Source organism: Streptomyces sp. SYSU D01066-1, from assembly GCF_054956795.1.
In genome coordinates this window covers 56,205-166,766 of the sequence record NZ_JBUDHV010000010.1, presented here as the reverse complement: position 1 = coordinate 166,766, position 110,562 = coordinate 56,205, and the positions used below count along the sequence as shown (strand labels likewise).

The following is a 110,562-nucleotide window of genomic DNA, read 5'->3' as shown; positions in this document are numbered from 1 at the left end:
CCGAGCCGGCGGGCCCGGTCCAGGTGGCCCTTGGCGGCGGCGACGGTGGTCCACGCGTTGCCGTGCCCGCTCAGCCGCAGCAGGGCCTGGTGGAAGGCCTCGTCCAGCGCGAAGAACTCCTCCAGGCCGAGCCCGGCGGCGCGCTGGCGCTCCAGGTTGTCCCGCAGTTCCGCGACGATCCCCGGATCCAGCCGCTCGGGCAGGTCCTCCAGGGAGGCGAGTTCCACCGCCTCGCGCAGGAACTGGGCGTCGGCGACCTGCGCCGGGTCCACCCGCGACACGAACGACCCGATCTTCGGGAACACCTGCACCAGCCCTTCCTGGGCGAGCAGGATCAGGCTCTCGCGCACCGGGGTGCGGCTGACCCCGAGCGAGGCGGCCAGCTCGTTCTCCGACAGGGCGGCGCCCGGGGCGAGTTCCAGGGTCAGGACCATCTGACGCAGCTTCAGGTAGATGTCGCGCCGACTGGTCCGCCGCCCGTTCGATTGAGGCATGGACCCATCCTACGTACCCGCGGAAAAGGTATTGCACCGCTGCGCGACCGATGCTTGTATACAAGGGCTGTACGACAGGATGGAGCCGCAAGTGAGCACAATCGAGCGGGCCGAGGTGTTCGTCTCCTCCCCGGGGCGCACGTTCGTCACGCTGCGCATCACCACCAGCGACGGGGTGACCGGGCTGGGCGACGCCACGCTCAACGGCCGGGAACTGGCCGTCGCCGCCTATCTGCGCGACCACGTGGTGCCGCTGCTCATCGGCCGGGACCCGGCCCGCGTCGAGGACATGTGGCAGTACCTCTACAAGGGCGCGTACTGGCGTCGCGGTCCGGTCACGATGACGGCGGTGTCGGCCGTCGACACGGCGCTGTGGGACATCAAGGGCAAGGTCGCGAGCCTGCCCGTGTACCAGCTCCTGGGCGGCCGGTCCCGCGACGGCGTCCTGGTCTACTCGCACGCCAGCGGCACCGACGTCCCCTCCCTCCTCGACGACGTCCAGCGCCGTCTGGAGCTGGGCTACAAGGCGGTGCGGGCGCAGGCCGCCGTGCCGGGTGTCGGCGGCACGTACGGGGTGCGCAAGGGCGAGATCTACGAGCCGGCCGCGACCGACCTGCCCGAGGAGCAGCCCTGGGACACGGAGGCGTACCTCGGTTTCGCGCCCTCCTACCTGGAAGCGGTCCGTGAGCGGTTCGGCTTCGGCTTCCACCTGCTGCACGACGTGCACCACCGCCTGACCCCCATCGAGGCGGCCCGGTTCGGCAAGAGCGTCGAGGCGTGCCGGCTGTTCTGGATGGAGGACCCGACCCCGGCGGAGAACCAGGAGGCGTTCCGGCTCATCCGGCAGCACACCACCACGCCGATCGCGGTCGGCGAGGTGATGAACTCGGTCTGGGACGTCCAGCACCTCATCACCGAGCAGCTCGTCGACTACGTACGCACCACGGTCGTGCACGCGGGCGGCATCACCCATCTGCGGCGGATCTTCGACCTGGCCGCGCTGTACCACGTACGCACCGGTTCGCACGGCGCGACGGACCTCTCCCCCGTCTCCATGGCCGCCGCCGTGCACCTGGACGTGACGGTGCCGAACTTCGGCATCCAGGAGTACATGGGGCACGCGGAGGAGACCTTCGAGGTGTTCCGCAGCGGCGTCACCTTCGCCGACGGGTACCTCAACCCGCCGGACGCTCCCGGGCTCGGCGTCGAGTACGACGAGAAGGCGGCCGAGCGCTTCCCGTACCAGCGGCGCTACCTGCCCGTGGCGCGCCGCCTCGACGGCTCGGTGCACGACTGGTGAGCGCCGTGACACCTCCCCGTCTGGACCGTGCGGCGCTGTCCCGGCTGGCGCCGGGGCTGCGGCCCGCCGTGGACCCGGCCGGGCTGCGCCCGCGCGTGGTGCACTTCGGGCCCGGCGCCTTCCACCGGGCGCACCAGGCGCTGTACACCGAGAACGCCGCCGCGCTGTCCGGTGAGCCGTGGGGCATCACCGCCGTGGCCCCCCGCTCGGCCGGCACCGTGCGCGCCCTGCGGGAGCAGGACTGTCTCCACTCACTCGTCGAGCGCCGTCCCGACGGGAACGCCTGCCGGGTGGTGGGCTCGGTCGTCGGCGCCCTGGCGATGGGCCCGGACGCCGGGGCCGTGGACGCGCTGCTCGCCGGTCCCGAGGTGACGGTGGTGACCTTGACGGTGACCGAGAAGGGGTACCACCGGTCGGCCGTGACGGGCGGGCTCGACACCGCCGCGGCGCCGGTCGCCGCCGACCTCGCGGCGGGCCCGGACGGCCCGCTGACCACGGTGGTGGGCCGCCTCGCCGCCGGACTGGCCGCCCGGATGCGGGCCGGGGCGCCCCCGGTCACCGTCGTGTCCTGCGACAACATGGCGGACAACGGTGCCGTGCTGGGCCGGGTCGTGGCCGACTTCGTGCGGGCCTCCGGCTGGCCGGACCGGGACCTGGTGCTGGACCGGATGGGCCAGGCGGTGGCCTTCCCGTCGACGGTCGTCGACCGGATCGTGCCCGCGACGGGCGAGGACGACCGGGCCGCCGCCCGCGCCGCGCTCGGCCTGGAGGACGCCCTGACGGTGGCCGGCGAGCCCTACCGCCAGTGGGTGCTGGAGGACTCCTTCGCCGCGCCCCGGCCGCCCTGGGAGCGGGACGGCGCGCTGTTCGTGCCGGACGCGAGCCCGTACCAGCTCACCAAGTTGCGGCTGCTGAACGGCTCGCACTCGGCCCTGGCCCACCTGGGCCTGGCCACCGGCCGCGAGACCGTGGCCGACGCGATGGCGACGGACTGGGGCGAGCGGCTGGTCCGGGCCCTGTGCGCGGAGGTCGCCCCGACCCTGCCGCAGGGCGGCCCCGACCCCGTCGCGTACGCGGGTGACCTCGTCGCCCGCTTCCGCAATCCGGCGATGCGCCACCGGCTGGAGCAGATCGGCTCCGACGCCTCGCTGAAGATCACCGAACGCTGGCTGCCCGCCCTGCGCGAGCTGCGCGCGTCCGGCGCGCGCGCCCCGGTCCTCGCCCTCGCCGTCGCCGCCTGGGCGCACGGCACCCGGCCCGGCGGGCACGGCCCGTGCGACCCGGCGGCCGAGGCGCTCGCGGCCTGCTGGGAGGCCGGGGCCCGGCCCGCCCGGACGGTGGCCGCGCTGCTGCGGACCGTCGGCGCGGCCGACCTGGCCGACGACACCGCCCTCGTCACGGCCGTCGCGGACCGGCTGCCGGCGCTGCGCGCGGGGCGCGTCGAGATCTGACCCGCCCTCCCCTCCCCCGCCCCGCTCCCCTCCCTTTCACCGCTCCCCTCCCCTCCCCTCGCGCCGCCCCCTCTCCTCCCCCGCACCGCTCCCGTCCCCCCGAACAACGGAGTTCACGATGAAGGACAGCGCCACCGCCGCGGCGCAGACCCGCCCCGCGGAGCGCACCACGGGCGACCTGGCCAGAGCAGCCGTCTCGGGCTGGCTGGGCACGGCCATGGAGTTCATGGACTTCCAGCTGTACTCGCTGGCCGCCGCGATCGTCTTCAACAAGCTCTTCTTCCCTGACGTCAGCCCCGCCATCGGCCTCATCGCCGCGATGGCCACCTACGGCGTGGGCTACGTCGCCCGGCTCGCCGGCGCCGTCTACTTCGGACGGATGGGCGACCGGATCGGCCGCAAGAGGGTCCTGTACCTGACCATCCTGCTGATGGGCGCCTCCACCACCCTGATCGGCGTGCTGCCCACCTACGCCACCATCGGCATCATGGCGCCGGTCCTGCTGGTCGTGCTGCGGCTCGTCCAGGGGTTCGGCGCGGGCGCCGAGATCGCCGGCGCGACGGTGCTGCTCGCCGAGTACGCCCCGGCCAGGCGGCGCGGTCTGATCTCCTCGCTGGTGTCGCTCGGCACCAACTCCGGGACGCTCGCCGCCTCCGGGCTGTGGGCCGTGCTGCTCGCCGTGCTCAGCGAGGAGCAGTTGCTGTCCTGGGGCTGGCGGCTGCCGTTCCTGCTCAGCTTCGGTCTGATGATCTTCGCCGTCTGGCTGCGCCGGGGCCTGAAGGAGAGCCCCGTCTTCGAGGAGCGCCCCGACGTGGTGGACGGCGTGGCGCTGGCCCGCGACGAGGTGGAGGCCGCGATCGCGGGCACCGGCGCGGGAGCGGAGAACGTGCTGGCGGCCGGCGTCCGGCAGCGCAAGGGCAAGGCGTTCTTCCTCGCCCTCGGGCTGCGCTTCGGCCAGGCGGGCAACTCCGGGGTGGTCCAGACGTTCCTGGTCGGGTACATCGCCACCAACCTCGCCGTCGGCCGGTCCGTGCCCACCGACGCGATCGTGTACGGCTCGCTGCTCGGCTTCGCCACCGTGCCGCTGGTCGGACTGCTCGGCGACCGGATCGGACGCCGGGTGCTCTACCTGGCGCTGACGCTGCTGACCGCCGTCATCGCCTTCCCGGTGATGCTGCTGATCAGCTCCGGCACCACGCCCGGGGTGATGACCGGCATGGTGCTCGGCCTCAATGTCGGTGTGCTGGGGCTGTTCTCGCTGGAGAGCGTGACGATGGCCGAACTCTTCGGCGCCCGGACCCGGTTCACGCAGCTGGCCCTCGCCAAGGAGATCGGCGGCATCCTCGCCACCGCGATCGGCCCCGTCCTCGCCGCCACCCTCACGGCCGTCACCGGCAGTTGGTGGCCCATCGCCGCGATGCTCGTCGGCTACTCGCTCATCACCTTCGTCAGCGCGTACCTCGCGCCCGAGACCCGCGGACGCGACCTGGTCCGCCTGGAGGATGCCGTATGACCGCCGTGACCGAAGGACGCGCCGCCGTCGAGGGGCGCACCATGCGGGCGGTCGTGGTGCACGGCCCGGGTGACGTGCGGGTCGACGCCCGGCCCCGCCCGGTGCCCGGCGCCGGTCAGGTGCTGCTGGCCCTGGAGTGGGGCGGGATCTGCGGCTCCGACATCGCGTACTGGAGGAAGGGCGCGTCCGGCACGGCCGCGCTCGCCCATCCGCTGGTGCTCGGCCACGAGGTCGCCGGCCGGATCGCCGCGCTCGGCCCGGGCGTCACCGGCCTGCGCGCGGGGCTGCCGGTGACCGTGCACCCGGCCCGGCTGGTCGGCGACGGCGTGCTGCCGGACCGGATCGCCGGCCGCACCAACCTCCATCCGCACGTCCGCTACTTCGGTTCGGCGGCGTTCACCCCGCACACCGACGGCGGGTTCAGCGAGTACCGGGTGGTCGACGCCGACCAGGTCAGGCCGTTGCCGGACGGCGTGGACACCGAACAGGGCGCGCTCGCCGAACCCCTGGCGGTGGCCCTGCACGCGGTGGGCCGGGTCCCCGGCCTGCGCGGCCGGACCGTCCTGGTGAACGGCGCCGGGCCGATCGGCTCGCTGGTGGTGGCCGCCGCCCGGTACCGCGGCGCGCACACCGTGATCGCCGCCGACCTGGCGGCCCCGGCCCTCGCGGTCGCCCGTGCGATGGGCGCCGCCGAGACCCGTGACCTCTCCCGCGGCGAGACGCTGCCCGAGGACGTGGAGGTCGTCTTCGAGGCGTCCGGCGCCCCGGCGGCGCTCGGCGCGGTGCTGCGGGCCACCGCCCGGGGCGGCACCCTGGTCCAGGTCGGCAACCTGCCCGGTACGGCCGTCAGCGCGGTCCTCGGTGACCTGGTGACCCGCGAGATCACCTGGACGGGCTCGTACCGTTTCGTCGAGGAGATCGACGACGCGCTGCTCGCCCTGCGCGACGGCGTGGACGTACGCCCGCTGATCACCCACCGGTTCCCGCTGGAGCGGGCCGAGGAGGCGCTGTCGGCCGCCGCGGACCCCGGCAGCGGCAGCAGCAAGGTCATGCTGCGTCTGTCCGGCGCGTGAGCCCGCGCGACACCGGCCCCCAGGAGGTTGCCGTGACCCTGCCCACCGCCCCGCCGCCCCGCGCCGACGTCGTGTGCGTCGGCGAGACGATGGCCGTCCTCGGCCCGTCGGACGACCGGCCGCTCGCCGAGCAGGCGCAGCTCAGGCTGGGCATCGGCGGCGCCGAGTCCAACGTCGCCTGCGCGCTGGCCGGGCTCGGCCACCGGGCCGCCTGGCTGAGCCGGCTGGGCGACGACCCGTTCGGGCGCCGTGTCCTGGGCGAACTCGCCGCGCGCGGCGTCGAGGTGGGCGCCGTCGAGACCGACCCGCACCGGCCGACCGGCGTCTACTTCAAGGACCCGGGGCCGGACGGCACGCGTACGCACTACTACCGCCGGGAGTCGGCCGCCGCCGGCATGGGACCGGAACTGGCCCGGTCGCCGCTGCTGCGCCGGGCCCGGCTGGTGCACCTGTCGGGCATCACCGCGGCGCTCTCGGACACGTGCGCCCGGCTGCTGGACGCGCTGCTCCCGCACCGGCCGGCCGGTGCGGGCCCGGTCGTCTCCTTCGACGTCAACCACCGTCCCGCCCTGTGGCGCGGCGGGCGGGACGAGGCGGCGCCCCGGTTGCTGGCCCTCGCCCGCGCCGCCGGCCTGGTGTTCGTCGGCCGGGACGAGGCCGAGGGGCTGTGGGACACGCCCCGCGCCGACGACGTGGCCGCGCTCCTCGGGCCGGCGCCGGCCGTGGTGGTCAAGGACGCGGAGCACGGAGCCACCTCGTACGTGGGAGGTGTGCGCACGCACGTGCCGTCGCTGGCGGTGAAGGTGGTCGAACCGGTCGGCGCGGGCGACGCGTTCGCGGCCGGTTACCTCTCCGGTGTCCTGGACGGCCGCGACGAGCGCTCCCGGCTGCGGCTGGGCCATCTCGCCGCCGCGGCGGCCCTGCGCACCCGCGACGACGTACCGGTGATGCCCTCGCGCGCGCGGGCGGAGGAGTTCCTCGCGCTGGACGACGACGCCTGGGCGGCCCTGGCACCGCGCTGAGCGCGCCGGGTCAGGCCGTTCCGCGGGCCGCCGCCCGGAACTCCAGCGGGGTGCGCCCGTCGTGCCGGCGGAAGAACGCGCCGAAGTCGCTCGGGTCGGCGAAACCCAGGTGGCGGGCCACGTCGGCGGCGGTCCGGTCGGTGTGCACCAGCAGGCGTTTGGCCTCCAGCACGATGCGGGCGTCGAGGTAGGCCTTGGCGGTCGTCCCGGTGGCGGCGTGGACGGCGCGGGTGAGGGTGCGCACGCTGTAGCCGAGGGCGGCGGCGTAGTCGGCGACGCGGTGGGTGCGGGTGAAGTCCCGCTCCACGGCGGCCCGGAAGCGGGCGAAGGGCCCGTCCCCGGCCGCCTCGGCGCCGGTCGTCGCGGGCGGCGCGGCGTGGGCCAGCCGCAGCAGCAGGACCGTCAGCAGCATCCGCAGGGCCCTGTTGTGCGCCTCCAGGGGCATCGTGCCCAGGTCCGCGTACTCGGCGACCAGGTGGCGGCGGGCCAGCTCCACCGACCGGGCGTGCGGACCCGCCGGGACGACGGGGCCCGCCGCGTCCGGCGGGTCGTCCGGGACGAAGCCGGGGCGCCAGATGACGATGTCCCCGGCCGCGACGTCCCAGGGCCCCTCGGGTCCGGCGCCGTACCGGTGGACCTGGCCGGGCCGCACCCACAGCCAGCCGCCGGCCGGGACGACGTACCGGGTGAAGTCCACGGTGTGCGGCAGCGGCCCGGAGTTCGGGTGGACGTGGATGAGGTGGTGGAAGTCCGGGCGCTGCGGGCTGGACAGGTCGATGCCGCGGCGCCGGCCGCGGGCCCGCAGCTCCGCGAAGTCGACCACGTCCATGCCGATCGGCGCGCTCAGCGCGGGCCGGTAGGTCACGTCGGTGATCGTGGCGTACCGCCGTCCCCGGTCAGCGACCATCCCGCACCTGTCCGTTTTTCCCCATCACCTGTCCTCAGCGTACCGGTCCGGGCCAGGAACGGCTCCTAGCGTGGAGGGAGAACGGACCGAAATCTGACCGAAAAGGAACAGGTGTGCCGTGCGGGTGATCGTGGCGATGACGGGGGCCACCGGCGCGCCCTTCGGGGTGCGGCTGCTGGAGCGCCTCGCCGAACTGCCGGACGTGGAGACCCACTTCGTCGCGAGCCGCTGGGCGCGGGCCACCGTCGAGCTGGAGACCGGCCGCACCATGCGGGAGGTGTCGGCGCTGGCCGATGTGGCGCACTCGCCCGAGGACCAGGGCGCCACCATCTCCTCCGGTTCGTTCCGGACGGACGGCATGGTCGTGATCCCGTGCTCGATGAAGACGCTGGCCGGCATCCGCGCCGGTTACGCCGACGGCCTGGTGGGCCGGGCGGCGGACGTGACGCTGAAGGAGCGCCGGCCGCTGGTGCTGGTCCCCCGCGAGACGCCGCTCAGCGAGATCCACCTGGAGAACATGCTGGCGCTGGCCCGCATGGGGGTCCGCATCGTCCCGCCCGTGCCCGCCTTCTACAACCACCCGGCGACGGTCGGGGACGTCGTGGAGCACATCGTCTCCCGCGTCCTGGACCAGCTGGACCTGCCCGCCGCCGGCGCCCGCCGCTGGACCGGCCTGCGCGCGGCCCGCGCTTCCTGACCCCACCCCACCGCACCCCGCCCCGTTGCACCCCACCCCGCCTCACCTCGCAGGAGGAGACCCATGCCGTACGACGATCTGCGCTCGTTCCTCGACACGCTGGAGAAGGAGGGACAGCTGCTGCGGATCGAGGACGAGGTCCTGCCGGAGCCCGACATCGCGGCGGCGGCCAATGCCGCGGGCCGGATCGGCGAGGGGGCGCCGGCCCTCTGGTTCGACCGGGTCAAGGGCTTCACCGACGCCCGGATCGCCATGAACGTGCACGGCTCCTGGCGCAACCACGCCCTCGCCCTCGGCCTGCCGAAGGAGACCTCCCCGCGCGAGCAGGTCGAGGAGTTCGCCCGCCGCTGGGACGCGTTCCCCGTCGCCCCAAAGCGGCGCGCGGACGCGCCTTGGCAGGAGAACACCGTCACCGGTGACGACGTCGACCTCTTCGACGTGCTGCCGCTGTTCCGCCTCAACGACGGCGACGGCGGCTTCTACCTCGACAAGGCCGCCGTGGTCTCCCGGGACCCCGCCGACCCGGACCACTTCGGCAAGCAGAACCTGGGCACGTACCGGATGGAGGTCATCGGCCGCGACCGGCTCGCGCTCCAGCCGGTGCCCGTGCACGACATCGCCCAGCACCTGCGCACCGCCGAGGAGCGCGGCGAGGACCTCCCCGTCGCGATCACCCTCGGCAACGACCCGGTGATCCCGATCGTCGCCGGCATGCCGCTGCGCTACGACCAGTCCGAGTACGAGATGGCCGGCGCCCTGCGCGGCGCCCCGATGCCCCTCGCCACCGCCCCGCACACCGGCCTGGACGTCCCCTGGGGCGCCGAGGTCGTGATCGAGGGCGTCGTCGAGTCCCGGGTGCGGCAGATCGAGGGCCCCTTCGGCGAGTTCACCGGGCACTACTCGGGCGGCCGGCGCATGCCCGTCGTCCGGATCGAACGGATCTCGTACCGCACCCGGCCGGTCTTCGAGTCCCTCTACCTCGGCATGCCCTGGACCGAGTGCGACTACCTCGTCGGCCCGAACACCAGCGTGCCGCTGCTGAAGCAGCTGCGCGCCGAGTTCCCCGAGGTGCGCGCGGTCAACGCCATGTACACCCACGGGCTGCTGGTGATCATCTCCACGGCCAAGCGGTACGGCGGTTTCGCCAAGGCGGTCGGCCTGCGCGCCATGACCACGCCGCACGGCCTCGGCTACGTCTCCCAGGTCATCCTCGTCGACGAGGACGTCGACCCGTTCGACCTGCCGCAGGTGATGTGGGCCCAGTCCGCCAAGGTGAACCCGAAGGAGGACGTCCTCGTCCTGCCGAACCTGTCGGTGGTGGAGCTGGCCCCCGCCTCCCAGCCGGCCGGCGTCACCAGCAAGATGATCATCGACGCGACGACCCCGGTCGCCCCCGACGTGCGCGGGAACTTCAGCACGCCCGTCAAGGACCTGCCCGAGACCGCCGAGTGGACCGCCCGGCTGCGCACCCTGCTCGCCGCCCGCTGAACCCCTGGACCGGAAAGGACCACCCCTCATGTCCGCCCCGAACGCCTCCCTCTGCCCCCGCTGCGCCGACGACGGTGTCCGTACGGTCGCGCACTCCCCCGTGCCCGGTGTCTGGCAGGTGCTCCAGTGCGCCCGCTGCCTGTACATGTGGCGCACCACCGAACCCGCCCGCCGCACCAGCCGCGACGCCTACCCCGAGCGGTTCCGGCTGACCGCCGAGGACATCGCCTCGGCGTCGGAGGTGCCGGCCGTCCCGCCGCTGCTGGGGTCCGCGTAAAAGGTGCCGGCCGTCCCGCCGTTGCTGGGTCCGCATAACCTGTCCCCGTGTCAGCTTCCCGTCCGCACCGCGTGGCCGTCCTGGTCCTGGAGGGCGCGAAGCCGCTCGACGTCGGCATCCCCGCCCAGGTGTTCGCGACCCGCGCCAGCATGCCGTACGAGGTACGGGTGTGCGGCGCGCGGCCCGGTCTCGTCTCCGGCGGCGAAGGGCTGTCGTACCACGTCGCCGACGGCCTCGACGCGCTGGCCTGGGCGGAGACCGTCTTCGTCCCCGGGTACCGGTTCCCGGACCGGGAGGACCCGCCGGAGGCGGTCGTCGAGGCGCTGGTCGCGGCGCACCAGCGGGGCACCCGGCTCGCCGCCATCTCCACGGGCGCCTTCGCCCTCGCCGCCACCGGGCTGCTGGACGGCAAGCGCGCCACCACCCACTGGCACTACGCGCGGGCGCTGGCGGCCAGGCACCCGCGGGTCCGGGTCGACGAGAACGTCCTCTTCGTCGACGAGGGCGACGTGCTGACGTCGGCGGGCGCCGCCTCCGGGATCGACCTGTGCCTGCACATACTCCGCGGCGACCTCGGGGTCGCCGCGTCCAACCACGCGGCCCGGCGGCTGGTGGCGGCGCCCTACCGCAGCGGCGGGCAGGCGCAGTACGTGCCGCGCAGCGTGCCCGAGCCGCTCGGGGAACGGTTCGCCGCCACCCGGGAGTGGGCGCTGCGCCGGCTGGGCGAACCCCTCACCCTGGACAGGCTCGCCCGCCACGCGGCGGTGTCGCCGCGCACGTTCTCCCGGCGGTTCGCCGAGGACACCGGGTACACGCCGATGCAGTGGGTGATGCGGGCCCGCCTCGACCTGGCCCGTGAGCTGCTGGAGCGGTCGCAGCTCAGCGTCGAGCAGATCGCGGCCGACGTCGGACTGGGCACCGGCGCCAATCTGCGGCTGCACTTCCAGCGGGTCCTGGGCACCACGCCCAGCGAGTACCGGCGCACCTTCACCCGGGGCGAGTGACCCGGCCGTCCGCGGGTGGCGCGATACTTTCGGACCCTGGCTCCCGCGCCGCTGTCGGCGACCGGCGTCCCGCGCGAGCCTGGTGGCGAACCGAAGGAAAGGGACACCCTCATGACCCGCGTCGCCATCAACGGATTCGGCCGCATCGGACGCAACGTGCTGCGCGCGCTGCTGGAGCGCGACAGCTCCCTGGAGGTCGTCGCCGTCAACGACCTCACGGAGCCCGCCGGCCTGGCCCGCCTGCTCGCCTACGACTCGACGGCCGGCCGCCTCGGCCGCCCGGTGACCGTCGAGGGGGACACCCTGGTGGTCGACGGCCGGCACATCAGGGTGCTCGCCGAGCGGGAGCCGGCCCGGCTGCCGTGGGCCGAACTCGGCGTCGACATCGCCCTGGAGTCGACCGGCCGCTTCACCTCCGCCAAGGCCGCCCGCGCCCACCTCGACGCGGGCGCGCGCAAGGTCCTCGTCAGCGCCCCGTCGGACGGCGCCGACGTCACCCTGGCCTACGGCGTCAACACCGACGCCTACGACGCGGAACTGCACACGGTCGTCTCCAACGCCTCCTGCACGACCAACGCGCTGGCGCCGCTGGCCAAGGTCCTGGACGACCTGGCCGGCATCGAGCACGGGTTCATGACGACGGTGCACGCCTACACCCAGGAGCAGAACCTCCAGGACGGTCCGCACCGCGACGCCCGCCGGGCCCGCGCCGCCGCCGTCAACATCGTGCCGACCACCACGGGCGCCGCGAAGGCGATCGGCGCGGTCCTGCCGGGCCTGGACGGCAAGCTGTCCGGTGACTCGATCCGGGTACCGGTGCCGGTGGGCTCGATCGTCGAGCTCAACACGACCGTCGCCCGTGACGTGACCCGCGACGAGGTGCTGGCGGCGTACCGCACCGCCGCCGAGGGCCCGCTGGCCGGCGTCCTGGAGTACTCGGAGGAGGCGCTGGTCTCCTCCGACATCACCGGCAATCCGGCCTCGTCGATCTTCGACTCGGCGCTCACCCGGGTCGACGGCCGGCACATCAAGGTGGTCGCCTGGTACGACAACGAGTGGGGCTTCTCCAACCGTGTGATCGACACCCTGGAGCTCCTCGCCCGCGGCTGACCCGCCCGGCCGCGGCAGCGGCCGGCGGAGGAACCCGGTGACGCCCCGGGCGGGCGCTCAGGGTTCCCGTCGGCGCCGCGGCGGCCACGGTGCCGTGCCGTCCGTCGGTCAGCGGGCGCCGGCAAAGGGGCGCGGGCGGCGCGGGAGCCGGGCCGGGCCGCCCCGGTGGAAGGCGGTGCGCCCGTCCGGGTGGCCGGCTCCCGCGCGCGGTCGCCGGCCCGTCGGCCGCCCACGTGGCGCCCGCCTCCCGGAAAGCCCCATGCCGTCGGGCACGGGGCCGCTCCGCGCCGCTTCCCGGCGGTGCGGTGTCCGGGCACGGCCCCGGGCCGTGCTCCCTCAGGTCACCGTGATCCGGTCGATGTCGGGTGCCCATCCGGAGGCTGTTGGCGATGGTGATGCTGTTGTCCGTGCCGCTGTCCAGGGCGAGGCTCAGCGTGACCGAGCCCGGGGTCGTCCAGTCGGCGGTGGGGGCGAAGTCGACGGTCCGCGGTGTACCGCCGCCGACCGTGACCGTGGCCGAGCGGGCGACGGCGGTGGCGTAGTGGAGCGTGACCTGCCGGGTGCCGCCGTCGCCGCCCTCGACCCGGGGGAAGGTGAGGGTCGCGCCGTTGCCGAGGTAGCCGACCTTGGCGCCGCCGGAGCAGCCGGCGCAGTCGGCGACCACGGCGGTGCCGGTGCGGGTGTTGCCGTCGGCCTCCGCCTCGTAGGCGGCGGTGCCGGTGGAGCTGTCGGAGCCGACGGTCATGGCGCCGAGGTCGAGCCAGCCGTCGGCGTTCTGGCCGGCGTTGGCGAACCGCAGTTTCTTGGCGTTGGAACTGATGTCCTCCAACGGGTTCTTGGCCTTCATGACCAGCCGGTAGCCGCCGGCGGTGACACCGGCCAGGTCGACGTCCGCGTCGAAGTACCGGGCGTAGCCGTAGTCGAGGTAGGCCGGGTCGGCGCCCACGCCCCAGTCGGGGAAGGCCCGGATCTTCGACGGCATGACCTCGCGCAGGTCCCAGTCCGTGTCCCAGGTCTTGACGACGTTGCCGGCGGCGTCCTTGAGGCCGAGGCTCACCGTCCAGGGGTAGTAGAACGGGGCGACCCCGTCGTTGCTGATCCGCACACCGACGGTGGTGCTGCCCGTGGCGGTGTCGTGGAAGTAGGCGTCGTCGACGGCGAGGTCGTAGCCCATGAGCCGGACGGCGGCCGCCACGTCGGCGTCCGAGGAGGAGTAGCCGGCGCTGCCCTCGTTCATCTTCCAGGTGGTGTGCTCCAGTTCGATGCACGCCTGCATGTCGTCCACGTCGCCGGAGCCGCCGGGCCAGTTCGTGAACGCCCTGGACTGGATCTCGGGACGGACCTCACCGCCCATGGAGGCGGTGGTCCAGCGGTTCTCCAGCCCCTGCTCGACGCTCCTCTGCAACTGGGAGTACGAGGCTCCGCCCAGTGACCGGGGCAGGGTGACACCGGCGAGCGGGGAGCCCTCGCGGTAGCAGAACGAGTCGTCGTGGAAGCCGACGGAGGGCAGTCCGGCCGCGGCGCCGCCGGCCGAGTCCGGGTAGCGCACCTCCAGCTTGGTGCGGGTGAAGGCGTCGGCGTAGGCCCGCATGATCTCGGCGCCGTGGGCGTCGGTGGGCATGTGGTTCGGGTAGCCGTCACCGGTGTCGGTGTCGTAGGGGTAGGTGTGCCACTCGCCCCAGAGGCCGATCAGGCCCATGTGGATGAAGCCGATGCGCGGGTCGCCGTCGTAGCGGGCGCCGAACGCGGCGATGAAGTCCTCCAGCCCGTCCAGCAGGTACGCGTTGTCGTAGTCGGGGCGGGTGGTGCCGTTCACGGTGTCGGTCCGGTGGTCGACGTGGCCGTCGAAGCACGGCGGAATGGCGTTGGAGGGGTGGTCGCCGGGGTCGCCGGGATACTCCAGGTAGAAGCGCAGGGCCATCTGGTTGCCGTGGGAGGCTGTCTCGTCGAGCGCCTCGTCCAGCACGCTCCAGTCGTAACTCCCGCAGTCCGAGGCGTTGTTCATGACCTCGGAGAGACCGAAGTAACTCCAGGTCAGCGAGTGCGGGTAGCCCGTGTCCTGGTCGGCGCCGGGCTGGTAGAAGCGGGCGAAGCCCTTGAGCGGGTTGTCCAGCGGCGCTTCGGCACGGGTGAGGGTGTGGACCGGGAGCGAGGGGTCGGGGTCCGGGCCGGGATCCGGGCGGTCGGGCACACCCGCTGCGGTGGCGCCGGACGCGCCGGCGGTGTCGGCGGCCTGGGCGGTGAGCGGCAGGACCGCAAGGGACAGCGCCAGGGCCGAGGAACAGAGCGCGGCCAGCAGTTCTCTGCCGCGCCGTGGTGCGAAGGTGCGCATGGTGACGGTCTCCGGAGTCCGAGAGGGAAGGAAGTTATGCGGCAACGTTGACAAAGTTTCGCTGCTGCTCATCAATATGTTGTCCACGGTGCCCCACTGGCAAGAGGTGCGGCGCGAATCCCTTCGGAGGGGAACCATGGGCGCCAAGAGCGCAGTTGCGCCACCGCACAAGAGCACCGGACCACTGCCGGGCGGGGCTTCGGCACCGGGCGGGAGGCGCCGGCCCCGCGACGACCGGAAGGCGGCGTGGCTGTTCCTGGCCCCCGCGCTGCTGGGGTTCGCGCTGTTCTACGCCTATCCGACCGTACGCGGTGTGTACTACTCACTCACCGACTACAGCCTGCTCGCCGCACCGGACTTCGTCGGCGCGGACAACTACGGTGAACTGATCGGTGACGAACAGTTCTGGAACGCGCTGGAGGTCACCGGCTACTACGTGGTGCTCAACATCGTGTCGCAGACCGTGCTGGCACTGCTCCTGGCCACGCTCATGCACCGGCTGACCCGGTCGGTGGCGCTGCGCGCGATGCTGCTGGTGCCCTGGCTGGTGCCGAACGTCACCGTCGGCCTGCTGTGGATGTGGATGCTGGACGCCGACCTGGGCCTGGTCAACCACGTCCTCGGCGCCTTCGGCATGGGCACCAACGGATTCTTCACCTCCCCCGACTGGGCGATGCCGTCCATCGCCGCGGCCAACACCTGGGCGTACACGGGCTATACGGCGCTGCTGCTGTACGCCGGGATGCTCCAGGTCCCGCAGTACCTGTACGAGAGCGCCGCACTGGACGGCGCCGGTGAGTGGCGGATGTTCACGAAGGTCACGCTGCCGCTGCTGCGGCCGGTGCTCTCCCTCGTGCTGGTGGTGTCGCTGATCGGCTCGTTCCAGATCTTCGACACGATCGCGGTGACCACCCAGGGCGGTCCGGTCAGCGCCACGCGCGTCATCTACTTCTACATTACGAACAGGCCTTCACCTACTTCCACATGGGCTACGCCTCCGCCGTCGCCGTGGTGCTCGCGCTGATCCTCGGCGTGCTGACCGCCGTACAGATGCGTCTGCTGCGTGCCTCCCGCTCGGACCTGGCCTGAGGAGCACATCATGACCCGTATCCGCACGAAGGCCCGCACGAAGGCCCGCAGGAAGGTCTCACCCGGCCGGGTCGCCGCGTGGGCGGTGCTCGTCACCGCGCTGTTCCTGACCGTCTTCCCGTTCTACTGGATGGTCCGCACCGCCCTGACCCCGGCGGCCGACCTGTACACCGACTCCACCGGGCTGGTCCCGGACCACCCCACGATGATCAACTTCCTGCGGGTGCTGGGGCTGACCAGCCAGGAGGAGGCGGTGGCCGCCGGGGGTTCGGGCGCGCGGGTGGACTTCCTGCGGTACCTGCTCAACTCCGTCGTCTACAGCGGGCTGATCGCCGTGCTGCAGACACTGTTCTGCGCGATGGCCGGGTACGCCTTCGCCCGGCTGCGCTTTCCCGGGCGGGATACGGTGTTCGGGGTGCTGATCGCCGCGCTGATGGTGCCGCCGATCTTCACCGTGCTGCCCAACTTCGTCCTGGTGAAGGAGCTGGGCTGGCTGAACACCTTCACCGGCATGGTCGCCCCGAGTGTGCTGATGACCCCGTTCGCGGTCTTCTTCCTGCGGCAGTTCTTCCTGTCGGTCCCCCGCGAGGTGGAGGAGGCCGCCGTCCTGGACGGGGTGGGCCCCTGGGGCCTGTTCTGGCGGGTGGTGATGCCCATGACCCGCGGGCCGCTGCTCACCATCGGCCTGACCACCACGGTGTGGGCCTGGAAGGACTACCTGTGGCCGCTGCTGTCCGGCCGCGAGGAGCAGACCCGGGTGCTCACCGTCGCCCTCGGCGTCTTCCAGCAGCAGTCACCGAACGCCCAGCCCGACTGGACCGGGCTGATGGCCGGGTCCGCCCTGTCGGTGCTGCCCGTCCTGGTGCTGCTGGCCCTGCTCGGCCGCCGACTGGTCGAGTCCCTCAACTTCACCGGTGTGAAGTGACCGCCCGCACGTTGCGAAAGAGGCCCCTTGCGATGAGCCCCAGACCCTCACGCGTCGGCGCGGCCCTGCTGTGCCTGACCGCCACCGCCACCCTCGTCTCCTGCGCGGGCTCCGGCACCGAGGCCGGGGGGAGGACGACCCTGGACTACTGGCTCTGGGACGACCTGCAACTGCCCGCCTACCAGGAGTGCGCGAACGTCTTCCAGAAGGCCAACCCCGGCATCACCATCAAGATCACCCAGACCGCGTGGGCCCAGTACTGGCAGAACCTCACCACGGAGCTGGTCTCCGGCGAGGCCCCCGACGTCTGGACCGACCAGAGCACCTACTACCCGACGTACGCCGACGGACAGCAGCTCCTGGACCTCCAGCCCTACGTCGAGCGGGACAGGGTCGACCTGTCCGGCTACCAGTCCGGGCTGACCGACGTCTGGGTGAAGGACGGCAAGCGGTACGGCCTGCCGAAGGACTGGGACACCACCGCGATCGTCTACAACACCGACCTGCTGGAGAAGCAGGGCGTGGACGCCGCCGACCTCGCCGGCCTCACCTGGAACCCGTCCGACGGCGGCACCCTGGAGCAGACGATCGCCAAGGCCACCGTCGACACGCACGGCCGCAACGGCCTCGACCCCGCCTTCGACAAGGACCACGTGACGACCTACGGGTTCCTGCCCGAGTGGAAGGACGGCAGCACCGGCCAGAACGGCTGGGGCCCGTTCGCCGCCGCCAACGGCTTCTCCTACCTCGACAAGAACCCGTGGGGCACCCACTACCGGTACGACGACCCCGAACTGGTCGAGACCATCGCCTGGTTCAAGCGCCTGGTCGACCAGGGGTACGCGCCCCGCCTGGACCAGAAGTCGAGCCTCTACAACTCCGAACTGCTCATGGCGGGCAAGGGCGCCATGACCCTCGCGGGCTCCTTCACCGTCTCCACCTACCTCGACCCGGAGCTGAAGGGCACGTTCGCCTACGCCCCGCTGCCCACCGGCCCGGCCGGCCGCAAGAGCTCCATCAACGGTCTGTCGGACGCCGTCTGGGCCGGCACCGACCACAAGGAGGAGGCGTGGAAGTGGGTCAAGTTCCTCGCCTCCGCCGACTGCCAGGACATCGTCGCCGAGCACGGCGTCGTCTTCCCCGCGCTGAAGACCTCCACCGCCAAGGCGCTGGCCGGGCACCGGGCCAAGGGCCAGGACGTGCGCGTCTTCACCGACGCCGCCGCGGCGAAGGACGGCACCTTCCTGCTGCCCGTCACCGAACGCGGCACCGAGATCGGCCCCATCGTCCAGGACGCCATCCAGTCGGCGATCCTCGGCCAGACCACGCCACAGGCCGCCCTGAAGGCGGCCAACGACAAGGTCAACGGCCTCCTCGACTGACCCCCCGGGCACACCCTCCGGTCCCCGGAAACCCTCATACGCAAGGAGATCCATGGCCCAGCTCGTAGAACTCGGCGGACGCGCGTTCGCCGTCGAGCTCGAAGGCGACGCCCCGCCCCGGGCCGTCGACGGCGGTCTGCTGCTGCCCCCCGGCCGGACGGCCGTGCTGCACGGGCTCGGCGACGCGCTCTTCTACCGGCACGGACACAACTCGTGGAGCCCGTGCGGCTGGCGCCGGCTCTCCGATACCCCGCTGCGCATCGAGAGCGCCGAACGCCGTCTCACCGCCGACGACACCGTGTGGGACGACCCCGCCCGCCACCACTCCTCCGCCGTCGCCGCGCTGGAGGGCCCCGACGGACGGGTGCTGCTGCTCGGCGCGCTCGGCCTGGACATCCCCCGCCTCACCGCGGACCGGGACACCCTCGCCGGGTGGTACGAGCGCGACGGGGCGCCCTGGTTCCTCGCCTACGGCGACGAGGAGGAGGTGTTCGCCGCCTACGCCCGGCACCTCGGCGAGCGGCTGGGGCACAGCCGCAAGCGGGCGGGGAACGTGTGGTGCAGCTGGTACGCGTACTACGAGAACATCACCGAGGAACAGCTCACCGAGGACATCACCGCCCTGCGCGGCCTGCCCTTCGACGTCGTCCAGATCGACGACGGCTGGGAGCGGGCGGTGGGCGACTGGGAGGCCAACGACAAGTTCCCCTCCGGGATGCGGGCGCTCGCCGGCCGGATCACCGACGCCGGGCTGCGGCCGGGCCTGTGGATCGCCCCGTTCATCGTCCTGCCCGGCTCCCGCACCGCCCGGGAACGTCCCGAACTGCTGCTGCGGGACGCCGCCGGCGAGCCGGTGGTGGCCGGGCACAACTGGGGCACCGGCTACTGGGCGCTGGACCTCACCCTGCCCGCGGCGCGGGAGCACCTGCGGGAGACGATCCACCGGGTCAGCCGGGAGTGGGGGTACACCTACCTCAAGCTCGACTTCGTCGGGGCCGGCGCGGCGGCCGGCGTCCGGTCGGTGGACACCGGCCGTGAGGAGGCCTACCGGGCCGGCCTGAGCGTCATCCGGGAGGCCGCGGGACCGGACGCCTACCTGCTGGGCAGCGGCGCCCCGCTGCTGCCCTCCCTCGGACTGGTCGACGGCATCCGCAGCGGCCCCGACGTCGCGCCGCTGTGGGAGCACTACGCCACCCAGGACCCCTCGGACGCGCTGGCCCGCAACGCCGTCGTCAACACCGTGCACCGGCTGTGGCAGGCGCCGCTCCTGGAGGTCGACCCGGACGTCGTGTACTTCCGCAGCCGCCTCAACCTGCTCACCGAGCCGCAGCAGGGCCTGCTGCGCGACCTGGCCGACATCTGCGGCTTCCGGGCGGTGTCCGACCCGCCGGGCTGGCTGCGCCCGGGCGAACTGGAGACGATGACGGCGTACCTGACCGCCCGGCCGGACGTACGCAGGCTCGGCCGGTACCGGTTCGCGCTGGACGGACGGGAGGTGGACTTCGGCCCGGCGGTGGCCCCCGCGTCGGAACAGCGCTATCCGATCGCGTGACGCCTTCGACGGGCTCCCTGGCCACCGCCGGTAATTAGTAAACTGCTCAGCATTATCCGGCGGTGGCCACCGACCGCGACGCCTCCAGGGAGCACCAGCATGCCGACGACCGGAACAGACATGTCCCGGATGCGTGAGATGAACCAGCTGTCCATCGTGAGCGCGCTGCGCGGCAACCCGCCGTCGACGGTCACCGAGCTGGCGGGCCGGGCCGGGCTGTCCCGGCCCGCGGTCGACGTGCTGGTGCGGACTCTGGTCGCCGACGGGTGGGCGGAGGTCGAGGAGCCGGGGGCCAGCAGTGTGGTGGGGCGGCCGGCACGCCGCTACCGGTTCCGGGCCACCGCCGGCCATGTGCTGGGCATCGACATCGGCGTGCACAAGATCCTCGTCATGCTGAGCGACCTGGAGGGCCGGCTCGCGGTGACGGTGCGCCGCCCGGCCGATCCCGAGGCCCCGCCCGCGGCACGCCTGGCGGCGGTCGACGGGGTCATCGACGAGGTGCTGCGGGGTGCGGGCATGACCCCGGCCGACATCTGGGCGGTGACGGTCGGGGTGACCGGCCCGGTCGACGCCACCGGCCGCACCACCTTGTTCACCCCGCTGCCCGGCTGGCACACCACCGACCCGGCCGCCCACCTGGCGGCCCGCTTCTCCTGCCCGGTCCAGGTGGAGAACGACTGCAAGCTCGCCGCCGTGGCCGAACGCTGGAACGGCGTCGCCCAGGACGCCGACGACATCGTCTACCTGCTGGCCGGCCTGCGCACCGGTGCCGGCCTCATCCTCGACGGCACCCTGCGCCGCGGCCACGGCGGTGCCGCCGGGGAGATCGGCGCCCTCAAGGCGGTGCGCTGGCTCTCGGCTCCCGAGCACCTCCAGAACTGCCCCGGTGTACCGGCGACGGCCGCTCCGGGCGAGGCGGCGGCCTGGGTGTTCCAGGCGGCCCGCGAGGGCGACCGGGACGCGAAGGCGGCCGTCCGCCGCTACACCCGCGACCTGGCCGTCGGGGTCGCCGCGCTGGTCCTCGCCCTGGACCCGCAGGTCGTCGTCTACGGCGGCGGCTTCTCCCGCTCCGCCGACGTGGTCCTCGACCCGCTGCGCCGCGAACTCACCAAGCACTGCCTGCGCATGCCGGAACTGCGCGCCTCCACCCTCGGCGACGAGAGCGTGGCCCTGGGGGCGGTGCGCCTGGCCCTGGACGAGGTCGACAGCCGCCTGCTCAGCGACGGCCTGGCGGCCCCGGCCGCACCGCGGCGCTGACGCGCGCCGGCACATCGACGCAGCGGCACATCGGCACAGTGGACCGCGGGCGAGCCGGCGCGTCGCTGGTCGGCGCACCGCGATCCGGGCCGGGACGGCACCGAGGAGCACCGCCGGCTGGAGGAGGCGGCGCTCGCCCGGGACGCCGACGCGGCGGCCGAGGTGCTGGTCCGGCGCCTCACCCGGACCGCGGCCGGCCTGGGGGGAGGGTTCCGTGCCGGGCTGGGGGAGTCAGTCCGTCGCGGTACGGGTGGTGAGGTCCTCGTCCGTGATGGGGCGCACCACGCGGCAAGGGGTTCCGACGGCGACGGTCATGGGCGGGATGCTGCGGCTGACGACGCTGCCGGCGCCGATGACCGATCCGTAGCCGATCCGGACACCGGGGAGGACGACGGCGTTGCTGCCGATCCACACCTTGTCCTCGATCACGATGGGTTCCGAGAACCGCCCGAAGTCCTCGCGCCGGGAGGGGTGTACGGGGTGTCCCGTCGTGGTGAGGGTCACGCTGGGCGCGATCATGACGCCGTCGCCTATGCGGATGTCGACGTCGTCGACGAACGTCAGGTTCACGTTGCCGAAGAAGTCGTCCCCGAGGTGGACGTTGCTGCCGAAACCGGCGTGGAACGGCGGCAGCAGTACCGTGCGTTCGCCCACCGATCCGAAGATGGCGGTGAGCAGCGACCGGCGCCTGTCCGGCTCGCTCGGCGGGGTGTGGTTGTACTGGAAGATCTGCTCGGTGCGGCGCCGTGGGACCTGGAAGGCCGCCTCCGACTCGGTGTAGACGAGCCCCTTGCCGATCCGGGCCAGGACCTCTTCCTCATGCGCTTGCGACACGGTGGAACACTCCGTTCGTCGGATGCCTGCGGCGCTGGGGATGATCCCAGACAACGCCCGGCGGGCGCACCGGTGTACGGAGTCCGCGGAGGTGTCAGCGCCGGGACAGGTAGAGCCCGACGGCCCTGTGCAGGACCTTGTTGAGCGGGTACTCCCACTCGCCGAGGTACTCGACGGCCTCGCCGCCGGCGCCGGCCTTGAAGCGGAGCAGTCCGAGGAGATGGTTGCCCTCCTCCAGGGTGTCGGTGATGCCGCGGAAGTCGTAGACGGCCGCCCCCTGTTCGTGGGCGTCGGACATCATGCGCCACTGGAGGGCGTTGTTCGGCCGCACCTCGCGCTTGCGGGCGGTGGAGGCGCCGTAGGAGTACCAGACGTGCTCGCCGACGGTCAGCATCGTGGCGGCGGCGAGTGTGTCGCCGTCGTGGTGGGCGAGGTAGAGGCGCATGCGGCGGGGGTCTTCCGCCGTCAGGGCGGTCCACATCCGCTGGAAGTAGGGCAGCGGGCGGGGGACGAAGCGGTCCCGTTCGGCCGTCTCGGTGTAGAGGGCGTGGAAGACCGGCAGGTCGTCGTACCCGCCCTCGACCACCTTGACCCCGGCCTTCTCCGCCTTCTTGATGTTGCGGCGCCACTGCTGGTTCAGGCCCCGCTCGATCTCCTCCAGGGACCGGCCGGCGAAGGGGACCTGGAAGACGTACTTCGGCTGTCCGGCGGCGAAACCGTCCTGCGTGCCCGGTTCGGTCCGCCGCCAGCCCGCCCGGTACAGCCGGCCGGCGATCTCGTCGGCCGCCGGTTCCCGTGTGGTGGCCTCCACGTCCCCGAGCCGCTCGGCCGCCGGGTCGGCGATCGCCGCCTTGACCACGTCGGCGCTCCAGCGGCGGGCGACGACGGGCGGCCCCATCCGCACGGAGAAGGCACCGCGCTCCTTCAGACGGGCGAGCAGCGGCGTGAGCCACTGCGCCAGATCCGGCGCGGTCCAGTCGAGGACCGGGCCCTCGGGCAGGTACGCGAAGTACCGCCGCACCTTCGGCAGCGGCCGCAGGAGCACCAGTCCGGCCCCGACGAGCCGGCCGGCCCCGTCGAACCACCCCAGGCTCTCCGCCCGCCAGTCCGGCTTCACCTCCCCCCACGAGGGGACCTGCATGTGGCTCACCGAGGGCCGGGCCGCGGCGAAGGCCAGGTGTTCCTGACGGGTGATCTCCTTCAGGCGGTAGCTCATGCGCAGCGCTCCTTTGTCGGGCGCACCAGCCTAATGAGCGGTGATCCCGCTTCCGCGCAGCACACGGCCGCGCCCTCGTGATCCCCACCTATGGACGCTTACGATCGGGCAGGCGATAATCGATCATTCCGGGAAAAGGGACGGGCGTGGATGCGACCGCCGGCCGTCGCTGCCACAACGCCGCCAGCCCCCCCCCCCGCTCAGCCGGCTGCTTCGCACCGGAGCAGCGGGACGGACTCGCCGCGCCCGGGCTGGAGCCCGGGACCATGAGGCGGCCGCCGCGCAGCGCGGAGCCACCGAGACGCCCACCGACCGCCTCGACACCGCCCCGTACGACCACCTGGCCGGCCGCCACCGCGCGGCTGACCGAACCGGCCGCCGGCTTCACCCGGATGGTGCGGGCGGCGGGCGCCTTTCCCCCGGAGCTGTACGGCAAGGGCCGGCCGGCGGCCGGGGAGCGGCTGCCCTCAGGCGGTCTCCGCGGCGGCGGCGCGGCCGGCCTGACGTCCCGAGAAGAGACAGCCGCCGAGGAAGGTGCCCTCCAGCGACCGGTATCCGTGCATGCCGCCCCCGCCGAAACCGGCGGCCTCACCGGCGGCGTAGAGGCCGGGGACCGGGGCGCCGTCGGCGTCGAGGACGCGGCCGGAGAGGTCGGTCTGGAGCCCGCCGAGGGTCTTGCGGCTGAGCAGGTTGAGCCGGACCGCGATCAGGGGCCCGGCGGCGGGGTCGAGGATCTTGTGCAGGTCGACCGTGCGGGAGAGGTCGTCGCCCACGTACGCCATGGAGTTGCGGATGCCCATGACCTGGACGTCCTTGCCGAACCGGTTGTCCACCTCGCGGTCGCGCGCGGTGATCTGCCGGCCGAGTTCCGCGGCGTCGAGGAGGTTCTCACCGGTCAGCTCGTTCATCCCCGCGACCAGTTTCTCCAGGGTGTCCGCGACGACGAAGTCCTCCCCCTTGTCGAGGAACCTCTGGACCGGCGCCGGGGTCCGGTCCAGGAGCCGGCCCGCGAGGTAGGCGACCAGGTTCTTGTCGGTGAGCTCGGGGTTCTGCTCCGATCCGGAGAGGGTGAACTCCTTCTTGATGATGCGCAGGTTGAGCACGAACCACGAGTAGTCGTACCCCGTGTCTTTGATCATCTTCAGGGTGCCGAGGGTGTCGTAGCCGGGGATGGCGGGCGTCGGGAAGCGCCGGCCCCTGGCGTCGAACCACAGGGAGGAGGGGGCGGGCAGGATGCGGATGCCGTGGCCCGGCCAGACGGGCGTGTGGTTCTTCAGGCCCTCGGTGTAGTGCCACATCCGGTCCCGGTTCACCAGCCGGCCGCCGGCCCGTTCGGTGATGGCCAGCATCCGGCCGTCCACGTGCGCGGGGACACCGGTGACCATGGTGCGCGGGGCGGGCCCCAGCCGGCTCGGCCAGTTCTGCCGGACCAGGTCCAGGTTGCCGCCGATGCCGCCGGAGGCGACGATCACGAGGGGCGCGCGCAGTTCGAAGGAACCGACGACGGTGCGCGAACTGGCGGTGCCCCGTGGCGCGTCGCTGGCCTCCAGTACGGACCCGCGCACCCCGTTCACCACGCCGCCGGTGGTGAGCAGTTCGTCCACCCGGTGGCGGAACTTGAAGGTGACCAGGCCCTTCTGCGCGGCCGCGCGCACCCGCTTCTCGAACGGTTCCATCACGGCCGGTCCGGTGCCGAGGGTCACGTGGAAGCGGGGCACGGAGTTGCCGGGCCCGGTGGCGAGCTGACCGCCGCGTTCGGCCCAGCCCACGACCGGGACCCAGGTCATGCCCATCCCGGCCAGCCAGGAGCGCTTCTCCCCCGCGGCGAACTCCAGGTACGCGTCGGCCCATCTGCGGGCCCAGTGGTCCTCGCCGAGCCTGTCGTCCACCCCCCGGTCGAAGCCCGCCGTGCCGAGCCAGTCCTGGCGGGCCAGTTCGAGGGAGTCCTTGATGCCGCACAGCCGCTGCTCGAAGGAGTCGATCAGGAACAGGCCGCCGAACGACCAGTACGCCTGACCGCCCAGGCTCGCCTCCGGTTCCTGGTCGAGCAGGAGCACCGTGCGGCCCGCCGCGGCCAGTTCGGAGGTGGCGACGAGACCGGCCAGGCCGCCTCCCACGACGATGACGTCCGCGTCCGCGGCGGCGGCGGACGCGGACAGCGGCGCGGCGGCGGCACGGGACGCTCCCATGACCGTACCGGCGGCCACCACACCGCCCGCCACCTGGAGTGCGTGGCGACGGGTGAGCGGGGTGCGGTGCTGGATCTCTTCCACGGTCGTACCCCTTCGGTAGGCGAGAGGCCGCCCGCGACTTGATGCGGCCACGACAACGACACGACGACAGTGGTGCGGAGTTACTCGAAAGTAAGCACGTGGCGTGGGGTGCGCAAGACCTCTGACGAGGAGGACGGCGGAGAAGGAGACTCCTGACATGGCCGACGGGAACCCGCTGCGGCCCCGGCCGCTACGACGCCGTAGCGGCCGGGGCGCGACGTCGGCGCGGCTCGGTCCGCTGCCCGGCGACGGATCAGCCCGGGGAGGGGACGGCGCTCCCCCGGTAGCCGACGGCGGGACCGCGGCCGTGCCGCAGGACACCGGAGAAGTGCCCGTAGGCGGGGACCGGGTGGCTGTCCTTCCTCAGCAACCGCACCCTGTTGAGCTGGATCTCGCCCACCCCCTCCGCGTTGGCGGTGATGTGCAACCGGTAGCGGGCGTAGGGCGCCGCGTCGGCCACGGTGAACTCGCGTACCAGGAAGCGTTCGGGGAACATCTCGCCGGTGCGGCGGTCCAGGGTCACCCAGGTGCGGCCGTCGTCGGAGCCCTCCAGCCGCCAGTCCTTCGGGTCCCGTGAGCAGTGGTCGTCGGCCGAGGCCAGCGCGTAGTCCGTGACGGTGTCCGGGGCGGGCAGCACGAATTCCAGCCGGGCCGTACGGGAGAAGACGAGCCATTTGCCGGCGTCGGCGCGGAGCAGGTTGGCCGCGACCTCACCGGCGCCCGCGTGCTCGCCGCTGGCCTCGATCCGGCGGACGGGGACGGGGGTGCCGACCAGGCCGGGATCGGCGTCGGTGAGGAGTTCCACCCGGTTCAGCTGTGTCTCGGGCGCCCGCCCCCAGGTGCGGTCGATGTCGAGCCGGTACAGGGGGTAGGCCGTGGAGTTGGCCACGGTGTACTCACGGCTCTGGTCGCGCCGGGAGAACGCCTGGTCCACGCGTGAGTCGAGGGTGTACCAGGTGGTGCCGTCCTCCGATCCCCGCAGCCGCCAGTCGCGGGGGTCGCGGTCCCGGTAGTCGTCGGCCGAGGTGAGCCGGTAGGCGGTGACGGCGGCCGGGGCGGGCAGGGCGAAGTCGAGGGTCGCGGTCTCCTCGGGCGTCAGCCACTTGCCGGGCCCGGGGACGAGCAGGTTCGCGGCGACTTCGCCGGCCGCCCGGTGTTCGTCGCTGGCCACGACTGCTTTGACCGCCACCGGTACGGTGTCGCGGGCGGGCGCGGGGCACAGGGTCACGGTCCCGAAGGTGCCGTTCCCCGTGCGCCAGGTGACCCGTTCCACGGGGCCCTGGCCGTCGTCCAGCACCAGGCGCAGCCGCCCGGCCGACGGCCGGGCGTCGTCACCGGCACCGTCTCCGGTCCCGTCCTCCTCGGTGACGAAGACGTGCGGTGGGACGGCGGGTGTCTTCCCCTCGCCCGCCCGGCGTCCGCGCCCGGTTCCGCGGTACTCCCGTGTCACGCCGTCGGCGGTGCGCCGCTGGCCGCGGAAGGCCGTCATCGCGTCGTCGAACACGATCACGGCCTCGGCTCCGTTCGCGGACCGCCAGGCCAGCTCCGTCAGCTCGCCACCGGGCTCGCCCCGGTCCAGCCGGACCGCCAGCCGGGGGCCCCGGTGCCACCACCGGTCGCCGGCCCGCACTTCGGTGTCGTAGACGAGGACGGGGGCGCCGGGGGGCTCCCCGGTGCGTCCGGTCGGTCGCGCGTCGGTCCGGTCCCGCATGGAGGTGCTCCGCTTCAGTCGCTGGGCGAGTTGGCGCGGAGCACTCTTCCACAAGGGTCCGACAACAGAGTTGACGGCGGGTCAGATGGCGTGGTCGCGCAGGAAGGCGCGGAGCAGGTCGTCGTAGCGCACGGGGTCCTCCAGGAACGCCGCGTGGCGCCTGCCCTCCAGTACCGTCGGCGTTCCGCGCCACAGCGCGGCGTACGGGAGGGACGCCACGTAGGCGTGGTCGACGAACGGGTCGTCGCGTCCGTCGATGATCGCGAGCGGTACCGGGGACTTCTCGACGAGCGCCTTCTGGTCCGAGTCCCGGCCGGCGCTGAACGACTCGAACATGAGGCGCCGGGACCGCCCGTCGGTCCGTACCACGTCGTCCACGACCCAGGCGGGAGGCGGGGAGAGCGTGATCTGTCCGGCGAACTCGACCGCCTGGACGGGCGTGATGTGCTCGGTGCCGGCGTACGCCAGGCCCGGCCGGAAGCCCTCCACGAGGGTGTCCCGGTTGACGGGCGGGGTGCCGGTGAGCACGAGACCAGCCAGGCCGGGGAAGAGGGGGATGAGCTCCAGGCCGATGTGTCCGCCGAGCGACCAGCCGACGACCACGGCCCGGTCGACGCCCAGGACACCGAGGAACTCGACGATCGCGGCGGCGTAGCCGCGCTGCGTGTACGCCGCCGCGGGGTCCGTCGCGTCGTCCGACTCCCCGTGGCCCGGCAGGTCCAGGGCCAGCAGCCGCCGCCCGCCGAAGTCGTCGGCGAGCTGGGCGTGGAAGACCTTGCGGGAGGACGAGTTGCCGTGCACGAACAGCAGCGGCGGCGCGGCGGAGGAGCCTGACGGGGCGGTGTCCGTGTAGGCGATCCGTCCGTACCGTGTCCCGGCGTACCGGGTGGCGCCGGGCAGGCGCGGCGGCTCGTGTTCTGCTTCCATGACGGCATGGTAGCCAGGGCCGCGCCGGGCGCCGGGGGCGCCGGTGCCGCGCTGGACGGTGCCGGGCCCGCCCGTGTCCCGGTGCCGGGCCACCACCACCCGTCTCCCCTGGCACCGCAGCGCACCGGGTGACGGCCGACGACGTCCGCCAGCCGGGCCGGCCGGTCGTCCGGCGCCTCCACCGTCAGCGGCAGCGCCCCGTCGGCGGTGGCGCGGGTCCCGGTCCCGTCCTGGAGGGCGAGGCGGCTCTCGGCGGCCTCCTCGTCCCAGTCGGTGCGGGCCCGTCCGCCGAGGTGGGCGGCGAGCGGCCCGGCACAGCGGTGCGGGCGGCCGGTGACGACACGACACGGGCCTGTGAGCGGGGCACCGGCGGCTCCCCCGAAGACGGCCGGTGGGTGCGTCGGCGGCGGCCCGCCCCGCTGCTCCTGCCCACCAGGTCCCGGCCCGCCCCGCGCCGCGCCCGCCGCAAGCTGTGCGCGCGCCCTGTCCGCACCTGACGGGCCGCCGCACCTCAGGCCGCCGCCCCGACGGCCGGCTCCGTGCGGCGCGTGTCCCGTACGACGCGGCGGCGGCGCACCGGCAGGCCGAGCGTCGGGTGGGCGACGCTCCAGGCCGCGCCCTTGCAGACCAGTTCCTTGTGGAGGGCGGCGAGCCGGCCGGTCAGGACCGCGCCGACGGACCGGTCGTCGGCGGTGACGTACTGGATCAGGCCGTCGCCGCGGCCCAGGGAGACGCACTGGTTGAAGTAGCGGATCGGCAGGTTTGGGAGCTTTCCGCCGGTCAGGCGGGCCGCGATGGCGTCGGCGGCCTGCCACGCGGTGGGGCCGCCCGAGGCGCACGACATCCGCAGCGGCTTGTCGCCGGGGCCCATCGCCCAGGCCGCGTCGCCGACGGCGTACACGTCGGGGTGGGAGACCGAGCGCATGGTCCGGTCGACCACGACCTGGCCCGTGCCGGTGACCTCCAGGGCGGTGGCCCGTGCGAGCGGGTGGGCCGCGAAGCCGGTGGTCCACACGGTGACCGCGGCCGGTACGGCCGTGCCGTCGGCGGTGACGGCGCGGTCGGCCTCGACGGCGGTGACGGCGGTGTGCTCGTGCACGGTGACGCCGAGCCGGGTGAAGGCCTTCCGCAGGTGGCGGCGGCCCTTGTCGGAGAGCCGGTCGCCGAGGGCGTCGCGGGTCACCAGGGCGACGGCCAGGTCCGGGCGGGCCTCGGCGATCTCGGTCGCGGTCTCCAGACCGGTGAGACCGCCGCCGACGACGACCACGGGCTGCCCGGCGGCCAGGCCGGCCAGCCGCTCGCGCAGCCGGAGGGCACCGGGCCGGCTCGCGACCTCGAAGGCGTGCTCGGCGGCGCCGGGGACGCCCTGGTCGTGCCGGCCGCTGCCCAGGGCGTGGACGAGGGTGTCGTAGGCCAGTTCCCCGGTGCCGCCGTCCGGGTCCGCGACGGTGACGGTCCGGCGGTCGACGTCGACGCCGGTGACCCGGGCGATCCGCAGCTCCACGCCGGTGCCGGCGAACATGTCGCCCAACGGCCGGGGCCTGAGGTCCTGGCCGGCCGCGAGCTGGTGCATCCGCACGCGTTCGACGAAGTCGGACTCGGCGTTGACGAGGGTGATGGTCACGTCGTCGCGGTGCAGCCGCTTGGCGAGGCGGCCGGCCGCGACGGTTCCGGCGTAGCCGGCGCCGAGGACGATGATGCGGTGCTGCATGGTCCTGCTCCTGTCTGCGCGGGTCCCGCACGTGTCGTGCGTGCTTCCGCCCCTTGAACCGGACGGCCGGCCCTTTCCTGACAGGAACGCGTTGTGAAGCACCTCACATCACCAGTGACCGGTCCGCGGTGTTCCGAAGCGTTCAGAAGGCGTGGAAGAGGGGCTCACCGTGCTCGGTGGCCGCCCAGACCTCGGTCGCGCGCCGGAGTTTGTCGGGGTTGGCCTGGCTGCGGAACGCGGCGATACCGTCGGCGGTGACCTCCAGGCACATGATGCCGACGACCCGGCCGTCGAGGACGGCCACGACCGCGGGGCCGCCGTTGGCGCTGGTGAGGTGGATGGCCGGCGAGCCGCCGACCAGGGCGCGCTTGGAGCGGGCGGGTTTGAACAGGCCCCGCAGGAACTTCGCGACCGCGAGGGCGCCTTCGAAGGGCTTGGTGCGGGCCGGGACCTTCCCGCCGCCGTCGCCGACCGCGACGGCGTCGGCGGTGAGCAGTTCCACCAGCGTCTCGGTCCGCCCGCTGGTGGCGGCGGCCAGGAACTCCTCGACCACCCGCCGGGCGGCGGCCTCGTCGACCTCGCCGCGGGCCCTGCCCTCGGCGAGGTGCCTCTTGGCACGGTGGAAGAGCTGCTGGCCGGCCGCCTCGGTGAGATCGAGGAGCGCGGCGATCTCCCGGTGGGAGTAGCCGAAGGCCTCCCGCAGCACGTACACGGCGCGCTCCTTGGGAGACAGCCGCTCCATGAGGGTGAGGACCGCGTACGAGACCGACTCGCGCCGCTCGGCGGTGTCGGCCGGGCCGAGCATCGGGTCCGGGGCGAGCAGCGGCTCCGGCAGCCACTGCCCCACGTAGGTCTCGCGCCGCGCACGGGCCGACGTGAGCTGGTTGAGGCACAGGTGGGTGAGCACCTTGGTCAGCCAGGCCTCGGGGACCTCGATGCGCTCCACGTCGGCGTTCTGCCAGCGCAGGAAGGTCTCCTGCACGACGTCCTCGGCATCACTCGCGGAGCCGAGGAGGCGGTAGGCGATGGCCTCCATACGGGGCCTGGCGGCCTCGAACCGGTCCACGTCCTGCACGGTGAGCGGCATGCCCCGGATCCTAACCGGAGGGGACCGCGCCCGCCGCGCGGTGGAGGCGTCCCGTCACCGGCGATCGGCGACGAACCCGTCCACGGCCCGGGCCGCGTCGTCCTCGCCGGTGCCGGCCCAGGCGACGTGCCCGTCGGGGCGGACGAGTGCGGCGCGCACCTCGGCCCAGGGGGCGGGGGGCCGGTCGAGCGTCGCGGTGCGGACGGCGAGCCCCGGCCGGGCGAGGCCGCCGAGCGCGCCGTCGGCCGTGAGGTCGAGCAGCAGGTACGCGTCGGGCCGCAACAGGCCGAACAGGCCGGTGTCCGTGCCGGTGAGGGACAGGTCGGGGGCGCGGGTGCCGGTGAGCGGGTGGGCCGCGGGATCGGCGGCGGGGTAGCGCACGGCGAGCGCGGTGAGCCGTTCGGCCAGTGCGCGGGCGAACGCCGGCTGGCCGGCGACCATGCCGCTGAGCAGGGAGCGCAGAGCGAGGCCCTCGGGGGTGAAGGTGGCCATGAGGGAGGTCTGGGCGCGGCTGTGCTCCACCAACTGGGCGCCCACCGGCCACCGTTCGGCGTGGTAGGTGTCCAGCAGGCCGTCCGGGGCCCAGCCGTTGAGCGTCGCGGCCAGCTTCCAGCCGAGGTTGTGGGCGTCCTGGATGCCGACGTTCATGCCGACTCCCCCGGCGGGGAAGTGCTGGTGGGCGGCGTCACCGGCCAGCAGGACCCGGCCCCGCCGGTACTCGGCGGCCAGCCGGGTGGCGTTGCCGAAACGGGAGAGCCAGGACGGGTCGCGCATGCCGAAGTCGTCACCGGTGACGGCGGTGACCTTCTGCCGCAGTTCGCCGAAGGTGAGGTCGCCGGGCCACTCGGTGGTGAGGCTGTCGGGGCTGACCCCGACGATGCGGAACCGTCCGCCGGGCAGCGGCGCGACCATCACCCCGCCGTGGCTGTTCAGGCAGCTGAAGCCGGGCCGGGGCGGGTGGTCGAGGGCGACGTCGCCGAGCCAGCCGAGGACGGTGGAGGGCGTGCCGGGGAAGTCGATGCCGGCGGCGGTGCGCACGGTGCTGCGGGTGCCGTCGCAGCCGACGACGTAGGCCGCCTCGATCTCGTACGCGCCCTCCGGTCCCGTCACCTGGACGGTCACCGACTCCGCGCGCTCGGTGAAGGCGGTGACGCGGTGTCCGCGCCGGATCGTCGCCCCCAGCCCGAGCGCGTGCTCCTGGAGGAGTTCCTCGGTGCGGGCCTGGGGCAGGGCGAGGGTGTACGGGAACGGGGTGTCCAGTTCCCGGAAGTCGAGCCGGTCGTCGAGCATCGCGAAGTGGCCCGTGGGGATCGGCAGGCCCTCGGCGAGGAACGGCCGGTGGACCCCGCGTGCGGCCAGGACCTCGATGGTGCGCGGGTGGACGGTGAGCGCCTTGGAGCGCTCGTCGGCCTCGGCGCGCTGCTCGACGACGGTGACGGGGATCCCGCCCAGCCGCAGTTCGGCGGCGAGCCAGAGCCCGACGGGGCCGCCTCCGGCGATGACGACGTGATGTGCCTGCATGACTGGGCCTTTCCGGGTCGTGTTCCGGTCAACGCTTCTTGGTCACTGACCAATGCGCCTCGCCCGCAGTAAACTAGGTCAATGACCAAGAAGCAAACGGCCGAGCGTCTCGAACCCGGCGCCGTGATCCGCGCCGCGCTGGAGCTGCTGGACGACAAGGGCCTGGACGCGCTCTCCACCCGCGCGGTCGCCCACCGGCTCGGCGTCCGGATGAACACCGTGCTGTGGCACGTGAAGACCAAGGCCCGGATGCTGGAGCTGATGGCGGACGCGGTCGTCGGGGAGGTCCCGCTGGACGGCCTGCCGGACGCGCCGGACCCGCGCGCCCGTGAGCTGGCCCGCCGCTACCGCCGCGCCCTGCTCGGCCACCGTGACGGCGCGGCGCTCGTCGTCGGCACCTACGCCGCCGAACCGCACACCCTGCGGTTCGCCGAGGCGTTCGTCTCCGCGCTCCTGGAGGGCGGCCTGGACGAGCGCCGGGCCGCCTGGACCACCTGGACGGTCATGTACTTCGCCCTCGGCCTCACCCAGGAGGAACAGGCCGTCCAGCGCCAGTCCCTGGGCGGCCGGCTGCGGGACGCGGTCACCGAGGCCACCCACCCGGCCCTGCACCGGGTGGGCGACCACCTCAGCCCGGGCTCCTTCGAGGAGCGCTTCGAGTTCGGCCTCACCGCGCTCCTCGCGCGGCGCTGAACCGGACCGGGGCGGACGATGACGCTCAGCTCAGCGCGGCGACGACCGTCTTCGTCGCGTCCGCGATCAGCGCGTCGTCGGAGGCGGCGTCCCTCACCCCGCGGTCGGACAGGACGGCGACGACGGCCGGGGCGCCGTCCGGCGGGCGGACGACGGCGATGTCGTTGCGGGTGCCGTAGCCGCCGGCGCCGGTCTTGTCCTGGACCTTCCGGCCGGAGGGGACACCGGCCCGGATGCAGGGGTCGCCGGTCGTGTTCCGCGCCATCCAGTCCCCGAGCGTCTGCCGCCGGGCCTCGGGGAGACGGTCCTCCAGCAGCAGCCGGCGCAGGTCGGCGGCGAGGGCGGGCGGGGTGCTGGTGTCCCGGTCGTCGCCGGGCGTCGCCTCGTTCGGCTCCGGTTCGACGCGGTCGAGGTCGGTCGTGGTGTCGCCCAGTCCGCGCAGCGCCGCCTCGACCTTCCCGGGGCCGCCGAGTTCCTCCAGGATCGGGTTGGCGGCCGCGTCGTCGCTTGCTCCGGCTGCCGCCGCTCGTGTCGAGGACGCGGGGGCCATGACGCTCGTAGAAAGCGCGTGCCCGGTGTCCCGCTGGAGGACGTACGGGGACAGGGCGTGCGGGCCGTGCCGCCGGGCCTCGCCGGGCGGGAGCGCGCCGATGCCCTGGCGGCGGACGTCCGGCCGCGGACAGGGGTGTCCGGGCATGTCCCCTTCGAGGGCGGCGGAGCCGTCGGCCCCGGTCCCCGCACCGCCGCCCACACGCGGCACGTCTCGAGCACCACGCCCCCGGCCCACCGGGTGACGTCCTCGTGGCCGTGGCGCGGCACCGCAGCCGCCACCGGTGCCGGCACCGACGGCACGGCGGCGCCTCCACGGTGGCCTCCCCGCCGCCGTGCTGTCCCTGTACGTCCTGCACCAGCCGGTCACCGTCGCCGTCGCCCACTTCGTGACCGGCTGGGCGGTCCCGATCGCGGTCGGGTACGCCGTCCTCGCGGCGATCGCCCTGCCGTCCCGCGCGCCGCGCCGGACCAGAACGGAACTGGTGCGGGCGCCCGCCGGGCCGTCGCGGTCCTGGTGGCCCTCCGGCCGCGGCGGTGGACCCGGGCGGTGGCCGCGGGGTGCCGGGCCTCCCCGCCGGCCGGGGCGTCCGCCGCGCCCGAAGTTGCACAGGCACTGTCCGCGCCGTCCGGTGCTTGCCTCTTCGCGCCCCCCGTTCCAGTCCGCCGGGCACCCGGCGGCGGGGCCGGCCGCCGGGTGCCCGGCAAAACCGCGGACGGCCCGCTCCGCGGGTCCCGCGGCGCGGGCGGTGGGGTGACGGCGGCGGTGCGGCCCGTCCGGGTACGGCAGCCGATGACCGTCCGCCCCGCCACCCCGTACCGGGAGTCGGAGCTCAGCGGGCACCGCACGCGTGCGGCCACGGCCGGACCGGCGCATCCGCCGCCGTCGACGTCCGGGGAGGGGACGCGGGCGACGCTCGCGTCGCTTCCCCCACGCGTCCGCGGTCAGCCGCCGTGCACGGTGAGCCGGTAGCCCTCGGGGCCGGTGAAGGAGAACACCGGGCCGAACGGGCTGTCCTGAAGAGGGCTGACGTCCGGCGTGCCCTCCGCCAGGAGCCGCTCGCGCACCGCGCCGGCGTCCGGGGTGCGCAGCCACAGCGCGACGCCCAGGCCGGGGCGCGCGTCGCCGGTGAGGTCGACGCCCGGCAACGGCTCGCGGACGGCGAACGCGATCGGGCTGGTGGCGAAGACGACCGCGCCGGGCGGCGAGGCGGGGGCCCGGCGCAGTCCGAGGCGCTCCTCGAAGAACGCGGCCGCGGCGGGCACGTCCCTCATCTGGAGGGCGACGAAATCGGGACCTTCGACGGCGGTTGCGGACATGGTTCCTCCGAGGGAGTACAGAACTGTGATGTCAGGACTTTGACATGCCCGACTGTAGGCATCACCCCTCCCCCATGTCAAAATGCTGACATGGAAGACCACACACCCGTACCCTCGCCCCATCCGGCCAAGGACGTCACCGAACACGTGGGTTACCGCCTCAAGCGCGCCGCCGCCGCCCTGCGCGGCGCCATGGACCGGGCCCTGCGCGAGCACGACCTCACCGTGCCGCAGTACTCCTGCCTGGAGCTCCTCGACGAACAACAGGGTCTGTCCAACGCCGACCTGGCCCGCGGCACCTTCGTCACCCGGCAGTCGGCCAACGTGGTCCTGCGCGGTCTCATGGACGCGGGTCTGATCACCCGGGCGGCCGGCGCCGACCACGGCCGGGCCCTGCCCGTCCACCTCACCCCGGCCGGGCGGCAGCGCCTGCGCGCGGCCCGCGGCGCCGTCTACGCCATCGAGGAACGCATGATCGAAGCCGTCCCCGGGCAGCGCCTCACGGCCCTCCTCGCCGACCTGGACACCATGGCGGCGGCGCTCGGCGGGTGAGCCGGGCCCGACGTGCGCCCGGGGCGGACCGCCCGGATGCTGGGGGGAGTGTCAGCCACGGTGGTCCCACCGTGGCGCTCCACCCCCACGGGAAGGGACGGGTACGGCTCATGGACAAGGCACGTCTGATCGAAGCGGCCTCCGCGGCGACCGCCGGGCACGGCGGCGAACGGCCGCTGGCCCCGGAGGAGGTCGGCAGGGTCTTCGACGCCGTCTTCGGCACCGTGGACCGGCCCGGCGTCATCGCCCAAGCCCTGCGCGGCGGCGAGACGGTGTCCCTGGGCAGCTTCGGCGGCTTCCACGGCGAGGACGGCACCGCGGCCTTCCGGCCGGGCACCGCCCTCACCGAGTACCTGCGGGACCGGGTCCGCTGACCCCGCCGGCCGTGCGCTACGACCGGTCGGCGTACCCGCCCCCGGCGCCCCGCGCCCGGTCCGCCGGGCGGCGGGCCCCGGCCTCCCACAGGCACCAGGTGGACCACAGCAGCAGCACCAGGAAGGCGGCGAGCAGGGCCAGCAGCAGAACCGTCTGCCGCGCCGAGCCCTCACCCGTGACCACACCGAGCAGCAGGCAGAAGGACCAGGCGGCCACCCCGCCCGTGTACACGGCCCTGAGCTGTCGCAACTGAGCCACCGAACCCATCGTCACCCTTCCGGCCGTCTGATCACCGTCGCCGTCCCGATACCCCCGATCCGCGTACTGCAACGTGCGTACTACAGCGTGCGTGCTACAGCGTGCGTTCCAGGCGGTCCGTCATCAGCTTGACGAAGCGCGCGGGCTCCTTCGGCTGGCCGCCCTCGGCGAGCACCGCCAGCCCGTGCAGCAGTTCCGCGGTCTCCACGAGGGACGTACGGTCCTCCCGCTCCGCGTACGCCTCGTTCAGGCCTTTGACGACCGGGTGGTCGGGGTTGAGCTCCAGGATGCGCTTGGTCTCCGGCACCTGCTGGCCCATCGCCCGGTACATCTGCTCCAGGGCCGGGGTCATCTCGTGCGCGTCGGAGACGACGCAGGCCGGGGAGACGGTGAGCCGGGACGACAGCCGTACGTCCTTGACCTCCGCGCCGAGCTGCTCCTTCAGCCAGCCGAGCAGGTCCGCGTAGTCGGCGCTCTGCTTCTCGCGCTCCTCCTCGGACTTGCCGTCGCCGTCCGGACCGAGGTCGATGTCGCCCTTGGCGACGGACTTCAGCGCCTTGCCCTCGTACTCCCCCACCGCGTCGGCCCACACCTCGTCGACGGGGTCGGTGAGCAGCAGCACCTCGATGCCGCGGTCCCGGAACGCCTCCATGTGCGGGGAGTTCTCGATGGCCTGCCGGGACTCGCCGGTCATGTAGTAGATCGCGTCCTGGCCGTCCTTCATCCGCTCCACGTAGCTCTTCAGCGTGGTCGGCTCGTCCTCGGAGCCGGTGGTGGCGAAGGAGGCGAAGGCGAGGATGGCGTCCCGGTTGTCGGAGTCGGTGACCAGCCCCTCCTTCAGGACCGCCCCGAACTCCCGCCAGAACGTGGCGTACTTGTCCGGGGAGCCGGTCATCAGCTCCTTGACCGAGGACAGGACCTTCTTCGTCAGCCGGCGCTGCATCAGCTGGATGTGCCGGTCCTGCTGGAGGATCTCACGGGAGACGTTGAGCGACAGGTCGGCCGCGTCGACGACGCCCTTGACGAAGCGGAGGTAGGGCGGCAGCAGCGCCTCGCAGTCGTCCATGATGAAGACACGCTTGACGTAGAGCTGCACCCCGCGCCGGTAGTTCTGGGTGAACAGGTCGTGCGGGGCGTGGGAGGGGAGGAACAGCAGGGCCTGGTACTCGAAGGTGCCCTCGGCCTGGAGGCGGATCGTCTCCAGCGGTTCGCGCCAGTCGTGGCTGAGGTGTTTGTAGAGCTCGTGGTACTCCTCGTCGGACACCTCGTCCCGCGAGCGGGCCCACAGGGCCTTCATGGAGTTCAGCGTCTCGGGCTCCGGCGTCGCGCCGTCCTCACCGGCCTCGGGCGTCATCCGGATCGGCCAGGTGATGAAGTCCGAGTACCGCTTGACGATCTCGCGGATCTTCCAGGGGGAGGTGTAGTCGTGCAGCGCGTCCTCGGAGTCGGCCGGCTTCAGGTGCAGGGTGACCGAGGTGCCCTGCGGCGCGTCCTCGACCGTGTCCAGGGTGTACGTGCCCTCACCGCGCGACGACCAGCGGGTGCCCTGGGTCTCGCCGGCCCGCCGGGTCACCAAGGTCATCTCGTCGGCGACCATGAACCCGGAGTAGAAGCCCACGCCGAACTGGCCGATCAGCCCCTCGGCGCTGCCCTCGTCCTTGGCCTCCCGCAGCTCCTGGAGGAACTTGGCCGTGCCCGAGTTGGCGATCGTGCCGATGAGCTGCCCGACCTCGTCGTACGACATCCCGATGCCGTTGTCCCGCACCGTGAGGGTACGGGCGTCCTTGTCGGTCTCGATCTCGATGTGCAGGTCGGACACATCGGCGTCGAGGGTGTCGTCCCGCAGCGCCTCCAGGCGCAGTTTGTCCAGCGCGTCGGAGGCGTTGGAGACGAGCTCGCGCAGGAAGACGTCCTTGTTCGAGTAGACCGAGTGAATCATCAGCTGCAACAGCTGACGGGCTTCTACCTGGAACTCAAACGTTGCGGCCGGCATGGTTGCTGGGCACCTCACAGGTCACTGCTCCGAGAACTGACGCAGACACTGTAAAGCAGCCGGTCACGCCGTACGTACCGTGGACCTCAGGCGGCCAGCGGCCGGGGCACCGCACGCGCCGGGGACAGGGGCGGGACCGGCGTCCGCGCCGGCGCGGCCGGCAGGCGGGAGGGCCGCGCCGGGGCGCCGGCGGGGCGGACGCGGTACGTCGTCTTGGCGGGGTCCACCAGCGGCCCGTCGAGCGCGATGCGGCCCTGGGCGTACAGCTCCTCGCAGGCCGCGGTCGGCAGGGCGACGTAGCAGCCGCCCCGCTTGGTCCGGGAGTCGTACGGCTGCCAGTAGCCGTAGCGGCGGCGCCCGCCGGCGTGCACGGTGACGAAGACCGGGGTGCGGGGGTCGGCGATGACGCGGAGCACGCCGGCGCCGTCCGCCTCGAACGGCACGGCGGGGTACGGGGCGTCGGGCCGGTAACTGGGCGTGGCGACCCGCAGGGCGCCCTGGTGCCCGGCCGGGAAACGGCCCGCCGTCCTGCCGCCGCGCACGGACGCACCGGTATGGTCCGTCGCCGCGCGCGAGGCGGACGGAACGACGGTCGGGGCCTGGGCGAGGACGGAAGACATCAGCGAGCGCCTTTCACGGACAGGAACGCAAGTTCACCTGCCCAATCCAATCAGATGTTGATCTCATTTACCCAACTTTCCGTCCCTCATGTTCTGTTGATCGTGCGGAGCGCGCCGCGCGGCTCCCTCGGTGCTCTCCCGGAGCACGAGCCGGTGGGCCACGACCAGGTCCTGGGGCGAGCGGACGCCGGCCGCGGCGGCGTCCGCCGGGGCCGGGTCCGCGGCCTCCTCCATCCGCCGCAGCAGCAGTTCGACGGCGATCCGGGCCACCGCCGCCTTGTCGGGCGCCACGGTGCTCAGCGTCGGCGTGCTGAACCGTCCGCCCTCCACGTCGTCGAAGCCGATGACGGCGACGTCCTCGGGCACCCGCAGCCCGTGCTCGTACAGGGTGCGCAACGCGCCCAGCGCCAGCTGGTCGTTGAGGCAGAGCAGCGCGTCGGGTCGGTGGCCCGCGCCCAGCGCCCGGGCCACGGCCTCGGCTCCGTCGGCTCCCCCGGCTCCGGCCTGCTCTTCGTCCTGCCGTTCCTGCTGCTGTTCGCGCTCTTCCTGGTCTGGCCCCTGGTACAGGGCCTGTGGATGAGCCTCACCGACTCCTCGCTGACGCTGCGCGACACGTCCTTCGCCGGCTTCGACAACTACGCCGAGGCGTTCGACGACCCGGACGTGTGGAGCAGCCTCGGCAACACCGTCTTCTTCACCGTGATCTCCAGCGTCCCGCTGGTGCTGGTCGCGCTGGCGATGGCCCTGCTGGTGCACAGCGGGATCGCCGGGCAGTGGGCCTGGCCGCTGGCGTTCTTCGCCCCCTATCTGCTGCCCGTGACCGTGGTGACCCTGATCTGGACCTGGCTGTACCAGCCGGACCTGGGCTTCGCCAACCAGCTCCTGGACGCCCTCGGCATGGAGCCCGTCGGCTGGCTGTCCGACGAGTCGGTCGCCATGTGGTCGATCGCCGCCCTGACCGTGTGGTGGACGGTCGGCTTCAACTTCCTGCTCCACCTGTCCGCCCTGCAGTCCCTGCCGACGGCCTTCGACGAGGCCGCGGCCCTGGACGGCGCGGGCGCCTGGCGCCGGCTGTGGTCCATCACGCTGCCACAACTGCGCCGCACCACCGCGCTGGTGGCCATGCTCCAGGTCCTCGCCTCGCTCAAGGTGTTCGACCAGATCTCCATCATGACCAAGGGCGGGCCGGGCGGCTCGACCCGTCCCGTCCTGGAGTACGTGTACGACGTCGGCTTCACCGGTTACCGGTTCGGTTACGCCTCGGCGGTCTCGTACCTCTTCTTCGCGCTGATCCTCGTCGTCTCGCTCGTGCAGCTCCGCCTCTTCCGTCGGGAGGACTGACCGTGTCCGCCACCGCAACGCCCCTGAGCCCCCGGGAGGCGGCCGGCTCTCCGCTGCTGCCCTCGGCCACGGCCGAGGGCAGCAGCGGAGAGCTGTAGTTCTGGCAGTAGTTGACCTGCGGGTCGGGCACGACGACCGGCGCCTCGATCTCGTACCAGGGGCCGCTGCCGTTCTCGGTGTCGGCGAGGATCGTCCGGCCGTTCTCGGCGGCGACGTTGCCGTCCTTGTTCAGCAGGCGCTGCCCGATCAGCAGCAGCCGGCCGTCGGCGCCGCCGCTGGGGTCCGGGGCCCAGGCGATGGTCGGCGTGGCGCGGAAGTACTCGCCGTCGACCGTCTCGGGGCGGACGCCCAGGTCGGTGACGCTCCCCCAGTTCCAGCCGTCGGCGGAGGTGCGGTAGTGCACCACGCACTGGTACCGGCCGCCGGGGGTGCGGATCTCGTAGCTCATGAAGCAGGTGCCGTCGGGCAGTTCGCGGACGACCGGCATGCCCGGCCGGTCGGTCCGCAGGCCGCTGGCGACGGTGTCGTGGCGGCCCTGCCAGGTGAGGCCGTCGTAGCTGCGTACGGCGACCAGTCTCTGGCTGTGCGCGGCGTCCGTCTCGTCGGAGTAGTGGCAGACCAGCGCGCCGTCCGAGGCAAGGGAGAACTCCGGTTCCCACAGGCCGCCGGTGCCGGTGGCCACGGCGCACGAGGAGAGGCAGGGCCAGGTGCGGCCCACGTCGCCGCTCCGCCGGACGCGCAGCGCCATCCGGTGGTCACTCTCGTCCTGTCCGGCCGAGTAGGCCCAGAGCAGGGTGGCGCGGCAGCCCGCGCGGGGCACGGCTCCCCGACGGGCGGGCCCCGCGCGGGCTGTCGTGCGGATGGTGACGGACGGCCGCCGGGTCACCGGCGTCGCGCGGGAGGTGGTGGCCGCCGCCGGCTGGGACGCCGGGCCCTGGTCAGCCGTGCCGCTCCAGCCGTACGCGGCCGTCGGTGGCGCCGGTGGCGTCAGGGTCGTCGTCGGTGCCGTCGTCGGTCAGGAAGGCGGCCAGCGCCCGGCCCTCCTCGGTGACGTCGGCGCGCTCGGCCGGGGAGAGGGACCTGAGCGGGGCGACGACGAGGGTGCCGAGGTCCATGGTCCAGGTGGCGGAGACCCGGCCGTCGACCAGGACGACCCGTTCGCCGGCGACCGACAGGCCGCGGTGGGCGTCGTCGATGACGCGGGTGCGGTCGTGGTAGCCGAGGATCGCGTTGTCGAACGCCGGCAGGAACCGGACGGGTGCGGGGGTGTCCGGGTCGGGGCGCGGCGCGTCCGGCAGGTCGAGGAGTTCGCGTCCCCGCTCGTCGCGGAAGGTGACGAGTTCGTCGCGTACGGCCTTGACGGCGGCGGGCAGTCCGGTCAGGCCGCACCAGGAGCGCAGGTCGGCGGAGGCGGCGGGTCCGTAGGCGGCCAGGTAGCGGCGGACCAGGCTCTGGCCCACGGGGTCGGAGCCGTCGGCGGGGAGCGGGGCGGGGGCCCTGCCCAGCCAGGTCGCCAGCGGCAGGTTGCGTACGCCCGCCCTGGCCCGCCACAGTCCCCGCGGCGGCAGTTGGGCCATGGGGACGAGGGCGGCGACGAGCAGCTCGCCCAGGACCCGGCGGGGCGGCGCCGGCCAGCGGTCTTCGAGGGCCTGGACGAGTTCGGCCATGGTGCGGGGCCGGCCGTCGGCCGTCACCGCCCGCCCGGCCGCCGCGACCTCCTCCAGGTCGAGGCCGGCGAGTTCGGCGCGGTAGGTCGTCACGACCCGCTGCCGCAGCATGCTGTCGTGCCGGGCACGCCAGGCCAGGGCGTCGTCGGCGGCCATGAGGTGGACGGTGCGGCGCATCAGGTGGGTGCGTACGGCCGTGCGCCGCGTCAGCAGCGTGTCCAGGTGCGGGGGCCGGAAGGCCCGCATCCGCGACCAGAGTCCGGTGAAGGGCTCCTGCGGTTCCTGGGCCTGCATGCCGCACAGGTGGGTGATGACGTCGAGGGCGGGGGCGGCTGCCCGGTCGAGCAGGAACTGCCGGGCGAGGGTGGCGCGGTTCAGGGCGCGGGTGTCGAGGACGGTCGTCATGGTCTCAGGCCGCGGCCCGTTCACCGGCCGGGCGCCTGCGCAGGGCGGGACGGGTGAGGGACGGCGGGGTGCGGGACACGTCGATGGGGTCCCCGTCGGTGCCGGGCGGGACGATCTCGTCGATCCGGTCGAGGACGTCGTCGCCGAGCGCGGTGGCCGCGCCCGCGAGGAGGTCGTCCAGTTGCTCGGCGGTGCGGGGGCCGATGACGGCGGAGCTGACGTCGGGGTGGGCGGTGGCGAAGGCCATGGCCAGGCGGGGCAGCGACTGCTCCGCCTCGGCGACGATCCAGCGCCGGGAGCCGCCGCCGCGGTCGGGGCCCTCCCCCATCGGGCCGTTGGCCTCGGTGGCCAGCACCACGTCGTCGCGCCGGCCCTCCAGCGCCTTGCCGACGATGGCCTCGGTCCCGCTGTAGCCGTAGACGCCGGCGGTGTCGATGAAGTTGATCCCGGCGTCCAGTGCCCGGTGCGCCATCCGGGCGCGGTCCTCGTGGTCGGGGCTGCCCAGTTCGCCGGACGTCATCGTGCCCAGGCAGCAGGCGCTGACCTGGATGCCGGTGCGGCCCGGCGCACGCGTTCTCACAGCGGTGGTTCCCTTGGTTCGCGGCGGAAGGGGCGGAGGGGGGGGGGGGGGGGGGGGGGGGGGGGGGGGGCGCCCCCCCCCCGGCGGGGGGGGGGGGGGGGGGGGGGGGGGGGGGCCGGGGGCCCGGCCCCACCCCGCTGGCGGAGGAGGGGGAGGTCAGCCGTTGTACGGGGCGGCGACGTCCAGCACCCAGACGACGCCGAAGCTGTCCTTGAGCATGCCGTACAGCGGTGCCCAGGCGGAGGGTGCCAGCGGCTGCACGACGGTCGCGCCGGCGGACAGCTTCTCCCACAGGCCGGTGATCTCGTCGGCGTCGTCACCGCGCACCGAGACGAAGACGGGGTTCTCGCCCGGGTGGTACGGCATCGCGGACGGCACGTCGTAGGCCATGACGTGGAAGCCGTTGTCCGCGGTCACCTGGCCCCACATCACCCAGTCCGCCTCGGCCTGGACGGGAACGTTCCCGGTGTCCTTGTAGGTCACGACGACGACCTGGCCGCCGAAGACGGAGGAGTAGAAGTCGAGCGCGGCGCGGGCGTCGCCCCGGAAGTTGAGGTGGGTCGTGGTCTTGACGGACATGGGGGCTCCTGGCCTGTGGTGCTGCGTACGGATGCGGATCCGACGCCGGTCGTTGACGGTCCTTGTCGGACCCCGGCCGGCGTCGGTGACCTCACACTCGCAGGGGTAGCGGACAGGGTGTGTCCGCTACCGGGGGGAGGATGTGTCCCATGCCGAAGACGTCCGCACGACTGCTCGCGCTGCTCTCGCTGCTCCAGACCCGCCGCGACTGGCCCGGGGAGGAACTGGCCGCCCGGCTCGACGTGAGCGCGCGCACGGTCCGCCGCGACGTGGACCGGCTGCGGGAGCTCGGCTATCCCGTCACGGCGGTCAGGGGACCCGACGGCGGCTACCGCCTCGACGCCGGATCGCAGCTGCCCCCGCTGCTGTTCGACGACGAGCAGGCCGTCGCCCTCGCGGTGGCGCTCCGGACGGCCACCGTGACCGGCGCGGGTATCGCGGAGGCCGCCGCCCGCGCCCTCACCACCCTCCGGCAGGTACTGCCGGCCCGGCTGCGGCACCGGATCGCCGCGCTCCAGGTGACCGTGGTCACCCCGCCCGGGGCCGAGCCGGTGCAGGCGGACAGCGGGGTGCTGATGGAGATCAGCGGCGCGATCCACGCCCGTGCGGAACTCCGCTTCGACTACACCGCCGCCTCCTCCCCCGCCCCGGGCCCCGAGGACGCCGGCGCGGCACGGCGCCGGGTGCGGCCTCACCACCTGATCGCCTGGCGGGGCCGCTGGTACCTCCTCGCCTGGGATCTGGACCGCGAGGACTGGCGCACCTTCCGCGTGGACCGCGTCTTCCCGCGCACGCCCGCCGGCCCCCGCTTCACCCCGCGCGAGGTGCCGGGCGGCGATGTGGCCGCCTTCGTCGCCGGACGGTTCCACGGCTCCGACGGCCCGGCCGCCTGGCCCTGCCGGGGCGAGGCGGTCCTGGACGTGTCCGCTTCCTCCGTCGCTCCCTACGTGGCGGACGGACTGGTGGAGGCGCTGGGCCCCGGCCGCTGCCGGGTGGTGCTCGGCTCCTGGTCGTGGATGGGCCTGGCCTCGGCGATGGGCCGGTTCGACGCCGGTCTCCACGACGTCCGGCCCGCCGAGCTGCGCGAGGCGTTCGCGCTGCTGGCCCGCCGCTGTGCCGTCGCGGCCGGCGAGGCGCCGGACGCGTCCCCGGCGGGGTGAGCGTCGGCCGGGCGATGTCAGTGGTGCCTGCCAGACTCCGCGGGACCCCGGCCGAACCCCGGGGCCCCGGACCGGAAGGCGGACCATGAGCGACACGCCCGTACCCCAGCACTACGCGCCCCGTTGGGCCGACGACGCCCGTCCCGCGCTGCCCTCCGTCGGCACCGAGCGCGAGACGCTCGGCACGTTCCTGGACTGGCACCGGGCGACGTTCGAGCAGAAGTGCTCCGGCCTGTCCGCCGGGCAGCTGTCCACGCGGGCGGTGCCGCCGTCCGGGATGTCCCTGCACGGCCTGGTGCGGCACCTGGCCGGCGCCGAACGGTGGTGGTTGCGCATGCAGTTCGCCGGTGAGGACGTCCCGCTGCTGCATTACTCCGACGACGACCCGGACCAGGACTTCGACCGGCTCGACGGCGATCCCGAGGAGGCCTTCGCCGTCTGGCGCGCGGAGTGCGAACGGTCGCGGCGGATCGTCGCCGCCGCGGCGACGCTGGAGGAGACGGGCATCCGGGCGCGTACCGGAGAGCCGGTGTCGCTGCGCACGATCATGGTGCAGATGATCGCGGAGTACGCCCGGCACAACGGGCACGCCGATCTGCTGCGCGAACGCCTCGACGGCGCCGTCGGGATGTGACACGGCCGGTGCCGCGTCACCGGGCGGCCGGTCCCGCCGCGATTCCTTGCACCGAAGGGCAGGAGAACGTGCCCGGCAGCACCCGGGGGAAGCCTTCGAGAGGGCATCCGGAAAGCACCTGCGTAATTCACCCCTCGTCAAAAGGGCGATTTTCCGGACTGCGCCGTCACGAACCGGTCATGGTTCGTTGCAATTCGTTCACACGCAATCATTCTGCATCTCATTCGCTCATCTGACGGCTGGTAACGTGCCCGCCGTTCCACCCCACAGAACGATGTACCCGATCTCTGGATTTCCTTTATGACTGGTACGCCAGACGAAACCCCCACCACCTTCTCCCCCGGCGGTCGCCGCCGGCACCGCCGGGCGAGAGTGAGCCGCGTCGGCGCGCGCCGGGCCCTCGTGCTCGCGATGGCCGTGCCGGTGGCCTCGGCCACGCTGGCCGGCACCTCGGCGTTCGCCGCCGACAGCGCCCCCACGACGGCGGCGCGGGGCGTCTCGGTCGACGGCCTCGACGCCGATGACGCGCAGTTGGTGAAGAACCTCACCGAGCGCGTCGCCGACGAACGCCTGGGCTCCGACGTCAGCGGTGTGGTCCTCGACGCCGACTCGGACACCGCCCTGTGGGACCACAACGGCTCCACCGCGCTCATGCCGGCCTCCAACGCCAAGCTCGCCACGGCGACCACCGCCCTGACGCTGCTGGGCGCGAACCACGAGTTCACCACCAAGGTCGTCTACGGCGACGGCACCCTCACCCTGGTCGGCGGTGGCGACCGCACCCTCACCAGCGACGACCTGGCCGAGATGGCGAAGACGGCGGTCGACGGCCTCAAGGCCGCGGGCGTCACCGACATCAAGGTCCGCGTGGACGACAGCCTGTTCGCCGAGCCGGCCCTCGCCAACGGCTGGAACGAGGGCTACTACCCCACCGAGGTGGCCCCGGTCCGCTCGCTCGTCGTCGACGGCGCCGCGGTGGACGACACGGCCATCGACGCCGGCAACGTCTTCGCCGAGAAGCTCGCGGCGCAGGGCGTCACCGTCGACGGCGAGGTCGGCCGGGCGACGGCGAAGCAGTCCGACGTGCCGGTGGCGCAGCACAAGTCGGCGCCGCTGTCGGCCGTCGTCAAGCAGATGCTCAAGACCAGCGACAACAACATCGCCGAGACCCTGCTGCGGATGACCGCCGTGGAGATGGGCAAGCCCGCCACCTTCGAGGGCGGTGTCGAGCTGGTCCGCCAGGTGCTCAGCTCGTACGGCATCTCGCTCGACAGCTTCGAGATGTACGACGGCAGCGGTCTCTCCCGTGCCGACCGCATCCCGGCGGCCACCCTCGCGCAGCTCCTCGACTCGATCACCGAGGTCCCCGCCCTCAGCTCGATCCTGGACGGCCTGCCGGTCGCCGGCGAGGCCGGTGCCAGCCTCGGCCCGGAGTGGGGACGCTTCGACGACGCCGACTCCGAGTGCGCCGTCGGCAAGGTGCGGGCCAAGACCGGCACCCTCACCGGAGCTATCGCGCTGAGCGGTGTGACGCGGACCGAGGACGGCGAGTGGCGGATCTTCTCGTTCATCGAGAACAACTCCACGGCCGCCCCGGCCGACATCAAGGACGCCATGGACGGCCTCGCCGCCACGGTGAACGGCTGCTGGGCCTGAGCCGCCGCGCCTGAGGAGGCCACCGCCCTCGCACGGCCCGTCCGCGCGCCGCCCACCGGCGGCGCGCGGACGCGTGAACCCGGGGCCGCTCCCGCTCGTTGACCGCGCGGCAGCTCTCCACACACATGACCTTTTGAGGAGTTTCGGTGAAGGATCTCGCGGACTCGACCGAATCGATGGAGCAACTCGCCGCGGTGTGGCGGGTCATGGTCCTCGACCGCGACCCGGGGGCGGACGTACGCGACCTGCCGGGCATCGCCGTCCGCTGGGCGGACAGCCGCTTCGCCTTCTGGAACTGTGTCACGCTGACCGAGGTGAAGCCCGATGCCGCCCTCCTGGCCCGGCGGCTGGCCCAGGCCGCCGACGTCATGCGGTCCAAGCGGCGCCCCGGTTTCCTCTGGCTCTTCGAGGACCTCCTGGACGACGGGGCCCGCGCGGCCCTGGACGACGCGGCCGGCCGGGCGGGGCTGCAACTCGCCTTCCCCGGCACCGGCATGGCCGGTGACCTGCTGCCCGTGCCCGACCCCGGCCACCCCGACCTGACGTTCGTACGCGTGCGCACCGACGACCACCTGACGGCCTACGCGGACCTCAACTCCCGCGCGTACGGCTTCCCGCTGGACGAGGGCCGCGACGGGCTGGCCGGCTCCGCGCTCTGGAAGAACGACGTGTACGCCTATCTCGCCCTGCGCGACGGGGTCCCGGTGGCGTGCGCCGGGGCCCTGCCGGTGGACGGCCGCCTGTTCGTGGCGCTCGTCGCCACCGACCCCCAGTGGCAGCGCCGGGGCTACGGCGAGGCCGTGACCAGGAAGGCGCTGCACGAGGGCGCGCGGGCCACCGGGCTGACGCGGGCGACGCTGCACGCGACGCAGGCCGGTGCGCCCGTGTACCCGCGCATCGGCTTCCGGCCGAACTCGCCGATCCGCTTCTACGGGCTCGACGGCTGACGTCTCAGCGGGCGGCGAGGGTGATGCGCGTGACGCGGTCCTCGCCGCCCGGCCCGGAGGCCGACTTGTCCAGGACGTAGGCGGTGCCGTCGTCGCGCACGTGGACGTGGTTGGGCAGCGCCGCGGTGGCGAGGGTCTCGGTGACGGTGCCCGGCCGCGGGGCGACGACGGAGACGCTGGCGGCCAGCCGGTTGACGACCAGGACCCGGCCGGAACGCGGGTCGGTGGCCACGGACTTGGCGCCCTCGCCGGTGGTTATGGACCGGGTGACCCTCCCCTTGCGCAGGTCGACGACCGACACCGTGCCCGCGCCCTGGTCGGCGGTGTAGGCGGTGCGGCCGTCGGCGGAGAGCGAGACCGAGAGGGGGCCGTCACCGGTGGGGGTGATCCGGGGGACGTCGGAACGGGGGGTGATGCTCAGGACGCGGTCGTGGGTGAAGTCGGCGGCGTGCACGGCGCCGGTCCGCTCGTCCAGCGCCAGTCCCGTCGGACCGGCCCCCGCCACGGTGACGCGCCTGACCTCCCGGTACGTACGGCTGTCGAAGGCGACGACCGAGCCGCTGCCGTAGGCGCTCGCCCACACCAGGTCGCGCTCCTCGTCCACGACGACCTCCCGCGCGTGCTCGACGCCGGGCACGGTGGCGAGGCGCCGGCCGGTGCGCTGGCTGTAGACGGCGACGCTGTCGTCGCGGGTGTTGGTGACCCACACCGTGTTGTGCTCGTCGTCGACGTCGATGCCGTAGACCGCCTCGATGGTGCCGTCGGTCTCGTCGAGCGGGACGTCGTAGACCGCCTCCGTCTCCAGGGTGTCCGGGTCGAGCCGCACCAGCTGCGACCGGGTGACCGCCGCCGGGGGCTGGCCCACCGACGCCGTCGCCCACAGCACGTCGTTGCGCTCCGAGTACGCGGACTGGTAGAGCCCCTGGACGAGCGGAGCGGAGGTGACGGACGCCGCGGGCGCCGCGGCCTCGGCGTTCGCCGGCACGAGCGCGCCGGCCAGCGCGAGGGCCACGGCACCCGCGGCGGTCAGGGGGACACGTCGGTGGAGGACAGGCATGGGCGCGGTCTTTCTGCGGGTGCCCCACTGACGAGGGCAGGCTGAAGGTATTCCCGAGGCAAAGCTTAGGTAAGCCTAAGCCAATGGGATCTTCGGCGAAGCGGCGCCCTGCGGCGGATCGCGGCGGACCGTCTCGTTCCCGGCGGCGGCCTTGCGGAACTCCTGCTCGTCCTTGACGCCGAAGGCGAGTCCGGAGGAACGGGGGCAGGGCGGGCCTGAGCCGCATCGGGAAACGCAGGCTCCCCGGGACCGGCGGCGAACCGGCTTCCAGGCCGGCCCGGCCGAAGCGCGGCAGCGCGTCGGTGACCTCGCTGCCGATCACGGAAATGTTCTTCTTTTCCTCGGCGGACAACGGCTCCCCCTTCCAGAATGGGCGGAGCACCCTGCCTCGTCCCGGCCCACCTCGCCGTACCGGAGGGGAATCACGCGATGGGAAAGACACCCCGGCACGCCAGGCCGAAGCCGCGCTCACCGCGTATCGGCGTTCTCGTCACCGCCGGGGCCGTCACGACGGCGGCCCTTTCCCTCGCCACCGCGGCCAGTGGCGATCCCTCAGCTCCCCGGGTCACTCAGCTCGGCCTCGGGCCGGGGCACCTCACCGCCGGTCAGCGCGCGCCGGCCCGGCTGGAGATCACCGCGGACCGGTGCGTCACCGCGGACCGGGTCACGGTCGCCGTACGCGACGGCGCCGGCCGCAACCTCGACTTCCCGGGCGCGGAGTCCGGCGTACGGCTGTGCCCGTCGGGCCACACCTTCACCTCACAGGCGCGGGGGTTCCCCGCGGGGTCGTACACGATGTTCGGCTCGTGGCAGGACACGGACGGGGTGTGGCATCCGTTGCCGTCGATCCCCTTGGAGGTCGGCGCGGCGCCTGAGGGGGAGCCGGGCGGTGAGGGTCGTGGTGGGAGTGCCGGTGACAGCGCTGATGCCGGTGACATCGCTGGTGGGGGTGCCGGTGACAGTGGTGGTGCCGGTGACAGGGCCGGTACCGGTCCCTCGTGGGATCCGTCCGGCGTGTGGAAGCTCCGGTTCTCCGACGAGTTCGAGGGGGACTCCCTGGACACCTCGAAGTGGAACACCGGCTGGTTCGGCACCGGCGTCACCGGCCCGGTGAACAGCGCCGAGGACGCCTGTTACGACACGCGGAACGTCGAGGTGTCCGGCGGGACGCTGCATCTGAGGCTGACCGGGGAGGACGCCACGTGCAAGGGAGAGGCGCGCGGGCACACCGGAGCCCAGGTGAACACGAGGGGCAAGTTCTCCTACCGGTACGGCGCGGTCGAGTACCGGGCCCGCGTGCCGTCGGCGGGCGGCGAGGTGGCGAACTGGCCGGCGCTGTGGGACACCGGCGAGTCCTGGCCCCGGGACGGTGAGACCGACACCATGGAGGGCCTGTCCGGCGAGGTCTGCTCGTACTGGCACGCCACGGACACGGACCGGGGGCACTGCCCGTCCGGTGCCCTCACCGGCTGGCACACCTTCGGACACCGGTGGGAGCCCGGCCGGATCACCTGGTTCTACGACGGGAAGCCGGTGCACACCCAGACCTCGGGCGTCGTCGGCTCCCCGCACCATCTGGTCATGCAGAACACCCAGGGGTCCTTCGGCGGCCCGACGCTCACCCCCGCCGATCTCCAGGTCGACCACGTCAGGGTCTGGGTGGCCGGATGAGGTCCGCCCGGCAGTCGCGCGGCAGGACCAGGACATGTGGCGGCCCCTCGGAGGGCACCCGACACTGGGACGGGACGAGCGCGCGAGACGGGCGGGTCATGAGCAGCATCGAAGAGACCATCGAGATCGCGGTGCCGGTGCGCACCGCCTACGACCAGTGGACCCAGTTCAAGGTCTTCCCCCGGTTCGTGCCCGTGGTGCGCGGCGCCGAGCAGATCAAGCCCACGCTCATCCGCTGGGAGATCGGGCTCGGCCCCGTGCGCCGGGAGTTCCTGACGGAGATCGTCGAACAGCGGCCGGACACGGTGGTGCGCTGGCGGGTGCTCGGTACGCGGGTACGCGGCGAGGCCGCGTTCCTCCCGCTCGCACCGGACCGGACGTCGGTCACGCTGCGGATGGACCCCGCCGACCCCCTCGGGATCACGCGGCGCGTCCTGGGACCCGCGCTGGCGCACTTCAAGGAGTTCATCGAGGGACTGGGGGAAGCATCAGGGGCGTGGCGGGGCACGATCCGCGACGGTCACGTCCTGCCGGCGGAGACCGAGCCGGCCAGGAGCCTGGTCCCGCACTGGCCGCACGGCTGACCCGATCCCAGGAAGCGAGGCACCCGCCTGATGCCGAAGCCGCAGAAGTCCCCCGGTGACGAGCCCGCGGAGAACCTGACCGTCGAACCGCCCAAGACCTGGGCCACGGGCGCCCCCGCGGTGGCGCACGCGCTGCGGTACTCCCTTGAGGAGACCTCGCTGCGGCGCACCGGCACCACGCTGCTGACCATGAACCAGGTCGGCGGCATCGACTGCCCCGGCTGCGCCTGGGCCGACCCGGCCCCCGGCCACCGGCACGCCAACGAGTACTGCGAGAACGGCGCCAAGCACATCAACGACGAGGCGACGACGCGCCGGATCACCGCCGACTTCTTCCGCCGGTACTCCGTCACCGAGCTGGGCCGGCGCTCCGACCGGTGGCTCAACCAGCAGGGCCGGCTCACCGAGCCGATGGTGAAGCGGCCGGGCTCGGACCACTACGAGCCCATCGGCTGGCAGGAAGCCCTCGGGCTGCTCGCCGGGGAGCTGCAGGGGCTGGACTCGCCCGACGAGGCGGTCTTCTACACCTCGGGCCGGGTCAGCAACGAGGCCGCGTTCGTCCTCCAGCTGTTCGCCCGGGCCTTCGGCACCAACAACCTGCCCGACTGCAGCAACCTGTGCCACGAGTCCAGCGGTTTCGCCCTGCACGAGACGCTGGGCACCGGCAAGGGCACGGTGAGCCTGGAGGACCTGCACCACGCCGACCTGATCTTCGTGGTGGGCCAGAACCCCGGGTCCAACCATCCGCGTCAGCTCAGTGCCCTGGAGGCGGCCAAGCGGAACGGCGCCCGGATCATCGCGGTCAATCCGCTGCCGGAGGCGGGACTGCTGCGGTTCAAGAACCCCCAGAAGCCGCGGGGCGTGATCGGGCGCGGCGTCGAGATCGCCGACCGGTTCCTGCGCATCCGCATCGGCGGCGACCTCGCGCTGTTCCAGGGGCTGAACCGGCTGCTCCTAGAGGCTGAGGACGCCCGGCCCGGCACCGTGCTCGACCAGGAGTTCATCCGTTCCAGCACCTCCGGTTTCGAGGAGTTCTCCCGGTACGCCCGCTCGGTGGCGTGGGAGGACATCCTGCGCACGACCGGGCTCACCCGGGCGGAGATCGAGAAGGTGCGCGACGACGTGCTGGCGAGCGAGCGGATCATCGTCTGCTGGGCCATGGGCGTCACCCAGCACCGGCACGGCGTCCCCACCGTCCGGGAGATCGTCAACTTCCTGCTGCTGCGCGGCAACCTCGGCCGGACCGGGGCCGGGGCCTGCCCGGTGCGCGGGCACAGCAACGTGCAGGGCGACCGCACGGTGGGCGTCTGGGAGCAGATGCCCGACTCCTTCCTGGACGCGCTGCGCGACGAGTTCGGCTTCGAGCCGCCCCGGCACCACGGCCTGGACTCGGTGAACTCGATCAAGGCCATGCGCGAGGGCCGGATCAAGGTCTTCCTCGGGGTGGCGGGCAACTTCGTGCGGGCCGCCCCGGACAGCGAGGTCACCGAGGACGCCATGCGGCGGTGCCGGCTGACCGCGCACATCTCCACCAAGCTCAACCGGTCGCACACCGTGTGCGGCGATACGGCGCTGATCCTGCCGACGCTGGGCCGCACCGAGCGCGACGTCCAGGCCACCGGCGAGCAGTTCGTCACGGTGGAGGACTCCATGAGCGAGGTGCACGTCTCACGCGGGCGGCTGGAACCCGCCTCCCGGCTGCTGCTCAGCGAGGTGGCGATCCTCTGCCGGCTGGCCCGCCACACCCTGGACGGCACGGCGCGGATCCCGTGGGAGCGGTTCGAGGCCGACTACGGGACGATCCGCGACCGGATCTCCCGGATCGTGCCGGGGCTGCACGACTACAACCGGCGGGTCGCCCGGCCCGGCGGCATCAGGCTGCCCAACCCGGTCAACGAGGGGGTCTTCGGCACGGCCTCGGGCAAGGCCCGGTTCACCCGCAACGACTGGCGGATGCCCGAGGTCCCCGAGGGGCACCTGCTGCTGCAGACGCTGCGCTCCCACGACCAGTGGAACACGGTCCCGTACACGAACAACGACCGGTACCGGGGCATCCACGGCAGCCGCCGGGTGGTCATGGTCAACCCGGACGACCTCACCGCGCTCGGGCTGGCCGACGGGGCGCGGGTGGACCTGGTGAGCGTGGGGCCCGACGGTACCGAGCGCCGCGCCGCCGGCTTCACCGTGGTCGCCTACCCCAGCGCCCGCGGGTGCGCCGCCGCGTACTACCCCGAGACCAACGTCCTGGTGCCGCTGGAGAGCGTGGCCGAGTTCAGCAACCAACCGGCGTCCAAGGGGCTGGTGGTGCGCCTGGAGCCCGCCACAACCCCGGTTTGACGTGCGATTTCGGCGTCGTCTAGGTTGCTGCGAGACATGCCCAGCCGGTGTGCGGTCCCCGCGCCGCGAGCCCGGACCGAGTCGCCAGGACCCCGCCCGGGGTCCGAGGCGGGGACGTGTCCGCCAGATGGAGCCCGTCAGCCATGCGCAGCCACCGCGTCCGCACCCGCCCCTCCGCGGCCGTCCTCGCCGTGACGACCGCCCTCACCGCTCTGCTCGTCACGGCGTGTTCGAGCGGCGCCGCAAACGGCCCGGAGGCCGCGGCTCCCGCGGAGGTGACGCCGCCCCCCGCGCACACCGGGTTCGACTACCAGCTCGGCGGCCCCTACGCCCCGCCCGACGGCGTGCGGGTCGTCGTACGCGACCACACGGCGGAGCCCGCCGCCGGCCTCTACAACATCTGCTACGTCAACGCCTTCCAGGCCCAGCCCGGCGCCGAACGGGACTGGGACTCCGACCTCCTGCTGCGCGACGAGGACGGTGAGGTCGTCATGGACGAGGACTGGGGCGAGGCCATGCTGGACATCGGCACCGCCGGCAAGCGCGAGCGGATCGCCGAGAAGGTGAACGGCTGGATCGACGGCTGCGCGGACCAGGGCTACGACGCGGTCGAGCCGGACAACTACGACAGCTACACCCGGGCCCCCAAGGGGCTGCTGAGCGCCGGCGACGCCGAGGCGTTCCTCACGCTGCTCGCCGCCCACGCCCACGAGGCGGGCCTGGCCATCGGCCAGAAGAACACCCCGCAGCTCGCCGGGGACCGCGAGAGGGTCGGCCTGGACTTCGCCGTGGCGGAGGAGTGCGGGAAGTACACCGAGTGCGGGGAGTACGTCAGCGCGTTCGGTGACGCCGTCCTGGTGATCGAGTACGACGAGCAGGGCCTGGAGTCGGCTTGTGCGGGCTGGGGCGAGGACATCAGCATCGTCCGGCGTGACCTCGACGTCCTGCCCGGGGGCCGCTCGGGTCACCTCCGGGAGACCTGCGACGACGTGTGAGGCGGCACGGCCGGCGTCCACCGCGCGGTGCGGGACGGGACGCGCGGTGAGCGTGCCGCCGCCGTCTTCGCGCACACCGTCTCCCCCTGGGGCGACGCCGCCGCCCACGGGTTCGCGGCGCGGCGGCCGCCGGCCGGCCGCTGCCGGCCGGCGCTGATGGACCGGCGCGGCCACGGACGGAGTCCCGGCGCCGGGCGCGGTGCCTTCGACGCCGACGCCGCCGGCCTCGTGGACCTGTTGGCCCGGCCGGACGGGGGCGCCCCCTGTGGCCGGGCCCGGCGACTGCGGCTCGCGGCCATGCCCGCCGCCGGACAGCGGCCCGCCCTGGTGCGCTCCCCGGCCCTGATCCAGCTCGGGGTGACGACGTACTCCTCGGCCATCTTCAACTTCCTGCCCGAGTTCGCCCTCGCCTTCTACGCCGCCGTACGCGAGCACCGGCAGGCCGACGTCACCCGGATGCTGTCGGACTTCGTGCCGCCGTACACCGGGATCCGCAACCGCCGGGCCGGTTACGCGGTCAGCATCGTCAAGGCCGGTATGACCGCCACCGGTCACACCGCCGGCCCGGTCCGCCCGCCGCTCACCGACCTGGCCCCGGCGGAACTCGACGAGCTGTCGGCGCTGATCGCCAAGCTGTCCGCGACCGCCGCCTGATCCGCCGCCCGGTCCGCCGCCGCACGGCGCTCAGCGCGCGGCCGGCCCCGGCAGTCCGAGGACGACGGTGCGCTCGCCCTGGGAGAAGTCCGCGAAGGACTGCTCCCAGCGGGCGCCGGGCCAGTGGTAGGTGACATGGCCGTCGACGGGGCGGTAGTGGGCGGTGTACACCGTGCCGAGCCACTTGTCGTACGCCTGCTGGTAGAGGGGCGGCCGCAGCATCGCCGTCACGTCCGTCCCGGCCGCGCGCACGGCGGCCAGCCGCTCCAGGGTCCGGGTGACCCGCTCCTGTCCGTCCGGTACCGGCAGATGCTGGTGGTTGGCGGCGCAGGCGTCCGGTGCCTCGGTCAGCGGTATGTCGGGCCCCACGTGGACGGTCACGGCCCGGCCGGGATCGACGAGGGTGACGTTCTGGGGGACGGCGACGGGTACGGCGCGCAGCCTGCCGACCGCCTCGTCGACGGTCCGGCAGGTCTCCAGCAGGTGGCGCAGTACGAGGGGCATGGCGAAGCCCGGTCCGTGCACGTGGCGTCCGCCGAAGGTCAGGGACACGGCGAGCCCCGCGTCGTTCATCCCGTCCAGCAGGCCCCACCCCGCCTCCTGCATGCCGATCACGGGCCGCAGGAAGCGGGAGGAGACGATGACCGCCTCGCAGTGCTCGGGGGCGAAGTCGTAGTTGCGCAGCAGGGTGCCGGCGGTGCCGGTCTGGGTGCAGGCGGAGAAGAAGGGCCGTACCGCGGCCAGGGTGAGCAGGGTCCCGGCCCGGGGTGACGGCAGCTGGCCGGCCAGCCGGTCGAGCGTCGGGACCAGTTCGGGCAGGTGTGTCTCAAACAGTTCCCGGGCCCGGGCCGCGCCCTCGGGGGTGCGGCCCTCCTCGGTCAGCCAGTCCTCGGCGCCCGCCAGGACCGGCCCGGCGTGCGCGGCCCAGCGCCCGTCGCCCCCGTCACCGATCTCGACCGCCCTGAACGTCTTGGTGAGCCGCGTTCCGCGCACGTCCCGTCCCCTCGGTACGCCGGCGGACCGTCCGCCCCTTCCACGACCGCTTCATACCTCTTTTCCGCCGCCGCACGCCACCTCCCGCCCGGCGCGGCCGGCCCGAGCCCGCGCCGTACCGCCCGTCACGGCGCGCGCCCTCTGCCCCGTCACGCGGTGTCCTTCCGCTGCCCGGGCGGCCCCCGGACACCGGCTCCTGTTCCCGGTCAACGCTCGGACCGGCCCACGGGGTTCCTGGTCGTCGCGGCCCTGCCGGGCCGCCGGAACCCCTGGCGCGGGCGTCCCGCGCGGCGGCACCGTTCGCCGGGGGCCGCCGGGGCGGTCCTCAGCGGTGCCGTGTCACCGCAGGGCCACCGGCCGCCCGGTCCTTCGCCGCGCGCCGGAGAGGTCGCGGCCGGTGCGCCGGTAGGTGACGAACGCGTAGACGGACAGACCGGCCCACAGGAAGGCGCTCAGCAGGGGCCACCAGCGGTCGGTGCCCTGCGCGTCCGTGATCAGGCTGTTCACCCAGGACAGGAACCAACTGACCGTCAGCAGCGAGGCGACCCACCGGAACCAGCGCATGAGACTCATGGTCCCTTTCGCCCGAGCCACGGCCGGGTCCCGGTCGTCGTCGGAGCGTGCTCGTTCATTCTTCATGCACATCGGGTACCCCGTTTCGCCGCGCCCGCGCCCGCCGATCGGCGGGCGCGGCCGCGGCGGTGCGGCGCACTCAGGCGGCGGGCTGCTCCGAGGCGGTGCGGCGCACGCCGACGGCGGCCACCACGGCGCCGATGACGCACAGCGCTCCGGCGACGAGCACGGCGGTGTGCACGCCGTTCATGAACGCCTGGTGGCTGCCCTCGACGACGGCGTCCCGCAGCCGGGCGGGCATGGCGTCGGAGACCGGGGCGACGCCCATGGCCACCGCGTCCTTGGCCTGCGCCAGTCCGGCGGCGGTGGTCGCGGGCACACCGGCGGAGGTGAGTTCTCCGGTGAGGGTGGAGCCGACGCGGCTGCTGATCAGCGACACGAGGACCGACGTGCCGAGCGCGCCGCCGATCTGCAGGGCGGTCGCCTGGAGGCCGCCCGCCACTCCCCCGTCCCTGACGGGCGCGTTGCCGACGATGGCGTCGGAGGAGGACGACATCACCATGCCCACGCCCAGGCCGAGGGCGATGAACGGCGGCCACATCGTGGCGTACGACGAGTCGGCGCTCCAGCCGAGCATGACGAGGCAGGCGGCCGCCTGGAGGGCCATGCCGAGCGGCATCGTCAGGCGCGGCCCGAACCGGTCGGTGAGCGCCGCGCCGAGCGGGGAGGCGACGACCGAGGCCAGGCTCAGCGGCAGGGTGCGCACCCCGGCCTCGACGGGGGTGAAGCCGCGCACGCTCTGCAGGTAGAGCATGACGAAGAAGATGACGCCGAGCAGGACGAAGAAGTTCAGTGCGGTGACGACCGTGCCGATGGTCAGCGCGCGGCTGCGGAACAGCCGCATGGGCAGCAGGGGTGAGGCGACCCGGTTCTCCCAGAGGCCGAAGACCAGCAGGACCACCACGCCGGCCGCGATGGCGCCGAGCGTGCCGCCCGAGGTCCAGCCCCAGGTCTCGCCCTTGACCACGCCGAAGACGACGGCGAGCAGTCCCAGGGCCAGCAGGGCGACGCCGACGATGTCGAACTTCTCGTCCGCGGCGGCGCTGTTCCTGGTCTGCGGCAGGACGACGACGCTGAAGACCAGCGCGATGACGCCGATGGGGGCGTTGATGTAGAAGACGGACTCCCAGTCGACGTGCTGGACGAGCAGTCCGCCGACGATGGGGCCGAGCGCGGTGGAGACCGAGGAGACCATGGCCCAGATGCCGACCGCCATGCCGAACTTCTTCGGCGGGAAGACGGCTCGCAGCATGCCGAGGGTGTTGGGCATGAGCAGGGCGCCGAAAAAGCCCTGGACGGCGCGGAAGGCGATGACGCCCTCGATGGAGCCGGCCAGTCCGATGGCGACGGAGGCGGCGGTGAAGCCCGCGACACCGATCAGGTAGAAGGTGCGGCGTCCGAACCGGTCGCCGAGCTTGCCGCCGAGGATCAGGGCCGCGGCGAGGGCCAGCAGATAGGAGTTGGTGACCCACTGGAGGCCGGAGGTGGAGGCGCCCAGGTCCCGGCCGATCTCGGGGTTGGCGATGGAGACGACCGAGCCGTCCAGGCCGACCATGAAGAGGCCGAAGGCGACGGCGATCAGCGTCAGCCACGGGTTGGCCCGCCGTCCGCGCGGGCGGTCCGCGGCCGGGGCGCGGGTCGGTGGGGCGGAGGATGTGGTGGGGGCGGAGGGCATGACTGTGCGTGTCCTTCGATCGTACGGGGGAGGGACGCCGCGCGGCGGATCCGGCCACGGAACGTGACGGGAGGGCCGTCGGCACAGGGGAAAGCAGGGAGAGGGGAAGGGGAAGGCCTCGGCGAGCGAGCGCGCCACGCCCTGACGCCCCCGGTCCGCGCGGGGCCGGGGCGGGTGGTCAGTGGCCGGAGCGCAGATGCCCTTCGAGTGCCGAGAGCGAGCCCAGGGCCGAGCCCAGGGCGTCCAGCTCGCCTTCGGTCAGCGCCCGCAGGGCGCTGCCCAGGTGGGCGCCCATCAGGCGTTCGACCTCGGCCAGTCGCCGCCGGGCCAGCGGGGTGCGGTGCAGGTGCGCGACCCTCTTGTCGGCCGCGTCCTGGCGACGCTCCAGCAGCCCCTGCTCGGTCAGCTGGGTGACCAGCGCGCTGACGTTGTTGGGTTTCATCACCAGGGCTTCGGCCGCCGCGCGGACGGTGGTGCCGTCGTTCTCCTCGACGTGCCGCAACAGCGCGAGCTGCGCCTCGGGCGGCTTGGGGTGCGCGCAGTCCTGCGCGACCCGGCGGTCGAGGGCCCGGGTCAGCCCGGGCAGGCACGCCACGAGCCGTGCGGCCACGTGGTCGATGTCCTGCGCGGACGTGTTCTCCTCGGGCATACGGACAGCATAAATATACCGCCATACCTATGTCAAAGGAGTCATCGGTGCCACTCGGACCGGCCGGCCCGGTGGCACCGGTGGCGCGCGACGACCGCGCTCCCGCGGCGGGCTGCTTCCGGCGCCGGACGTACAGCCGGTTGCCCTCGGGGCCGGTCCACTCCAGCCGTACGACCCCGGGCACGGCGGCCTCGCCGCCGCGCGGCGCGGTGCGCCGGTCCGTTCCGGCCGGCAGGGCGGATGTGTGAAGTCGTGGACATCTCGTGACACACGGGGGAGGGCGGCCCGCCGTGAACACCGGACCGGCGACGAACCGCCGTACACGGAACGGCGATCCGGTGGAGGACCGACCGCACGGCGGGCGCGCGCGACGCGCCCCGTGCACCGGCCACGTGGTCCTCCCCCGCTCGCCCCCGTGGCCGTCCGGTAGAGTCCCGGCCAGTGCGCAGAGGCCTTCCCGGCCGGGACGGACGTCCGCCGGGAAGGCCTTTCTCATGCCCGGAGACCCGCCTTGGAGGAGCCGTATGCCCGGCGTCGTCCGCCCCGCCCTCACCGCCGACCGTCCGACCGTGGAGCGGCTGTGGCTGATGTTCCGTCATGACCTGTCGGAGCTGGACGGTTCGCTGCCCGGAGGGGACGGGACGTTCCGCAGCGACCGGCTGCACTCGGCCTTCACGGACGCCGACTGGGCGCCGTACCTCTTGCTGAGCGGCGGCAGTCCGGCCGGTTTCGCGTTCGTCCGCGCGCTGCGCGGTCCGGCGCGGGTCATGAACAGTTTCTTCGTCGTTCGGGGTGCCCGTCGGACCGGGACCGGGCTGCGGGGTGTTCAGGAGGTCGTCGCCAGGCATCCGGGGCCGTGGGAGATCCCCTTCCAGGACGCCAACGCGCCCGCGGTCGCGTTCTGGCGCCGCGCCGCCACGGAGATCGCCGGGGCCGCCTGGACCGAGGAACGCCGGCCGGTGCCGCACCGGCCCCAGGTGCCGCCGGACGTGTGGATCTCGTTCACCACGGCCACGGCCGCGGACCGCGGCTGACCGGCACGGCGGCGCGGGCCACCCCCGGGGCCGCAGGGGCGAGGGATGAGAATCCGATGAGACACGGGCGTGCCGTGGGACCGCCTCACCCCCCGGGCCGCCGCGCCCCCGAGCCCGGCTCCTGGCGGCGATCCGCTCCCGCGAGGTCCCGTGCCGCCGGTCGCTCGTCCGCGAGCAGGCTGCTGCAGTACGGCGAGTCGCGGCGGGTGCCGTCCCGGTGACGCACGTGGCCGCGGAGCGTGCCCTCGTGGATCAGGCCGGGACGGGGCGGCGCGTCCAGCGCCGTGCCTCCGGGCCAAAGGCGGAGGGGAACAGGGCGCGACGGCCGGGCCGGTGCGTCTGCGGGCGCTCGCCGGCTGAATCGTGGCGGCGGGCACCATAGGGTGAACCCCATGTCTGTCACGTTGAGTTCCGCGAGAACCCGCGCCGCGCTCCGTACCGGAGCTCGCATCTGCGTCGACCTGTTGCTGCTTCTCGCGATGCTCGCGGTGACCCTCTGGCTCCTGGGCCGGATGTGGTCGGTCGTGTGGCCGCTGGTCGTCGGTCTGCTGCTCACCACGCTCACCTGGCCCCCGGCCCGCTTCCTGCGCCGGCACGGCTGGCACCCGACCCTGGCCGCGTCCACCGTGACCGTGGTGTTCCTGCTGGTCGCCGCCGGGGTGGTGGCGTTGATCGCGGTACCGATGGCCTCGCAGACCGACGAGTTGACCGACGGCGTCGTCAAGGGCATCCAGCGGCTGCGCGAATGGGCCGCGGGGCCGCCGCTGAACATCGGCGACGCCCAGATCACCAGTGCCGTGGACTCCGCGATGGCCCGTGTCCAGGACAGCGTCGGCAGTGTGGTCGACACCGTCGCCACGGGTGTGGGCACCGTCGTCAACGGACTGGTCACCGCCGTGCTCGCGCTCTTCCTGATGTTCTTCTTCCTCAAGGACGGTCCCCGGTTCCTGCCCTGGCTCGCCCGCCAGTTGCCCGGCCGGCTCGCCACCGACGTCCCGGCCGTCGCGTCCCGCGGCTGGGACACCCTGGGTTCCTTCGTGCGCTCCCAGGCGCTCGTGGGGGTGCTGGACGGCGTCTTCATCGGCCTCGGCCTGTGGATCCTCGGGGTGCCGCTGGTGCTGCCGCTGGCGGTGCTGACGTTCGTGTCCGCGTTCGTGCCCATCGTCGGCGCGCTCTTCGCCGGTTTCGTCGCGGTCCTCATCGCGCTGGTCTCCAACGGACTGACGGACGCCCTGATCGCGCTGGCCATCATCATCGTGGTGCAGCAGTTGGAGGGCAACGTGTTCCAGCCGATCATCCAGGGCCGCGGGCTGGGGCTGCACGCCGCGGTGATCCTGCTGGCGGTGACGCTGGGCGGCAGCCTGGCCGGCATCGTGGGCAGCCTGCTGGCCGTGCCGGTCGCCGCGCTGATCGCGGTGGTGTGGAACTACCTGCGCGAGCAGCTGACCGACCCGCCCCGCGAGCCGAAGACGGCGGCACCCGCCTGAGCGCGCGGGGCGGCCGCCCGCCGGCTCACCCCTTCCTCTTGAGAGCGGACGGCTTGTGCACGGCGGACCTGCCCGACTTGCCGCTGCGCACCTGGTACTGCGGATCGTCCGACGAGGCGTCCACCGTGCGGCCGGCCGCGTCCGTCCGCTCGGTGATCTCCTTCTCCACCTTGCCCTCGGTCTCGCTGCCGTGGCTGCTCCAGGCGACCTTGTCGCCCTTCCTCAGCCCCTCGCCCTTGCCGTCGCCCTTGTCCCGGCTCCTGGCCATGGCCCGCTCCTCGTGGCTCGCGCGTACCGGACCGCTGTGGCCCGCCGCCCTTCCAGGGTGGGCCCGGGCGGTCCGTTCCGCACCGCGGCACCCCCGCTACGGGGTGACCCGTACCGGCAGGCTGTGCGGGCCGCGGATGAGCATGCCGGTGCGCCAGGTGATCGCGGCCGGATGGATGTCCAGGTCCAGGCCGCCGCAGCGGTCCAGCAGCGTACCGATGGCGATACGCGCCTCCAGTCGGGCCAGCGGCGCGCCCAGGCAGTAGTGGATGCCGTGGCCGAACGCGATGTGGCCGCGGGCGTCCCGGGTGATGTCGAAGCGGTCGGGGTCCGCGAAGCGGTCCGGGTCGCGGTTGGCGTCGGCCAGGGCGACGAGGACGAGTTCGCCGCCGCCGGGCACGGTGGTGTCGCCGATGGTCACCGGCTCGGTGGTGAAGCGGTACGTCGGGGTCTCCACCGGTGAGTCGAAGCGGAGCATCTCCTCCACCGCGTCGCCCATGAGGCCGGGGTCGGCGCGCAGGGCGGCCAGTTGCTCCGGATGGGTGAGCAGGGCGAGGACGCCGTTGGAGATGAGGTTGACGGTGGTCTCGTGACCGGCGACGAGCAGCAGCCAGGCCATGCCGAGGAGTTCCTCCGGCGAGAGGGAGTCGCCGTCCTCGTCCGAGCCGTGGATCAGGGCGCTCATGAGGTCGTCGCCGAGGTGCCGGCGCTTCTCCTCGATCAACTGGGTCAGGTAGCCGACCATGGCGGTGGCGGCGGCCTCGCGCCGGGCCGGGTCGGTGGCGCCCAGCGCGTCGTTCGACCAGGTGCGGAAGGACCGGCGGTCCAGGTCCGGGACGCCGAGCAGATCGCAGATGACGGAGATCGGCAGCGGGAAGGAGAGCGCCTCGACCAGGTCGACGCGTCCGCCGGGGGCGGCGAGCAGGGCGTCGACGAGTTCGTCGGTGGTCTTCTGGACGCGCGGCGCGAGCTGCTCCACGCGCCGCGCGGTGAACTCCCGGGCGACCAGTTTCCGCAGCCGGGTGTGGTCGGGCGGGTCCGCGCGGAGCATGTGCGGGCCGGCGGAGACGGCGCCGTGCCGGAAGGCGGGCGCCGCGTTGTCCCAGTTCTTGGAGAGCCTGGGGTCGGTCAGCACGGCCCGTCCGGCCTCGTGGCCGACGACGAGCCAGGCGTCCATGCCCTCCGGCATCCGGATGCGGTGGACTGGGCCCTGCGCCCGTAAGCGCGCGTAGACGAGATAGGGGTCGCGGGTGAAGGACTCACCGAGCGCGGCGAGATCGACGACGGTCATACTGCTGCCACCTCACTGGAGGCCGATTACGGGAACGGCGCTCACCAGGATGGTGGCCGCCCGGCGTCCGGTCCAGAGGGAGTCCCTCGGGCAGCGGGCACGACGGCCGGGCAGGCGGCGGTGTCGTCCGCCGGGGCGGGGGCGGCACGGACCGCCGGGGCGGCGGTGTCGTCCGCCGGAGCGGGGGCGGCACGGACCGTCGGCCGTACCGCCCCCGCGTACCGTCTCACGCCTCGGACGGGTGCCGTCCGTTCAGCAGACGCCGTCACCCGGCTTGGGGTTGCCCAGACCGAACAGCGGACGCAGCCTGAGACCGACCCAGGTGCCGGCCAGGGCGACGGCGCCCCACACCCAGCCGCTGAGGCTGCCCGAGGCGATGCCCGCGAGGTACGCGCCGATGTTGCAGCCGCCGGCCAGCCGGGCGCCGATGCCCATCAGCACACCGCCGAGCACCGACGCGACCGCCGTGCGCCAGGGGATGCCGCGGTGCAGGGCCCAGCTGCCGCCGAGGGCCGCCGCCACGGCCGCGCCGATCATGATGCCGATGTCGGTGAGGCTGGTCTTGTCGGCGAGGACGGGGCCCGCCAGCATGTCGGCGTTGCCGGGCTGCTGCCACCACGTCCAGTTCTCCGGGTGGCCGCCGAGCGCCCCGACCAGTTCCGAGCCCCACAGGCTGAAGGCGCTGGTGACGCCCCAGGCGCCGCCGGAGACCAGCAGCACCCCCGCGCCCAGCACGGCCAGTGCCAGGGCGCCGGCGGCCAGCGGCCAGGAGCCGCGCAGCGCCCGGACGGCCGCACCGCGCGCCGAGGGGACGGGGCCCAGCGGCGGCGGGTTGCGGCGGGCCTGCACACGGCGCGAGACGAACACCACCGCCAGCAGCGCGGCGATCGTCACCGCCCAGGAGCCGAACCAGCCGATGTGGTCGGACAGGACGACCGGGTCCCAGGCCGGCAGGTCCTTCCACAGGTCGAACTGCCAGGCGGCGAGCGTGGCGCCGGCGATGAACCCGGCGAGGGTCAGCACCACCGAGGTCTGTCCCGAGCCGACCGCGAAGAGCGTGCCGGAGGCGCAGGCACCGCCGAGCTGCATGCCGACCGCGAAGAGCGCCGAGCCGACGACGAGGCCGACGCCGAGCGAGCCGCCCGACGGGGCCGGCTGCGCGCCGAACAATCCGGTGCCGGTGCCGATGATCACCGCGAACAGCGTGGCGGTGGTGCCGAGCAGCAGGGTGTGCGCGCGCAGTCCGGTGCCGTTGCCGACGGCGACGAGCTGGCGCCAGGCGGAGGTGAAACCGAAACGGGAGTGGAAGAGGGCGACGCCGAGGCCCAGCCCCAGCAGGAGCAGTACGCCGGGCTTGGCGCCGTGCGCGGACCACACGTAGGCGGTCAGGGCCGCGGCCAGCAGCCCGGCCACGACGAGGGGCGCGCGCCGGACCGGCGGCAGGGGCGGTGCGTCCGGCCGGGCCGAGGAGGTGGGGGAAGGGGCGAACAGGCCGGCGGGCACGCGCGGCGGCGCGGCCGGCCCGGCGGGCGGGGCGGTGGTCACGGGTGGTCTCCGGGTGGTGCACGGGGGCGACGAGCGGGGGCACGGGGCGCCCGACGGCGCGGATGGCGCGGACGGGGCGGGTCTCAGGGGCGACAGAGACCGTCGTCGACGCACCACGCGGAGTTCGCGAACAGCGCGAGGCACAGCGAGGGAGCCGGAGCAGACATGCGTGCGAATATACGGAAGACAAGCGTCCGGAAGCGAGGCCGTCTCGCCATGCGGAAAGATTTTTGAGACGACGGGGGCGGGAAGGGCGAGGCGGGTGAGCGGCCGGCGCCGTGCCGGGCCGGGGTGTGTCAGACGCGGTCCAGCGGGCGGTGCGGTCCGGCGGGCAGTTCCGCCGTGATCGTGTCGCCGGGGCGGACCACACCGCCCTCCCGCACGACGGTCATGATCCCGGCCTTGCGCACGATCCTCCCCGTCTCGTCCCGGCCCACCACCCGCTTGAGCAGGCCGTCCTGGAACGCGTCGATCTGGAGGCAGGGGTTGCGCAGGCCGGTCACCTCCAGCACCGCCGTGCCGCCGAGGCGCAGCAGTGCGCCGGCCGGCAGGCCGAGCAGGTCGAGGCCGCGGGTGGTGACGTTCTCGCCGAGTTCGCCGGGCGCGACCGTGAAACCTTCCGCAGCGACCTCGGTGAACAGTTCCTCGTGGATGAGGTGGACCTGGCGCAGGTTCGGCCGGGTGGGGTCCTGCGCGACCCGCGACCGGTGCCTGACGGTCACACCGGCGTGCACGTCGCCCTCCACTCCCAGACCGGCCAGCAAAGTGATGCTCGGCCGGTTGGGCTTGGTGAAGGAGTACTCGCCGTTGCTGCTGACCGCTGTCACTGTCCCGCGCATACCCCGCGCCCCCCTTCGCACCGACAAGACGGTGACCACCCTAGTCCTGGCGCGCACACGGGGACAGGGCGTCCGTCCGCCTCGGCATCCCCTCCACGGAGCGGAGCGCCCCGCGTTCCGCGTGCGCACCGTCGCCGCCCGCACACGGTGACACGGACCCGCCCGACGGCGACGGAGGCCGGCGCGTACGGGTGGACGGCGGGCGCGAGTGGGCCGTGGCCTAATCTGATGCGATGCCGGCTCCGGAAACGTACCGTCGCTCCGCCCGCGTCGTGCTCATCGACGCGACGGACCGGGTCCTGCTGCTCGCGTCCCGCACCGGCCCGGACACCCCCGGCAAGGGCCACGACTGGTCCACTCCCGGCGGGGGCGTGGAAGAGGGCGAGACCCTCGCGGAGGCCGCCGCCCGGGAGCTGTTCGAGGAGACGGGGCTGTCCGTCGCGCCCGCGGCGCTCGGCTCCCCCGTGGCCCGGACGTCCGGGCACGCCGACCTGGGCTGGGCCGAGGGGCTCTTCCAGGACGTCTTCTTCCACCTGCGGATCTCGCACCACCGGGTCGACACCCGCGGCCAGGAGGAACACGAGGCCCGTCACCACGCGGGGCACCGCTGGTGGACCTTGGGCGAGCTGGCCGCCGACGCCGGGACCGTCCGTCCCCTCGGCCTCGGTGACCTGGTCGCCGACCTGCTCGCCGGACGGGTCCCGGCCGAGCCGCGCCGCTTGCCCTGGCACCACTGACGGATCCCGCGACCGGCCCGGCCTACGGATGCCCGGCGGGCTGCCGGTCCCGTTCCGGGGACCGGCTTCCGGAGCGGGCGAGACACGAGGTGACCACGACGAACGGCCACCCGGACTGGACGGACGTCACCACCCGTTCGGCGAGTCCCGCGGCACCCTGCCGCTGCATCTCGATCACGAACCAGATCCCGCCCGCCGCCATCAGGGCGGTCGCGGCGAGCGCGGGCCCGGGCCGCAGCGCCCAGGGGGCCGCGCCGCCGCCCCACGCGGCCAGCACCGGCCACACCGCGAGAAGCGTGAAGCCGATCACCGTCGCGGCGCCGTGGCGCAGGGATCCCCCGCTGCTCGGCGCGGGCAGCGCCACCACCACGAACGCCGCCACCCCGCCGCCGCCCAGTGCGAGGCGGCCGGCGTTGGTGGCGGCCCGCAGTCCCCAGGCGGTCAGCAGGTGACAGACGCCCAGGGCCGCCAGTGCCCCGTTCATCACCCAGTAGCCGGGAGCGCCGTAGGCCGCCAGGACACTGATCGTCCGGGTGAGGGGGTCGTAGCCGGGCCCTTCCAGGGCCGCCGCGGTCGTCCAGCCGGCGATGAGCAGGACGGGCGCGCACCCGGAGGAGAGCAGGGTCCAGCGGGGAACGGTTCGCACCGGACCACCATAAAGCGCACCAACCCGGTCAGGATCGGTCAGGGGCGCCAGCCGTACTGCGGGGGGATCCGCACGTCGCCGCCGAGCTCCCGGGCGGCGCGACGGGCCCAGGTGGGCTCGCGCAGCAGCTGCCGGCCGATCAGGACCGCGTCGGCCTCACCGGCGGCGAGGATCTTCTCCGCCTGGCCCGGGTCGGAGATCTCGCCGACGGCGGCCACCGGCATGTCCGTCTCCCGCTTGATCCGGGCGGCGAACGGCACCTGGTAGCCGGGGCCGACCGGGATGGTCACGCCGCCGGCGTTGCCGCCGGTGGAGACGTCCATCAGGTCCACGCCGTGCTCGGTCAGGACCCGGGCCAGGGCGACCGACTCGTCCGGGGTCCAGCCGCCCTCGTCCAGCCAGTCGGTGGCCGACACGCGGAAGAACAGCGGGAGGTCCTCCGGCCAGACCTCGCGTACGGCGTCGACGACCTCGACGGCGTAGCGGATGCGGTTGTCGAAGTCACCGCCGTACCGGTCGGTACGCCGGTTGCTGTGCGGGGAGAGGAAGTTGCCGATCAGGTAGCCGTGGGCGCCGTGGATCTCGACGACCTGGAAGCCGGCGGCGAGGGCGAGCCGGGCGGAGGCACGCCACTGGTCGAGGGTCTCGCGGATCTCCTCGACGGTGAGCTCGTGCGGGACCTTCAGGCCGGGGTACGGCTCGGCGCTGGGACCGACCGGCGTCCAGCCGTGCTCGTCCGGCCCGACCGGGCGGTCCCCCTCCCAGGGCCGGCTGGTGGAGGCCTTGCGGCCGGCGTGGGCGAGCTGGATGCCCGCGACGGCGCCCTGGCTCTCGAGGAAGCCGGTGATGCGGCGCAGTCCGCCGGCCTGCGTCTCGTTCCACAGGCCGAGGTCGTGGGGTGAGATGCGGCCCTCGGGCGAGATGCCGGTGGCCTCCAGGATGATCAGGCCCGTGCCGCCCGCCGCGCGGGCTCCGTAGTGCTGGAAGTGCCAGTCGGTGGCGACGCCTTCGGCCAGGCCCTCGGGGGCGGCGGAGTACTGGCACATCGGCGGCATCCACACCCGGTTGGGGATGGTCACCGAACGCAGGGTGCAGGGCTCGAAAAGGGAACTCACAGAAAACTCCTGGTAGGGGCTGGGGAAAACATCAAGCGCCGTACGGCCCCTCTGGACCGGACACCGTCGGGGACGACGCCGCAAGCCGGCCCGGAGGGCGGCCCCTCCCCGGGTGCGGCCCTCCCCGCCGAGCCCCGCCACGCCTTGGCGGGCCGGGCGAGCGCGGCGGCACCCGGCACGGTGCCGCCCGCGGTCACACGGGCACGCCGGGGCGCGAGGTGCGCGGCCAGGCCGGCCGGCGGAAGGGCGACGGGGCGGTGGCCCCCTTCCGGCCCCGGTCGGCCGGCTTCCGGCCGGCCGGGTTCGCCCCGGCGGCCTTCACCCGGACCGGAACCTCGCCCGACGCGGTCTCGGGGCCGGGCACGCCGGCCCGCTCCGGAGCGTCCGCCGATCCGCATCGGCGCGTCACAGCAGCTTGCACACATCGATATTACTATTTCACGGATACCCGCGCAAGCAATAGCAGGCGCACGCAAGCATTTTCGTCGAAGCGGCGTGCGCGCGGCTTTCCGTCCTCCTGGCCGGTTCCCCGCGGCACATCCGTGTCCGGCACCCCTTCGGGCGGTCCGCTCCCCGCCCCCGTCCCCGAGATCGCGGACAGCACCCGGAACGCCCGCCCCGCACCGGCGAGCCGACGGCACGGGGCCGGCGCCGCACCGCTCCGGTCCGCCGGTCCGGCCCGCGCCTTCGGCCGGTCCGCGCGCCGCCTCACTCCTGCGGGTCGTCGAGCCGCCCGAGCGCCCGGGGCTCGGCGAGCGCGGCCCGGCCGCCCGCGCCCAGCAGCCCTGTCGGCTCGAACGGCTCGTCGGCGGCGAGGCGGGGCAGCTTCCACCGGGAGACCGCGGTGACCACGGGCGGCAGGGCGGCGCGCACCGGTTGGACCGCCCGCAGCCAGCCGGGTACGTACACCGCCGGCCGGCGCCGTTCGACCGCGGCGGCCAGCCGGCCGGCCACGTGGGCCGCCGAGTGGACCTTGCGGGCGGGCGGCGGCATGTGGCCGCGCAGGACGCGCAGCACCGCGTACCGGTCGGCGTCGTGGATCATGTCGGTGTCGGTCCAGTTGAGGTAGGCGATGCCGACGCCCACCCGCCGGTGGGCCACCTCGGCCCGCAGCGACTGGGCGAAGGACTCCACACCGGCCTTCGAGGCGCAGTACGCGCTCATCAGGGGCGCCGCCCCGATGGAGGCGAGCGAGGCCACCTGGAGGTAGTAGCCGCGGGTGGTGAACAGGTCGGGCAGGAAAGCGCGCGCCGTCACGGCGCTGCCGACGAGGTTCACCTCGACGACCCGGCGCCAGGTCGCGGGGTCGGACCCGGCGAACGGCCCGCCCTCGGCCACGCCCGCGTTGGCCACCACCGCGGACGGCGCCCCGAACCGCTCCCGGACCCCGGCGGCGGCCCGGGTCATGGCGGCGTCGTCCGTGATGTCGGCCTCCCAGCACCAGCCCTCCCCCGGCAGCGCGTCCCGCACCCGCGCCAGTGCCGCCTGCTCACGGCCCACCAGGGCCAGCCTCATCCCCCGCCGGGACAGCTCGTGGGCCAGGGCCTCGCCCAGCCCCCGCGCCGCGCCGGTCACGACGGCTGTCCTGCCGTCGAGCGGGTTCACGTCCACCGGCATGGCGACCACCTCTCGTGCACAGCGGGCTCACCGGGTACCTCGTCCGGGCCCCGGTAGGCGCCAGGTCGACGCCGGGCTCACCGGACAGTGCGGGCCGTACGGTGAGCCCGCCGGCCCGCCGGCCCGCTCCGGGCCGCTGCGCACACCGGACACGCGGGGTGTCGGCGTGTTCCGGCCGGTCCGCCGTCCGGCCGGTCCGCCGTCCGGCCTGCCCGGCGCCCGCCGCCGGCCGTTCGTCCCGGGGCCGGGTGGCCCTTACGCGTGACCCCGGGGCACCCCTGGCCCCCGCCGGACGTTCTCACCCGCGGAAGGTCGGACGCCGGCCGCAGGGGCCGGCAGCGGAGAGGAAGATCCTTAAATGAACCACCAGAAGGTGTGCGATCTGATGAGCGCCGCCGTCGTCCGCGTCCAGCGCGGCACGCCGTTCAAGGAGATCGCCCACCTGCTGCAGGAGTACGACATCACCGCCGTGCCCGTCGTGGACGCGGACGACCGCCCCGTGGGGGTGGTGTCGGAGGCGGACCTCCTGCAGAAGATCTGGGGCGGTGACGCCGCGCAGACCGGCGGCGCCAAGGCGTCGGCCACGGACGCGGCGGGGCTGATGACCTCGCCGCCGGTCTGCGCCCGGCAGGAGTGGAGCGTCGTGGACGCCGCCCGGATGATGGCCCGTCACGGCATCAAGCGGCTGCTGGTGGTCGACGCGGACGGGCGGCTGATCGGCGTGGTCAGCCGCAGTGACCTGCTGCGGGTCTTCCTGCGCAAGGACCGGGAGATCCGCACCGAGATCATCGAGGAGGCCCTGGTCCAGACGCTCGGGCTGGCTCCCTCGGCCCTCCAGGTGGACGTGACGCACGGACACGTCGTGCTCACCGGCCGGCTCCCGGAGCACGTGCCGGTCTCCACGCTGGAGGAGCTGTGCGGACACGTGGACGGGGTGGTCGCCGTGGAGTTCAGGGCGACGGGCGACGTGGACGCCGAGGCGAGGCGCTGACACCCGCCGCCCACGGCCGGGACCGCCGTCCGGACGCGCGCGGGATGCGGCCGGGCGGCCCGGACGGTCGGATGGGAGGCGTGCGCAGACCCATAGCCGTGGCGGACGGCCGCTTCCGCCTGCTCGCGTCGGGCAGCCTGCTCGCCGCACTGTCGATCCTGTCCCCTCCGACCGCCCTGCCGTCGTCGGCCGACGACACCCCGGTCCGCGGCTCGGCCCACATGGGCATGGGCGTCCTGGCCCACGAGGGCGGGCACAAAAGCCCCGCCGCCACCCGCGCCGCCCAGACGGAGGGCGTGGACGTCTCCAGCCACCAGGGGGACGTCGCCTGGCAGGCGCTGTGGGACAGCGGGGTCAAGTGGGCTTATGTGAAGGCCACCGAGGGGACCTCCTACATCAACCCCAAGTACGGGCAGCAGTACAACGGTTCGTACGGCGTCGGCATGATCCGCGGGGCCTACCACTTCGGGACGCCGGACACCTCCGGCGGCGGTGCGCAGGCGGACTGGTTCGTCGACCACGGCGGCGCCTGGTCGGCGGACGGACGGACGCTGCCGGGTGTGCTGGACATCGAGTGGAACCCGTACGGTTCCGCCTGCTACGGCAAGACGCCGGGGCAGATGGTGTCCTGGATCCGCGACTTCGTCGACCGGTACCGGGCCCGGACCGGGCGGGACGCGGTGATCTACACCTCCACCAGCTGGTGGAAGCAGTGCACCGGTGACGCCGGCGGGTTCGGCGCCGCCAACCCGCTGTGGATCGCCCGGTACGCCGCCACGCCCGGGCCCCTGCCGGCCGGGTGGTCCCGGTACACGATGTGGCAGTACACCTCGACCGGGCCGATCGTCGGCGACCACGACCGGTTCGACGGAACCCCGGACCAACTGGCCGCCCTGGCCAGGGACTGAGCGGGGCGCGTCCGGCGCGGAGCGGCTCTTTTCGGCCAACGAACGCCCCGCGCCGAACAGCTGTCCAAGACCCCTGTCGTGTCCGGAAGATGATCAATAACCTGGAGGCGTAAACCCGTTACCGCCCCCCAGGGAGCCCCATGTCCACGGCTCAGCAGGTCCCCGACATCCTCTCGCCCGAGTTCGCGGCGGACCCCTACCCCGCCTACCGCGTGATGCGGGAGAGCGCGCCGCTCATCTGGCACGAGGCCACGCAGAGCTACATCGTCTCCCGCTACGAGGACGTCGAGCGCGTCTTCAAGGACAAGGCCGGCCAGTTCACCACCGACAACTACGACTGGCAGCTCGAACCGGTGCACGGCAGGACCATCCTCCAGCTCAGCGGCCGGGAGCACGCCGTGCGGCGGGCCCTGGTCGCGCCGGCCTTCCGCGGTTCCGCCCTCCAGGACAAGTTCCTGCCCGTCATCGAGCGCAACTCCCGCGAGCTGATCGACGCCTTCCGGCACACCGGCTCCGCCGACCTCGTCAGCGACTACGCCACCCGTTTCCCCGTCAACGTGATAGCCGACATGCTCGGTCTGGACAAGGCCGACCACGCCCGCTTCCACCGCTGGTACACGGCCGTCATCGCCTTCCTCGGCAACCTGTCGGGCGACCCGGAGGTCACCGCGGCCGGGGAGCGGACCCGGGCCGAGTTCGCCGAGTACATGCTGCCGGTCATCCGGGAGCGGCGCGAGCGCCCCGGTGACGACCTGCTCTCCGCGCTCTGCGCCGCCGAGGTCGACGGCGTCAGGATGAGCGACGAGGACATCAAGGCGTTCTGCAGCCTGCTGCTCGCCGCCGGCGGTGAGACCACCGACAAGGCGATCGCCAGCATCTTCGTCAACCTGCTGCTCAACCCCGAGCAGCTCGCGGCCGTCCGCGAGGACCGCTCCCTGATCGCGCGCGCCTTCGCCGAGACGCTGCGCTTCACCCCGCCGGTCCAGATGATCATGCGGCAGTCGGCGGCCGAGGTGGAGCTGTCCGGCGGGACCGTCCCCGCCGGCGCCACCGTGACCTGCCTGATCGGCGCGGCCAACCGGGACGGCGACCGCTACCGGGACCCGGACCGCTTCGACATCTTCCGCGACGACCTGACCACGACGACCGCGTTCTCCGCCGCCGCCGACCACCTCGCCTTCGCGCTGGGCCGGCACTTCTGCGTCGGCGCCCTGCTGGCCAAGGCCGAGGTCGAGACCGGGGTGGACCAGCTCCTGGACGCCATGCCCGGCGTACGGCTCGCCGACGGTTACGACCCGGTGGAGCAGGGCGTGTTCACCCGGGGCCCGCAGTCGGTCCCGGTGCGCTTCACCCCTGCCGCGGCCTGAGCGGGCAGGGGGTACGGGAGGCACGGGGCCCCGCGAGGGGCCCCGCCGGTCACTGGACGACCGGCGTGAACCGCACCGGGAGCGCCGTCAGGCCCCGCATCCAGATCGAGTCCCGCCAGGTCAGCTCCTCCGGCTCGACCGCCAGCACCAGGTCGGGCAGCCGCTCCAGCAGCGTCTCCACCGCGGTGCGCGCCATGACGTCCGCGAGCAGCGGCGCCGGGTAGGGGCAGCGGTGCTCGCCGTTGCTGAACGACAGGTGCGCGGAGTTCTCCGCGCCGACGTACGACTCCGGCCAGATCTGCGGGTCGGTGTTGGCCGCGGCGATGCCGAGCACCACGCAGTCGCCCGCCCGGATCAGCCGCCCGCCGAGCTGGGTGTCGCGCACCGCCCAGCGGCCGATGAAGTTCTGCGTCGGCGTGTCCAGCCACAGCACCTCGTTCAGCGCCTCGCCGACGCTGAGCCGGCCGCCGGAGACGTTGATGGCGAAGCGCTCGTCGGTGAGCAGCAGCCTGAGGGTGTTGCAGATCCAGTTGGCCGTCGGCTGCTGGGCCGCGGCGATGATGGAGATCAGGTCCTGCACGATCTCCTCGTCGGTCAGCCCGGCCGGGTGCGCCAGCATCCGCGAGGTGATGTCCGGGCCGGGCCGCTCCCGCTTCTCCTTCACCAGCTGCGCGATCCGCTCGCCCACCCGGGTGTACGCGGCCACCGGGTCGTCGCCCCCGGTCGCGTCCAGGGAGACCCGCAGATCGTCCACGAGCCGCTGGGTGTCGGTGCCGGTCTGCGGCATCCCGCACATCTGGACCACGGCGATCATCGGCAGGGCGTGCGCGTAGCAGGACATCAGCTCGGCGTCGCCGCTGCCCGCGAAGGAGGCGATGAGCCCGTCGGCGATCTGCCGGCACTCCCGGGCCAGTTCGAACTGGTCGACGCCCTCCAGCGCCTCGGTGATCACCCCGGACCGTCGCTGGTGCTCCTCCCCCTCCGTGAACAGCACCGACGGCTGGTAGCCGACGAACGGCATCAGCGGCCAGTCCGGGGGGATGTTGGGCCACTGGTTCCAGCGGCGGCAGTCCCGTGCGAACAGCTCGTCGTGGTTGGTCACATAGCTCAGCTCGGAGTAGCCGAGGACCAGCCAGGCGGGGATGTCCCCGTCCAGCAGCACCGGTGCGACCGGGCCGTGCTCCCGGCGCAGCGACCGGTACAGCTGCGACGGTGTCTGCTGGTACTGCAGCCCGGCCAGGCGGAGCGCGTCGCCACCGCCGTGGGCGGGGCAGCCCGGGGGCGGCCCGTCGGGCGTGGGGGATCCTGTCTCGGTCACGGTGTGGTCTCCCGGGCCATGGCGAGTTCGTACAGGTGGTCCACGAGGCTGATCAGCACGTCCTTCCCGGAGCGTCTGACCCGCGCGTCGCACTCGATCAGCGGCACGTGCTGCGGCAGCGCGAGCGCCTGGCGGATCTCCTCCAGGGAGTGTCCGGAGTCGTCGTCGAAGCGGTTGACGGCCACCACGAACGGCGTCCCGTGGTGCTCCAGCCGGTCGATGGCGTACCAGGAGTCGTTCATGCGGCGGGTGTCGACGAGGACGACCGCGCCGAGCGTGCCGGAGAACAGCCGGTCCCACAGGAACCAGAACCGCTCCTGTCCGGGCGCGCCGAACAAGTAGAGCACCATGCGCTCGTTGAGGCTGATCCGGCCGAAGTCGAACGCCACCGTGGTGGTGGTCTTCCCGGCCACGCCGCTGGTCTCGTCGACGCCGACGCCCGCCTGGGTCATCACCTCCTCGGTGTTGAGGGGGCGGATCTCGCTGACCGAGCGGACCAGGGTGGTCTTGCCGACCCCGAACCCGCCCACGATGACTATCTTCAGGCCGGTCTCTGCGGCGTCGGCCAAGGGCGTACGGCCGACGGGCAGTTCAGAGGTTGCGGAGCCCATGGAGCACCTCCTTGAGAAGGGCGGAGTCGGGGAGCGAGGCGACGGACTCGGCCGCGCGCGGGTGCCGGGCGGTGATCCGGCCCATGGCGAGGAGGTCGCCGAGCAGGATGCGCACCACCGTGATCGGCAGCCTCAGTTCCGCGGCGATCTCGACCACGGCGGTCGGGTGCCGGCACATCTCCAGGATGCGGACGTGCTCCGACTGCATCCCGGCCGACGGTTCGCTCTCGCTGACCACCAGGGTGACCAGGTCGAAGGCGTCGTCGGCGCGGCTGCGTCCGCCGGTGACCGTGTAGAGCCGGTCGGGGTCGCCGGTGTCCACGGGCTTGCGGGGCGGCGTCATGAGGCGGCACCTCCTGGGAGGGGCTGGCGGGGCTCGGCCCGCAGGTGTTCGCCGATCTGCTCGACCAGTTCGGTCATCTGGTGGCCGACCACGCCGGGGTCGGAGTTCTCCTCGGCGACGACCGCGAGGTGGGCTCCCTCCCCGGCCTCGACGATGAAGAGCAGGCCGCCGTGGAACTCGGTCATGGAGTGGCGCACTCCCCCGGTTCCGTCGCCGAACTCCACGGAGGCGCCCTGGGCGAGCGCCTGGATGCCCGAACAGATCGCCGCCAGCTGGTCCGCCCGGTCCAGGGTCAGGTGGTCGGACCAGCACAGCTTCAGCCCGTCCCGGGACAGGACGAGGGCGTGCCGGGTGCCCGGGGTGCGCTCCAGAAGGTTCTGCAGAAGCCAGGTGAGGCTGTTGTCGGTGGTCTGCATGGTGGGTGATGGGACGGTGGGTGCCCGGCTGACCGGTCACCGGCCCGTTCCTCCAATCTCACTTACTCAAGCGGGGGTACAGGGAGCCGAGGCCTGGAGGCGGGCGTTACGGGGCGGCCGGCGACTCGGGGGGGCCGTCGGGTCCGGGGGTCTCCCGGCCGGACCGACGGGCACGGTGGAAGGCGCCGAAGCGGGAACCGGCGTCGCGTACGGCGGGACGTTCCCGCTCCGCCGTCCCGTCCTCGGGGCTGTCGCCGCTCCGGCGCTGCTCCCGCTCGCGTTCGGCCTCCGCCATGGTGCGGCCGGGGGTGCGCACGGGCAGCCCGTTCGGTGTGTTGTCGGGCGCGTCCGCCGGTCCGGGAAGCCCGGCACGGGGTGCGGCGGGGGCGGCGGGTGCGGGAAGGGGCGCCGGGGGCCCGGCGGGGGCCGGGGCCGCGGGAGCGGCGGGGGCCGGGACCGCGGGAGCGGTCGGGGCCGGCGCGGCGGCCGGGGCCGGGGCGGCGGGGGCCGGGGCGGCGGGGCGGCCCTGGGCACCGGCGGGGGCGGGTTCGCGCTGCTGGGCGAGGATCTGGCGGGGCAGCAGGACGACGACGCCGGTGCCGCCGCGGGAGGAGGGACGGTAGTTGACGCTGATGCCGTACTTGACGGCCAGCCGTCCCACGACCGCCAGGCCGAGCCGGGTGCCCTGGAGGGTGGCGAGGTCGGTCATCCGTCCGGCCACCGCCTCCTCGGCCCGGCGCATGGCCGCGGTGGCCATCTTCAGGCCGCTGTCCTCGATGGTGACGACGATGCCGGCGCTGCGCTCCTCGACGTAGACGTTGACCTCGTCGATCGGCGGCGAGAAGTTGGCGGCGTTGTCCATCAGTTCGGCGAGCAGGTGCATCACGCCCTCGGCCGCGAACCCGGTGACGGCGGCTCGGGTGGAGCAGTGCAGGCGCACCCGCTGGTAGGCGGCGATCCGGCCGACCGCGCCGCGCAGGATGGACTCCATCACGATGGGCTTGTTCCAGGCGCGGCTGGAGCGGCCGCCCATGAGCAGGGCCAGCCGGTCGGTCATCAGGCCGAGCTGCGAGGTGCTGTGGTCCAGCTTCAGCAGGTCGCCGAAGACCTCCTCGCCGTGCCGGTCCTGCATCTCGCGAAGGTCGGCGAGCATGCTGACCGCCTTGGCCTGGACCCGGCTGAGCGCCTTCGCGGAGGCGGCCTGGGCGGCGGCGGCGCGGCGCTCGCTGTGGGCGAGTTCGCGGACGAACGATTCAGCGGGTGCCCGCACCGCCGGGGTGCGCGGCCAGTCCAGCTCGCCGAGCACGGTGTCGGCGGACTGCCCCTCACGCAGCCTGGCCACCGCGGCGGGCAGCAACTCGTCGGCCAGGCGCTTCAGCTCGGCGGCCGTGCGGCTCGCCTCGTCGGCGGCCTGCCGCCGTTCGGCGTCGTAGGCGACGGCGAGCCGTACGGCCTCCTCCACCTCGGTGACGAAGGTGTGCGCGAGCTGGCGCAGCTGCGGGTCGGAGGGCTGGGTCACCTGGGCCAGGGCGTCCTGCGCGCTCGTCCCGTCCCGCAGCCGCTTGGCGACGGCGGGGAGGGTGACGCTGACCAGGTGCGCGGACTCGGCGGCGATCTGCGCCAACTGCGCCCTGGCCTGGGTGACGTCGTCGCTCTGCCGCAGGCCGGCCCGGCGGGCGCGCCGGATCGACAGGGCGCTGGCCACGACCGTGACGGCGAGGCAGAGCCAGGCGCCGAGCATCGCGGCCAACGGCCAGTCGCCGGCCCCGGCCGGCGCCGCGGCGACGGCCGCGCCGGCGCCCGCCGCGCTCACCACCAGGACGGCCGCGGGCACGACCGGAACGGCTCGGGGGGCCTTCGCCGACCGGCGCTGGCTGGATGGTGCAGGCACTGACATTCCGCGGTCCCTCGGGATGGAGAGCAGGAGAAACGGTCGACCGACACACACGGCGGTCACGGGCCAGGAAGCGGGCACCCAAGAGGACGGCGATCTTCCGGACCAGGTACGGGCACATGGTAGTCACCCCGTCGCGTTCGGAGATCTGACTATCCACGCACTCCGCCCAACATCCGATTTCGGCCCGAAGGCGCGGTCGGCCGATCATGCCGTGATAGAGAGCGGAACCCCCAACTCCCTTGCCTCATTTGGCTGTTCAGCGGCGTGGGCGGATGAGCCGGCGGCGAGACGGTGAGAGGGAGACCGTTTCGCTGGAACACGCGAACGACGAACAAGTGAGCATTTTCCGGCCATCTCATGGCCCTCCCACTGTCCGATCATCTCAAGACCTCCACATCACGACCGCACATTCAAGCGATCGGATCCTGGTCCGGCCCCGGTCCGGCGAACGCGCGCCGGCTGTGCGCCAGCATCTCCCGCACCGCGGGGTGAGGCGCGTCCTTCCAGACCAGGGCGAGCAGCGCCGCCGTGTCGAGGCCGGCCACGGCACGGGCGGTCAGCCGGGCGCGGTGGCCCTCGGCCATCGACGCGCCGAGGACGGCGACGCCCAGACCGCGGGCGGCGAGGCCGGCCGGAGTTCGTGCCGCCCGCCCGCTGACCCCCGTCCCGTCGGCGGCGTCCCCGGCACCGCCGAGCCGCGCCCCGGCCGCTTCCCGCCGGGTGGGCGCGGGTGCGGGTCCCAGGTGTCCCGTACGCCGCCTCCCGCGAGCCGCGGGGCCGTGCGCGGCAGCACGCGTCCGCGCCGGTTCCGTACGCTTGCGGCATGCGCGTGCGTCCCACCCTGAGCTGGACCCCCACCGAGGACCTGCCGCCGGGCACCACCGACCCGGGGCCGGTCGCCGACGCGCTGGGCACCGGCGGTGTGCTGGTGCTCAGCGGGGCGGGGATCTCCACCGAGTCGGGCATCCCCGACTACCGGGGCGAGGGCGGGAGCCTGAGCCGGCACACCCCGATGACCTACCAGGACTTCACCGGCGACGCTCAGGCCCGGCGCCGGTACTGGGCCCGCAGCCACCTGGGCTGGCACACCTTCGGCCGGGCCCGCCCCAACGCCGGGCACCGGGCCGTGGCCGCGTTCGGGCGGCGCGGCCTGCTGTCGGGTGTGATCACCCAGAACGTCGACGGACTGCACCAGGCCGCCGGCAGCGAGGGGGTCGTGGAGCTCCACGGCAGCCTGGACCGGGTCGTCTGCCTGTCCTGCGGCGACCTCAGCCCACGCCGGGAACTGGCCCGGCGGCTGGCGGCTGCCAACCCCGACTTCGCGCCGGTGGCCGCCCGCATCAACCCCGACGGGGACGCCGACCTCACCGACGACCAGGTCGGGGACTTCCGCGTGGTGCCCTGCTCGGTCTGCGGCGGCGTCCTCAAGCCCGACGTGGTGTTCTTCGGGGAGGCCGTGCCGCCCGAGCGGGTCGAGCACTGCCGTGCGCTGGTCCGCGCGGCGTCCTGTCTGCTGGTGCTGGGCTCCTCCCTGACGGTGATGTCCGGGCTGCGGTTCGTCCGGCAGGCGGCCGAGGCGGGCACACCGGTGCTGATCGTCAACCGGGACCCGACCAGGGGCGACCGGCACGCCGTCACCCGGGTCGCGCTCCCGCTGGGCGAGACCCTCACCGCCGTGGCGGACCGGCTGGGCGTGCCCCTCGACGGCTGAGGGGCTTTTGTGGATCTCCCCGGAAGAGGGAGCGGCGTCCGGCGCCTGCTCCCGGTGCGCGGCGGGAAGGACCAGGTGGCTGCGCCGCCCTCGCCGCGTTCGGCGGGCAGGGCGTCGAACTGGCCGGGCGGTACCGGTCCTGACCACCCCGCGGAACAGGTCGCGCCCCCGGAGTGACCGGCGGCACCGGCGCGCTGCTCGCCCTCGTCACCGCCGTCTTCGGCGCCACCGGGCGGAGCGTCACACCTTTGGCGCGGGAAGGGCGTGCAGCCGGGGCAGGTTGACGACGATCGCCTCCTGGGTGCTGCGCGCGATGACGACCACGGCCTCCTCGGCGGGGTCGGGGTTCTCCTCGCGGTGCGGCACGAACGGCGGGACGAAGACGTAGTCGCCGGGACCGGTGCGCAGCCGCACCTCCTCAAGCTCCCCGTCCCCCGAGTCGTCGAGGAAGACGAACTCGGGGTGACCGCCGACCACGTAGATGGCGGTCTCCGACTCCCCGTGGTGGTGGTCGCAGGAGGCGGTCGCGGGGGCGACGTGGGTCTGGCCCATCCACAGTTTCTCCGAGCCGACGGCCCGTCCGCTGACGGCGGCGAAGCGGCGCATGCCGCCGGTCTGCGCGGTGTCCCCGTCCAGGGAGCCGGCGCGGATGTGGTGCAACCGGGTGCGCAGGGGCGCCGTCGCCTCCTCGCGGAGGTCGGGGAGATGGGGGTGGAAGCCTTCACCGGCGGTCGTCAACGGCTCGCTCATGACGGGGACGCTAGAGCGGGCCCGAAAAGGGTGTCAAGAGGTGTCCATTGCGGTTCACCTGCGGCAATGTTGCCGCAACATGGACTCTCAGGCAGCGGGCGGCCGTCCGCTCGGGCATGATGTGGGCATGCATATCTCCGCGAAGGCGGACTACGCCGCGCGCGCTCTGCTGGAGCTCGCCCGGGCACCCGCGCGCCCCCTGACCTGTGAGGCGATCGCCGCCGCCCAGCAGATTCCGTTCCGGTTCCTGAAGTCCGTGGTGGGCGAGTTGCGCCGGGCCGGACTGGTGCGCAGCCAGCGCGGCTGCGAGGGCGGGTACTGGCTGGGCCGCCCCGCCGACGAGATCACCCTCCTGGACGTCGCCCGCGCCGTGGACGGCGAGGTGCTCACCCTGCGCGGTGAGAACCTGAGCGGCCTGGACTACCCGGGGCCGGCGACGGGGCTGCCGGAGGTGTGGCGCCGTATCGAGGCGGACGCGGTGGCGGTCCTGGACGGGGTGACCGTCGCCGCACTGCTCGCGACGGGGGCGCGCGGCCGGGAGACGGCCGCCGAGGGGGCGGCGTGATACCGGAGGCCGCCGGGTCACCGGTCGAAGTGGTGGAGTACACCGACCCGTTGTGTCCCTGGGCGTGGGGTTCGGAGCCCGTCTTCCGGCGGCTGCGCGCGGTGCTGGCCGGCCGGGTCCGCTGGCGCCGGGCGTACTGCCTCCTCTTCGACCACGACGACGACCCGGCGCCCGACCCGGCGGCGGAGACCGCCTGGTACGCGCGGTACGTGGAGCGGGTCAGCGGCCACACGGGGGCACCGCGGGCACAGCGGCTGAGCCGGGTGGCGGCGTCCTCGTGGCCCGCCTCGCTCGTCGCCAAGGCGGCGCAGCGCCAGGGCGCCGGGCCCGCCGACCGGGTGCTGCGCCGGCTGAGGGAGACCGTCTTCGTCCTGGGCGAGCCGGCCGACACACCGGACCTGGCCCTCGCCGCCGTACGGGGCGTGCCGGGCCTGGACCTCGCGCGGCTGGCCGCCGACGCCGCCGGCAGCCCGGTGCGGGACGAGGTGCGCGCCGACCGGGCCGAGGCGCGCCGGCCGGTGCCCGAGGTGCGGTCCGTGCCGGGCGGGTCACCGCATCCCGGCGCCGCCAGGGAGACGGCCGACGGCGGGTACCGGTACGCGCTGCCGACGGTGCTGGTGCGCGGTCCCGGGGGGCGGCGCGCGGTGCCCGGGTGGCGGCCCTTCGAGGCGTACGCCGCCGCCGTCGACGCGGTGTGCCCCGGGCTCCGCCCGGCCGGGCGGGTGCCGTCCCCCGCCGAGGCGCTGGAGCGCTTCAGGAGTCTGACGGAACCGGAGCGGACGCTGCTCGCGCCGGGGCCGTGGCCGCCCGCCGGGGCCGTGCGGGTGGACACCGCGGGCGGGCCCCTGTGGCTGCACCCGGACGAGGCCGCGACGCACCCGGCGACCTCCGGCGGCGCACCGGTGGCCGGTCGCTGACCGGCCGTCATGCCCGTCCCACGCGATGAGACATCGATCGGTGTCCATTGACACCCGTCGGCCGCTGCCCCGAGGATGGCCGCATGCTGACGACGCACCCCGGTGTGGTGTGCCGCTACGTGGATCTGCGGCGCACCTGTAGCGCTCTCTGTCGCTGACCGACCGCCGCCCCCGTCCCGCCGGCGCCCGCTTCCGCGCGCCCGCCTCCTCCGCGTTCCCGGGACCGTGAAGGCGCTTCTCTTGCGCGGTTCGCCGCTTCTCCTCCCCGTTCCCAGGCCGTTCCCGCTCGCCCCGTGACGCCCCGCCCCGTGCGGGGTGCGTCCCGCCGTCGGCGTGCCCGCCGTACGGCACCGGTGCGCGTTCCTGCCCCGCGGCCGCCTCCATCAGGAAGACAGACATGTCCGAACGCCTCCTGCCCCGACGCCCACGCTTCGTCAGAGGCCCGCGCGCCGCCGCGCTGGGCACCGTGCTCGCCACCCTCCTCGTCCCCGCCCTCGCCGCCTGCGGCGGTGCCGGTGCCGCGGACGGTGCCGCCACACTGAGGTGGACCTCGACCTATTTCCCCGCCCACTGGGATCCGGTGGTCTCCGGCAGCGGCGCCCAGTTCCGCGAACTGGCGCTGGTGTACGCGTCGTTGACGCGGATCGACGAGAAGGGCGAGGCCGTCCCGGACCTCGCGAAGAGCTGGGAGTACAACGACGAGGGTGACGAGATCACCTTCCGTCTGCGGCCCGGGCTGACGTTCAGCGACGGCGAACCGGTGGACGCCGCCGCGGTGAAGGCGGCCGTCGAACGGGCGCAGCGGCAGAAGAACTCCGCGCTCTTCGGCGACCTGACGTCCATCGAGTCGGTCGAGGCGGACGGTCTCGACGCCGTCTTCCACCTCACCCAGGTCGACTACCAGATCCCGCAGCTGCTCGGCGAGCGCGTCCTGCAGATCGCCAGCCCGAAGGCGGCCGAGTCGCCGCAGAAGCTCGACCAGAACCCGGTGGGCGCGGGCCCGTTCGTCATCACCCAGCTCGTCCCGGGCACCAAGGCGGTGCTGAGGAAGAACCCGGACTACTGGGACGCGGACAACATCCACATCGAGAACGTGGAACTGACCTCCGCGCCCGACACCTCCACCGTCGTCTCGGGACTCCAGACCGGCGTCTACAACTTCGCCGACATCGACCCCAGCCAGGCCGGGAGCGCCGAGAAAGCGGGCCTCGACGTCTTCGTCCAGCCGGGCTTCAACGCCTCCAACATCAGTCTGAACGTCAACAAGGCGCCGTTCGACGACAGCCGGGTCGTCGACGCCGTCCGGTACGCGATCGACCGCCAGGAGTTCGTCGACAAACTGACCTTCGGGTACGGGGAGGTCACCGACCAGCCCTTCCCCAAGGGGTACGCGGCCTACGACCCGGAGTCGGAGAACGCCTACCCGTACGACCCGGCGAAGGCCAGGAGGCTGCTCGCCGAGGCTGGTCACGGAGCCGGTGACATCGAGCTGGACCTCGTCGTGCCGGCCGAGGACCCGCAGGCGGAGATCGTCCAGTCGCAACTGGCCGAGGTGGGCATCACCGTCGACATCGAGATCGACAAGAACTGGGCCACCCCGTTCTTCGCCAAGGACCTGACGTTCTCGCTCTACAGCACCACGGGACGTGACTCGGCGGTGCAGACCCTCACCGCGCACTTCGGTCCCGACGGTCCGCTCAACCTCAGCTCGCCCTACGAACCGGCCGGTTTCGAGGCGGCGGTGGCCAAGGTCCGCCAGACCCCGCTGGACGACCCCGACTACGTCAGCGCCCTCCGGGCCGCCACCCGGGCCGGTCTGAGGAGCGAGGCGCTGGTGTTCACGTACTCCTCGCCCAACCTCTTCGCCAAGAGCAAGTCGGTCTCCGGGCTGCCGAAGAACCCCGCCCACATCAACTGGACCGGTGTGACCGTCGGAGGTGCCTCGTGAGGCGGCACTCCGCGGTACGGGTGCTGGCCGTGGCCGGCCGGTCGGTCGCGGTGTTCGTGCCGGTCTTCGTGGTCGCGACGTTCGTGACGTTCGCGCTGCGCTCGCTCAGCGGGCTCAGCCCGGCCCGCGTCCAGCTGGGCGAGGAGGCGACGCCCGAGGCCATCGCCCGGGTGGAGGCCGAGTGGGGGCTCGACCGGCCGTTCCTGACGCAGTACTGGGACTGGTTCACCGGCGTGCTGCGGGGGCGGCTCGGCGCCAGCTGGACCAACGGCGCCGACATCTCCGACCTCATCGGGCTGGGTCTCGGCGTCAGCCTCTCGGTCGCGGTCCTCGCCCTGGTCGTCGGGGTGACGCTGGGCTCCGTCCTGGGCACGGTCGCGGCGCTGCGCCGCACCACCTGGGTGGACCGCGCGGTCACCGGCCTCGTCACCGTCGTCTCGGTGATGCCCGCCTTCGTCGTCGGGATCGTGCTGGTCACCGTGTTCGCGGTGGGACTCGGCCTGTTCCCCTCCGGCGGCTACGTGCCCGCCGCGCAGGGCGTCGGCCCGTGGCTCGCGCACATCACGCTCCCGGCGCTCGCCCTGAGCCTGGACGTGGTCGCGGACGTCGCCCGCCAGTTGCGCACCGGCCTGGTGTCGGCCTACGGCGAGAACTACGTGACGGGCGCGGTGGTCCGGGGCCTGAGTCCCCGCCGGGTCTTCTTCGCGCACGTGCTGCGCAACGGCCTGGGGCCCACGCTGGCCACACTCGGTCTGAAGTTCCCCGCCCTGGTCGGCGCCTCCGTGGTCACCGAGTGGATCTTCGGGCTCCAGGGCTTCGGGCGGTTCGCCAACGACTCCGCGCAGGCCGGTGACGTACCGGCGGTGCAGGGCGTCCTGGTGGTGTCGGTCGCGCTGGTCGTCTCCTTCAACCTGATCGTCAACCTGGTGCTGGCCCGCGTCACGCCGGCCGCGCAGCGAGGAGTGTGACCGTGGTGCGCCGTGTTCTCGGCCTCACCTCCGGCCGTGTCGCCGTGACCGTCCTGGGCCTCGTCGCCCTGCTCGCCGTCCTCGGTCCGCTGCTCGCCCCGCAGGACCCCCTCGCCACCAGCGACCACGCGCTGGCCGGCGTGTCCCCGGCGCACTGGCTGGGCACCGACAACCTGGGCCGCGACGAGCTGAGCCGGCTGCTGGACGGCTCCCGGGTCAGCGTCCTGGGCGCGCTGGAGGTGGCGGTGACGGCCCTGGTCGTCGGCGCGGTCCCCGGCGTCCTGTCGGTCTACCTGGGCCGCGCCTTCGAGTGGGTCACCCTGCGGCTCGCCGACACCCTGGTCGCGCTGCCCTTCCTGCTGTTCGCGGTCGCCGTGATCGCGCTGCTCGGCAACGGGCTCACCCAGGCGATGCTGGTCACCGGGGTCCTGGTGTCCCCGCTGTTCTACCGGGTGTCCCGGGCCGCGACGCTCTCCGTGGCGCGCTCGCCGTACGTGGAGGCCGCGATCGTCTCGGGAGCCTCCACGGGGTGGATCGTGCGGCGCCACGTCCGGTCCAAGGTGCTGGCGCCGATCGCGGTGGCGTTCGCGCAGACCGTCGGCACCGGGTTCGTCATCGTCTCCAGCCTGACCTTCCTCGGCATCGGCGTACAGCCACCGGAACCGACCTGGGGCGGGCTGCTCGCCTCCGACCTGGGCTATCTCGGCCAGAAGCCGTGGGCGCCGGTGGCCCCCGCGGTGCTGATCACGGTGACCGTCTGGGCGGGCAACCTGCTCGCCGACGCGATCCGCGACGTCTCCGGCGAGGCCGGCCGCGCGCTGCTCCGCGCCCGCCGGGTGAACGGGCCGGACCCCGCTTCCGCCGGAGGTGCGCGATGACGGCCCTGTCCCAGGACCTCGCCGGCCCGAACTCCGCGGCCGGCGTCCCCGCCCCGCCCGTCCTGTCCCTGCGTGACGTGCGCGTCACCGACCGGGCCGGCGGCCGGGAGATCGTGCACGGCGTCAGCTTCGAACTGACGCCCGGCCGGACGGTCGGCATCGTCGGCGAGTCGGGCAGCGGCAAGACCCTCACCTGCCGGGCCGCGCTCGGCATCCTGCCCGGCCGCTTCGAGGTCAGCGGCGGCACGATCGAGATCGAGGGCACCGACATCGCGGCGCTGACGCCCGCGCGGTGGACCGCGCTGCGGGGCGCCACCATCAGCGCCGTCTTCCAGGACCCGGCGTCCTACCTGGACCCCTCGGTCAAGGTGGGCGCGCAGATCGCCGAGGTGGTCCGGGTCAAACTCGGCCTGAAACGGCGCGAGGCCCGCAGACGCGCCGTGGAGCTGCTGGGCGCGGTACGGCTGCGCGACCCCGGGCTGGTCTACGGCCAGTACCCGTTCGAGCTGTCCGGCGGCATGCTCCAGCGGGTGCTGATCGCGGCGGCGATCGCGGCCGGGCCCCGCGTCCTCATCGCCGACGAGGCCACCACCGCGCTGGACGTCACCGTCCAGGCCGAGATCCTCGACCTCCTCGCCGACCTGCGGGAACGCTCCGGACTGGCCCTCGTCGTGGTCTCCCACGACCTCGCCGTGGTCGCCCAGCTGTGCGACGAGGTGCTGGTCATGCGGCGCGGCGAGGTGGTGGAGCAGGGCCCGACGCGGGCGGTGCTCCAAAACCCGCGGCACGAGTACACCCGGCTGCTCGTCGCCGAGCACGAGAGATACGGCCTGGAGAAGTTCCTCACCCCGCGCCCCGCGAAGGAGACCCCGTGATCCCGCCACCGCGTCCCGTCCTCCAGGTCACCGGCCTCACCGTGCACTACGGCCCGCGCCGCCGGCGCCGGCGCGCCCTGGACGGTGTCTCGCTGAGCGTGGCGCCCGGCGAGACCGTCGGCGTCATCGGTGAGACCGGCTCCGGCAAGTCCACCCTCGCCCGGGCGGTACTGGGCCTGGTGCCCGTCTCCGCCGGGTCGGTCGTCATCGACGGCGAGGACGTCACCGGCCACGGCGACCGCCAGTGGCGGGCCCTGCGCCGCCGGGGCGTGGTCCAGTACGTCTTCCAGGACCCGCTGCGCAGCCTCGACCCGGACCTGACGATCGAGGAGTCCCTCACCGAACCGCTGCTCGTACGGGGCGCCTCGCGCGAGGAAGCGGCCGGCCGCGCCCGCGCGTTCCTGGACCGCGTGCGGCTGACCGCCGATCTGCTCGGCCGGCTGCCCGGTGAGCTCTCCGGCGGTCAGCGCCAGCGCGTCGCGGTGGCCCGGGCCCTGGTCACCGAGCCGCGCCTGGTCATCCTCGACGAGCCGGTCAGCGCCCTGGACTCCGCCAACCGGGTCCGGATCCTCGACATCCTCAAGGAACTGCGCGCGAGCGGGGTGGCCCTGGTGTTCATCTCCCACGACCTCGGCTCGGTCGCCGGGACCGCCGACCGGGTCGCCGTCCTCTACCGGGGCGAACTGGTCGAGACCGCCGCCGCCCAGGACATCGTCAACCGTCCCGCCCACCCCTACACCCGTCTGCTGGTCGGCTCGGCCCCGGCCCTGCGCGGCGCCTCCGCCGACCGGGCCGAACGCGACCGCCTGCGCGCCCTGCTGCACACCTGACCGCTCCCCGCGCCCCCTCACAGACAGGAACACCCATGTCCCGCACGCTCCATCTCGCCCTGCACCCCTACGGCGTCGGCGGTCCCGGCCAGCACGGCCTGTGGAAGGACCCGCGCGTCGCGAAGAACGCCAGCATCGACATCGGCTACTACATCCGGCAGGCGCAGGCCGCCGAACACGCCCTGTTCGACGCGCTGTTCATCGTCGACAGCCAGTTCATCAACGCCACCTACCCGTCCCACTACCTCAACCGGCTCGAACCCCTCACCCTGCTGTCCGCGGTCGCCACCCACACCCGGCGCCTGGGCCTGGTGGGCACGGCCAGCTCGACGTACAACTCACCGTTCAACCTGGCCCGGCGGTTCGCCTCGCTGGACCACATCAGCGGCGGGCGGGCCGGGTGGAACGTCGTCACCAGTTTCGACACCGGCACGTCCCGCAACTACGGGCTGGACGAGCACCTCGACTACACGACCCGCTACGGACGCGCCCTGGAGTTCGTGCAGGTCGCCCGCGGCCTGTGGGACTCCTACGAGGACGACGCCTTCCCGGCGGACGTCGAGCGGAACGTCTTCCTGGACCCGGCCAAGCTGCACGCGCTCGACCACGTCGGGGAGCACTTCAAGGTGGCCGGGCCGCTCAACATCTCGCGCTCGCCGCAGGGCCAGCCGGTGATCTTCCAGGCCGGAGTGTCCGAGGAGGGCCGCGACCTCGCCGCCCGGGTCGCCGAGGGCGTCTACGCGCCGGGCGGCTCGCTGGCACAGGCGCGGGAGTACTACGCCGACGTCAAGCGGCGCACCGCTTCCTACGGCCGCGACCCCGAGCACATCAAGATCTTCGTCCACGGCGGGCCGGTGGTGGCCGCCACCGACGAGGCGGCCCGCCGCCGGGAACGCGAGATCTTCGAGGAGGACGACGACTTCGCGAGCAACCTCGCCCTGCTCGGCCGCTCCTTCGGTGCCCACGACTTCAGCGTGTACGACCTCGACGCGCCCTTCCCGGACGTCGCCCACCTCGCGGAGAAGGGCGGACGCACCGGGGCCGCGAAGATCATCGAGCGGGCGCGGGAACAGGGCCTCACGCTCCGCCAGGTGGCGGAGTCGGTGAACGAGTTCCGGCGTTCCCCCTTCGTCGGAGCGCCCGGGACGGTCGCCGGGACCATCGAGGAGTGGTTCACGGCCGGTGCCTTCGACGGGATCAACCTCGCCTTCCGCACCGACGAGGAACTGGAGCTGTTCGTCGACGGAGTGGTCCCGCTGCTCCAGAAGCGCGGTCTGTTCCGCACCGAGTACACCGCCGACACGCTGCGCGGCCACCTCGGGCTGCCCGTCCCCGCCAACCGCCACACCGAGGCGCGCCGCCTCGCGGACCGGAGGGCCTGACATGAACCGGTACGCCGACCACCACGCCCCCCAGGGGCTGCGCACCCGCGGCACCGTTCTCGTCGTACCCGGCCGCGGTGAGACGCCCGCGACCTACGGCCGGCTCGGCCGCAGGCTCGCCGCCGACGCCTACCGCGTCCGGGTGACCGGCGCCCCGGACCTCGACGCCACCGACCTGCCGGGCTCGCTGGCCCGGTTCGGCAGCCGGCTGGCCGAGGCGGTCGAGGGCTCGGCCGGTGCCGAGGGGGTGGTCCGTCCCGTCGTGCTGATAGGTGCCGACTCGGGGGCCGCCGCCCTCGCGGCGCTGCTCGGACGGCCGGAGTTCCCCGCCGCCGTGGCGCCGGACGCCGTCGTACTGGCCGGACCGCCGGGCCGCGCGGGTGCCGCGGCCGGCACCTGGGAGGACGAACTCGACGTCCGCACCTCCTGCCCCGCCCACCGGACCGTGCTCAGCCAGGACCCGCGGGTGCGCCGGGGCGCCCTCGACGACGCGCTGCCCGAGCCGCTGCTCGCGGCGGTCCACGACGCCGGCCTCGCCCTCCCCGTCCTGCTGCTCGCCGGGGACGCCGACCCGCTCGCCGACCACGCGGCCCTGGCCCGCACCGCCGCCGCGCTCCCCCGGGCCCGTCTCTCACTGGTCCGCGGCGCCCGGCACGACGTGCTCAACGACCTCCAGCACCGCTCGGTGGCCGCCGAGCTCGTCACGTTCCTGGAGACCCTGCGCAACGATCTGCGGCCCCTGATCACGGTGGAGTCCAGCAGCTGGTGAGCGCCGCTCCCCACCGACCGTTCCCCTCCCCGCCTCCGGAAGGTCCCTCATGGCTCTCCTCCTCTCCGTCTCCGGCAGCCCCTCCCCCGCTTCCCGCACCGCACGGCTGCTGCGCCACCTCGACGACCGGCTCCGCGCGCAGGGCCACGAGGTGACGCCCCTGGACGTCCGCACCCTGCCGGCCGACGCGCTGCTCGGCGCCGACTTCCGCCACCCGGCGATCGTCGAGGCCACCGCCCTGTTCGAACGGGCGGACGGGGTGGTCATCGGCACCCCCGTCTACAAGGCCGCCTACTCCGGGCTGCTGAAGTCGCTGCTCGACCTGCTCCCGCAGTACGCCCTGGCCGGCAAGACGGTGCTGCCGCTGGCCACCGGCGGCAGCACCGCCCACGTCCTGGCCATCGACTACGCCCTGCGTCCGGTCCTCAGTTCGATGGGCGCCGCGCACATCGTGCCGGGCTGGTTCACCCTCGACCGGAGCATCGTCGTCGGCGACGACGGGACCCTGACGGTCGCACCGGACGCGGCCGGTGCCCTGGCGGAGGTCACGGACCGGTTCTCCGCGGCGCTCGGCGGCCGGACGGGTGCGCCGGTCCCGGTCGGGTGAGCCCTTCCCGCCACCGGGCCGCCGTCTGAGCCGAACGGGGGAGGCGGGGCGGCCCGCGGGGATCCCGTACCGGAAGCGGTCAAGCAATGACTAGGTCCACGTACGGAGGCGGAGTTCGGTATGACGCTGAGGAAAGTGCTGGTGTGCGCGTTCGGCGCCGTGGTGTGCACCGGCCTGCTGGGAACCGGCTGTACCCCGGAGCCGCGCGGCCCCTCCGCGCAGGGCACGCCCGCGCCCGGTCCCCCTCCGGTGAGAACCGTCCCCCGCCCGCTCCCCGGTGTCGGGCCGGCCCTGCGCGACCGGGTCCCGGCCGACACCCGGCAGGCCGTGGTGGTGCGGGGTACGACTCAGGACGGCAACCGGGCCCGGGTCGTGCTGTACGAGCGGGACGCCGAGCACGGCTGGCGGGCCGTCGCCGGTCCGTGGCCGGCGCACAACGGGCTGCGCGGCTGGACCCGCGACCACGAGGCGGGGGACCTGCGCACCCCCATCGGCGTGTTCACGCTCAGCGACGCCGGGGGGCGGCTGCCCGCCCCGTGGGCCCGGCTCCCCTACGACCAGGACCCGGACTTCTCCGCCGAGGGCACCGGGCACCTCGGTGAGTCGCTGGAGGGCTCGTTCGACTACGTCGTCGCCATCGACTACAACCGGGTGCCCGGCACGACCCCGCTGGACAACACCCGTCCGCTGGGCGAGGACAAGGGCGGCGGGGTGTGGATCCACGTCGACCACGGCGGACCGACCAACGCCTGTGTCTCCCTGCGCGAGGAGCACATGCGGGTGCTGCTGAAGGCGCTGGACCCGGCCGGGAAACCGGTCGTCGTCATGGGGCCCGAGGCGGCTCTGGAGGAGTGACCGCGACGGCGGCGGGGGCCGCGGCGGGGGCCGGCCCCCAGTTGATCCGCGTACCGCACAGGACCACCACGGCCGCCGACCCGGCGACGGCGCCCATGCCCCACGCCAGGGTGGCGGCGTCCGCGACGAACCCGATGAGCGGCGGCCCGGCCAGCAGACCGGTGGTGCCCATGGCGGCGACGAGGGTGAGCGCGTCCGAGCCCTGCCGGGCAGCCGCCGCGTAGACGCAGGGCGTCACGGCGGCGATGCCGAGGCCGACGCAGGCGAAGCCGAGCAGGGCCGGCAGCACCCCGCCGCTCAGCAGGGCGCCGGTCAGGGCGGTGGCGGCCAGCGCGCTGCCGAGCAGGACGACCCGCCGGTCGCCCCAGCGGTCGCGCCGGCCGTCGGCGAAGAGCCGGGCGATCACCATGGCGCCCGACACCACGGCGATGCCGAGCGGCGCGAGCCCGGCCGACGCCCCGGCGACGTCCTTCAGGTAGAGGGCGGACCAGTCGTTCATCGCGCCCTCGGCGACCGTGCCGAAGGCCATGGCGCAGCACATCCACAGGGTGAGCGCGGTGGGTACGGTCCAGCTCCGGCGGCGCTTGTCCGGCACGGGCGCGCCCGTCGCCTCGCCGCTGCCGGCCCGGCCCTCCTCGTCCAGCAGTCCGGTGCGGGCGGTGGCGCCCAGGGCCAGCAGGAGGACGACGGCCACGCCGAAGTGCGCGCCGACCGACCCGGTCAGCGTGGTCATGGCGGAGGCGACCAGGGCGGCGAGCAGTGATCCGGCGCTGAACACGGCGTGCAGCCGGGCCATGGTGGTGCGCTCGAACCTGGCCTCCAGAGCGGCTCCCTGCGCGTTCATGGCGACGTTCAGACAGCCCACGAGCACACCGTCGGCGCACATGACCAGCAGGGCCACGTGATGGTTCGGCGCCGCCGCCAGGGCGAGCAGGAGCAGGGCCAGGCAGAGCTGGGAGAGCAGGGCGAGCCGCCGGGAGCCCAGGCGCCGCATCAGCCAGGCCACCAGGGGGAAGGAGACGGCGGCGCCGACGCCGGCGGCCATCAGCAGCACCCCGACCTCGGCCGCGCTCAGCCCCAGGTCCGATTTCAGGGCCGGTATCCGCGCCGCCCAGGTGGCGTACTGGAACCCGAGGGAGCAGAACAGCGCGGCTGTCGCCAACTGGCCGCGGCGGAACGGGTCCTGGAGCAGGGGCATGCGCATCAGCTCACTTCACGCGGGGCCGGCACCGGCCGGGACATGTAGACGGCGCCGGGGCCGTAGCCGCCGGGCGGGGTGACCTCGGGGTGCGGTACGAAGCCGCGGGCCGCCCAGAACCGGTCGCTGCCGCCCACGGCGACCAGGGAGATCCGCTCGTCGCCGCGGAGGCGGGCGGTGCCGGTGAGCCGGCCCAGCAGGTGCCGCGCCAGTCCCCGGCGGCGCAGGGCGGGCGCGACGACGATGTCGTGCAGGTGGAGGTTGCCGCCGGGCGGCGCGGCGGGGGCCCGCTCGGTCCGGCCGAGGGCGGGGATGCTCAGCGCCGGGTACGGCAGGGCCAGCAGGTACCCGGCCGTCCGGCCGCCGGCGTCGAGGACGAAGCAGGTCTCCGGAGAGGCGGCTGCCCGGGCCTGGAGCGCGGCCCGCCCCTCGGACAGGCCGAGCGGGGCGTAGGCGCCGTGCTCCAGTGCCGCGACGGCGTCCCAGTCGGCCCCGGTGATACGGCGGACCCGTACGGGTTCAGTCATCGGCGCCGCCGGTGACGGTGTACGGCAGCGGGGGGAAGCCGTTGAAGCCGCGGGTGGTGTAGCTGAGGGCGTACGCGCCGCTGGACAGCACCCAGACGGGGTCGCCGGACACCAGGTCCGCCGGCACCCGGACGTGCCCGTCCTCGTGACAGTAGGCGTCGTCGCTGTCGCAGGTGGGTCCGGCGACCACGGCCGGGACGGTGGGGCCGCCGGTGCGGCCGGGGAAGACCAGCCGGTACTGGAGCGCGTCCATCTCGTAGAGGCCGTTGAACTTGCCACAGCTCAGGTAGAGCCAGTACCGGTGCGCCCCGCCCAGTTCCCGGCGCCGGGCGAGCCGGGCGACGTGGGCGCGGACGGCGCCGTGGTCGGCGACGAGGTACCGGCCGGGTTCGACGACGAAGTCCAGGGGGCCGCCGTGGGCCCGGCGCAGGGTGTCCATGCCTTCCCTGAGCACCGCGAAGATCTTGTCCAGCGGCGGGTCGAGGGGGTGGCCGTGCCGGTCGAGGTAGCCCACCGCCGGAAGGCCGCCGCCGAGGTTGACGTGGTCGGGGGTGATGCCGCGCGGGCGCAGGGCGCGCAGCACTTCGGCGAGGTCCTCCACGGCGACGCGCCACGCCTCGGCCGTCATCTGCTGGGAGCCGACGTGCACGGAGAGGCCGGACGGCACCAGCCCCGCCTCCCGGGCGTGTTCCAGGACACGGACCGCGTCCGCGGGCGCGCACCCGAACTTGTGGCTGAGGCCCCACACCGCGCCCCGGCCCGCGGCCGCCACCCGGCAGAAGACCCGGGCGCCGGGCGCGTGCGCGGCGAGGGCGGCCACGTCCTCCAGGCTGTCGGTGGCGAAGACGCGGACGCCGAGCCGGTGGGCGGCGGCGATGTCGCGGTCGGACTTGACGGTGTTGCCGTAGTGGATGCGGCCGGCCGGCACGCCCGCCCGCAGGGCCTGCCCGATCTCGGCGGGGCTCGCCGCGTCGGCCCCGGCGCCGGCCCGGGCCAGCGTGCCGACGACCTCGTCCACCGGGCACGCCTTGAGGGCGAAGCGGACCTGGACGCCGGGCAGTTCGCGGCGCAGCGTGGCGTGGGCACGGGCGACGCCGCCGAGGTCCAGGACGAGGCGGTCCTGGCCGGGGGCCGCGAGGGCGGCGGCGAGCGGCGCGCTGAGCGCCGGGGCGGTCCCGGTCAGCGTGTTCACGCGGGCTGCCCGGGCGGTGCGGCCGGCTCGGTGGCCCGGGCGGCGGACATCAGCGCTTGCCACGCCTCGGTCAGCAGCGCGAAGTCCGCCATGTCGTCGCAGGCCTCGTCCAGGAGGCGTGCGCGGCGGGCGGCCACCAGGCCGGCGACGTCGGCGTACCGGCCGCCCAGGCGCCGGTAGACGGTGTCGACCGTGTCCAGCCGCCGGACGTTCTCCGTCCGGTCGAGGCCGGTGCTCTCCCGGGCGAACGCCGCGATCGCGGCGGCACGCACCCGGCCGGTGTCGTCCAGCAGGGCGTCGCCGGCCCGCGCCATCCGGTCGTAGACGTGGTGGAGGTAGCACATCGACAGCAGGAACTTGACGAAGCGCAGCTGGTAGGCGCGGAAGCCGTCGTCGGTACGGCGTTCGCCGGTGTGGTGGTTGACGATGTGCCGGTTGTGCAGGACGCCGGGCAGCCGGGCGTCGTGGACCAGGTGGATCAGGAAGTAGTCGCTGCCGATGGTGTCCCGGGCGGGTGGCAGCGGCACGCGTTCGTGCACCCCGTGGAAGGCGATGTTGCACATGTCGACGCGCATCGGGTCGACGAGGGTCAGCAGTGAGCGGTCCCCGGTGAACGGTTCGGTGCCCGCGCCCCGGAAGGACTCCTCGGCCAGTTCGCGTCTGCGTGCGGCGGACCAGTGGGCCGGTGCCCACAGGCCGACCACGTCGCGGTGGGCGTCGGGGTCGGTCCGGCGCATGTGGGTGATGTCGACGGAGGGTTCACCGACGAAGGAGCCGCCCACCATCGCCACCGTCCGGTTCGCGTACGCCGCCGGCAGGTCGGTGTCGGTGACCTCGGTCCCGGCCTGTCCGGCGGGTCTGCCCAGGGCGGCCAGTTCGTGGCGGACGGGGAAGACCGTACGGCCGTCCAGGCGCTGGTAGCGGCTGTCGGAGTCGCGGCGGTGGACGGACTCGCAGCCGAGCGCGGCGGCGATCAGGAAGGCGCGGTTCGTGCAGGCGCCGTAGGAGAGGCCGTCGGGGAGGAGCAGGTCGAGGAGGAGGTCGGGTTCGGCGCTGCCGGAGCGGGTGACGACGCGGGTGAGGAAGGCGCGCTGGGCGGCCTCGTCGAGGTGGTGGACGGTGATGCGCGGGTGGGCGGGCAGGCGCCGGATCGCCGCGGCGTGCGCGGCGCGCACGGCGGGGGCGCAGGAGTCGAGGATCAGCATCCGGACCTCGACGTCGGTGTGGCGTTCGACGGCGTACGCCGCCTCCGCGCCGAGGGCGGTGACGGTCTCGGGGCAGGCCCGGTCGGTGGGCAGGGTCAGGCAGACGCGGCGCATGCGGTGTCCCCGGTGGGCTGGTCGGTGTCGCTCCCGTCGTGCCAGGACCTCAGGCCGAGCAGGCGGGCGCCCAGGTCGTTCAGTTCGGCGGTCGGGTACCGCTCGGACTCGGGCCGGCGGGCGTCGCCGAGCAGGGTGGCGTTCCACTCGGGGGTGGCGAGGGTGCGCCAGGACTCGACGCGGGAGCGGCGCAGTTCCTCGTGCTCCTCCAGCGCGGGCATCATCGACAGGTACTGCACGGCGCGCACCCCGGCGCCCGAGGTGTTGGGCGCGACGCCGTGGGCGAGCAGGCCGTTCCAGATCAGCAGGTCGCCGGCTTTCAAGTCGGGCCGTACGACGGGCAGTTCGGCGCGGTCGATGGCGGGCCGGATGGGGTCGCGGCCGGCGGGCTGGAGGGCCTTCCACTTGTCGAAGCGGCGGAAGAGTTCGGGGCAGCACTGGAAGCCGCCGTGGTCCGGCTCGGTGTCGTCGAGGGCGACGATGCCCTGGACCCGCTGGGGCAGGACGCCGAGGGTGGTGTCGACGTCCCAGTGGAGTTCGATGTCGAAGCCGCGCTCGCGCTGCTCGATCAGGGCGCGGTCGCGGTTCTTGACGTTGGGCGGGTTGAGGTTGAGGCGGTCCAGGGTGACCCAGAGCTCCGCGCAGTCCCACACGTCGGCGAAGGCGTCGTAGACCCGCCGGGTCTGGCGGCTGTCCCAGACGAGCTGGTGGTGGTAGGCCTCGACGAAGCCGTAGATGTGCAGTTCGCGGTCGAGGTCGGAGCGGTAGGGGCGCTCCTCGTACCAGGTCTCGGGGCGGTCGGGGTCCAGGCCCTGGAACTCCCAGGCGAAGTCCAGCAGGCGCCGGGCGTGCTCGGCGGGCACGGCCTGCTCGACGACGGTGTAGCCGTACGTCTGCCAGTGCGCGAACTGCTCCTCGGTCAGCACCCGCAGGGGGCGGGTCTTCTCCAGGTCGCGCAGCGGGGTGCGGGCGAGGTAGGTGTCCGCGTCCGCGCTGAAGTAGGGGATGTCCGAGGCGGCTCGGTACAGGTAGGGGTGGGGTGCGGCCATGTGGTGCTCCAAGTCGTCGCCGTCGCACCTGCCGTGCGCGGCGGTCTGTGCGGAGGGCGTGCCACTGTGCGCACGCGGGAGGGGCTACGGGTTCCGCTCGGGCCGGGCGGCGGAGCGGTGCGGGGCGGCGGGCACCGGTCTCCTGTGCCACCCGCCGAACGAGGCCTCACAATGGACTAGACCAAGTGGCGGTGTCAACACCCTTGGGTCAGCGACGCGTTGACGTCGGTTCGAGGTTTTCCGGTCGCCACTCGACCCTTGACACACCCGGTCGGGCCGGGTGCATCGTGTCCCTGGTCTGCACCGACGAGCAGGGGGTGGCGTGGGTGGCATACCCGTCCGCCGGAAGGCGCGGCCGGTTCCCTCCAGCGAGCGCGGCCTGCGAGGTGGCCGCGCCCTCCGGTGCCGGACTCGGCCGAGGCTCAGCCGGGGCCGGTCCGGCCCTGGCGCCGGTAGCCGTGGAAGGCGATGTCCGGCTTGGGGGTGGCCGACACCGAGGCCGCCGCCCGGCTCGCGGTGACCACGGTGGAGCTGGTGGTCCACAAGGTCTGTTCGGCTCCCGACCCGCTGGGCGTCCGGCGCCTGGAGGACGCACTCGTCGCCATGCTCCACCGGTACCTCACCGGCCGGGGGTGAGCATCAGGTCAAGGGCGGCAACGGTCGGTCGGTGCGGCGCAGGAAGCGGATGACGGGGCGGCCGTGGCCGCCGTCGGTGACCTCGGCGCGGACGCCGTAGACCCGTTCGATCAGGGCGGGGGTCAGGACGTCGCCCGGGGTTCCTTCGGCGACGGCCCGGCCCTCGCCGAGGACGAGGACGCGGTCGCAGTACATCGCCGCGAGGTTGAGGTCGTGCAGGGCGACGACCGTGGTGACGGGCAGGCTCACGACCAGTTCCAGCAGGTCGAGCTGGTTCTGGATGTCGAGGTGGTTGGTGGGTTCGTCCAGCAGCAGTTCGCGCGGTTGCTGGGCGAGGGCGCGGGCTATCTGGGCGCGCTGGCGTTCGCCGCCGGACAGGGTGTGCCAGGACTGGTCCGCCCGGTCGGTGAGGCCGGTGCGGTCGAGGGCGGCGGCGACGGCCCGGCCGTCCGCGGCCGACCCGGCCGCCCAGGGGCGGCGGTGCGGGATGCGGCCGAGGGCGACGACGTCGCGGACGGTCAGTTCGGTCTGGGTGTGGGCGTGCTGTTCGACGGTGGCGATACGGCGGGCCGCGGTCCGGCGGCCGACGCCGGTCAGCGGCCTGCCGTCGAGGGTGACGACGCCGGCGGCGGGCCGGAGCACGCCCGCGAGCAGTCTGAGCAGCGTGGACTTTCCCGACCCGTTGGGCCCGAGCAGGCCGACCGTCTCACCCGGGCGGGGGGCGAGGGTGACGCCGTCCACGACGAGCCGGCCGCCCGCGCGCCGGCCCACGCGGTCGGCCCGCAGGCCCCCGGCCCCGGGAGCAGCGGACTCGCGAGCCGTCTCGGGGACAGCCGTCCCGGGGCCGGCCGTCTCACGGGTCGTCTCGGGGACAGCCGTCCCGGGGCCGGCCGTCTCACGGGTCGTCTCGGGACCGGCCGTCCCACCCGTCGTCTCGGAGACGACGGTCTCGGGCTCGTTCACGTCCGCCTCCGGCCCCGGTGGAGGACGGCCACGAAGGCGGGCACGCCGATGAGGGACGTCACCACTCCCACCGGGATCTCCCGCGGGTCGAGGACGGTACGGGCGAGGGTGTCGACCCACACCAGGAAGACGGCCCCGGTCAGCACCGTGACCGGCAGCAGCCGGGCGTGGGCGGCGCCGGTGAGCGCGCGGGTGGCGTGCGGCAGGACCAGTCCGACGAAGCCGATCGCCCCGGCGCAGCTGACCAGGGCGGCGGTGAGCAGGGCGGTGGCGCACAGCAGGACGAGGCGGGTGCGGGCCACGCGCACCCCGAGGCCCGCGGCGGCCTCCTCGCCGAAGGCGAAGGCGTCCAGGGTGGCGGAGTGGACCAGGCAGACCACGAGTACGGCGGCCAGCGCCCCGGCGCACAGCAGCACCTCGCTCCAGCCGGCGCCGGTGAGCGAGCCCAGCAGCCAGAACATCACGCCCCGGGTGGTCTCCGCGTCCGCCGAGGTCAGTACGGTGAACGAGGTGAGCGCGGAGAACAGCTGCATGGCGGCCACCCCGGACAGCACCACCCGGTCGACGCCGCCGCCGAGGCTGTGACTGAGCAGCAGGACCAGCCCGAAGGAGAACAGCGCGCCGAAGAACGCGCCGGCGGACAGCGACACCGCTCCCCCGCCCACACCGAGCACGATCACCGCGACCGCCCCGGTCGAGGCGCCGGAGGAGACCCCGAGGACGAACGGGTCGGCCAGCGGGTTGCGCAGCAGGGACTGCATGACCGCCCCGCACAGCGCGAGGCCGGCGCCGCACACCGCGGCCAGCATCGTGCGCGGCATGCGCAGGTCCCACACGATGCCGTCGCGCAGCGGGGCGAGGTCGGTGCGGCCCAGCCCGAGGTGGGCGGCGACCGAGGCCCATACGTCGGCGGTGGAGATGTCGGCCGGTCCGATGGTCACCGCGGCGGCGACCGAGGCGGCCAGCGCGGCCAGCCCGGCCGCGGTGAGCAAGGGGGTCCGTATGCCGGTCACTTGGCGAACCCGAGGTCCCGCAGGCCGGCGGCGACCTTCTCGATGCCCTCCACGGTGCGGACGGACGGGTTCATCGCCTGTCCGCTGAGCAGGACGTACCGCTTCTTCCGCACGGCCGTGAGGTTGCGGGTGGCCGGGTCGGTCTCCAGGAACTGGATCTTGGCCTTGGCGGTCTCGGCGGTCTGGGACTCGCGGGTCAGGTCGCCGAGGACGATGACGTCGGGGTCGCGGTCGGCGACGGTCTCCCAGTTGATCTGGGGCCACTCGTCGTGGGTGTCGGAGAAGACGTTCCGCGCACCGAGGGCGCGGGTGATGGCACCGGGGGCGCCGCAGCACCCGGCGAGGTAGGGCGACTGGGAGTTGGCGAACCAGTACATGAGGGAGACGTCGGACACCTGGAGGCCGTCGGTGGCCTCGCGGACCCGCGTCCTGAGCCGCTTCACCAGTCGGTCACCGCGCTCGTCCACCCGGAAGGCGTGCGCCAGGTCGTGTATCTCGCCGTACACCGCCTCCAGGGTGAGCGGCGTGCTGCGGGAGCCGTCGCCGCCGCTGTCGTTGTCCTTGCCCGCGCCGCAGTCGGACGGGGAGACGTAGGTGGGCACGCCCAGCTTCTCGAACTGCTCGCGGGTGGCGACGCCGCCCGTGCCGAGCGTGGAGACGAACGAGGCGGTGACGAAGTCGGGTCCGGCGTCCAGGACCTTCTCGAAGGAGGGGGCGTTGTCGGCGAGGCGGGGCACCCCGGCGTTCGCCTTCTCCAGCCCCTTCATCACGGGGTCGGTCCAGGTCGCGGTGGCGGCCAGGCGGTCCGCGAGCCCGAGGGAGAGCAGGATCTCGGTGCTGCCCTGGTCGAGGGAGACGGCGTGCCGCGGCGCCGACTCCAGGGTGACGCGGTGTCCGCAGTTCTCGATGGTGACCGGCCGGCCGGCGGACGGGGAGCCGCCGGTGGCCGTGTCCTTCCCGTCAGTGGTGCCGCAGGCGGTGAGCAGCAGGACGGAGGTGAGCAGCAGGGCTGCGGAACGGGGGACGGAACGGAGCACGGGCATGCCTCGGGTGTCGGGGCTCTGGACGCGGAGCCTGGCCTACGGTCGACCTCCGCACGGGGTGCGGAGGTGCCAGCAGGTCTTCGGACTCGGGTTCGTCCGGACGGGGCGCCTTCCCAGGACCGTTCCCGCCGTCGCGCGGTTCCTGTCCCAGTGGCGTCAGTGCCCCGCCCGTCCCCCTCACCGCTGCGCGTCAGTTCCGGATTCCCACCGGATTCCCTGACCACCGAGGTGGCGTGACTGGCCCGGGCAGACTACCAAGCGCCCCGACCGGGGCGGTGCGGCGGGGCGACGGCGGTGAGGCGCTGCCGTATGCGTTCGACGCCCACGGGGGTGCGCAGCGGCGCGGCGGTGGCACAGCCGGGGAGGTTGGCCTTGACCAGGGCGCTGAGCAGGGCCCTGGGGCCGCTGTCGAGGTAGGTGGTGAAGCCGCCTTGGCGCAGGGCGCGCAGGGTCTGGTGCAGGGCCATGGGTTCGGTGAGGTGGGCGGCGGCCGCGGTGCGCAGCTGGGCGGGGGTGCGCGCCCGGTGCCCGGCGGCGGTGTGCACGGCGAGGGCGGGGCGGGCGACCGGCTGGGTCCGCAGCAGACGGCGGAGGGACCGGTGGACCTCCCCGAGCAGCGGATGGTGGAAGGCGGTGCGGCTGGTCAGCCGGGTCACCCGGTGCCCGTCGTCCAGCAGCGCCCGCTGGAGGCGGGCGAGCTGGCCGTCGGGACCGGCGAGGACCGTCTGGGCGGGCGCGTTGCGGGCGGCGATCCGCACCCGCTCCGTGCCGCAGACACGGAGCAGGTGCGCCGCCCGGTCGGCGCCGGCGTCGGTGGCCACCATGCCGGCCGCCGGCAGTCCGGCGGTGCGCAGCAGCCGGTCCCGTACGCGCAGCAGCTGGACGCCCTGGCGCACGGTGACGGCCCCGGCGACGGTGAGGGCCGCCAGGTCGCCGACGCTGTGGCCGAGGACCGCGTCGATCCAGGGGCCGGCGAGGTCGAGCAGGACGGTGGCGGCGGCGACCACCGCGGCGTAGGTGGCCAGGTCGAAGCCGAGCGGATCCGCGCGCAGGAGCTCCTCGGGCCCCGGGGCGTCCGCCTCGGTGAGGAGCCGGCCGACCGGCACGGCGGCGGGGCCGCGGTCCGGCGCGTGGGTGTCCACGGTCGCCAGCACCCCGGCGACCGCGGGCACCTCGCGCAGGTGGCGCAGGGCGCCGGGGAGATAGGCGCCCTGCCCGGGACACATCAGCACGGTGCGCGGCCGGTCCGCCGCCCTCTCCGGGGGGCCCCCGGCGCCGACGGGGCGGGGGTCCGCGCGGTGGGGCCGGCTCACGGGACGGTGGTGAAGGCGAGCGCGACGTTGTGCCCGCCGAACCCCATGCTGGTGCTGACCGCCGCGAGCGGCCCGGCGGGCAGCGGTTCGGGGTCGCGGCCGACCACGTTCAGCTCGATCGCCGGGTCCACGCGTTCGAGGCTCCGGGTGGGCGGCGCCGTTCTGTCCCGCAGGGCGAGGACGGTGGTGACGGCCTCGATGGCGCCGGCGGCGCCCAGGGTGTGCCCGAGGGCCGCCTTGGTCGCGCTGACCGCCACGTCGTCCAGCGCCTTCCCGAACGCCGTGTGCAGGGCCTGGGCCTCGCTGAGGTCGCCCACGGGTGTGGAAGTGGCGTGCGCGTTGACGTGCCGGACCTCCTCCGGGAGGAGACCTGCGTCGTCGAGGGCGGCACTCACGGCGGCGGCGCAGCCCGTGCCGCCGGGCGCCGGCTGGGCGACGTGATGGCTGTCGTTGGTGATGCCCGCGCCGGTCAGGCGGCAGTGCACCCGGGCGCCGCGGGCGGCGGCGTGCCCGGCGCTCTCCACCACCAGCACGCCGGCGCCCTCCCCCATCACGAAGCCGTCGCGGTCGGCGTCGAACGGACGGGAGGCCCGCTCGGGCTCGTCGCACCGCCGGGACAGGGCGCGCAGCCGGGCGAACCCGGCGAAGACCAGGGGGTGCAGGCCGGCCTCCGCACCGCCCGCGATCACCACGTCGGCGCGGTCCTCCCGGATCAGGGCGAGGGCCTGCGCGAGGGCCTCGGCGCCGGAGGCGCAGGCACTGACCGGGGTGTGCACCCCGGCCGTGGCGCCGACCATCAGGCCCACCTCGGCGGCGGCGTGGTTGGGCAGCATGACCGGGATGGCCCGGGGGCTGACCCGGCCGGGACCGCCGGTCTCCAGCCTGCGGTTCTGCTCCAGGATGCTGATGAGCCCGCCCAGCCCCACACCGACGATGACGACGACCCGGGAGCCGCCCTCCGCCAGGGACGTCCCCGCCAGGCCGGCGTCGCGCAGCGCCTCCCGCGCGGCGACCAGGGCGAACTGCGCGGAGCGGTCGCAGTGCGCGGCCTTCGCGGGCGACAGCTCCGAGCCGGGGTCCACGGCGGCGGGCGCCGCCGGATACACCTGGGACGGGCCGTCCGGGGCGCCGAAGTCGAGGCTCTCGACCCCGCAGGCGCCGTCCAGCAGCGCCGACCACGTGGACGGGACGTCACCGCCCAGGGCCGTGGTCATGCCCAGCCCCGTGACGACGGCGGCGGTCTCGTCACGGGACCGCGCGGCCCGGTCCGGTCGGCTCACGCGGCGCCGCCGGCCGGGGCGGGGACCACGGCGAGGAGGTGGTCGACGATCTCACGGACCGTGGTCAGCCGCGCCGCGTCGTCCATCGGCACCTGGACCTGCCAGCGGTCCTCGATCGCCGCGATCAGCTCCAGCAGGGCCAGCGAGTCGACACCGAGGTCGTCCTTCAGGTCGCTGTCGAGGCCGACCTCCTCGACGGACACGTCCTCGACGGTGACGGCCAGCAGTTCCCGCAGTTCGTCGAAGAGTTCGCGCTCGTCGGCTGTGGGCGGCATGGGAGGTCCTCCTTGGTCGTCCGCGTGGGGCGCGCCCGGGAACGGGCCGGCGGGCACCGTCCGTCCCGAGCGCTCCGGCACGGCACCGGCGTCCGCCGGATGCACGCGGACAGCCTTTCCGACCGCCCGGAGCGGTAAGCGCCACTTCGGCGAAGACCCCGGGGCAGCCGGAGCACACCAGGGGCGCTCCTTCAACTGCCGTGACATTCACGTGCGTTCGGGCGCCCCATGGTGCGCTCAGGGTGAGGGGCACGCCGCGCGTAAAGGCCACCGACGGCCCTTCGGCCCTTCGTTCCACCCGCCCGTCGGCCGGCCGGTGGGCTCAGCCCTCGTCCTCCTCGTCCCCTTCGTCGTCGCCCTCGAAGAAGTCACCGACCTCGTCGACGACTTCGGCCGCGACCATCCCGCCGACGACGCCCACGGCCAGGCCCGCGGCACCGGCGGCGACGGCTGTGCCGATGCCCGGGCCGGAGTGGTGACCGCCGTGGTACTCCTCGTGGCCGTGGTGCCCGTACGAGGCGTGCGACCCGTAGGAGGCCCGGTGGTCGATCAGCTCCCGGATCCAGCCGTCGACCTCGGTGTTCCAGTCGCGGGTGTCGTGGTGGCCGACGGTGAAGCGGGTGAGGGCGTCGTGTCCCTCGGTGAAGAACCCGCCGCGCTTGTCGGCCTCCAGGACGACCTCCAGGCCGCCGGGGTGGGCGAGGAAGGTCAGTTCGATCTCGTTGACCTGGTGGGCGTACTGCGGGGCCGGGACCAGCTCGATCTCCTGGTAGAACGGCAGCTGCTGACCGGTGCCGCCGATCCGGCCGTACTCCAGGTCGGCGGAGCGGAAGCCGAAGCCGAGCTGTCCGAGCGCCTCCAGGATCGCCTCCTGGGCGGGCAGCGGTGCCACGGTGAGCTGGTCCAGGTCGCCCTTGTCCCGGGCGCCCGCCACCGACAGTTCGGTGCGCACGCCGAGCACGATGCCCAGGCCCTGCCCGTACAGCTCGGTGACCGGGGTCTCCCACGGCAGCGGCACGCTGAACGGCACGGTGCGCTCCTCGCCCTCGGCGAGCCGGAATCCGCCGCCGACGAGGAACCGGTCGAAGACGACCGCGCCCTCGCTCTCGCCCTCGGCGTGCTCGGCCTCGACCCTGGCCACCAGTTCCAGCGCGATGTGCTCGACGTCGAAGTCGGCGCTGCCGCCCTTGAGCCGTACCTCGCCGGTGAGCGCCGCACCGGGGCGGGCCGCGCCCGGGGCGAGAACCGTGTCGACCGTGGGCCCGCCCACGCCGAGCGAGCCGAGCAGTCGTTTGAACACCATCGTGGCGTCCACTCCTTCATGAGACAGGTGCTTCTACGTACATGTAGAAGATACGTGCATGGAGAAGAGTAGAGGCAGAAGGGCGTTCACCGGCACACGAGTTGGGCCCGTGTCCCGAGCGGCCGTCGCCGCGGCGGAGCGCCGGCCGTTTTGCTTTTCCTTTGCCCACGGGAACCGCGTGCCGTCCGGAGGCGTTTGATCGGGTGGGCACGCAGTAGCGTGCCCGACGGCATGCGCACAGCAGGCCTCGTACGACAGCAGACCTCGTACGACAGCAGACGTACACGACAGCGGCAGAAGGTGGCACCAGTGGCGATGTGGGACCGGATCAAGGACCAGGCCAAGAACCTCCAGCAGTCCCAGAGCGCGCGCGGCACGGGCAGTGGGCACGGGCAGAGCCCGTACGGCGGTCAGGGGCAGAGCCCGTACGGCGGTCAGGGCCAGGGGGCCTACGGTGCTCACGGCCAGGGTCAGGGGCACGGCTCGGGGTCGTCCTCCGGCGGCGCCAAGGCGCAGCTGATCGGCCTGTTCAAGTCGCAGCTGGCGTCGGTCAAGACGGAGCTGAAGAGCGGTGCCTACCGGGACGCGAGCATGGCGATGTGCGCGCTGGTGGCCGCGGCGGACGGACAGGTGGAGCCGGCCGAGCGGCAGCGGGTGGAGGAGCTGATCGTCACCAACGACGTGCTGCAGAACTTCCCCGCCGACCAGCTCCGCCAGCGGTTCAACCAGCATGTGGACCGGCTGCTCACCGACTTCCACGCGGGCAAGGCGGAGGCTCTCCAGGTGATCGCCAAGGCCGCCAAGAAGCCCGCCGAGGCCCGCGCGGTCATCCAGACCGGCATCGTGGTCGCCGGGGCGGACGGCGTCTTCGAACCGGCCGAGCAGCAGGCCGTGCGCGAGGCGTGCACCGCCCTCGGCCTGCCGCCGACCGAGTTCGCCGTCTGAGCGGACGCGGCACCCTGCCCTGGCGGCGAGCGCCGCGGTCGGTGCCCTGGGCCTCGTCGCCCGCCACGGCTGCCCCGGCGCCCCGGTCCGGGCCCGGTTCCTCAAGGGAGTCTGGTCGCTTCCTTAAGGCTTCTTGAAGTTGGCCTCCGGCGCCCGTGTCCGTACCGGGCCCGCCCTAGGCTCTCGGCATCCCCCCGCACAGTCCCGGTGGACGCGGTCGCGTCCACCGGGCCCTGTCCGCCGAACGACCAGCCGAGGTGCACTGCGCATGGGTTCCCGCCGAGCCGTCCGTCCGACCCGCTCCCACGCCCGCCCGTCCGGGGGACGCCGGGCACGCAGCACCGCTTTGGTGCTCGGCGCCGTCACGGTCACGGCCGGCGTCGGGATCACGCTGGCGACCGTCGGGGGCGAGGACGACGGACGGTCGGACCACGTCGCCGCGAGCGCCGCCGAGGAGACCGGCGGCGCCGAGGACGCGGCGAGCACCACATCGCCCTCGGCCTCGCCGTCCGCCACCCCGAGCACCTCGGCGAGCCCCTCACCGAGCAGGAGCGCCACCACGCCCGCGGCGAAGAAGAAGCCGAGTCCGACCAGGACCACGGAGCCCGCCGCCGAGACGTCCTCCCGGGCGGCGGCCCAGGACGGGGGCGAGCAGTCGACAGGGAGCGGCGCCGGAGGCAGCGACGGCACCGGCTCGGGATCTGGTTCGGGCTCTGATTCGGGAACGGGTTCCACGTCCGGCACCACCACGTCCGTCTCCGGCGGTCCCGAGGCGCAGGTCCTCGCGCTGGTCAACGAGGAACGGGCGGCGGCCGGCTGCTCCCCGCTCACCGAGAACGCCCGGCTGACCCAGGCCGCGGACGACTACAGCGACGTGATGGCCGCCAGCGGCGTGATGTCCCACACCGGTCCCGACGGCTCCACTATGGCCTCCCGCGTCGAGGCGGCCGGTTACCAGTGGTCGGCGCTGGGCGAGAACATCGCGCGCGGCCAGGCCGACGCCGAGGCCGTGATGGAGTCCTGGATGAACAGCTCCGGTCACCGCGCGAACATACTCAACTGCGACTTCGAGGAGATAGGCATCGGCGTCCATGCCGGTGACGGCGGCCCCTGGTGGACGCAGGACTTCGGCACCAGCCGCTGACCTTCCCCTGCCGTCGCTCAGCCCGTTCCCCAGTCCGTCTCCCCGTCCGCCCCTCAGCCCGTCCCCGGCCGCGGTCCCGCCAGGACGAGCGACACCCGTACCCGCGCGCCGCCCAGCGGTGCGCGGCCGATCGTCAGCTCCCCGTCCGTGGCCCGGGCGGCGCGGGCCACGATGTCCAGGCCGAGCCCCGTGGAACCGCCCACGCTGACGCCCCGGGTGAGCGCCGCGTCGGGGTCCGCGACGCCCGGGCCGGCGTCGTCGACGGTGAGCAGGACGTGCCGCCGCTCCCGTTCCACCCGTACGGCGAAGGCGGTGCCCTGCGGGGTGTGCCGGAAGACGTTGCCGATCAGGGCGTCGATCACGGCCGCGAGGTCGTCCTCGGTGAAGCGGACGGGCGTCGGGCGCGGGGTGAGGTACCGCTCGCAGGGACGCTCCTGCTGGGCGGCCAGGACGGACCAGAACTCCAGCCGGGCGGCGACCACCTCGCTCACGTCGCAGGGCTTGGCGGTGGCCGTGGCGGCGCCGCCGGGCTGCGCGGCGGCCAGCGGTGTGCGGGCCGCGGTGATGATCGAGTCGAGTTCGGTCTCCAGCTGCACGGCGGCCTCGGTGACCCGGCGGGCGCTGTCGGTGGCGCCCATCCGGTCCGCCTCCAGGTAGAGCGCGGTCAGCGGGGTGCGCAGCCGGTGCGAGAGGTCGGCGACCAGTTCCCGTTCTACGGCGAGCAGGTCGACGACCCGGTCGGCCATGGTGTTGAACGCCGCCCCGGCTTCCTGGAGTTCGGGCGGCCCGTCCGGCTCAACCCGTACGTCGAGATCGCCCGAGCCGAGGGCGAGGGAGGCCCGCTTCAGGCTCCGGGAGGAGCGCACGACGCGGGCGCCGAGCCGGTCCGCGACCAGCACCGAACCGCCGACCAGCCCCAGGGCCAGCAGGGCCATCACACCCCAGGACGCGGCCACGCCCCGATTCAGGTCCGCGGCGGGCACGTACGCCTCCACCACGGCGACGCGGTCGCGGGGCAGCACGACGGGCTGGAGGTGGACCCAGCCGTCCGCCGTGTCCAGGGCGAGCGTCTCACGCCGTCGCACGGCCCGCTCCAGCGCGTCCTCGGGCGCGTGCGGAGCCCCTACCAGGCCGCCGTCGGGCAGCCGTACGGCGAGTTGGTCGGCCGAGCCGAGTTCGGCGACGGCCTGCTGCACGTCGGCTCGCCGGGTGGTGAGGGCGAGCACCGGTGACAGGGCCGAGGCCCGTTGCTCGGCGGCGGTGGTGGCCCGGTCGCGGGCCTGTTCCCGCACCAGCAGGGCGAGCGGGACGAGGAAGGAGAGCGCCACCATCGAGGTGACCGCCAGGGCGATCCCGGCGAGGGCACGTCTCATGGCGCGCTGACCAGCTTGATGCCGATGCCCCGGACCGTGTGCAGCAGACGCGGCGCGCGGGCCTTCTCCCCCATCTTCCGGCGCAGCGCGGAGAGGTGGGCGTCGACCGTCTGGTCCTCCAGATACGGCTGCCGCCACACCTCGGTGAGGATGCGCTGCCGGGAGATGACCTGGTCGGCGTGGGCGGCGAGGTAGGCCAGCAGGTCGAACTCGCGGCGGGTCAGGGGGAGTTCCCGGCCCGCCAGGTGCGCGGTGCGGGCGGTCCGGTCGACCCGCAGGTCGGCGACCTGGAGGATCCGCCGCGGCGCCGCCCGGACGCCGGGGGGCGCGGTCCGGCGCAGCACGGCGCCGAGGCGGGCGGCGAGCTGGCCGCCGGAGAACGGCTTGACCAGGTAGTCGTCGGCCCCGGCGTCGAGCAGCCGGATGATCTCGGTCTCGTCGTCGCGGGCGGTGGCGACCAGGACCGGGACGCGGGAGATCCCCCGGATCATCCGCAGCACGTCGAGTCCGTCGACGTCGGGCAGGCCGAGGTCGAGCACCACGATGTCGGGCGGGTTCTGCGTGATCTCGCGCAGTCCCTCGAAGCCCTGGTGCGCGGTCCGCACCGCGTGGCCGTGCCCGGTGAGGACCTCGATCAGCGCGGCCCGGATCACGGAGTCGTCCTCGACGACAAGTACGGAGGCCATGGGCAGGCACGTTAGCCGGTCGGTCACCATGGTGTCGTGTCGCGTCTCCTGCGTTACCTGTTGCTCTGGCTGTGCTGCACGGCGGCCAGCGTGACGGCCGTCATCCTCACCATCCACTTCGTACTGGGCTCGACCCGGCCGACGGCGCCGGTCGCGCGGTCGGCGCCAAGGGAGCCGGCCGCGTCGCCGAGCCCCACGCCCGCCCGGAGCCATGCGCGCTCGCCCGCTCCGTCGCCGAGCCGGGACCGGCCCGGTACGGCCCCTTCGCGCACGGCCGGCACCTCCCGGCGGACGGCTCCGGCGCCCACCCCGACACCCACGCCCACGCCCACGCCGGCACCGACCGCGCGCACCGCACCGCCGCGGCAGCCGGAGGCGACCGGGCGTGCGGCGGCGGGGTGCGAGAAGGGCGGGTCGGGGGTGTACACGGTGCCGTCCGAGGGCGGGAAGGCCACGGTGCGCTTCGGCGCCGGCGGGGTGTGCCTGATCTCGGCCGTGCCGGACCAGGGCTTCACCGTGCGTACGCGCCAGAGCGCGCCGCAGACGCTCACGGTGACGTTCTCGGCGGACCGGCACCGTTCGCAGATCACGGCGACGACGGAGCCGCACGACCAGGCGCGGGTGAGCGAGACCTCGTTCTGAGGCGCCGGGCACCGGGGCGGGGCGGCTCAGGCAGCCGTGCCGGGCGCCTGGCCGGTCAGCGCCGTGAGCAGCCAGTCGTGCGCGGAGCCCGGGGTCGGTTCCGGACGGGCGCCCGGTGCGGTGATCACCTCGGTGACCAGGTCCCAGTAGCGGTCGATGCGCGGGTCGGCCGTGAGCTGCCCGGCCAGCAGGCGGCGGAAGCCGGGGGTGTCCCGGGTGCCGTACGCGGCCGCGTACGCGTTCACGAAGCAGTCCAGCGCCTCGCCCGGACGCGGCGTGTGGTCCCGGCGCAGGTGCGCCCCGGCCAGGTCGTACGCCTCGGCCAGGGCCGCGTACAGGACGGCCGCGCCGCGGGCGTCCACCGTGCGGTGTGCCTCGGGCTGGGGCCGGGCGGAGGGCGTACAGGGGGCGGTGGTCAGGGCGTTGAGCCGGGCGAAGGCCAGTACCTGCGGCGGTGCCGGGTCGTCGGGCGGCTGCGGGACCGCCGCCTCCAGGAAGGCGGTGACGGAACGGGGCGGCATGCGCGGCGGCAGCCAGGCACGCCAGAAGCGGGCCAGCGGTGCCGTGCTCGGCGGGGCGGTCACCGTGCCGATCAGGCGGAGCCGGTCGGCCCGTTCGTCCGGCGGGCACTCCTGGACCAGCCGCAGCGCCGCCTCCCGCCAGCGCAACGCCGTGAGCTGGGAGCCGAGGGCACGCAGGTGTCCGGCGACGGCGTCCTCCAGCAGGCGGCCCGCGTCGTCTTCGCCCCCCTCGTCCAGGACGCGGCGGATCTCGGGGACGCCGAGGCCGAGGGAGCGCAGGGAGCGGATCAGCCGTAGCCGGTCCAGTGCCTCGGGGCCGTAGCGGCGGTGACCGCCAAAGGTGCGGGAGGTCTCCGGCAGCAGGCCACGGTCGGAGTAGAAGCGGACGGTCTTGACGGTGACGCCCGCACGCTCGGCCAGTTCACCGATGCCGAGCCGGCCGTCGGGCGGTACGGGCACTTGAACCTCCCTCTGGGGGAGTTCCTACGGTACCGGCGAGCGCGGGCCGGTCAGCGGCCGGACCGCGGTGACGCCACTGCCGAGGAGAGGGTCATGACCGTATTCGTCCTGGTGCCGGGCTGGTTCACCGGCGCGTGGGTGTGGGAGGAGACGGCCGCGCGGCTGGCCGGGGCGGGCGCCGAGGCGCGTCCGGTGTCCCTGACCGGGCTCGACGGGCCGCCAGGGGCCGGAGGGGGCGGCGGGACCGCCGGTGTCGGCGGGGCAGGCGGGGTCGACGGTGTCGATCTGGAGATCGATCTGGAGACGCACATCGCGGACGTCCTCGCGGTGATCGACTCGGTCGGAGCGGCGGCGGGCGGGCCCGGCCGGGAGATCGTGCTGGTCGGTCACGACTACGGCGTCCATCCGGCGCTGGGGGCCGCCGCCCGGCGCGTCGGGCGGGTCGCGCGGGTCGTGTGCCTGGACGCGGGGATGCCGCGGGACGGGGTGCCGGCGCTGGCCGCGATGCCCGACCCGGCGTTGCGGGAGGAACTGGCGGCGCGGGGGACGGAAGGAGGCGGCCTGGAGGGGGCTCTGCCGCCGCCGGGCCGGGACGCGTGGCCGCGCTGGGGCAGTACCGCCGGCGTCCCGGACGCCGCGCTGGACCGGCTCACCGCGCGTGCCGCCCCGCAGCCCCTGGGCACGCTGCTCCAGCCGCTGCGGCTGACCCCGGCGGTGGCCGCGGTGCCCGCCACCGGGGTGCTGTGCACCGGCAACGGCGCGGGCGTCGGGATGCTCCAGCTCCAGGTCGACTTCGGTGACCCCGCGCTGGGCGCCCTGGCCGACGCGGGGGTGCCGTTCCTCGAACTGCCCACCGGGCATTGGCCGATGCTGTTCTGCCCCGCCGACCTGGCCCGGGTCCTGCTGCGGGCCGCGGCCGGCGAGGGGCGCCGGCTCGTCCCGTTCGACGCCGCGCGGCCGCCCGCGCATCTGCGGCCGTTCCCCTTGGACGTCCCAAAGCGGGCGCGCGAGCGGACCGGGCACGTCGATCTGTACCCGCCGGACGCCGAAGGCCCGCGCCCCGCGGTGTTGTTCGTGCACGGCGGTCCGCTGCCCGCCGGGGCGCGGCCGGGGCCGCGGGACTGGCCGCTGTTCCAGGGGTACGCCGGGTACGCCGCGGCCCGGGGCGTGGTGGCCGCGACCGTCGAGCACCGGCTGCACGGGGTCACCGGCTACCCGGCCGCCGCCGACGACGTGGCCGCGGCGGTGCGGACGGTGCGGGCCGATCCGCGGGTGGACCCGGACCGGGTGGCGCTGTGGTTCTTCTCCGGCGGCGGGCCGCTCGCGGCGGAGTGGCTGAGCGCTCCCCCGCCCTGGCTGCGCTGTCTGGCCGCCACGTACCCGGTCCTCGCCCCGCTGCCGAACTGGGGGCTGCCCGGCGGCCGTTTCCGTCCGGCCGAGGCGGTGGCGGGCGCGGACGGACTGCCC

106 protein-coding genes, 2 pseudogenes and 1 riboswitch (2 of these 109 running past the window's edge) are annotated in these 110,562 nt (G+C 73.9%); of the genes and pseudogenes, 52 read left to right on the top strand and 56 right to left on the bottom strand.

Annotation, left to right across the window (positions count from 1 at the left end; genetic code table 11):
- Positions 1 to 494, bottom strand: the 5' portion of a protein-coding gene (locus ACY1JF_RS13130) for a GntR family transcriptional regulator (protein WP_462705239.1). The gene continues 220 nt to the left of window position 1, outside the view; only the first 494 of its 714 coding nucleotides appear in the window; its start codon is at positions 492 to 494; its stop codon lies off the left edge, out of view.
- Positions 495 to 573: 79 nt separating this feature from the next.
- Between ACY1JF_RS13130 and manD the strand changes: the two genes are divergently transcribed.
- The 5 genes from manD (at position 574) to ACY1JF_RS13105 (ending at position 6,853) form a co-directional block, all read left to right on the top strand.
- Positions 574 to 1,794 (top strand): D-mannonate dehydratase ManD, encoded by a 1,221-nt coding sequence (gene manD / locus ACY1JF_RS13125; protein WP_462705238.1) that lies wholly within the window; start codon positions 574 to 576, stop codon positions 1,792 to 1,794.
- Between the two features lie 5 nt (positions 1,795 to 1,799).
- On the top strand, positions 1,800 to 3,245 hold the full coding sequence (locus ACY1JF_RS13120; protein WP_462705237.1) for a mannitol dehydrogenase family protein: 1,446 nt from the start codon (positions 1,800 to 1,802) through the stop codon (positions 3,243 to 3,245).
- A 118-nt stretch (positions 3,246 to 3,363) separates the two neighbouring features.
- On the top strand, positions 3,364 to 4,758 hold the full coding sequence (locus ACY1JF_RS13115) for an MFS transporter (RefSeq protein WP_462705236.1): 1,395 nt from the start codon (positions 3,364 to 3,366) through the stop codon (positions 4,756 to 4,758).
- A complete protein-coding gene (locus ACY1JF_RS13110; RefSeq protein ID WP_462705235.1) occupies positions 4,755 to 5,831 on the top strand; it encodes an L-idonate 5-dehydrogenase in 1,077 nt (358 codons plus the stop codon). The genes ACY1JF_RS13115 and ACY1JF_RS13110 overlap by 4 nt, the downstream gene beginning before the upstream one ends.
- Before the next feature lie 32 nt (positions 5,832 to 5,863).
- Positions 5,864 to 6,853 carry a sugar kinase gene (locus ACY1JF_RS13105; protein WP_462705234.1) on the top strand — a complete coding sequence of 330 codons (990 nt, stop codon included), beginning with the start codon at positions 5,864 to 5,866 and terminating at the stop codon, positions 6,851 to 6,853.
- 10 nt (positions 6,854 to 6,863) lie between these two features.
- Here the strand turns inward: ACY1JF_RS13105 and ACY1JF_RS13100 are convergent, their stop codons facing one another.
- Entirely contained in the window at positions 6,864 to 7,760 is an 897-nt protein-coding gene (locus ACY1JF_RS13100) for a helix-turn-helix domain-containing protein (RefSeq protein ID WP_462705233.1), read from the bottom strand.
- A 118-nt stretch (positions 7,761 to 7,878) separates the two neighbouring features.
- Between ACY1JF_RS13100 and ACY1JF_RS13095 the strand changes: the two genes are divergently transcribed.
- The 5 genes from ACY1JF_RS13095 (at position 7,879) to gap (ending at position 12,336) form a co-directional block, all read left to right on the top strand.
- Positions 7,879 to 8,457: a non-oxidative hydroxyarylic acid decarboxylases subunit B gene (locus ACY1JF_RS13095; protein WP_462705232.1), complete on the top strand. Its 579-nt coding sequence runs from the start codon at positions 7,879 to 7,881 to the stop codon at positions 8,455 to 8,457.
- Positions 8,458 to 8,520: 63 nt separating this feature from the next.
- A complete protein-coding gene (locus tag ACY1JF_RS13090; protein WP_462705231.1) occupies positions 8,521 to 9,945 on the top strand; it encodes a non-oxidative hydroxyarylic acid decarboxylases subunit C in 1,425 nt (474 codons plus the stop codon).
- A 28-nt stretch (positions 9,946 to 9,973) separates the two neighbouring features.
- Positions 9,974 to 10,222 (top strand): non-oxidative hydroxyarylic acid decarboxylases subunit D, encoded by a 249-nt coding sequence (locus ACY1JF_RS13085; RefSeq protein ID WP_462705230.1) that lies wholly within the window; start codon positions 9,974 to 9,976, stop codon positions 10,220 to 10,222.
- Positions 10,223 to 10,269: 47 nt separating this feature from the next.
- Positions 10,270 to 11,226: a GlxA family transcriptional regulator gene (locus ACY1JF_RS13080; protein WP_462705229.1), complete on the top strand. Its 957-nt coding sequence runs from the start codon at positions 10,270 to 10,272 to the stop codon at positions 11,224 to 11,226.
- 111 nt (positions 11,227 to 11,337) lie between these two features.
- Positions 11,338 to 12,336 (top strand): type I glyceraldehyde-3-phosphate dehydrogenase, encoded by a 999-nt coding sequence (gene gap, locus ACY1JF_RS13075; RefSeq protein WP_462705228.1) that lies wholly within the window; start codon positions 11,338 to 11,340, stop codon positions 12,334 to 12,336.
- On the opposite strand, the gene ACY1JF_RS13070 is transcribed toward gap, so the two are convergent.
- Positions 12,254 to 14,668: a DUF4832 domain-containing protein gene (locus ACY1JF_RS13070; protein ID WP_462705227.1), complete on the bottom strand. Its 2,415-nt coding sequence runs from the start codon at positions 14,666 to 14,668 to the stop codon at positions 12,254 to 12,256. The two genes, gap and ACY1JF_RS13070, sit on opposite strands and share 83 nt — an antisense overlap.
- Positions 14,669 to 14,804: 136 nt before the next feature.
- On the opposite strand from ACY1JF_RS13070, the pseudogene ACY1JF_RS13065 reads away from it, so the two are divergent.
- From ACY1JF_RS13065 to ACY1JF_RS13040, 6 genes and pseudogenes are all read left to right on the top strand, one after another.
- Positions 14,805 to 15,757 (top strand): annotated as a pseudogene (locus tag ACY1JF_RS13065) (carbohydrate ABC transporter permease).
- 10 nt (positions 15,758 to 15,767) lie between these two features.
- On the top strand, positions 15,768 to 16,682 hold the full coding sequence (locus ACY1JF_RS13060; protein ID WP_462705226.1) for a carbohydrate ABC transporter permease: 915 nt from the start codon (positions 15,768 to 15,770) through the stop codon (positions 16,680 to 16,682).
- Between the two features lie 32 nt (positions 16,683 to 16,714).
- Entirely contained in the window at positions 16,715 to 18,064 is a 1,350-nt protein-coding gene (locus tag ACY1JF_RS13055; protein ID WP_462705225.1) for an ABC transporter substrate-binding protein, read from the top strand.
- Between the two features lie 52 nt (positions 18,065 to 18,116).
- Positions 18,117 to 19,616 (top strand): glycoside hydrolase family 36 protein, encoded by a 1,500-nt coding sequence (locus ACY1JF_RS13050; RefSeq protein ID WP_462705224.1) that lies wholly within the window; start codon positions 18,117 to 18,119, stop codon positions 19,614 to 19,616.
- 99 nt (positions 19,617 to 19,715) lie between these two features.
- A complete protein-coding gene (locus ACY1JF_RS13045) occupies positions 19,716 to 20,873 on the top strand; it encodes an ROK family protein (protein WP_462705223.1) in 1,158 nt (385 codons plus the stop codon).
- 39 nt (positions 20,874 to 20,912) lie between these two features.
- A pseudogene (locus ACY1JF_RS13040) lies at positions 20,913 to 21,074 on the top strand (GntR family transcriptional regulator); the annotation flags it as partial.
- Positions 21,075 to 21,104: 30 nt separating this feature from the next.
- Here ACY1JF_RS13040 and ACY1JF_RS13035 read toward each other — a convergent pair.
- The 8 genes from ACY1JF_RS13035 to ACY1JF_RS13000 form a co-directional block, all read right to left on the bottom strand.
- Entirely contained in the window at positions 21,105 to 21,707 is a 603-nt protein-coding gene (locus tag ACY1JF_RS13035) for a sugar O-acetyltransferase (protein WP_462705222.1), read from the bottom strand.
- A gap of 94 nt (positions 21,708 to 21,801) precedes the next feature.
- Positions 21,802 to 22,923 carry a lipid II:glycine glycyltransferase FemX gene (locus ACY1JF_RS13030; RefSeq protein ID WP_462705221.1) on the bottom strand — a complete coding sequence of 374 codons (1,122 nt, stop codon included), beginning with the start codon at positions 22,921 to 22,923 and terminating at the stop codon, positions 21,802 to 21,804.
- A 467-nt stretch (positions 22,924 to 23,390) separates the two neighbouring features.
- Entirely contained in the window at positions 23,391 to 25,112 is a 1,722-nt protein-coding gene (locus tag ACY1JF_RS13025) for an FAD-binding dehydrogenase (RefSeq protein WP_462705292.1), read from the bottom strand.
- Between the two features lie 337 nt (positions 25,113 to 25,449).
- The gene (locus tag ACY1JF_RS13020) at positions 25,450 to 26,907 is read right to left on the bottom strand and encodes a coagulation factor 5/8 type domain-containing protein (RefSeq protein ID WP_462705220.1); all 1,458 of its coding nucleotides are present in this window, start codon (positions 26,905 to 26,907) and stop codon (positions 25,450 to 25,452) included.
- Positions 26,908 to 26,988: 81 nt separating this feature from the next.
- Entirely contained in the window at positions 26,989 to 27,834 is an 846-nt protein-coding gene (locus ACY1JF_RS13015) for an alpha/beta fold hydrolase (protein WP_462705219.1), read from the bottom strand.
- A 511-nt stretch (positions 27,835 to 28,345) separates the two neighbouring features.
- Positions 28,346 to 29,545, bottom strand: coding sequence for an NAD(P)/FAD-dependent oxidoreductase (locus tag ACY1JF_RS13010; protein WP_462705218.1), 1,200 nt, complete (start codon positions 29,543 to 29,545; stop codon positions 28,346 to 28,348).
- Between the two features lie 142 nt (positions 29,546 to 29,687).
- Positions 29,688 to 30,632: an RNA polymerase sigma-70 factor gene (locus tag ACY1JF_RS13005; RefSeq protein WP_462705217.1), complete on the bottom strand. Its 945-nt coding sequence runs from the start codon at positions 30,630 to 30,632 to the stop codon at positions 29,688 to 29,690.
- Positions 30,633 to 30,686: 54 nt separating this feature from the next.
- A complete protein-coding gene (locus tag ACY1JF_RS13000; RefSeq protein WP_462705216.1) occupies positions 30,687 to 32,153 on the bottom strand; it encodes an FAD-dependent monooxygenase in 1,467 nt (488 codons plus the stop codon).
- An 81-nt stretch (positions 32,154 to 32,234) separates the two neighbouring features.
- On the opposite strand from ACY1JF_RS13000, the gene ACY1JF_RS12995 reads away from it, so the two are divergent.
- Complete coding sequence (locus ACY1JF_RS12995) at positions 32,235 to 32,846, top strand: TetR/AcrR family transcriptional regulator C-terminal domain-containing protein (RefSeq protein ID WP_462705215.1); 612 nt, start codon at positions 32,235 to 32,237, stop codon at positions 32,844 to 32,846.
- Positions 32,847 to 32,871: 25 nt separating this feature from the next.
- Here ACY1JF_RS12995 and ACY1JF_RS12990 read toward each other — a convergent pair whose 3' ends face one another.
- Positions 32,872 to 33,606 carry a serine hydrolase gene (locus ACY1JF_RS12990; protein ID WP_462705214.1) on the bottom strand — a complete coding sequence of 245 codons (735 nt, stop codon included), beginning with the start codon at positions 33,604 to 33,606 and terminating at the stop codon, positions 32,872 to 32,874.
- A gap of 734 nt (positions 33,607 to 34,340) precedes the next feature.
- Entirely contained in the window at positions 34,341 to 34,715 is a 375-nt protein-coding gene (locus ACY1JF_RS12985) for a VOC family protein (protein ID WP_462705213.1), read from the bottom strand.
- Positions 34,716 to 34,805: 90 nt separating this feature from the next.
- Between ACY1JF_RS12985 and ACY1JF_RS12980 the strand changes: the two genes are divergently transcribed.
- Together ACY1JF_RS12980 and ACY1JF_RS12975 are read left to right on the top strand one after the other, a co-directional pair.
- On the top strand, positions 34,806 to 35,267 hold the full coding sequence (locus ACY1JF_RS12980) for a MarR family winged helix-turn-helix transcriptional regulator (protein WP_462705212.1): 462 nt from the start codon (positions 34,806 to 34,808) through the stop codon (positions 35,265 to 35,267).
- Between the two features lie 110 nt (positions 35,268 to 35,377).
- The gene (locus ACY1JF_RS12975) at positions 35,378 to 35,641 is read left to right on the top strand and encodes an HU family DNA-binding protein (RefSeq protein ID WP_462705211.1); all 264 of its coding nucleotides are present in this window, start codon (positions 35,378 to 35,380) and stop codon (positions 35,639 to 35,641) included.
- Between the two features lie 16 nt (positions 35,642 to 35,657).
- Here the strand turns inward: ACY1JF_RS12975 and ACY1JF_RS12970 are convergent, their stop codons facing one another.
- The 4 genes from ACY1JF_RS12970 to ACY1JF_RS12955 form a co-directional block, all read right to left on the bottom strand.
- A complete protein-coding gene (locus ACY1JF_RS12970; RefSeq protein WP_462705210.1) occupies positions 35,658 to 35,900 on the bottom strand; it encodes a hypothetical protein in 243 nt (80 codons plus the stop codon).
- Between the two features lie 94 nt (positions 35,901 to 35,994).
- A complete protein-coding gene (htpG, locus tag ACY1JF_RS12965) occupies positions 35,995 to 37,893 on the bottom strand; it encodes a molecular chaperone HtpG (protein WP_462705209.1) in 1,899 nt (632 codons plus the stop codon).
- A gap of 86 nt (positions 37,894 to 37,979) precedes the next feature.
- Entirely contained in the window at positions 37,980 to 38,513 is a 534-nt protein-coding gene (locus tag ACY1JF_RS12960) for a hypothetical protein (protein ID WP_462705208.1), read from the bottom strand.
- A gap of 63 nt (positions 38,514 to 38,576) precedes the next feature.
- Positions 38,577 to 39,080: a substrate-binding domain-containing protein gene (locus ACY1JF_RS12955; RefSeq protein WP_462705291.1), complete on the bottom strand. Its 504-nt coding sequence runs from the start codon at positions 39,078 to 39,080 to the stop codon at positions 38,577 to 38,579.
- Here ACY1JF_RS12955 and ACY1JF_RS12950 point away from each other — a divergent pair.
- On the top strand, positions 39,018 to 39,854 hold the full coding sequence (locus ACY1JF_RS12950; RefSeq protein WP_462705290.1) for a carbohydrate ABC transporter permease: 837 nt from the start codon (positions 39,018 to 39,020) through the stop codon (positions 39,852 to 39,854). The genes ACY1JF_RS12955 and ACY1JF_RS12950 overlap by 63 nt on opposite strands.
- Here ACY1JF_RS12950 and ACY1JF_RS12945 read toward each other — a convergent pair.
- The 4 genes from ACY1JF_RS12945 to ACY1JF_RS12930 all read right to left on the bottom strand — a co-directional run bounded on the left by ACY1JF_RS12945 (position 39,748) and on the right by ACY1JF_RS12930 (position 43,085).
- Positions 39,748 to 40,674, bottom strand: a complete 927-nt coding sequence (locus tag ACY1JF_RS12945; protein ID WP_462705207.1) for a hypothetical protein — start codon at positions 40,672 to 40,674, stop codon at positions 39,748 to 39,750. The two genes, ACY1JF_RS12950 and ACY1JF_RS12945, sit on opposite strands and share 107 nt — an antisense overlap.
- 118 nt (positions 40,675 to 40,792) lie before the next feature.
- Positions 40,793 to 41,926, bottom strand: a complete 1,134-nt coding sequence (locus ACY1JF_RS12940; protein WP_462705206.1) for a winged helix DNA-binding domain-containing protein — start codon at positions 41,924 to 41,926, stop codon at positions 40,793 to 40,795.
- 4 nt (positions 41,927 to 41,930) lie between these two features.
- Positions 41,931 to 42,506, bottom strand: coding sequence for an aldo/keto reductase (locus tag ACY1JF_RS12935; RefSeq protein WP_462705205.1), 576 nt, complete (start codon positions 42,504 to 42,506; stop codon positions 41,931 to 41,933).
- 156 nt (positions 42,507 to 42,662) lie between these two features.
- Positions 42,663 to 43,085, bottom strand: coding sequence for a VOC family protein (locus ACY1JF_RS12930; protein ID WP_462705204.1), 423 nt, complete (start codon positions 43,083 to 43,085; stop codon positions 42,663 to 42,665).
- 149 nt (positions 43,086 to 43,234) lie between these two features.
- Between ACY1JF_RS12930 and ACY1JF_RS12925 the strand changes: the two genes are divergently transcribed.
- The 4 genes from ACY1JF_RS12925 (at position 43,235) to ACY1JF_RS12910 (ending at position 47,482) form a co-directional block, all read left to right on the top strand.
- The gene (locus tag ACY1JF_RS12925) at positions 43,235 to 44,245 is read left to right on the top strand and encodes a helix-turn-helix transcriptional regulator (RefSeq protein ID WP_462705203.1); all 1,011 of its coding nucleotides are present in this window, start codon (positions 43,235 to 43,237) and stop codon (positions 44,243 to 44,245) included.
- An 85-nt stretch (positions 44,246 to 44,330) separates the two neighbouring features.
- Positions 44,331 to 44,879, top strand: a complete 549-nt coding sequence (locus ACY1JF_RS12920; protein WP_462705202.1) for a DinB family protein — start codon at positions 44,331 to 44,333, stop codon at positions 44,877 to 44,879.
- 300 nt (positions 44,880 to 45,179) lie between these two features.
- Positions 45,180 to 46,535, top strand: a complete 1,356-nt coding sequence (gene dacB, locus ACY1JF_RS12915; RefSeq protein WP_462705201.1) for a D-alanyl-D-alanine carboxypeptidase/D-alanyl-D-alanine endopeptidase — start codon at positions 45,180 to 45,182, stop codon at positions 46,533 to 46,535.
- A 146-nt stretch (positions 46,536 to 46,681) separates the two neighbouring features.
- The gene (locus tag ACY1JF_RS12910) at positions 46,682 to 47,482 is read left to right on the top strand and encodes a GNAT family N-acetyltransferase (RefSeq protein WP_462705200.1); all 801 of its coding nucleotides are present in this window, start codon (positions 46,682 to 46,684) and stop codon (positions 47,480 to 47,482) included.
- A 4-nt stretch (positions 47,483 to 47,486) separates the two neighbouring features.
- On the opposite strand, the gene ACY1JF_RS12905 is transcribed toward ACY1JF_RS12910, so the two are convergent.
- Positions 47,487 to 48,539 (bottom strand): YncE family protein, encoded by a 1,053-nt coding sequence (locus ACY1JF_RS12905; RefSeq protein WP_462705199.1) that lies wholly within the window; start codon positions 48,537 to 48,539, stop codon positions 47,487 to 47,489.
- A gap of 429 nt (positions 48,540 to 48,968) precedes the next feature.
- Between ACY1JF_RS12905 and ACY1JF_RS12900 the strand changes: the two genes are divergently transcribed.
- The 5 genes from ACY1JF_RS12900 (at position 48,969) to ACY1JF_RS12880 (ending at position 54,780) form a co-directional block, all read left to right on the top strand.
- Complete coding sequence (locus ACY1JF_RS12900; RefSeq protein WP_462705198.1) at positions 48,969 to 50,210, top strand: glycoside hydrolase family 16 protein; 1,242 nt, start codon at positions 48,969 to 48,971, stop codon at positions 50,208 to 50,210.
- A gap of 98 nt (positions 50,211 to 50,308) precedes the next feature.
- A complete protein-coding gene (locus tag ACY1JF_RS12895; RefSeq protein ID WP_462705197.1) occupies positions 50,309 to 50,794 on the top strand; it encodes an SRPBCC family protein in 486 nt (161 codons plus the stop codon).
- Between the two features lie 30 nt (positions 50,795 to 50,824).
- Positions 50,825 to 53,131 (top strand): FdhF/YdeP family oxidoreductase, encoded by a 2,307-nt coding sequence (locus ACY1JF_RS12890; protein WP_462705196.1) that lies wholly within the window; start codon positions 50,825 to 50,827, stop codon positions 53,129 to 53,131.
- 143 nt (positions 53,132 to 53,274) lie between these two features.
- Positions 53,275 to 54,126, top strand: coding sequence for an endo alpha-1,4 polygalactosaminidase (locus ACY1JF_RS12885; RefSeq protein WP_462705195.1), 852 nt, complete (start codon positions 53,275 to 53,277; stop codon positions 54,124 to 54,126).
- 27 nt (positions 54,127 to 54,153) lie between these two features.
- On the top strand, positions 54,154 to 54,780 hold the full coding sequence (locus ACY1JF_RS12880) for a dihydrodipicolinate synthase family protein (protein WP_462705194.1): 627 nt from the start codon (positions 54,154 to 54,156) through the stop codon (positions 54,778 to 54,780).
- 30 nt (positions 54,781 to 54,810) lie between these two features.
- Here ACY1JF_RS12880 and ACY1JF_RS12875 read toward each other — a convergent pair whose 3' ends face one another.
- The 4 genes from ACY1JF_RS12875 to ACY1JF_RS12860 all read right to left on the bottom strand — a co-directional run bounded on the left by ACY1JF_RS12875 (position 54,811) and on the right by ACY1JF_RS12860 (position 58,730).
- Positions 54,811 to 55,773 (bottom strand): C45 family autoproteolytic acyltransferase/hydolase, encoded by a 963-nt coding sequence (locus ACY1JF_RS12875; RefSeq protein ID WP_462705193.1) that lies wholly within the window; start codon positions 55,771 to 55,773, stop codon positions 54,811 to 54,813.
- A gap of 339 nt (positions 55,774 to 56,112) precedes the next feature.
- Positions 56,113 to 56,337 (bottom strand): hypothetical protein, encoded by a 225-nt coding sequence (locus ACY1JF_RS12870; protein ID WP_462705192.1) that lies wholly within the window; start codon positions 56,335 to 56,337, stop codon positions 56,113 to 56,115.
- Positions 56,338 to 56,485: 148 nt separating this feature from the next.
- A complete protein-coding gene (locus tag ACY1JF_RS12865) occupies positions 56,486 to 58,081 on the bottom strand; it encodes an MFS transporter (RefSeq protein WP_462705191.1) in 1,596 nt (531 codons plus the stop codon).
- A gap of 178 nt (positions 58,082 to 58,259) precedes the next feature.
- Complete coding sequence (locus ACY1JF_RS12860; protein WP_462705190.1) at positions 58,260 to 58,730, bottom strand: MarR family winged helix-turn-helix transcriptional regulator; 471 nt, start codon at positions 58,728 to 58,730, stop codon at positions 58,260 to 58,262.
- Between the two features lie 524 nt (positions 58,731 to 59,254).
- Between ACY1JF_RS12860 and ACY1JF_RS12855 the strand changes: the two genes are divergently transcribed.
- Positions 59,255 to 59,764, top strand: a complete 510-nt coding sequence (locus ACY1JF_RS12855) for a GNAT family N-acetyltransferase (RefSeq protein WP_462705189.1) — start codon at positions 59,255 to 59,257, stop codon at positions 59,762 to 59,764.
- A 392-nt stretch (positions 59,765 to 60,156) separates the two neighbouring features.
- Positions 60,157 to 61,251: an AI-2E family transporter gene (locus tag ACY1JF_RS12850; RefSeq protein WP_462705188.1), complete on the top strand. Its 1,095-nt coding sequence runs from the start codon at positions 60,157 to 60,159 to the stop codon at positions 61,249 to 61,251.
- 25 nt (positions 61,252 to 61,276) lie between these two features.
- On the opposite strand, the gene ACY1JF_RS12845 is transcribed toward ACY1JF_RS12850, so the two are convergent.
- The 4 genes from ACY1JF_RS12845 to ACY1JF_RS12830 all read right to left on the bottom strand — a co-directional run bounded on the left by ACY1JF_RS12845 (position 61,277) and on the right by ACY1JF_RS12830 (position 65,193).
- On the bottom strand, positions 61,277 to 61,519 hold the full coding sequence (locus ACY1JF_RS12845; protein ID WP_462705187.1) for a hypervirulence associated TUDOR domain-containing protein: 243 nt from the start codon (positions 61,517 to 61,519) through the stop codon (positions 61,277 to 61,279).
- A 96-nt stretch (positions 61,520 to 61,615) separates the two neighbouring features.
- Positions 61,616 to 62,809 carry a cytochrome P450 family protein gene (locus ACY1JF_RS12840; RefSeq protein WP_462705186.1) on the bottom strand — a complete coding sequence of 398 codons (1,194 nt, stop codon included), beginning with the start codon at positions 62,807 to 62,809 and terminating at the stop codon, positions 61,616 to 61,618.
- A gap of 252 nt (positions 62,810 to 63,061) precedes the next feature.
- Positions 63,062 to 64,354 (bottom strand): YeeE/YedE family protein, encoded by a 1,293-nt coding sequence (locus ACY1JF_RS12835; protein WP_462705185.1) that lies wholly within the window; start codon positions 64,352 to 64,354, stop codon positions 63,062 to 63,064.
- 296 nt (positions 64,355 to 64,650) lie between these two features.
- Positions 64,651 to 65,193, bottom strand: coding sequence for an MOSC domain-containing protein (locus tag ACY1JF_RS12830; protein WP_462705184.1), 543 nt, complete (start codon positions 65,191 to 65,193; stop codon positions 64,651 to 64,653).
- A 233-nt stretch (positions 65,194 to 65,426) separates the two neighbouring features.
- Here ACY1JF_RS12830 and ACY1JF_RS12825 point away from each other — a divergent pair, with 233 nt between their 5' ends.
- A complete protein-coding gene (locus ACY1JF_RS12825; protein ID WP_462705183.1) occupies positions 65,427 to 65,930 on the top strand; it encodes an NUDIX hydrolase in 504 nt (167 codons plus the stop codon).
- Positions 65,931 to 65,952: 22 nt separating this feature from the next.
- Here ACY1JF_RS12825 and ACY1JF_RS12820 read toward each other — a convergent pair whose 3' ends face one another.
- From ACY1JF_RS12820 to ACY1JF_RS12810, 3 genes are all read right to left on the bottom strand, one after another.
- On the bottom strand, positions 65,953 to 66,576 hold the full coding sequence (locus ACY1JF_RS12820; RefSeq protein WP_462705182.1) for a DUF998 domain-containing protein: 624 nt from the start codon (positions 66,574 to 66,576) through the stop codon (positions 65,953 to 65,955).
- Positions 66,577 to 66,614: 38 nt separating this feature from the next.
- Positions 66,615 to 67,691 (bottom strand): NADH:flavin oxidoreductase/NADH oxidase, encoded by a 1,077-nt coding sequence (locus ACY1JF_RS12815; protein ID WP_462705181.1) that lies wholly within the window; start codon positions 67,689 to 67,691, stop codon positions 66,615 to 66,617.
- A gap of 708 nt (positions 67,692 to 68,399) precedes the next feature.
- Positions 68,400 to 69,308, bottom strand: a complete 909-nt coding sequence (locus tag ACY1JF_RS12810; protein WP_462705180.1) for an SDR family oxidoreductase — start codon at positions 69,306 to 69,308, stop codon at positions 68,400 to 68,402.
- A gap of 358 nt (positions 69,309 to 69,666) precedes the next feature.
- On the opposite strand from ACY1JF_RS12810, the gene ACY1JF_RS12805 reads away from it, so the two are divergent.
- The 3 genes from ACY1JF_RS12805 (at position 69,667) to ACY1JF_RS12795 (ending at position 72,574) form a co-directional block, all read left to right on the top strand.
- A complete protein-coding gene (locus tag ACY1JF_RS12805) occupies positions 69,667 to 70,299 on the top strand; it encodes a CBS domain-containing protein (RefSeq protein WP_462705179.1) in 633 nt (210 codons plus the stop codon).
- 71 nt (positions 70,300 to 70,370) lie between these two features.
- The gene (locus ACY1JF_RS12800) at positions 70,371 to 71,207 is read left to right on the top strand and encodes a lysozyme (RefSeq protein WP_462705178.1); all 837 of its coding nucleotides are present in this window, start codon (positions 70,371 to 70,373) and stop codon (positions 71,205 to 71,207) included.
- Positions 71,208 to 71,347: 140 nt separating this feature from the next.
- Positions 71,348 to 72,574, top strand: coding sequence for a cytochrome P450 (locus ACY1JF_RS12795; RefSeq protein WP_462705177.1), 1,227 nt, complete (start codon positions 71,348 to 71,350; stop codon positions 72,572 to 72,574).
- A 49-nt stretch (positions 72,575 to 72,623) separates the two neighbouring features.
- Here ACY1JF_RS12795 and ACY1JF_RS12790 read toward each other — a convergent pair whose 3' ends face one another.
- From ACY1JF_RS12790 to ACY1JF_RS12765, 6 genes are all read right to left on the bottom strand, one after another.
- Positions 72,624 to 73,892, bottom strand: a complete 1,269-nt coding sequence (locus tag ACY1JF_RS12790; RefSeq protein WP_462705176.1) for a cytochrome P450 — start codon at positions 73,890 to 73,892, stop codon at positions 72,624 to 72,626.
- Positions 73,889 to 74,503, bottom strand: coding sequence for a GTP-binding protein (locus ACY1JF_RS12785; protein ID WP_462705175.1), 615 nt, complete (start codon positions 74,501 to 74,503; stop codon positions 73,889 to 73,891). Before ACY1JF_RS12785 ends, ACY1JF_RS12790 begins: the two co-directional genes overlap by 4 nt.
- Positions 74,484 to 74,846 carry a DUF742 domain-containing protein gene (locus tag ACY1JF_RS12780; protein WP_462705174.1) on the bottom strand — a complete coding sequence of 121 codons (363 nt, stop codon included), beginning with the start codon at positions 74,844 to 74,846 and terminating at the stop codon, positions 74,484 to 74,486. Before ACY1JF_RS12780 ends, ACY1JF_RS12785 begins: the two co-directional genes overlap by 20 nt.
- Positions 74,843 to 75,262, bottom strand: coding sequence for a roadblock/LC7 domain-containing protein (locus tag ACY1JF_RS12775; RefSeq protein WP_462705173.1), 420 nt, complete (start codon positions 75,260 to 75,262; stop codon positions 74,843 to 74,845). The genes ACY1JF_RS12780 and ACY1JF_RS12775 overlap by 4 nt, the downstream gene beginning before the upstream one ends.
- Positions 75,263 to 75,368: 106 nt before the next feature.
- Positions 75,369 to 77,159, bottom strand: a complete 1,791-nt coding sequence (locus ACY1JF_RS12770; RefSeq protein WP_462705172.1) for a sensor histidine kinase — start codon at positions 77,157 to 77,159, stop codon at positions 75,369 to 75,371.
- Between the two features lie 410 nt (positions 77,160 to 77,569).
- The gene (locus tag ACY1JF_RS12765) at positions 77,570 to 77,743 is read right to left on the bottom strand and encodes a hypothetical protein (RefSeq protein WP_462705171.1); all 174 of its coding nucleotides are present in this window, start codon (positions 77,741 to 77,743) and stop codon (positions 77,570 to 77,572) included.
- 239 nt (positions 77,744 to 77,982) lie between these two features.
- On the opposite strand from ACY1JF_RS12765, the gene ACY1JF_RS12760 reads away from it, so the two are divergent.
- On the top strand, positions 77,983 to 78,870 hold the full coding sequence (locus tag ACY1JF_RS12760; RefSeq protein ID WP_462705170.1) for an NAD-dependent protein deacetylase: 888 nt from the start codon (positions 77,983 to 77,985) through the stop codon (positions 78,868 to 78,870).
- Between the two features lie 240 nt (positions 78,871 to 79,110).
- Here ACY1JF_RS12760 and ACY1JF_RS12755 read toward each other — a convergent pair whose 3' ends face one another.
- Positions 79,111 to 79,620, bottom strand: a complete 510-nt coding sequence (locus ACY1JF_RS12755) for a cupin domain-containing protein (protein WP_462705169.1) — start codon at positions 79,618 to 79,620, stop codon at positions 79,111 to 79,113.
- Between the two features lie 127 nt (positions 79,621 to 79,747).
- On the opposite strand from ACY1JF_RS12755, the gene ACY1JF_RS12750 reads away from it, so the two are divergent.
- From ACY1JF_RS12750 to ACY1JF_RS12700, 11 genes are all read left to right on the top strand, one after another.
- Positions 79,748 to 80,185 (top strand): RrF2 family transcriptional regulator, encoded by a 438-nt coding sequence (locus ACY1JF_RS12750; protein WP_462705168.1) that lies wholly within the window; start codon positions 79,748 to 79,750, stop codon positions 80,183 to 80,185.
- Complete coding sequence (locus tag ACY1JF_RS12745; protein ID WP_462705167.1) at positions 80,182 to 81,102, top strand: DsbA family oxidoreductase; 921 nt, start codon at positions 80,182 to 80,184, stop codon at positions 81,100 to 81,102. Before ACY1JF_RS12750 ends, ACY1JF_RS12745 begins: the two co-directional genes overlap by 4 nt.
- A 397-nt stretch (positions 81,103 to 81,499) precedes the next feature.
- Positions 81,500 to 83,050: an ABC transporter substrate-binding protein gene (locus tag ACY1JF_RS12740; RefSeq protein WP_462705166.1), complete on the top strand. Its 1,551-nt coding sequence runs from the start codon at positions 81,500 to 81,502 to the stop codon at positions 83,048 to 83,050.
- Positions 83,047 to 84,018 (top strand): ABC transporter permease, encoded by a 972-nt coding sequence (locus ACY1JF_RS12735; RefSeq protein ID WP_462705165.1) that lies wholly within the window; start codon positions 83,047 to 83,049, stop codon positions 84,016 to 84,018. Before ACY1JF_RS12740 ends, ACY1JF_RS12735 begins: the two co-directional genes overlap by 4 nt.
- Positions 84,019 to 84,020: 2 nt before the next feature.
- Positions 84,021 to 84,896, top strand: a complete 876-nt coding sequence (locus tag ACY1JF_RS12730) for an ABC transporter permease (protein ID WP_462705164.1) — start codon at positions 84,021 to 84,023, stop codon at positions 84,894 to 84,896.
- The gene (locus ACY1JF_RS12725; RefSeq protein ID WP_462705163.1) at positions 84,893 to 85,771 is read left to right on the top strand and encodes an ABC transporter ATP-binding protein; all 879 of its coding nucleotides are present in this window, start codon (positions 84,893 to 84,895) and stop codon (positions 85,769 to 85,771) included. The genes ACY1JF_RS12730 and ACY1JF_RS12725 overlap by 4 nt, the downstream gene beginning before the upstream one ends.
- Positions 85,768 to 86,601, top strand: coding sequence for an ABC transporter ATP-binding protein (locus ACY1JF_RS12720; protein ID WP_462705162.1), 834 nt, complete (start codon positions 85,768 to 85,770; stop codon positions 86,599 to 86,601). Before ACY1JF_RS12725 ends, ACY1JF_RS12720 begins: the two co-directional genes overlap by 4 nt.
- Positions 86,602 to 86,636: 35 nt before the next feature.
- The gene (locus ACY1JF_RS12715) at positions 86,637 to 87,983 is read left to right on the top strand and encodes an NtaA/DmoA family FMN-dependent monooxygenase (protein WP_462705161.1); all 1,347 of its coding nucleotides are present in this window, start codon (positions 86,637 to 86,639) and stop codon (positions 87,981 to 87,983) included.
- Position 87,984: 1 nt separating this feature from the next.
- The gene (locus ACY1JF_RS12710; protein ID WP_462705160.1) at positions 87,985 to 88,752 is read left to right on the top strand and encodes an alpha/beta hydrolase; all 768 of its coding nucleotides are present in this window, start codon (positions 87,985 to 87,987) and stop codon (positions 88,750 to 88,752) included.
- Positions 88,753 to 88,801: 49 nt separating this feature from the next.
- Entirely contained in the window at positions 88,802 to 89,359 is a 558-nt protein-coding gene (gene ssuE, locus ACY1JF_RS12705; RefSeq protein ID WP_462705159.1) for an NADPH-dependent FMN reductase, read from the top strand.
- Positions 89,360 to 89,479: 120 nt separating this feature from the next.
- Complete coding sequence (locus tag ACY1JF_RS12700; RefSeq protein WP_462705158.1) at positions 89,480 to 90,214, top strand: L,D-transpeptidase family protein; 735 nt, start codon at positions 89,480 to 89,482, stop codon at positions 90,212 to 90,214.
- Here ACY1JF_RS12700 and ACY1JF_RS12695 read toward each other — a convergent pair.
- The 5 genes from ACY1JF_RS12695 to ACY1JF_RS12675 are packed head-to-tail and all read right to left on the bottom strand — an operon-like array spanning position 90,183 to position 95,499.
- Positions 90,183 to 91,412, bottom strand: a complete 1,230-nt coding sequence (locus ACY1JF_RS12695) for an MFS transporter (protein ID WP_462705289.1) — start codon at positions 91,410 to 91,412, stop codon at positions 90,183 to 90,185. The genes ACY1JF_RS12700 and ACY1JF_RS12695 overlap by 32 nt on opposite strands.
- A 5-nt stretch (positions 91,413 to 91,417) precedes the next feature.
- Entirely contained in the window at positions 91,418 to 91,939 is a 522-nt protein-coding gene (locus ACY1JF_RS12690; protein WP_462705157.1) for a GNAT family N-acetyltransferase, read from the bottom strand.
- Positions 91,932 to 93,122, bottom strand: coding sequence for an alanine racemase (locus ACY1JF_RS12685; RefSeq protein WP_462705288.1), 1,191 nt, complete (start codon positions 93,120 to 93,122; stop codon positions 91,932 to 91,934). The genes ACY1JF_RS12690 and ACY1JF_RS12685 overlap by 8 nt, the downstream gene beginning before the upstream one ends.
- A 5-nt stretch (positions 93,123 to 93,127) precedes the next feature.
- Entirely contained in the window at positions 93,128 to 94,450 is a 1,323-nt protein-coding gene (locus ACY1JF_RS12680; protein ID WP_462705156.1) for a DUF6271 family protein, read from the bottom strand.
- On the bottom strand, positions 94,432 to 95,499 hold the full coding sequence (locus ACY1JF_RS12675; RefSeq protein WP_462705155.1) for a phytanoyl-CoA dioxygenase family protein: 1,068 nt from the start codon (positions 95,497 to 95,499) through the stop codon (positions 94,432 to 94,434). Before ACY1JF_RS12675 ends, ACY1JF_RS12680 begins: the two co-directional genes overlap by 19 nt.
- Before the next feature lie 468 nt (positions 95,500 to 95,967).
- On the opposite strand from ACY1JF_RS12675, the gene ACY1JF_RS12670 reads away from it, so the two are divergent.
- Positions 95,968 to 96,135, top strand: a complete 168-nt coding sequence (locus ACY1JF_RS12670) for a hypothetical protein (protein WP_462705154.1) — start codon at positions 95,968 to 95,970, stop codon at positions 96,133 to 96,135.
- Between the two features lie 3 nt (positions 96,136 to 96,138).
- Here the strand turns inward: ACY1JF_RS12670 and ACY1JF_RS12665 are convergent, their stop codons facing one another.
- The 7 genes from ACY1JF_RS12665 to ACY1JF_RS12635 form a co-directional block, all read right to left on the bottom strand.
- Positions 96,139 to 96,921 (bottom strand): ABC transporter ATP-binding protein, encoded by a 783-nt coding sequence (locus tag ACY1JF_RS12665; RefSeq protein ID WP_462705287.1) that lies wholly within the window; start codon positions 96,919 to 96,921, stop codon positions 96,139 to 96,141.
- A 173-nt stretch (positions 96,922 to 97,094) separates the two neighbouring features.
- Positions 97,095 to 98,102, bottom strand: coding sequence for a FecCD family ABC transporter permease (locus ACY1JF_RS12660; protein WP_462705286.1), 1,008 nt, complete (start codon positions 98,100 to 98,102; stop codon positions 97,095 to 97,097).
- Positions 98,103 to 98,107: 5 nt separating this feature from the next.
- On the bottom strand, positions 98,108 to 99,148 hold the full coding sequence (locus ACY1JF_RS12655) for an ABC transporter substrate-binding protein (protein ID WP_462705285.1): 1,041 nt from the start codon (positions 99,146 to 99,148) through the stop codon (positions 98,108 to 98,110).
- A 60-nt stretch (positions 99,149 to 99,208) separates the two neighbouring features.
- Positions 99,209 to 99,411, bottom strand: a riboswitch (cobalamin riboswitch).
- On the bottom strand, positions 99,406 to 100,467 hold the full coding sequence (locus ACY1JF_RS12650) for an ACP S-malonyltransferase (protein WP_462705153.1): 1,062 nt from the start codon (positions 100,465 to 100,467) through the stop codon (positions 99,406 to 99,408). It overlaps the preceding riboswitch by 6 nt.
- The gene (locus ACY1JF_RS12645) at positions 100,464 to 101,747 is read right to left on the bottom strand and encodes a beta-ketoacyl-[acyl-carrier-protein] synthase family protein (protein WP_462705152.1); all 1,284 of its coding nucleotides are present in this window, start codon (positions 101,745 to 101,747) and stop codon (positions 100,464 to 100,466) included. Before ACY1JF_RS12645 ends, ACY1JF_RS12650 begins: the two co-directional genes overlap by 4 nt.
- Entirely contained in the window at positions 101,744 to 102,022 is a 279-nt protein-coding gene (locus ACY1JF_RS12640; RefSeq protein ID WP_462705151.1) for an acyl carrier protein, read from the bottom strand. The genes ACY1JF_RS12645 and ACY1JF_RS12640 overlap by 4 nt, the downstream gene beginning before the upstream one ends.
- Before the next feature lie 322 nt (positions 102,023 to 102,344).
- A complete protein-coding gene (locus ACY1JF_RS12635) occupies positions 102,345 to 103,325 on the bottom strand; it encodes a sporulation protein (RefSeq protein WP_462705150.1) in 981 nt (326 codons plus the stop codon).
- 309 nt (positions 103,326 to 103,634) lie between these two features.
- On the opposite strand from ACY1JF_RS12635, the gene ACY1JF_RS12630 reads away from it, so the two are divergent.
- Positions 103,635 to 104,270, top strand: a complete 636-nt coding sequence (locus ACY1JF_RS12630; RefSeq protein WP_462705284.1) for a tellurite resistance TerB family protein — start codon at positions 103,635 to 103,637, stop codon at positions 104,268 to 104,270.
- A 268-nt stretch (positions 104,271 to 104,538) separates the two neighbouring features.
- Positions 104,539 to 105,414, top strand: a complete 876-nt coding sequence (locus ACY1JF_RS12625; RefSeq protein WP_462705149.1) for a CAP domain-containing protein — start codon at positions 104,539 to 104,541, stop codon at positions 105,412 to 105,414.
- Positions 105,415 to 105,467: 53 nt separating this feature from the next.
- Here ACY1JF_RS12625 and ACY1JF_RS12620 read toward each other — a convergent pair whose 3' ends face one another.
- Genes ACY1JF_RS12620 through ACY1JF_RS12610 form a run of 3 tightly spaced genes read right to left on the bottom strand, consistent with a single transcriptional unit; the run spans position 105,468 to position 107,901 of the window.
- The gene (locus tag ACY1JF_RS12620) at positions 105,468 to 106,787 is read right to left on the bottom strand and encodes a sensor histidine kinase (protein ID WP_462705148.1); all 1,320 of its coding nucleotides are present in this window, start codon (positions 106,785 to 106,787) and stop codon (positions 105,468 to 105,470) included.
- Positions 106,784 to 107,473: a response regulator transcription factor gene (locus ACY1JF_RS12615; RefSeq protein ID WP_462705147.1), complete on the bottom strand. Its 690-nt coding sequence runs from the start codon at positions 107,471 to 107,473 to the stop codon at positions 106,784 to 106,786. The genes ACY1JF_RS12620 and ACY1JF_RS12615 overlap by 4 nt, the downstream gene beginning before the upstream one ends.
- 53 nt (positions 107,474 to 107,526) lie before the next feature.
- Complete coding sequence (locus ACY1JF_RS12610) at positions 107,527 to 107,901, bottom strand: hypothetical protein (RefSeq protein WP_462705146.1); 375 nt, start codon at positions 107,899 to 107,901, stop codon at positions 107,527 to 107,529.
- 1 nt (position 107,902) lies between these two features.
- Here ACY1JF_RS12610 and ACY1JF_RS12605 point away from each other — a divergent pair, with 1 nt between their 5' ends.
- Complete coding sequence (locus tag ACY1JF_RS12605) at positions 107,903 to 108,115, top strand: hypothetical protein (RefSeq protein WP_462705145.1); 213 nt, start codon at positions 107,903 to 107,905, stop codon at positions 108,113 to 108,115.
- 26 nt (positions 108,116 to 108,141) lie between these two features.
- Here the strand turns inward: ACY1JF_RS12605 and ACY1JF_RS12600 are convergent, their stop codons facing one another.
- Entirely contained in the window at positions 108,142 to 109,095 is a 954-nt protein-coding gene (locus ACY1JF_RS12600) for a helix-turn-helix domain-containing protein (RefSeq protein ID WP_462705144.1), read from the bottom strand.
- A gap of 93 nt (positions 109,096 to 109,188) precedes the next feature.
- On the opposite strand from ACY1JF_RS12600, the gene ACY1JF_RS12595 reads away from it, so the two are divergent.
- Positions 109,189 to 110,562: the 5' portion of an alpha/beta hydrolase gene (locus ACY1JF_RS12595; RefSeq protein ID WP_462705143.1), read on the top strand. The gene runs 210 nt beyond the window's last position; the window shows 1,374 of its 1,584 coding nt (coding positions 1-1,374); its start codon is at positions 109,189 to 109,191; its stop codon lies beyond the right edge, outside the window.

Bases quoted from the DNA above. Each gene is read 5' to 3' on its own strand.
- manD (WP_462705238.1), top strand. From the start codon at position 574: ATGGAGCCGCAAGTGAGCACAATCGAGCGGGCCGAGGTGTTCGTCTCC.
- ACY1JF_RS13115 (WP_462705236.1), top strand. From the start codon at position 3,364: ATGAAGGACAGCGCCACCGCCGCGGCGCAGACCCGCCCCGCGGAGCGC.
- ACY1JF_RS13110 (WP_462705235.1), top strand. From the start codon at position 4,755: ATGACCGCCGTGACCGAAGGACGCGCCGCCGTCGAGGGGCGCACCATG.
- ACY1JF_RS13100 (WP_462705233.1), bottom strand. From the start codon at position 7,760: ATGGTCGCTGACCGGGGACGGCGGTACGCCACGATCACCGACGTGACC.
- ACY1JF_RS13090 (WP_462705231.1), top strand. From the start codon at position 8,521: ATGCCGTACGACGATCTGCGCTCGTTCCTCGACACGCTGGAGAAGGAG.
- ACY1JF_RS13085 (WP_462705230.1), top strand. From the start codon at position 9,974: ATGTCCGCCCCGAACGCCTCCCTCTGCCCCCGCTGCGCCGACGACGGT.
- gap (WP_462705228.1), top strand. From the start codon at position 11,338: ATGACCCGCGTCGCCATCAACGGATTCGGCCGCATCGGACGCAACGTG.
- ACY1JF_RS13070 (WP_462705227.1), bottom strand. From the start codon at position 14,668: ATGCGCACCTTCGCACCACGGCGCGGCAGAGAACTGCTGGCCGCGCTC.
- ACY1JF_RS13060 (WP_462705226.1), top strand. From the start codon at position 15,768: ATGACCCGTATCCGCACGAAGGCCCGCACGAAGGCCCGCAGGAAGGTC.
- ACY1JF_RS13055 (WP_462705225.1), top strand. From the start codon at position 16,715: ATGAGCCCCAGACCCTCACGCGTCGGCGCGGCCCTGCTGTGCCTGACC.
- ACY1JF_RS13050 (WP_462705224.1), top strand. From the start codon at position 18,117: ATGGCCCAGCTCGTAGAACTCGGCGGACGCGCGTTCGCCGTCGAGCTC.
- ACY1JF_RS13045 (WP_462705223.1), top strand. From the start codon at position 19,716: ATGCCGACGACCGGAACAGACATGTCCCGGATGCGTGAGATGAACCAG.
- ACY1JF_RS13030 (WP_462705221.1), bottom strand. From the start codon at position 22,923: ATGAGCTACCGCCTGAAGGAGATCACCCGTCAGGAACACCTGGCCTTC.
- ACY1JF_RS13025 (WP_462705292.1), bottom strand. From the start codon at position 25,112: ATGGGAGCGTCCCGTGCCGCCGCCGCGCCGCTGTCCGCGTCCGCCGCC.
- ACY1JF_RS13020 (WP_462705220.1), bottom strand. From the start codon at position 26,907: ATGCGGGACCGGACCGACGCGCGACCGACCGGACGCACCGGGGAGCCC.
- ACY1JF_RS13015 (WP_462705219.1), bottom strand. From the start codon at position 27,834: ATGGAAGCAGAACACGAGCCGCCGCGCCTGCCCGGCGCCACCCGGTAC.
- ACY1JF_RS13010 (WP_462705218.1), bottom strand. From the start codon at position 29,545: ATGCAGCACCGCATCATCGTCCTCGGCGCCGGCTACGCCGGAACCGTC.
- ACY1JF_RS13005 (WP_462705217.1), bottom strand. From the start codon at position 30,632: ATGCCGCTCACCGTGCAGGACGTGGACCGGTTCGAGGCCGCCAGGCCC.
- ACY1JF_RS13000 (WP_462705216.1), bottom strand. From the start codon at position 32,153: ATGCAGGCACATCACGTCGTCATCGCCGGAGGCGGCCCCGTCGGGCTC.
- ACY1JF_RS12995 (WP_462705215.1), top strand. From the start codon at position 32,235: ATGACCAAGAAGCAAACGGCCGAGCGTCTCGAACCCGGCGCCGTGATC.
- ACY1JF_RS12985 (WP_462705213.1), bottom strand. From the start codon at position 34,715: ATGTCCGCAACCGCCGTCGAAGGTCCCGATTTCGTCGCCCTCCAGATG.
- ACY1JF_RS12980 (WP_462705212.1), top strand. From the start codon at position 34,806: ATGGAAGACCACACACCCGTACCCTCGCCCCATCCGGCCAAGGACGTC.
- ACY1JF_RS12975 (WP_462705211.1), top strand. From the start codon at position 35,378: ATGGACAAGGCACGTCTGATCGAAGCGGCCTCCGCGGCGACCGCCGGG.
- htpG (WP_462705209.1), bottom strand. From the start codon at position 37,893: ATGCCGGCCGCAACGTTTGAGTTCCAGGTAGAAGCCCGTCAGCTGTTG.
- ACY1JF_RS12960 (WP_462705208.1), bottom strand. From the start codon at position 38,513: ATGTCTTCCGTCCTCGCCCAGGCCCCGACCGTCGTTCCGTCCGCCTCG.
- ACY1JF_RS12940 (WP_462705206.1), bottom strand. From the start codon at position 41,926: ATGACGACCGTCCTCGACACCCGCGCCCTGAACCGCGCCACCCTCGCC.
- ACY1JF_RS12930 (WP_462705204.1), bottom strand. From the start codon at position 43,085: ATGTCCGTCAAGACCACGACCCACCTCAACTTCCGGGGCGACGCCCGC.
- ACY1JF_RS12925 (WP_462705203.1), top strand. From the start codon at position 43,235: ATGCCGAAGACGTCCGCACGACTGCTCGCGCTGCTCTCGCTGCTCCAG.
- ACY1JF_RS12920 (WP_462705202.1), top strand. From the start codon at position 44,331: ATGAGCGACACGCCCGTACCCCAGCACTACGCGCCCCGTTGGGCCGAC.
- dacB (WP_462705201.1), top strand. From the start codon at position 45,180: ATGACTGGTACGCCAGACGAAACCCCCACCACCTTCTCCCCCGGCGGT.
- ACY1JF_RS12905 (WP_462705199.1), bottom strand. From the start codon at position 48,539: ATGCCTGTCCTCCACCGACGTGTCCCCCTGACCGCCGCGGGTGCCGTG.
- ACY1JF_RS12900 (WP_462705198.1), top strand. From the start codon at position 48,969: ATGGGAAAGACACCCCGGCACGCCAGGCCGAAGCCGCGCTCACCGCGT.
- ACY1JF_RS12895 (WP_462705197.1), top strand. From the start codon at position 50,309: ATGAGCAGCATCGAAGAGACCATCGAGATCGCGGTGCCGGTGCGCACC.
- ACY1JF_RS12890 (WP_462705196.1), top strand. From the start codon at position 50,825: ATGCCGAAGCCGCAGAAGTCCCCCGGTGACGAGCCCGCGGAGAACCTG.
- ACY1JF_RS12885 (WP_462705195.1), top strand. From the start codon at position 53,275: ATGCGCAGCCACCGCGTCCGCACCCGCCCCTCCGCGGCCGTCCTCGCC.
- ACY1JF_RS12870 (WP_462705192.1), bottom strand. From the start codon at position 56,337: ATGCGCTGGTTCCGGTGGGTCGCCTCGCTGCTGACGGTCAGTTGGTTC.
- ACY1JF_RS12865 (WP_462705191.1), bottom strand. From the start codon at position 58,081: ATGCCCTCCGCCCCCACCACATCCTCCGCCCCACCGACCCGCGCCCCG.
- ACY1JF_RS12860 (WP_462705190.1), bottom strand. From the start codon at position 58,730: ATGCCCGAGGAGAACACGTCCGCGCAGGACATCGACCACGTGGCCGCA.
- ACY1JF_RS12855 (WP_462705189.1), top strand. From the start codon at position 59,255: ATGCCCGGCGTCGTCCGCCCCGCCCTCACCGCCGACCGTCCGACCGTG.
- ACY1JF_RS12850 (WP_462705188.1), top strand. From the start codon at position 60,157: ATGTCTGTCACGTTGAGTTCCGCGAGAACCCGCGCCGCGCTCCGTACC.
- ACY1JF_RS12845 (WP_462705187.1), bottom strand. From the start codon at position 61,519: ATGGCCAGGAGCCGGGACAAGGGCGACGGCAAGGGCGAGGGGCTGAGG.
- ACY1JF_RS12840 (WP_462705186.1), bottom strand. From the start codon at position 62,809: ATGACCGTCGTCGATCTCGCCGCGCTCGGTGAGTCCTTCACCCGCGAC.
- ACY1JF_RS12830 (WP_462705184.1), bottom strand. From the start codon at position 65,193: ATGCGCGGGACAGTGACAGCGGTCAGCAGCAACGGCGAGTACTCCTTC.
- ACY1JF_RS12825 (WP_462705183.1), top strand. From the start codon at position 65,427: ATGCCGGCTCCGGAAACGTACCGTCGCTCCGCCCGCGTCGTGCTCATC.
- ACY1JF_RS12810 (WP_462705180.1), bottom strand. From the start codon at position 69,308: ATGCCGGTGGACGTGAACCCGCTCGACGGCAGGACAGCCGTCGTGACC.
- ACY1JF_RS12805 (WP_462705179.1), top strand. From the start codon at position 69,667: ATGAACCACCAGAAGGTGTGCGATCTGATGAGCGCCGCCGTCGTCCGC.
- ACY1JF_RS12800 (WP_462705178.1), top strand. From the start codon at position 70,371: ATGGGAGGCGTGCGCAGACCCATAGCCGTGGCGGACGGCCGCTTCCGC.
- ACY1JF_RS12795 (WP_462705177.1), top strand. From the start codon at position 71,348: ATGTCCACGGCTCAGCAGGTCCCCGACATCCTCTCGCCCGAGTTCGCG.
- ACY1JF_RS12785 (WP_462705175.1), bottom strand. From the start codon at position 74,503: ATGGGCTCCGCAACCTCTGAACTGCCCGTCGGCCGTACGCCCTTGGCC.
- ACY1JF_RS12780 (WP_462705174.1), bottom strand. From the start codon at position 74,846: ATGACGCCGCCCCGCAAGCCCGTGGACACCGGCGACCCCGACCGGCTC.
- ACY1JF_RS12775 (WP_462705173.1), bottom strand. From the start codon at position 75,262: ATGCAGACCACCGACAACAGCCTCACCTGGCTTCTGCAGAACCTTCTG.
- ACY1JF_RS12770 (WP_462705172.1), bottom strand. From the start codon at position 77,159: ATGTCAGTGCCTGCACCATCCAGCCAGCGCCGGTCGGCGAAGGCCCCC.
- ACY1JF_RS12765 (WP_462705171.1), bottom strand. From the start codon at position 77,743: ATGGCCGAGGGCCACCGCGCCCGGCTGACCGCCCGTGCCGTGGCCGGC.
- ACY1JF_RS12760 (WP_462705170.1), top strand. From the start codon at position 77,983: ATGCGCGTGCGTCCCACCCTGAGCTGGACCCCCACCGAGGACCTGCCG.
- ACY1JF_RS12755 (WP_462705169.1), bottom strand. From the start codon at position 79,620: ATGAGCGAGCCGTTGACGACCGCCGGTGAAGGCTTCCACCCCCATCTC.
- ACY1JF_RS12750 (WP_462705168.1), top strand. From the start codon at position 79,748: ATGCATATCTCCGCGAAGGCGGACTACGCCGCGCGCGCTCTGCTGGAG.
- ACY1JF_RS12740 (WP_462705166.1), top strand. From the start codon at position 81,500: ATGTCCGAACGCCTCCTGCCCCGACGCCCACGCTTCGTCAGAGGCCCG.
- ACY1JF_RS12725 (WP_462705163.1), top strand. From the start codon at position 84,893: ATGACGGCCCTGTCCCAGGACCTCGCCGGCCCGAACTCCGCGGCCGGC.
- ACY1JF_RS12715 (WP_462705161.1), top strand. From the start codon at position 86,637: ATGTCCCGCACGCTCCATCTCGCCCTGCACCCCTACGGCGTCGGCGGT.
- ACY1JF_RS12710 (WP_462705160.1), top strand. From the start codon at position 87,985: ATGAACCGGTACGCCGACCACCACGCCCCCCAGGGGCTGCGCACCCGC.
- ssuE (WP_462705159.1), top strand. From the start codon at position 88,802: ATGGCTCTCCTCCTCTCCGTCTCCGGCAGCCCCTCCCCCGCTTCCCGC.
- ACY1JF_RS12700 (WP_462705158.1), top strand. From the start codon at position 89,480: ATGACGCTGAGGAAAGTGCTGGTGTGCGCGTTCGGCGCCGTGGTGTGC.
- ACY1JF_RS12695 (WP_462705289.1), bottom strand. From the start codon at position 91,412: ATGCCCCTGCTCCAGGACCCGTTCCGCCGCGGCCAGTTGGCGACAGCC.
- ACY1JF_RS12690 (WP_462705157.1), bottom strand. From the start codon at position 91,939: ATGACTGAACCCGTACGGGTCCGCCGTATCACCGGGGCCGACTGGGAC.
- ACY1JF_RS12680 (WP_462705156.1), bottom strand. From the start codon at position 94,450: ATGCGCCGCGTCTGCCTGACCCTGCCCACCGACCGGGCCTGCCCCGAG.
- ACY1JF_RS12675 (WP_462705155.1), bottom strand. From the start codon at position 95,499: ATGGCCGCACCCCACCCCTACCTGTACCGAGCCGCCTCGGACATCCCC.
- ACY1JF_RS12670 (WP_462705154.1), top strand. From the start codon at position 95,968: ATGTCCGGCTTGGGGGTGGCCGACACCGAGGCCGCCGCCCGGCTCGCG.
- ACY1JF_RS12640 (WP_462705151.1), bottom strand. From the start codon at position 102,022: ATGCCGCCCACAGCCGACGAGCGCGAACTCTTCGACGAACTGCGGGAA.
- ACY1JF_RS12635 (WP_462705150.1), bottom strand. From the start codon at position 103,325: ATGGTGTTCAAACGACTGCTCGGCTCGCTCGGCGTGGGCGGGCCCACG.
- ACY1JF_RS12625 (WP_462705149.1), top strand. From the start codon at position 104,539: ATGGGTTCCCGCCGAGCCGTCCGTCCGACCCGCTCCCACGCCCGCCCG.
- ACY1JF_RS12620 (WP_462705148.1), bottom strand. From the start codon at position 106,787: ATGAGACGTGCCCTCGCCGGGATCGCCCTGGCGGTCACCTCGATGGTG.
- ACY1JF_RS12615 (WP_462705147.1), bottom strand. From the start codon at position 107,473: ATGGCCTCCGTACTTGTCGTCGAGGACGACTCCGTGATCCGGGCCGCG.